95 protein-coding genes and 1 tRNA gene (2 of these 96 running past the window's edge) are annotated in these 115,343 nt (G+C 65.7%); 38 read left to right on the top strand and 58 right to left on the bottom strand.

Features of this window, described 5'->3' with window-relative positions:
- A protein-coding gene (locus MFF62_RS16890; RefSeq protein WP_238264267.1) for a response regulator transcription factor crosses the window boundary here: on the bottom strand, positions 1–72 show its 5' end (the start). Its footprint begins 714 nt before the window's first position; the window shows 72 of its 786 coding nt (coding positions 1–72); the start codon lies at positions 70–72; its stop codon lies off the left edge, out of view.
- Positions 73–257: 185 nt separating this feature from the next.
- On the opposite strand from MFF62_RS16890, the gene MFF62_RS16895 reads away from it, so the two are divergent.
- Positions 258–980 carry a response regulator transcription factor gene (locus MFF62_RS16895; RefSeq protein WP_238264268.1) on the top strand — a complete coding sequence of 241 codons (723 nt, stop codon included), beginning with the start codon at positions 258–260 and terminating at the stop codon, positions 978–980.
- A 34-nt stretch (positions 981–1,014) separates the two neighbouring features.
- Here the strand turns inward: MFF62_RS16895 and MFF62_RS16900 are convergent, their stop codons facing one another.
- The 3 genes from MFF62_RS16900 to MFF62_RS16910 all read right to left on the bottom strand — a co-directional run bounded on the left by MFF62_RS16900 (position 1,015) and on the right by MFF62_RS16910 (position 3,754).
- Positions 1,015–2,004, bottom strand: coding sequence for a Bug family tripartite tricarboxylate transporter substrate binding protein (locus MFF62_RS16900; protein WP_238264269.1), 990 nt, complete (start codon positions 2,002–2,004; stop codon positions 1,015–1,017).
- Positions 2,005–2,126: 122 nt separating this feature from the next.
- The gene (locus MFF62_RS16905; RefSeq protein WP_238264270.1) at positions 2,127–2,405 is read right to left on the bottom strand and encodes a hypothetical protein; all 279 of its coding nucleotides are present in this window, start codon (positions 2,403–2,405) and stop codon (positions 2,127–2,129) included.
- A 131-nt stretch (positions 2,406–2,536) separates the two neighbouring features.
- Complete coding sequence (locus MFF62_RS16910; RefSeq protein WP_238264271.1) at positions 2,537–3,754, bottom strand: MFS transporter; 1,218 nt, start codon at positions 3,752–3,754, stop codon at positions 2,537–2,539.
- Positions 3,755–4,000: 246 nt separating this feature from the next.
- Here MFF62_RS16910 and MFF62_RS16915 point away from each other — a divergent pair, with 246 nt between their 5' ends.
- A complete protein-coding gene (locus tag MFF62_RS16915; RefSeq protein ID WP_404990778.1) occupies positions 4,001–4,819 on the top strand; it encodes an AraC family transcriptional regulator in 819 nt (272 codons plus the stop codon).
- Positions 4,820–4,843: 24 nt separating this feature from the next.
- Here the strand turns inward: MFF62_RS16915 and MFF62_RS16920 are convergent, their stop codons facing one another.
- From MFF62_RS16920 to dnaA, 12 genes are all read right to left on the bottom strand, one after another.
- On the bottom strand, positions 4,844–6,103 hold the full coding sequence (locus tag MFF62_RS16920) for a M20 aminoacylase family protein (protein WP_238264272.1): 1,260 nt from the start codon (positions 6,101–6,103) through the stop codon (positions 4,844–4,846).
- Positions 6,104–6,327: 224 nt separating this feature from the next.
- The gene (locus MFF62_RS16925; RefSeq protein WP_238264273.1) at positions 6,328–7,176 is read right to left on the bottom strand and encodes a fumarylacetoacetate hydrolase family protein; all 849 of its coding nucleotides are present in this window, start codon (positions 7,174–7,176) and stop codon (positions 6,328–6,330) included.
- Positions 7,177–7,272: 96 nt separating this feature from the next.
- The gene (locus MFF62_RS16930) at positions 7,273–8,058 is read right to left on the bottom strand and encodes an oxygen-binding di-iron domain-containing protein (RefSeq protein WP_238264274.1); all 786 of its coding nucleotides are present in this window, start codon (positions 8,056–8,058) and stop codon (positions 7,273–7,275) included.
- A 144-nt stretch (positions 8,059–8,202) separates the two neighbouring features.
- Positions 8,203–8,856, bottom strand: coding sequence for a glutathione peroxidase (locus tag MFF62_RS16935; protein ID WP_404990771.1), 654 nt, complete (start codon positions 8,854–8,856; stop codon positions 8,203–8,205).
- Positions 8,857–8,976: 120 nt separating this feature from the next.
- Complete coding sequence (locus MFF62_RS16940; protein WP_238264275.1) at positions 8,977–10,467, bottom strand: MDR family MFS transporter; 1,491 nt, start codon at positions 10,465–10,467, stop codon at positions 8,977–8,979.
- Between the two features lie 306 nt (positions 10,468–10,773).
- Positions 10,774–11,214 carry a CBS domain-containing protein gene (locus MFF62_RS16945; protein ID WP_238264276.1) on the bottom strand — a complete coding sequence of 147 codons (441 nt, stop codon included), beginning with the start codon at positions 11,212–11,214 and terminating at the stop codon, positions 10,774–10,776.
- A 199-nt stretch (positions 11,215–11,413) separates the two neighbouring features.
- Entirely contained in the window at positions 11,414–12,118 is a 705-nt protein-coding gene (locus MFF62_RS16950) for a DEAD/DEAH box helicase (RefSeq protein WP_238264277.1), read from the bottom strand.
- A 4-nt stretch (positions 12,119–12,122) separates the two neighbouring features.
- Positions 12,123–13,097 carry a DUF72 domain-containing protein gene (locus MFF62_RS16955; RefSeq protein WP_238264278.1) on the bottom strand — a complete coding sequence of 325 codons (975 nt, stop codon included), beginning with the start codon at positions 13,095–13,097 and terminating at the stop codon, positions 12,123–12,125.
- A 153-nt stretch (positions 13,098–13,250) separates the two neighbouring features.
- A complete protein-coding gene (locus MFF62_RS16960) occupies positions 13,251–13,589 on the bottom strand; it encodes a nucleotide pyrophosphohydrolase (protein ID WP_238264279.1) in 339 nt (112 codons plus the stop codon).
- Between the two features lie 131 nt (positions 13,590–13,720).
- Positions 13,721–16,246: a DNA topoisomerase (ATP-hydrolyzing) subunit B gene (gene gyrB / locus MFF62_RS16965; protein WP_238264280.1), complete on the bottom strand. Its 2,526-nt coding sequence runs from the start codon at positions 16,244–16,246 to the stop codon at positions 13,721–13,723.
- Between the two features lie 184 nt (positions 16,247–16,430).
- On the bottom strand, positions 16,431–17,546 hold the full coding sequence (dnaN, locus tag MFF62_RS16970) for a DNA polymerase III subunit beta (RefSeq protein WP_238264281.1): 1,116 nt from the start codon (positions 17,544–17,546) through the stop codon (positions 16,431–16,433).
- A gap of 331 nt (positions 17,547–17,877) precedes the next feature.
- Positions 17,878–19,620 carry a chromosomal replication initiator protein DnaA gene (dnaA, locus tag MFF62_RS16975; protein WP_238264282.1) on the bottom strand — a complete coding sequence of 581 codons (1,743 nt, stop codon included), beginning with the start codon at positions 19,618–19,620 and terminating at the stop codon, positions 17,878–17,880.
- An 895-nt stretch (positions 19,621–20,515) separates the two neighbouring features.
- On the opposite strand from dnaA, the gene rpmH reads away from it, so the two are divergent.
- The 11 genes from rpmH to MFF62_RS17030 all read left to right on the top strand — a co-directional run bounded on the left by rpmH (position 20,516) and on the right by MFF62_RS17030 (position 29,157).
- Entirely contained in the window at positions 20,516–20,650 is a 135-nt protein-coding gene (rpmH, locus tag MFF62_RS16980; protein WP_008650850.1) for a 50S ribosomal protein L34, read from the top strand.
- A gap of 139 nt (positions 20,651–20,789) precedes the next feature.
- Positions 20,790–21,215, top strand: a complete 426-nt coding sequence (gene rnpA, locus MFF62_RS16985) for a ribonuclease P protein component (RefSeq protein ID WP_238264395.1) — start codon at positions 20,790–20,792, stop codon at positions 21,213–21,215.
- A gap of 9 nt (positions 21,216–21,224) precedes the next feature.
- Positions 21,225–21,524 (top strand): membrane protein insertion efficiency factor YidD, encoded by a 300-nt coding sequence (gene yidD / locus MFF62_RS16990; RefSeq protein WP_238264283.1) that lies wholly within the window; start codon positions 21,225–21,227, stop codon positions 21,522–21,524.
- 22 nt (positions 21,525–21,546) lie between these two features.
- Entirely contained in the window at positions 21,547–23,223 is a 1,677-nt protein-coding gene (gene yidC, locus MFF62_RS16995; protein WP_238264284.1) for a membrane protein insertase YidC, read from the top strand.
- Between the two features lie 140 nt (positions 23,224–23,363).
- On the top strand, positions 23,364–24,143 hold the full coding sequence (tam, locus tag MFF62_RS17000) for a trans-aconitate 2-methyltransferase (RefSeq protein WP_238264285.1): 780 nt from the start codon (positions 23,364–23,366) through the stop codon (positions 24,141–24,143).
- 91 nt (positions 24,144–24,234) lie between these two features.
- Positions 24,235–25,011: a CHAD domain-containing protein gene (locus MFF62_RS17005; protein WP_238264286.1), complete on the top strand. Its 777-nt coding sequence runs from the start codon at positions 24,235–24,237 to the stop codon at positions 25,009–25,011.
- A 47-nt stretch (positions 25,012–25,058) separates the two neighbouring features.
- Entirely contained in the window at positions 25,059–26,486 is a 1,428-nt protein-coding gene (mnmE, locus tag MFF62_RS17010) for a tRNA uridine-5-carboxymethylaminomethyl(34) synthesis GTPase MnmE (RefSeq protein ID WP_238264287.1), read from the top strand.
- A gap of 1 nt (position 26,487) precedes the next feature.
- Entirely contained in the window at positions 26,488–26,997 is a 510-nt protein-coding gene (locus MFF62_RS17015) for a hypothetical protein (RefSeq protein WP_238264288.1), read from the top strand.
- A 101-nt stretch (positions 26,998–27,098) separates the two neighbouring features.
- On the top strand, positions 27,099–27,686 hold the full coding sequence (locus MFF62_RS17020) for a TetR/AcrR family transcriptional regulator (RefSeq protein WP_238264289.1): 588 nt from the start codon (positions 27,099–27,101) through the stop codon (positions 27,684–27,686).
- 68 nt (positions 27,687–27,754) lie between these two features.
- Complete coding sequence (locus MFF62_RS17025) at positions 27,755–28,315, top strand: OB-fold putative lipoprotein (protein ID WP_238264290.1); 561 nt, start codon at positions 27,755–27,757, stop codon at positions 28,313–28,315.
- A gap of 242 nt (positions 28,316–28,557) precedes the next feature.
- A complete protein-coding gene (locus MFF62_RS17030; protein WP_238264291.1) occupies positions 28,558–29,157 on the top strand; it encodes an Sbal_3080 family lipoprotein in 600 nt (199 codons plus the stop codon).
- Between the two features lie 25 nt (positions 29,158–29,182).
- Here the strand turns inward: MFF62_RS17030 and MFF62_RS17035 are convergent, their stop codons facing one another.
- The 4 genes from MFF62_RS17035 to MFF62_RS17050 all read right to left on the bottom strand — a co-directional run bounded on the left by MFF62_RS17035 (position 29,183) and on the right by MFF62_RS17050 (position 34,512).
- Complete coding sequence (locus tag MFF62_RS17035; protein ID WP_238264292.1) at positions 29,183–31,195, bottom strand: methyl-accepting chemotaxis protein; 2,013 nt, start codon at positions 31,193–31,195, stop codon at positions 29,183–29,185.
- Positions 31,196–31,448: 253 nt separating this feature from the next.
- Positions 31,449–32,423, bottom strand: a complete 975-nt coding sequence (locus MFF62_RS17040) for a M14 family metallopeptidase (RefSeq protein WP_238264293.1) — start codon at positions 32,421–32,423, stop codon at positions 31,449–31,451.
- 26 nt (positions 32,424–32,449) lie between these two features.
- Positions 32,450–33,430 (bottom strand): Bug family tripartite tricarboxylate transporter substrate binding protein, encoded by a 981-nt coding sequence (locus MFF62_RS17045; protein ID WP_238264294.1) that lies wholly within the window; start codon positions 33,428–33,430, stop codon positions 32,450–32,452.
- A 146-nt stretch (positions 33,431–33,576) separates the two neighbouring features.
- The gene (locus tag MFF62_RS17050; RefSeq protein WP_238264295.1) at positions 33,577–34,512 is read right to left on the bottom strand and encodes a LysR family transcriptional regulator; all 936 of its coding nucleotides are present in this window, start codon (positions 34,510–34,512) and stop codon (positions 33,577–33,579) included.
- Between the two features lie 60 nt (positions 34,513–34,572).
- Here MFF62_RS17050 and MFF62_RS17055 point away from each other — a divergent pair, with 60 nt between their 5' ends.
- Positions 34,573–35,406, top strand: coding sequence for a MerR family transcriptional regulator (locus tag MFF62_RS17055; protein ID WP_238264296.1), 834 nt, complete (start codon positions 34,573–34,575; stop codon positions 35,404–35,406).
- 9 nt (positions 35,407–35,415) lie between these two features.
- Here MFF62_RS17055 and MFF62_RS17060 read toward each other — a convergent pair whose 3' ends face one another.
- From MFF62_RS17060 to MFF62_RS17075, 4 genes are read right to left on the bottom strand one after another with little or no spacing between them, the layout of a single operon-like run.
- Positions 35,416–36,288, bottom strand: coding sequence for a metal-dependent hydrolase (locus tag MFF62_RS17060; RefSeq protein WP_238264297.1), 873 nt, complete (start codon positions 36,286–36,288; stop codon positions 35,416–35,418).
- Entirely contained in the window at positions 36,285–37,286 is a 1,002-nt protein-coding gene (locus tag MFF62_RS17065) for an alpha/beta fold hydrolase (RefSeq protein ID WP_238264298.1), read from the bottom strand. Before MFF62_RS17065 ends, MFF62_RS17060 begins: the two co-directional genes overlap by 4 nt.
- Positions 37,283–38,176, bottom strand: coding sequence for an SDR family NAD(P)-dependent oxidoreductase (locus MFF62_RS17070; protein ID WP_238264299.1), 894 nt, complete (start codon positions 38,174–38,176; stop codon positions 37,283–37,285). The genes MFF62_RS17065 and MFF62_RS17070 overlap by 4 nt, the downstream gene beginning before the upstream one ends.
- 37 nt (positions 38,177–38,213) lie before the next feature.
- A complete protein-coding gene (locus MFF62_RS17075) occupies positions 38,214–39,779 on the bottom strand; it encodes a flavin-containing monooxygenase (RefSeq protein ID WP_238264300.1) in 1,566 nt (521 codons plus the stop codon).
- A 341-nt stretch (positions 39,780–40,120) separates the two neighbouring features.
- On the opposite strand from MFF62_RS17075, the gene MFF62_RS17080 reads away from it, so the two are divergent.
- The 7 genes from MFF62_RS17080 to MFF62_RS17110 all read left to right on the top strand — a co-directional run bounded on the left by MFF62_RS17080 (position 40,121) and on the right by MFF62_RS17110 (position 48,440).
- Positions 40,121–40,705 (top strand): hypothetical protein, encoded by a 585-nt coding sequence (locus MFF62_RS17080; RefSeq protein WP_238264301.1) that lies wholly within the window; start codon positions 40,121–40,123, stop codon positions 40,703–40,705.
- A gap of 12 nt (positions 40,706–40,717) precedes the next feature.
- Positions 40,718–42,313 carry a GMC family oxidoreductase gene (locus MFF62_RS17085; RefSeq protein WP_238264302.1) on the top strand — a complete coding sequence of 532 codons (1,596 nt, stop codon included), beginning with the start codon at positions 40,718–40,720 and terminating at the stop codon, positions 42,311–42,313.
- Positions 42,314–42,527: 214 nt separating this feature from the next.
- A complete protein-coding gene (locus MFF62_RS17090) occupies positions 42,528–43,469 on the top strand; it encodes a TetR/AcrR family transcriptional regulator (RefSeq protein ID WP_238264303.1) in 942 nt (313 codons plus the stop codon).
- A gap of 216 nt (positions 43,470–43,685) precedes the next feature.
- The gene (locus MFF62_RS17095) at positions 43,686–44,588 is read left to right on the top strand and encodes a DUF1571 domain-containing protein (RefSeq protein ID WP_238264304.1); all 903 of its coding nucleotides are present in this window, start codon (positions 43,686–43,688) and stop codon (positions 44,586–44,588) included.
- A 226-nt stretch (positions 44,589–44,814) separates the two neighbouring features.
- A complete protein-coding gene (locus tag MFF62_RS17100; protein ID WP_238264305.1) occupies positions 44,815–46,188 on the top strand; it encodes a DUF2957 domain-containing protein in 1,374 nt (457 codons plus the stop codon).
- A gap of 86 nt (positions 46,189–46,274) precedes the next feature.
- Positions 46,275–47,564 carry a DUF2957 domain-containing protein gene (locus MFF62_RS17105; RefSeq protein WP_238264306.1) on the top strand — a complete coding sequence of 430 codons (1,290 nt, stop codon included), beginning with the start codon at positions 46,275–46,277 and terminating at the stop codon, positions 47,562–47,564.
- 18 nt (positions 47,565–47,582) lie between these two features.
- Positions 47,583–48,440, top strand: coding sequence for an OmpW/AlkL family protein (locus MFF62_RS17110; protein ID WP_238264307.1), 858 nt, complete (start codon positions 47,583–47,585; stop codon positions 48,438–48,440).
- Between the two features lie 212 nt (positions 48,441–48,652).
- Here MFF62_RS17110 and MFF62_RS17115 read toward each other — a convergent pair whose 3' ends face one another.
- The 3 genes from MFF62_RS17115 to MFF62_RS17125 are packed head-to-tail and all read right to left on the bottom strand — an operon-like array spanning position 48,653 to position 54,581.
- On the bottom strand, positions 48,653–50,131 hold the full coding sequence (locus MFF62_RS17115; protein WP_238264308.1) for an efflux transporter outer membrane subunit: 1,479 nt from the start codon (positions 50,129–50,131) through the stop codon (positions 48,653–48,655).
- A 2-nt stretch (positions 50,132–50,133) separates the two neighbouring features.
- Complete coding sequence (locus MFF62_RS17120; protein WP_238264309.1) at positions 50,134–53,286, bottom strand: efflux RND transporter permease subunit; 3,153 nt, start codon at positions 53,284–53,286, stop codon at positions 50,134–50,136.
- A 38-nt stretch (positions 53,287–53,324) separates the two neighbouring features.
- Complete coding sequence (locus MFF62_RS17125) at positions 53,325–54,581, bottom strand: efflux RND transporter periplasmic adaptor subunit (RefSeq protein WP_238264310.1); 1,257 nt, start codon at positions 54,579–54,581, stop codon at positions 53,325–53,327.
- Between the two features lie 434 nt (positions 54,582–55,015).
- Between MFF62_RS17125 and MFF62_RS17130 the strand changes: the two genes are divergently transcribed.
- A complete protein-coding gene (locus tag MFF62_RS17130; RefSeq protein WP_238264311.1) occupies positions 55,016–55,756 on the top strand; it encodes a TetR family transcriptional regulator in 741 nt (246 codons plus the stop codon).
- Between the two features lie 25 nt (positions 55,757–55,781).
- Here MFF62_RS17130 and MFF62_RS17135 read toward each other — a convergent pair whose 3' ends face one another.
- Entirely contained in the window at positions 55,782–56,897 is a 1,116-nt protein-coding gene (locus MFF62_RS17135) for an ABC transporter substrate-binding protein (RefSeq protein ID WP_238264396.1), read from the bottom strand.
- A gap of 196 nt (positions 56,898–57,093) precedes the next feature.
- Between MFF62_RS17135 and MFF62_RS17140 the strand changes: the two genes are divergently transcribed.
- Positions 57,094–57,786, top strand: coding sequence for a response regulator (locus MFF62_RS17140; protein ID WP_238264312.1), 693 nt, complete (start codon positions 57,094–57,096; stop codon positions 57,784–57,786).
- Between the two features lies 1 nt (position 57,787).
- On the top strand, positions 57,788–59,266 hold the full coding sequence (locus MFF62_RS17145; RefSeq protein WP_238264313.1) for a sensor histidine kinase: 1,479 nt from the start codon (positions 57,788–57,790) through the stop codon (positions 59,264–59,266).
- Between the two features lie 170 nt (positions 59,267–59,436).
- Here MFF62_RS17145 and MFF62_RS17150 read toward each other — a convergent pair whose 3' ends face one another.
- The 9 genes from MFF62_RS17150 to MFF62_RS17190 all read right to left on the bottom strand — a co-directional run bounded on the left by MFF62_RS17150 (position 59,437) and on the right by MFF62_RS17190 (position 74,395).
- Positions 59,437–60,270: a ChaN family lipoprotein gene (locus MFF62_RS17150; RefSeq protein WP_238264314.1), complete on the bottom strand. Its 834-nt coding sequence runs from the start codon at positions 60,268–60,270 to the stop codon at positions 59,437–59,439.
- A complete protein-coding gene (locus MFF62_RS17155; RefSeq protein WP_238264315.1) occupies positions 60,267–60,623 on the bottom strand; it encodes a DUF2149 domain-containing protein in 357 nt (118 codons plus the stop codon). The genes MFF62_RS17150 and MFF62_RS17155 overlap by 4 nt, the downstream gene beginning before the upstream one ends.
- Entirely contained in the window at positions 60,620–61,129 is a 510-nt protein-coding gene (locus MFF62_RS17160; RefSeq protein ID WP_238264316.1) for a MotA/TolQ/ExbB proton channel family protein, read from the bottom strand. Before MFF62_RS17160 ends, MFF62_RS17155 begins: the two co-directional genes overlap by 4 nt.
- Positions 61,130–61,215: 86 nt before the next feature.
- Positions 61,216–65,208, bottom strand: a complete 3,993-nt coding sequence (cobN, locus tag MFF62_RS17165) for a cobaltochelatase subunit CobN (RefSeq protein WP_238264317.1) — start codon at positions 65,206–65,208, stop codon at positions 61,216–61,218.
- A gap of 16 nt (positions 65,209–65,224) precedes the next feature.
- The gene (locus MFF62_RS17170) at positions 65,225–67,450 is read right to left on the bottom strand and encodes a TonB-dependent hemoglobin/transferrin/lactoferrin family receptor (RefSeq protein WP_238264318.1); all 2,226 of its coding nucleotides are present in this window, start codon (positions 67,448–67,450) and stop codon (positions 65,225–65,227) included.
- Between the two features lie 382 nt (positions 67,451–67,832).
- On the bottom strand, positions 67,833–71,021 hold the full coding sequence (locus tag MFF62_RS17175) for an efflux RND transporter permease subunit (RefSeq protein WP_238264319.1): 3,189 nt from the start codon (positions 71,019–71,021) through the stop codon (positions 67,833–67,835).
- Between the two features lie 4 nt (positions 71,022–71,025).
- Positions 71,026–72,273 (bottom strand): efflux RND transporter periplasmic adaptor subunit, encoded by a 1,248-nt coding sequence (locus tag MFF62_RS17180; protein WP_238264320.1) that lies wholly within the window; start codon positions 72,271–72,273, stop codon positions 71,026–71,028.
- 260 nt (positions 72,274–72,533) lie between these two features.
- Entirely contained in the window at positions 72,534–73,178 is a 645-nt protein-coding gene (locus MFF62_RS17185; RefSeq protein ID WP_238264321.1) for an MOSC domain-containing protein, read from the bottom strand.
- 203 nt (positions 73,179–73,381) lie between these two features.
- A complete protein-coding gene (locus tag MFF62_RS17190) occupies positions 73,382–74,395 on the bottom strand; it encodes a D-2-hydroxyacid dehydrogenase family protein (RefSeq protein WP_238264322.1) in 1,014 nt (337 codons plus the stop codon).
- A gap of 525 nt (positions 74,396–74,920) precedes the next feature.
- On the opposite strand from MFF62_RS17190, the gene MFF62_RS17195 reads away from it, so the two are divergent.
- Positions 74,921–76,774: a phosphoenolpyruvate carboxykinase (GTP) gene (locus MFF62_RS17195; protein ID WP_238264323.1), complete on the top strand. Its 1,854-nt coding sequence runs from the start codon at positions 74,921–74,923 to the stop codon at positions 76,772–76,774.
- Positions 76,775–76,997: 223 nt separating this feature from the next.
- On the opposite strand, the gene MFF62_RS17200 is transcribed toward MFF62_RS17195, so the two are convergent.
- The 5 genes from MFF62_RS17200 to MFF62_RS17220 all read right to left on the bottom strand — a co-directional run bounded on the left by MFF62_RS17200 (position 76,998) and on the right by MFF62_RS17220 (position 83,132).
- Positions 76,998–78,920, bottom strand: coding sequence for a TRAP transporter large permease (locus MFF62_RS17200; protein WP_238264324.1), 1,923 nt, complete (start codon positions 78,918–78,920; stop codon positions 76,998–77,000).
- Positions 78,917–79,546, bottom strand: a complete 630-nt coding sequence (locus MFF62_RS17205) for a TRAP transporter small permease subunit (RefSeq protein WP_238264325.1) — start codon at positions 79,544–79,546, stop codon at positions 78,917–78,919. Before MFF62_RS17205 ends, MFF62_RS17200 begins: the two co-directional genes overlap by 4 nt.
- A 74-nt stretch (positions 79,547–79,620) precedes the next feature.
- Positions 79,621–80,769, bottom strand: coding sequence for a TRAP transporter substrate-binding protein (locus tag MFF62_RS17210; protein WP_238264326.1), 1,149 nt, complete (start codon positions 80,767–80,769; stop codon positions 79,621–79,623).
- A gap of 294 nt (positions 80,770–81,063) precedes the next feature.
- Positions 81,064–81,753 carry a response regulator gene (locus MFF62_RS17215; protein WP_238264327.1) on the bottom strand — a complete coding sequence of 230 codons (690 nt, stop codon included), beginning with the start codon at positions 81,751–81,753 and terminating at the stop codon, positions 81,064–81,066.
- A complete protein-coding gene (locus MFF62_RS17220) occupies positions 81,750–83,132 on the bottom strand; it encodes a cache domain-containing protein (protein WP_238264328.1) in 1,383 nt (460 codons plus the stop codon). The genes MFF62_RS17215 and MFF62_RS17220 overlap by 4 nt, the downstream gene beginning before the upstream one ends.
- Before the next feature lie 381 nt (positions 83,133–83,513).
- On the opposite strand from MFF62_RS17220, the gene MFF62_RS17225 reads away from it, so the two are divergent.
- The 3 genes from MFF62_RS17225 (at position 83,514) to MFF62_RS17235 (ending at position 86,476) form a co-directional block, all read left to right on the top strand.
- Positions 83,514–85,589, top strand: coding sequence for a carbon starvation CstA family protein (locus tag MFF62_RS17225; RefSeq protein WP_238264329.1), 2,076 nt, complete (start codon positions 83,514–83,516; stop codon positions 85,587–85,589).
- 16 nt (positions 85,590–85,605) lie between these two features.
- Positions 85,606–85,800, top strand: coding sequence for a YbdD/YjiX family protein (locus MFF62_RS17230; protein ID WP_238264330.1), 195 nt, complete (start codon positions 85,606–85,608; stop codon positions 85,798–85,800).
- 241 nt (positions 85,801–86,041) lie between these two features.
- Positions 86,042–86,476, top strand: a complete 435-nt coding sequence (locus MFF62_RS17235; RefSeq protein ID WP_238264331.1) for a hypothetical protein — start codon at positions 86,042–86,044, stop codon at positions 86,474–86,476.
- A gap of 128 nt (positions 86,477–86,604) precedes the next feature.
- Here the strand turns inward: MFF62_RS17235 and MFF62_RS17240 are convergent, their stop codons facing one another.
- On the bottom strand, positions 86,605–86,853 hold the full coding sequence (locus tag MFF62_RS17240) for a hypothetical protein (protein WP_238264332.1): 249 nt from the start codon (positions 86,851–86,853) through the stop codon (positions 86,605–86,607).
- A 190-nt stretch (positions 86,854–87,043) separates the two neighbouring features.
- Here MFF62_RS17240 and MFF62_RS17245 point away from each other — a divergent pair, with 190 nt between their 5' ends.
- Positions 87,044–87,967: a LysR family transcriptional regulator gene (locus MFF62_RS17245; RefSeq protein ID WP_238264333.1), complete on the top strand. Its 924-nt coding sequence runs from the start codon at positions 87,044–87,046 to the stop codon at positions 87,965–87,967.
- Between the two features lie 57 nt (positions 87,968–88,024).
- Here the strand turns inward: MFF62_RS17245 and MFF62_RS17250 are convergent, their stop codons facing one another.
- The 4 genes from MFF62_RS17250 to MFF62_RS17265 all read right to left on the bottom strand — a co-directional run bounded on the left by MFF62_RS17250 (position 88,025) and on the right by MFF62_RS17265 (position 93,641).
- Entirely contained in the window at positions 88,025–90,706 is a 2,682-nt protein-coding gene (locus MFF62_RS17250; RefSeq protein WP_238264334.1) for a DNA topoisomerase III, read from the bottom strand.
- Between the two features lie 158 nt (positions 90,707–90,864).
- Positions 90,865–91,272 (bottom strand): thioredoxin family protein, encoded by a 408-nt coding sequence (locus MFF62_RS17255; protein ID WP_238264335.1) that lies wholly within the window; start codon positions 91,270–91,272, stop codon positions 90,865–90,867.
- Positions 91,273–91,308: 36 nt separating this feature from the next.
- Positions 91,309–92,424 (bottom strand): DNA-processing protein DprA, encoded by a 1,116-nt coding sequence (dprA, locus tag MFF62_RS17260; protein WP_238264336.1) that lies wholly within the window; start codon positions 92,422–92,424, stop codon positions 91,309–91,311.
- A gap of 41 nt (positions 92,425–92,465) precedes the next feature.
- Positions 92,466–93,641, bottom strand: coding sequence for a LysM peptidoglycan-binding domain-containing protein (locus MFF62_RS17265; RefSeq protein WP_238264337.1), 1,176 nt, complete (start codon positions 93,639–93,641; stop codon positions 92,466–92,468).
- Positions 93,642–93,804: 163 nt separating this feature from the next.
- Here MFF62_RS17265 and def point away from each other — a divergent pair, with 163 nt between their 5' ends.
- The 8 genes from def to MFF62_RS17305 all read left to right on the top strand — a co-directional run bounded on the left by def (position 93,805) and on the right by MFF62_RS17305 (position 102,196).
- On the top strand, positions 93,805–94,311 hold the full coding sequence (gene def, locus MFF62_RS17270) for a peptide deformylase (protein WP_238264397.1): 507 nt from the start codon (positions 93,805–93,807) through the stop codon (positions 94,309–94,311).
- A gap of 114 nt (positions 94,312–94,425) precedes the next feature.
- Positions 94,426–95,430 carry a methionyl-tRNA formyltransferase gene (gene fmt / locus MFF62_RS17275; protein ID WP_238264338.1) on the top strand — a complete coding sequence of 335 codons (1,005 nt, stop codon included), beginning with the start codon at positions 94,426–94,428 and terminating at the stop codon, positions 95,428–95,430.
- Between the two features lie 134 nt (positions 95,431–95,564).
- A complete protein-coding gene (gene htpX, locus MFF62_RS17280) occupies positions 95,565–96,425 on the top strand; it encodes a zinc metalloprotease HtpX (protein ID WP_238264339.1) in 861 nt (286 codons plus the stop codon).
- A 173-nt stretch (positions 96,426–96,598) separates the two neighbouring features.
- Positions 96,599–97,972, top strand: a complete 1,374-nt coding sequence (gene rsmB / locus MFF62_RS17285; RefSeq protein WP_238264340.1) for a 16S rRNA (cytosine(967)-C(5))-methyltransferase RsmB — start codon at positions 96,599–96,601, stop codon at positions 97,970–97,972.
- Between the two features lie 11 nt (positions 97,973–97,983).
- On the top strand, positions 97,984–98,817 hold the full coding sequence (locus MFF62_RS17290) for a DUF4390 domain-containing protein (RefSeq protein ID WP_238264341.1): 834 nt from the start codon (positions 97,984–97,986) through the stop codon (positions 98,815–98,817).
- Entirely contained in the window at positions 98,814–101,279 is a 2,466-nt protein-coding gene (locus MFF62_RS17295) for a sensor histidine kinase (protein WP_238264342.1), read from the top strand. Before MFF62_RS17290 ends, MFF62_RS17295 begins: the two co-directional genes overlap by 4 nt.
- A 57-nt stretch (positions 101,280–101,336) precedes the next feature.
- On the top strand, positions 101,337–102,053 hold the full coding sequence (locus MFF62_RS17300; protein ID WP_238264343.1) for a response regulator: 717 nt from the start codon (positions 101,337–101,339) through the stop codon (positions 102,051–102,053).
- A gap of 67 nt (positions 102,054–102,120) precedes the next feature.
- Positions 102,121–102,196 (top strand) — tRNA-Phe (locus MFF62_RS17305).
- A gap of 89 nt (positions 102,197–102,285) precedes the next feature.
- On the opposite strand, the gene MFF62_RS17310 is transcribed toward MFF62_RS17305, so the two are convergent.
- From MFF62_RS17310 to MFF62_RS17335, 6 genes are all read right to left on the bottom strand, one after another.
- Positions 102,286–103,767 carry a dihydrolipoyl dehydrogenase family protein gene (locus MFF62_RS17310; protein WP_238264344.1) on the bottom strand — a complete coding sequence of 494 codons (1,482 nt, stop codon included), beginning with the start codon at positions 103,765–103,767 and terminating at the stop codon, positions 102,286–102,288.
- A gap of 77 nt (positions 103,768–103,844) precedes the next feature.
- Positions 103,845–104,738: a patatin-like phospholipase family protein gene (locus MFF62_RS17315; protein ID WP_238264345.1), complete on the bottom strand. Its 894-nt coding sequence runs from the start codon at positions 104,736–104,738 to the stop codon at positions 103,845–103,847.
- 14 nt (positions 104,739–104,752) lie between these two features.
- Positions 104,753–105,169 carry a PaaI family thioesterase gene (locus MFF62_RS17320; protein ID WP_238264346.1) on the bottom strand — a complete coding sequence of 139 codons (417 nt, stop codon included), beginning with the start codon at positions 105,167–105,169 and terminating at the stop codon, positions 104,753–104,755.
- A gap of 175 nt (positions 105,170–105,344) precedes the next feature.
- Positions 105,345–106,859, bottom strand: coding sequence for a tripartite tricarboxylate transporter permease (locus MFF62_RS17325; RefSeq protein WP_238264347.1), 1,515 nt, complete (start codon positions 106,857–106,859; stop codon positions 105,345–105,347).
- A 27-nt stretch (positions 106,860–106,886) separates the two neighbouring features.
- Positions 106,887–107,360: a tripartite tricarboxylate transporter TctB family protein gene (locus MFF62_RS17330; protein WP_238264348.1), complete on the bottom strand. Its 474-nt coding sequence runs from the start codon at positions 107,358–107,360 to the stop codon at positions 106,887–106,889.
- Between the two features lie 212 nt (positions 107,361–107,572).
- Complete coding sequence (locus MFF62_RS17335; protein WP_238264349.1) at positions 107,573–108,541, bottom strand: Bug family tripartite tricarboxylate transporter substrate binding protein; 969 nt, start codon at positions 108,539–108,541, stop codon at positions 107,573–107,575.
- A 450-nt stretch (positions 108,542–108,991) separates the two neighbouring features.
- Here MFF62_RS17335 and MFF62_RS17340 point away from each other — a divergent pair, with 450 nt between their 5' ends.
- Positions 108,992–109,486, top strand: a complete 495-nt coding sequence (locus MFF62_RS17340; RefSeq protein ID WP_238264350.1) for a hypothetical protein — start codon at positions 108,992–108,994, stop codon at positions 109,484–109,486.
- A 16-nt stretch (positions 109,487–109,502) separates the two neighbouring features.
- Here the strand turns inward: MFF62_RS17340 and MFF62_RS17345 are convergent, their stop codons facing one another.
- From MFF62_RS17345 to MFF62_RS17365, 5 genes are all read right to left on the bottom strand, one after another.
- Complete coding sequence (locus MFF62_RS17345; protein ID WP_238264351.1) at positions 109,503–111,269, bottom strand: diguanylate cyclase; 1,767 nt, start codon at positions 111,267–111,269, stop codon at positions 109,503–109,505.
- 176 nt (positions 111,270–111,445) lie between these two features.
- Positions 111,446–112,639 carry an MFS transporter gene (locus MFF62_RS17350; protein ID WP_238264352.1) on the bottom strand — a complete coding sequence of 398 codons (1,194 nt, stop codon included), beginning with the start codon at positions 112,637–112,639 and terminating at the stop codon, positions 111,446–111,448.
- A gap of 117 nt (positions 112,640–112,756) precedes the next feature.
- Entirely contained in the window at positions 112,757–113,929 is a 1,173-nt protein-coding gene (dinB, locus tag MFF62_RS17355) for a DNA polymerase IV (protein ID WP_238264353.1), read from the bottom strand.
- Positions 113,930–114,042: 113 nt separating this feature from the next.
- Complete coding sequence (gene rarD, locus MFF62_RS17360; RefSeq protein WP_238264354.1) at positions 114,043–114,954, bottom strand: EamA family transporter RarD; 912 nt, start codon at positions 114,952–114,954, stop codon at positions 114,043–114,045.
- 54 nt (positions 114,955–115,008) lie between these two features.
- A protein-coding gene (locus MFF62_RS17365; protein WP_238264355.1) for a hypothetical protein crosses the window boundary here: on the bottom strand, positions 115,009–115,343 show its 3' portion. The gene runs 127 nt beyond the window's last position; only the last 335 of its 462 coding nucleotides appear in the window; its start codon lies off the right edge, out of view; its stop codon occupies positions 115,009–115,011.

Consider the following 115,343-nt stretch of genomic DNA (forward strand, 5'->3'; position numbering starts at 1 on the left):
AATCGCGCGGATCATCGCCGCCTGTGCGCTGTCGCCTTCCAGCGAAGCCACCTTCAGTCCTGTTCTCGTCATGCATCGTCGCGCCCGGTACGGGTGCGGGTAGTCAGTCCGACCACCATTAGATGCGGAGATGCGCACAAACCCTATAAGACGATGCTCATTTTTGTGTCCGCCACAAATGTTTACTTCGTCCGCAACAGGTGGCGCCCTACCATGGGCCACACCGTACCTTTGGGTATGACAGGAAGGAACCGAACGTGAAGATCGCCGCGCTTGAAGATAATCCGGCCCGCATCATGGTGCTGGAGCGCGCCCTGAAACAGGGCGGGCACCGCCTTGCACGCTTTTGCGGCGGGCAGCCGCTGGTCGACGCCATCCATCGCGAGCCGTTTGACATGCTGCTGCTGGACCGTGACGTGGCCGACACGAATGCCGAGGAATTGCTGGAGTGGGTCCGACGCACGCTCGGACACGGCCTGCCCGTGATGATGTTTGGCGCCAGCGACGCGGAGTCAGATGTAGCGCGCTGCCTGATGGCCGGCGCCGATGCCTACGTGCCGCAGCCGGTGCGCGACGGCGAACTGCTCGCACGCATCGAGGCGCTGGCCCGGCGGGCTGCCGCGCAGGCCATGCGGCCGGCGAGTGCCCAGACCGCGGTGCTGAACAACGGCCCGGATCAGCTCGTTTGCGGCGAATACCGTTTCTCGGTGACCGAGCGTCAGGTGTGGGTGAAGGGCAAGAATGTCACGCTGTCGCCCAAGGAATACGCGCTGGCGCTGCTGCTGTTCCGCAATCTCGGCACGCTGGTCACGCGGCGCGCGATGATCGACAAGGTCTGGGAGAGCATCGACATGGCCGAGCAGTCGCGCACCATCGACAGCCACCTGTCCCGCATCCGGAACAAGCTCGCGCTGTGGCCGTTCAACGGCGTGATGCTGCGCACGGTCTACCGGCTGGGCAGCCGGCTGGACGTGGCCTGACGCCGGCCCCTGCCCCGGCGTCGACCCGTGGTTGTCAGTCGGCCTTGATGCCGGCTTCCTTGACGATGCGGGCGTTTTCCTGCGATTCGGCGTGGATGGCCTTGGCGAACTGGGCCGCCGAGCCGCCCGTGGGCACTTCACCGCCGCGCAACAGGCGGTCGCGCACGTCAGGCTCGGCCAGCGCCTTGTTCAGTTCGGCGTTTAGCTTTTCGACGATGGCCGCCGGCGTCTTGCCCGGCGCGAAGATGCCGAACGTCGAGGTCAGGTTGGCCTTGGCATAGCCGAGTTCGTCGAACGTCGGCACGTTGGGCAGGCTGTCGAGCCGCTTCGGCGCACCCACCGCGATGGCGCGCAGCCGGCCGGCCTGCATGTGCTGGGTCAGCATGGGGCTGGCGTTGGTGCTCATCACCTCGAACTGGCCGCCCAGCGCGTCGTTCATTTGCTGGCCCGCACCCTTGTAGGGAATCAGCGTGATATCGGCCTTCGACTTCGAGCGGATCTGCTCCAGCATCACGTGGCCGACCGTACCCAATCCCGACGTAGCCCAGCGCACCGAGCCAGGCTTGGCCTTGGACTGCGCGATCAGGTCCTGGAACGTCTTCCCGGCAAAGCTCGGCGTGGCCACCACCAGCACCGGGGAATACATGACGCTCATGACCGGCGCCACGTCGCGCTGGGGGTCGTAGTTGACGTGGCCCACGTGCGGATTCAGCGTGAGCGGGCTGGTCGACGCGAAGCCGAGCGTGTAGCCATCGGGCGCGGCCTTGGCCACGGCATCGATACCGATGCTGCCGCCGGCGCCGGCCTTGTTTTCCACCACGACCGACGTGCCCATCTGCACCGACAGCTTTTCACCGAGCGCACGCGCCACGGCATCGCTGATGCCGCCGGTCGGATAGGCCACGATCATGCGGATCGGCCGGCTCGGATAGCTGTCGGCGGCAAGGGCCGGCGCGGCGGCGGTGACGGTCAGGCTGACGGCAAGGCAGGCGGCATGCAGCGGCTGGAGGCGGAAAACGGCCATGGTCGGGGCTTTGGATGGGGGAAATACGTGGGATATCTGGAAACCGGGCGGCACGCGTCGGTGGCGTCCGGCCGAGGCGCTATCTTAGCCGATCGATCCGTGCACCCAGTCCGTGCGGGCGGCTATCGCACCAGCGGATGCTCGGGCACCCACGACACGAACAGCTCGTTGGCGCGGTCATAGAGGCGCCACGTCGTGCCGCACTCGCGGCAGGTGAACGACATCATGCTGAACGGCACGCCGGCCGCGCTCTGGCTGACCAGCGGCGCGGTATTGCGCAGCGCCAGGCACGGATGCGGCTCGCGGCGGCGCGAATCGTCGGCCAGGGCAAGGCAATGGGGACAGGCGGGGCGGGCTGGCATGGCTGGCGTTGCGGGGGTCGGGGGTACGGCGGACTTCATGACCGAGATGATGCCGCAAAACCAATGCCAGGGTATCGAATCGCTGTGCGGGGGGCTGGGCAGGCCCCGCCGCTGTCGCGCCCTCTCCACGCTGCCGCGCGAGAGGGCGTGAGCCGGAGGCTCGGGAGGCGTCAGGCCGCCTTGGCGCGTGCCCGCAGATCGGGCAGGAACACCGCCAGCAGGCCCAGCAGCGGCAGATAGGCGCAGAACTGGTAGACCGACTCGATGCCATGGGAATCGGCCAGGCTGCCCAGCACGGCCGCACCAATACCGCCCATGCCGAACGCAAACCCGAAGAACAGGCCGGACACCATGCCCACCTTGCCCGGAATCAGTTCCTGGGCGAACACCAGGATGGCCGAGAACGCCGATGCCAGGATAAAGCCGATGATCACCGTCAGCACGGCCGTCCAGAACAGGTTGGCGTGCGGCAGCATCAGCGTGAACGGCGCCACGCCCAGGATCGACGCCCAGATCACGCGCTTGCGCCCGATGCGGTCACCAATCGGGCCGCCCAGGATGGTGCCCGCGGCCACCGCGAACAGGAACAGGAACAGGTAGATCTGCGACGTCTGGCGCGGCAGGCCGAACTTCTCCATCAGGTAGAACGTGTAATACGTGTTCAGGCTGGCCATGTAGAAGTACTTCGAGAAGATCAGCAGCAGCAGCACCGTCATGGCGCGCACCACGGTCGACGTCGGCAGCTTGGCCACCGCACCGGCGGCAGCCTTCTTCTTGGCCGCGCGCTCCGCGAGGTGACGGCCGTACCAGCCGCCGATCTGCCACAGCACCGCGATGGCCAGCACCGCAGCCAGCGAGAACCACGCCACGCTGCCTTGCGAATGGACGATCCACGCGGCCAGCAGCGGCCCCATGGCGCTGCCGCCATTGCCGCCCACCTGGAAGATCGACTGCGCCAGGCCGTGCTGGCCACCCGACGCCAGCCGCGCCACGCGCGACGACTCCGGATGGAAGATCGACGATCCGGTACCCACCAGCGCGGCAGCCACCAGCAGCACGCCATAGGTGGGCGCCACCGACAGCAGCAGCAGGCCGCACAGCGTGAAGCCCATGCCGATGGCCAGCGAATGGGGCTTCGGATGCTTGTCCGTGTACAGGCCGACGATGGGCTGCAGTAGCGACGCCGTGATCTGGTAGGTCAGCGTCAGCAGGCCGATCTGCGTGAAGCTCAGGTTGAAGCCGCCCTTGAGCATCGGGTAGATGGCAAGGATCAGCGACTGGATCATGTCGTTGAGGAAGTGCGCGAAACTGATCGCGTACAACACGCGGAAGCGCGTGCCTTCCTGGCGATGCACCGCGGCGGCGGTGGTGTTGGCGGTTGTGCTCATGGTCGGGGGCGCATTGGCCGGTTCTCGTCTACGGAATTTCCCGCCGCCGCCTTCGATGGCAGTTTTTTTGGGCATGGCGGTCAGGAGTGGGTCATCCTAATTGGCAAATCCCCGCCTGTCCTGCGAGAATGAGGCCGCAACTTTGGAGAAAAGGACATGCCGGGTGCAAAGCGAACGCTCGGGCGCGGCAAACCGCCCCAGCCGCAGATCGCATGGGTCGACCGCGACACACCGGGCAGCCGTCCCCTGCCCCCCGACGCGCCGCGCGACCCCGCCATGGACAGTCGCGCCGATACATACTCCGAGAACCCCGCCTACCTGCGCTTCGACCGCAGCCCGATGCCGGTCACGGCCATGGCCGCCGACTACGTGCCGGGCCATGTCACCAAGCCGCACCAGCACCCGCATGCGCAGCTGGTCCATGCGATGCATGGCGTGATGGTGGTGTCGACGGCCGAGGGCCAATGGACCGTGCCGCCCACGCGCGGCATGTGGATGCCGGGCGGCACCACGCACTGGATCCGCATGGTTGGCCGCGTGCAGATGCGCACCGCCTACATTCGCCCCGACGCCGCGCCCGACCTGCCCACGCAATGTACCGTGCTGGGCATCTCGCCATTGCTGCGCGAGCTGATCCTGGCGGCCATCGATGTGCCGCCGCTCTACGAACCCGATTCGCGCGACGGCCGGCTGATGCGGCTGCTGCTGGACGAGGTGAAGCTGGTGCCCACCCTGCCGCTGCACCTGCCGCGCCCTTCGGACACGGACCTGCGCAAGATCTGCGACGAGATCGTCGGCATGCCGGATACGGACCTGACACTGGCGGATTGGGGGTCGCGGCTGGGCGTGGATCCGAAGACGATCCAGCGCCGCTTTGCACGGGAAACCGGCATGACCTTTGGCCAGTGGCGCCAGCAGGCGCGGCTGCTGGCCGCGCTGGAGCGCCTGGCGGCCGGCGACAAGGTGGTGGATGTGGCGCTGGACATGGGCTACGAAAGCCCGAGCGCGTTCGCGACGATGTTCCGGCGGCAGTTTGGCGTGCCGCCGAGCGCCTTCTTCAAGTGACCCGCCCTGCCCCGACGACGGTTTTTATTCCCCTGCCGGGTCGGCCAGGTAGCGTTCCACCAGGCGCGTCCAGTACGCGGCGCCCACGGTCAGGTTGTCGTCGTTGAAGTCGTAGCCGGCGTTGTGCAGCAGCGGCTGGTTGGCGCCGTTGCCCATCCGCACAAAGCAGCCCGGGCGCTGCTGCAGGAAGTACGCAAAGTCCTCGCTGCCCGCGATGCGGTGGAAATTGCCGATCGCGCGTTCCGGGCCCACCAGTTCCTCGGCCACCTGTTGGGCGAATTCCGTTTCGGCCTCGCTGTTCACCAGCACCGGATAGCCGCGCACGTAGTCGATATCGGCCTTGGCGCCATACCCTTCGGCATGCAACGTCACCAGTTGGCGGATGCGCGCCTCCATCGACGCCCTCACCTCGGCGCTGAACGACCGCACGCTGATTTCCATGCGCGCGCTGTCCGGAATCACGTTGGGCGCGTGGCCCGCGTGCAGCGTTCCGATGGTGACCACCGCGGTCTCGTTCGGATCGACGTTGCGCGCCACCACCGACTGCAGCGCCATGACCAGGCTGCCGGCCACCAGGATCGGATCGATCGACTGGTGCGGCCGTGCCGCGTGGCCACCCTTGCCGCGAATGGTGATGGTCACCGTGTCGCACGCGGCCATGAACGGGCCGGCGCGGAACATGAACGTCCCTGCCTCTACACCCGGATGGTTGTGCAGGCCGAAGATGGCATCACACGGAAAGCGTTCGAACAGGCCATCGGCCAGCATCCGCTCTGCGCCGCCGCCGGAGCCGATTTCCTCGGCCGGCTGGAAGATCAGGTGGACCGTGCCATTGAAGTGGCGCGTGCGCGCCAGCTGGCGTGCGGCGCCCAGCAGGATCGTGGTGTGGCCGTCGTGCCCGCAAGCGTGCATCTTGCCTTCGTGCACGCTGGCATAGGGCAAGCCGGAGCGCTCGTGGATGGGCAGCGCGTCCATGTCGGCACGAATGCCGACACTGCGCTTGCCGCTACCCGAGTGCAACGTGGCCACCACGCCGGTGCCGCCCACGCCGCGCGTCACGGCATAGCCCCACCCTTCGAGCTTGCTGGCGACAAGTTCGGCGGTGCGGACTTCGTTGAAGGCGAGTTCGGGGTGCTGGTGGATATTGCGCCGGATGTTCTGCAGTTCGTCACGCGAGTCGAGCGTGTCGTGAACCGTGCAGTAGGAGCGCGTGGGGGCGTCTTTGGCGAGACTGACCGAGACGGTCTTTAATATCGACTCAATTTCGGGGGCGTGTTCAGACATGGCATTGCTCTTATTTGGCAGACATCATGTAGAAACAGTATTTCATGCACCGCCAAGAGGTAAAACCCTGAATGCCGATTTCGTGCGAAAGCGCCCCATATCGCAGTAAAACCGTTGCCCTAATCGTACGCTTTGTTTGAAAACGCGACGCTTTGCAAGACGATGTTTCAGCGGGGAACCTCGGCACGCCACCTGAGCGCCCCGCATTTTTCACATCGCAGAATCTAGCGTTCGCCGTAGGCCACGACTTTCTGGCTTTGCTCGCCGAGCCCTTCGATGCCCAGGCGCATGACATCGCCGGCCTTCAGATAGCGCGGCGGCTTGAACCCCATGCCCACGCCGGGCGGCGTGCCCGTGGCGATCAGGTCGCCGGGTTCCAGCGTCATGAAGCGGCTCACGTAGCTGACGACGGTGGCCACGTCGAACACCATGGTGGCCGTGCTGCCCTTCTGCATGCGGTCGCCATTGACGTCCAGCCACATGCCCAGCTTCTGGGCGTCGGGCACCTCGTCGCGCGTGACCAGCCACGGGCCCACCGGGCAGAACGTGTCGCAGCCCTTGCCCTTGTCCCACGTACCGCCACGCTCAAGCTGGAATTCGCGCTCGGACACGTCATTCACCACGCAGTAACCGGCCACGTGTTCCAGCGCCTGGGCCTTCGACACATTGCGCGCGGTGGTGCCGATGACCACGCCCAGTTCCACTTCCCAGTCAGACTTCTGCGACTCGAACGGCAGCATCACGGCGTCATCGGGGCCGTTCAGCGACGTATTGGCCTTCAGGAATACGATGGGCTCGGCCGGCAGCGGCATGCCCGCTTCGGCCGCGTGGTCGGCGTAGTTCAGGCCAATGGCGATGATCTTGCCGATGCCGGTCCAGGGCACGCCATGGCGCTGCCCGTCCACCACGGGCAACGTGGCAGGGTCGATCGATGCCAGCTTTGCCAGCGCCGCCGGCGCCAGTTGCTCGGGGCCGAGGTTGCCGATCACGCCGGACAGGTCGCGTACGCGGCCATCGCGGTCTACCAAGCCCGGGCGCTCGGCTCCGGGATTTCCTACGCGCACTAGCTTCATCTCGTCTCCTCTTGGGGGGTTATGTCAGCTTCGCGAGCATATCGCAAGCACGCCGCCCGCGTGCACCGGGAGCGGGCGTCGGCGCGATTGGCGTTGTCAGCGCAACACCTGCGTGGGCACGCGGTAGTGGCTGGCGTCCAGCAGGTCCAGCCCGCAGTGCAACTGCTCGACCCAGTCGATGAACCGCGCCACCATCTGGCGTCCCCGGAACGACGGCCCGTGCTGCGGCACGATCCAGTCGATGTCCAGCGTCCGCGCCATGGCCGCCCACAGGCGGCACGCCCGGTTGCCGCTCATGTAGCGGTGATGGAAGGCCAGCATGCGCGTGGTATGGGCGTCGAAGTCGGTCACCTCGGTGCCGGCTTCTTCGGATGACGTCATCGACGCGCCCAGGTCGCCCGAGAACAGGATCTTGCTGACGGGGTCGTAGAACTGGAAATTGCCCTCAGAGTGCAGGAAGTGAGCCGGCACCGCCAGTACCGATGACTGGCCCAGCGGCACCACCATCCCGGCATCGGGAATCGGCACGATGCGCCCGGCCGTCTTGCCCACCTGGCAGAAATGCGGCAGGAAGCGGGCCCAGACCTCGGAAATCAACACGCGGCTTTCCGACGAGGTCAGCCAGCGCCCGACCGACGCCACGATGTCTGGGTCGGCGTGCGACGCCAGCACGTAGTCGAGCTGCTTGGGCGGGAAATAGCGGCTGATGGTCATATACAGCTCGCTGTAGGTCATCTGGCCGCCCGGATCGATCAGCGTCGCGTGGCCGTGGTCGACCACCAGGAACTGGTTGCTCTGTACGGCCTCCCCCTGCGAATCGTCCACCAGATCCGTGAACGCCAGGCAGACGTGTCCATCGGATTCGTAAAGCACCTTGCTCATGACACTCCTCTCGCGCTTATGGTTATTTTTAAGCGGCGAAAGTACGCAGGTGCGCGCGGCTTTCAGTTGATATGCATCAACAGATCTTTAAAGCGCCCGGAGAAGGCGCTTGCCGGATACGCGTGGAACGAAAGGCCGCGCGGGTCAGCGCGTGGACAGCAGTTCCTCGATCCTGGACACCAGTTGCTTGTCGTCGGGCTTGACCATGCTGTTGTAGCTGCCCACGACCTGGCCCTTGCGATCGATCAGATACTTGTAGAAGTTCCACTTCGGCGCGGTGCCGGTTTCCTTGGTCAGCATCACGTACATCGGATTGGCTTCGCCGCCGCGCACATGGGACTTGCCGAGCATCGGGAACTTGACGCCGTAGGTGTTGTAGCAGAAGTCGGAAATTTCCTTCGACGAACCGGGTTCCTGCGAGAAGTCGTTCGACGGGAAGCCCAGCACCACCAGGCCACGCTCACGGTACTTGGCGTATAGCGCTTCCAGGCCCTCGTACTGCGGCGTGAATCCGCAATAGCTGGCCGTATTGACCACCAGCACCACCTTGCCCGCGTACTGGCAGAGGTTCTGCGGCGATTCGTCCTGCAGGCGCGGGAAGCGGAAGTTCAGCGCGGCGGGGCAATTGCCGGCCGGTTGCGCCGACACGGTGGCGGCCTTTTCGGCGGCACGCGCCGGCTGGGGCAGCAGGGAGGCCGCCGCGGCGGCGGCCAGGGCGCTAGTCAGGGCGACTCGCAGGAAATTCCGGCGCATCCGATCCGCGTTCACTGCAGTTGCCAGGGTGCGTTGGCGAGACATGGGTTCAGGCTCCTGATTCCGACGGTTAGCTGCAAGGTTGGCTGAAAAGCTAGTGACAAAGTCTACGCTTTCCGCCGCAAGGCGTCATGACGCGGGGCCGCACGCGGCGGCCCCGGGCACTTACTCCATATGGATCTTGGCCGCGTGTTCGGTCACGCTGCTACGCAGCTCCAGGTCCGGCATCCGGCGCACGATGACCAGTGCCAGCACGGCCGCCACGGCGCCTGCCGCGAAGATCAGGTGGAAACCGGACTCCACGCCGCTGGCCAGGATCTGGCGCACGGCCGGCGACAGGTGCGCCATCGCCTCGCTGCCATGGCGCAGCGACCCGAGGTCCAGCGCCTGCGTCACGCCCGAGCGGACCAGGGCATCGCGGAACTCCATGGCCAGCAGCGTGCCGGCCAGCGCGCCGCCCAGTGCGCTACCCAGCGAACGGATCACCAGCAGGGCGCCGGTGCCGGCGCCCATGTCGCGGCGCTCCAGCGCGTTCTGCACCGTGATCAGCGTGCCGACCATCGCCATGCCCAGGCCGATACCGGCAATCGTCATCGCCACCAGCACCAGCGCGATGGGCACGGCGGCCGTCAGCGTGGCCAGCGACACCAGGCCCACGGCGGCGGCCACATAGCCGCCGGTCAGGATCTCGCGCATGCGACCAAGCCGGGGCGCCAGCCAGGCCACGATGAAGTTGCCCGCCACCGTGGACAGCAGGAACGGCACCACCAGCAGGCCAGACAACGACGCATCAGCATCGCGCACGAGCTGGAAATGCAGGGGCAGGGCGAAGATGCACAGGAAGATATTGAGCGCGGCCAGCGCCGACGCGCCCACGCCCATCACATAGGTGCGATTACCAAACAGGCGCGGCGGCAGCATCGGATCGGCCGCGCGCCGTTCCTGCCAGGCCAGCAGCGCCACGGACACCAGCGTCAGCAGCAGCAGGCCGCCCATTTCCAGCGAAATCCAGTCGAATGCCTCGCCGGCCCAGCTCATCGCCAGCAGAAAGGCGACGATGGCCACCGCCAGCAGGCAGGCGCCCAGCCAGTCCACGCGCGGCTTGCCGCCGCGCGGACGCAGGTGGGCCAGACCGCGATAACACATGGCCATGGCCAGCAGCCCGAGCGGCACGTTGATCCAGAACAGCCAGCGCCACGACATGTGGTCGGACACCCAGCCACCCACCAGCGGCCCGGCAATCGACGACACCGCCCATACCGTGGCCAGATAACCCTGGTAGCGCCCGCGCTGGCGCGGTGCCACCACGTCGGCGATGGCCGCCTGCGCCAGCGACATCAGCCCGCCGCCGCCCACCCCCTGCAACGCGCGGAACAGGATCAGCTGCGTCAGCGACTGCGCCAGCGCGCACGCCACCGAGGCGGCAATGAACAGCGAGATGGCCAGCATCAGCAGGCGCCGCCGCCCGAAACTGTCCGACAGCTTGCCGTACAGCGGCGTGGTCACCGTCGACACGATCAGGTAGGCGGTGACGATCCACGACAGGTGGCCAAAACCGTTCAGGTCATTGGCAATGGCTGGCACGGCCGGGATGACCACGGTCTGGTCGAGCGCGGCCAGCAGGATGCACAGCACGATGCCCCCGATCACCCGCATGATCGCGGCATGGTCGTGAGCAACAGGTATGGCAGAGTCGAGCGAAGCGGATTGGGAAGGCGAGGGCGATGACATGCGGGCGGAACTGGGCGTGTAGCGGCGGGGATACAAGAAATCGGCCGCGTGACGTGGACGCGGCCTAATTCAGCAATCGCATAATTATATGCATGCTTAGCATTTGGCGCTGCGTTGCATCACGACGCTGTGCAGGGGGAAATTGCCCGCCGGGAGACGTCCCGGGCACGTCCGCTCGACGTGCCCGGGGCAGATGGAGGAAGGGAAATGCCTGAGGCGGCGCGGGGTTGGCTAGCGAGAGCCGCCCGTGATGTAGTGTTCGAGCTGCTCGATCGTGAAGCGCTGCTCGCTGATGATGTCGTTGACCAGGTCACCGATCGACAGCATGCCGAGCAGGGTGTCGCCGTCCAGCACCGGCAGGTGGCGCAGGCGGTGCCGCGTCATCAGCGCCATGCAGTCGTCGGTGGTCTGCTCCGACCGCACGTAGATCACGGCGGTGGTCATGATCTCCTTGACGAGCGTCTCGCGCGACGTACGTTGCATCAGGATCACCTTGCGCGCGTAATCCCGCTCGCTGAGGATGCCGACAATATTGTCGTGTTCCATCACCAGCAGCGCGCCAATGCCCTTGTCCGCCATCAGTTGCAGCGCGGTGTACACCGTCGCCGTGGGCGGGATGCTGAAGATGGCATTGCGTGCCTTGCTTTCCAGAACTTGCCGTGCGGTTTTCATTGTCACCGACTCCTTGTTGCTGTTTTGGAAACAGTCGCAGTCCAGACGCTTTCGATGTGCGATGCCGCGCGAGCCGCACGCCCCCCGGGGTCTGGCCACGTTCATTCAGATTAGCAAAGGATGGCGCCGGCTTACAGGGTGACTTCCACGAATCTTGTGTGAAATCTTTGCATGGCCGCATGGCAGCCTGCGGTGCCGCTCAGCCCGGCGATGCATCCGGCGCCAGCCTGACCGCGCGCGGCCTGCGCATCCACCGGCGGCCGAGCCGCGCGATGTCGGGAGGCGGATCCACATCGGGCGACGCATGAAACAGAATGGTCTGGCGCAATTTCGGACACCGGCTGGCGACAAAGGCGATGTCATCGGCAAATCCCATGTCGAGCATCCTGTCGGCGCCCTCGAAGATGACCGTGTTGATTGCGCGCAGGTCCAGGCTCGACGCCTCGATATGGTCGAGCAGCCGGCCCGGTGTGCCCACAACGATATGCGCGCCGTGAATCAGGCTATCGATCTGTGGCCGGATCGGCATGCCGGAGCAGAGCAGCGCCACCTTGACCTGTCCAGCAAACCGCACCAGCCGCCGTACGCGCCGCGCCACCACCTCGGCACGGTCACGCGTGGGGCACATCACCAGCGCCTGGACGTCGAAGCGTTGAGGATCGAGCCGGTGGAGCAGGGCGATCGACAGCATCGTGGCACTGCCGCCGTGCCGCACCTGCACCATCATGTCGTGGCCAGCCAGGGCCAGGGGCAGGGCGGCCGCCTGCAAGGGCGTCATCATCACATGACCCGACTGCGCCAGCGCATCGAGCCACATCGGCTCCAGCGGCAACGCCGAAAAGGGTTCGCGCCGTGGCGTCGTCGATAGGGACGGGGACGGGCTGGGCTCGGGGCTGATGCTCATGGCATCACGCGGCAGCACGGGTAGTGGTTTTCCTGGCGGACTTCTTTGCGGGCGCCTTGGGGGTGGTTGGCTTTGGGGTGGCTGTCTTGGTCGCGACTGACTTCGCGGCGGCGGTCTTGGCAGCCGCCTTCTTCACCGGCACCTCTTCGGTCGGCGCCCATCCCAGTCGATGCAGTAACGCCCCGGCGGCGGCCGGCGCGCGTTCCTTGGCGCCGTTGATGAAGAACAGATAGACCTCTTTAGGCGCGAGCTTGGCACCGGGCTTGTCTTCCACCTTCGGCAAATCGCCAGGCGCCTTGCCGCCCGCCCAGGTCGACACGCGGCCGGCCCATTCGTCCAGATCCTTGGCCGCATAGCCGGTGGCGACCTTTTCCTGCGCATTCAGCAGCCGCGCGTAGACAAAGTCGGCGGTCAGGTCGGCGAACGATGGAAACTTGGGCGAATCGGTGAATACCGTCGCCGCCTTGTACTTGCGCGCGAGCTTCAGGTATTCGTCGCACATGAAACTGTCGTGACGCACTTCGAGCACATGGCGCAACTTCACGCCCTCGACCGAATCCGGCAGCAAGTCCAGAAACGCCTCGAAATCGTCAGGCACGAACTGCTTGGTCGGCGCGAATTGCCAGACCAGCGGCCCGAGCTTGTCGCCAAGCTCCGCGATGCCGCTATCGATAAACCGGTGAATGGAATCGGCACCCTCGGCGAGAATGCGCCGGTTCGTGGCAAAGCGCGACGCCTTGACCGAAAACACGAACCCGTCGGGCGTGGCATCGCGCCAGTTGGCAAATGACGTGCGCTTCTGCGTGCCGTGATACGTGCTGTTGATCTCGATCGCGGTCAGGTGGCGGCTCGCATATTCCAGCTCGCGCGCCTGCGGCAGCCCGGCCGGGTAGAAATTGTCGCGCCACGGCGCAAAATTCCAGCCGCCAATGCCAATGTGGACGTTGCCCGCCGACTTGCTCTGCTTGCGCACTGCCATGGCTCCGATCTCCGCGAGAGACGATGGCAGAAGTCTAGCCGGATTTGATGCACGGGTCTGTCAGCAGGCTTGCAGCATTTCAGATATCTGATTCCGCTGCGTGATGCTTGCAAGACGCGAAGCACCGGCCGCGCCGTCCCTCCAGGAGCCCGCTTACTTCCCTTCACCCGGCGCCGGATACTTGCGCGCGTTCATCTCCATCTTCGCCCGCACCGCCGCATCAAGGTCCACCCCGAGCGCCGTCACCAACTGCGTCAGGTAGATCGTGATATCGGCCAGTTCCTGCTCCACATGCGCCCGCTCATCGGTCGCCATCACACCGCGCGACTGCTCCTCGGTCTGCCACTGAAAAATCTCCACGAGCTCGGCCACCTCCACACTGAGCGCCATCGCAAGATTCTTCGGGCTGTGATACTTGCCCCAACCACGCTCCTCGCCAAAGGCCAGGGCGGCTTGCTGGAGGTTTTTCAGGTCGATGAGGGGGGTGGGCATGGGGTTGGTGGCTAGGTCGGATGAGGGAGGGATTGTCGCATTGGTTGGGGAGTGTTCTCCTCGACTGAGAAGCCGGGAAAACAAAAAGCCACCCGAAGGTGGCTTTTTGTTTTCAGCGTGGTCGGCAACCCTCAAACATCAATATTCCGGGCCACCAGCGCATTGCTCTCGATGAAGTGCCTACGCGGTTCCACTTCGTCGCCCATCAGCGTGGTGAAGATCTGGTCGGCGGCGATGGCGTCTTCGATCTGTACCCTCAGCAGGCGGCGTTGCGTCACGTCGAGCGTGGTTTCGAACAGCTGGCCGGGGTTCATTTCGCCCAGGCCCTTGTAGCGCTGGCGTGAAACGCCGCGTTCGGCTTCGGTCAGCAGCCATTGCATGGCCTGGTGGAAGTCCGCCACGGTTTGCTCGCGCATCTTTTCGCCTTCGCCGCGCTTGACCTTGGTGCCGTCCGGGATCAGGCCCTGGAACGTCGTGGCCGCGCGGGCCAGTGCTGCGTAGTCGGCGCCGTGGACAAAGTCTGCGTCCAGGTGCGACAGGCGCACGTTGCCGTGGTGGCGGCGCGCGATCATCAGGCGGTGCTTGTCGGTCTTCTCGTCGAACTGTGCGTAGACGTCGGCCGTACCGTCGTCGTTCACCGCGGCGCCGATCAGCGTCTTGGTGTGCATTTCGGCGAGCTTGGCCTTCAGGGCCACAGCCGATGCTTCGGCGGCGGCTGCGCTGTCCAGGTCCAGCACCACGCCGTCGGCGATGGCGCGCAGAGCCTCGGCATCGACGATGCGCGACAGGCGGCCGATCACGCCTTCGGTCAGCTGGTACTGGCGGGCCAGTTCGCCCAGCGCGTCGCCGGCGATCTCGCTGCCATCCGGACGCACCAGGCCGGCCTTTTCCATCGCCAGCTTCAGCATGTAGGCGTTCAGCTCGGTGTCGTCCTTGATGTAGCGCTCCTCCTTGCCGTGCTTGATCTTGTACAGCGGCGGCTGCGCGATGTAGACGTAGCCGCGCTCGATGATGTCCGGCATCTGGCGGTAGAAGAACGTCAGCAGCAGCGTGCGGATGTGCGAGCCGTCCACGTCAGCATCGGTCATGATGATGATGCGGTGGTAGCGCAGCTTTTCCAGGTTGTAGTCGTCCTTGCCGATGCCCGTGCCCAGCGCGGTGATCAGCGTCAGCACTTCCTGGCTCGACAGCATCTTGTCGAAGCGCGCGCGCTCCACGTTCAGGATCTTGCCCTTGAGCGGCAGGATTGCCTGGAACTTGCGGTCGCGGCCCTGCTTGGCCGAGCCGCCTGCGGAGTCACCCTCCACCAGGAACAGTTCGGACTGCGCGGGATCCTTCTCCTGGCAGTCTGCCAGCTTGCCGGGCAGGCCCATGCCATCCATCACACCCTTTCGGCGCGTCATTTCGCGAGCACGGCGCGCGGCTTCGCGTGCGCGGGCAGCGTCGACGATCTTGCCGCAGATGATCTTGGCGTCGTTCGGCGTTTCCAGCAGGAAGTCGGTCAGCGCCTTGCCGACCAGTTCTTCCACGGGCAGGCGCACTTCGGACGAGACGAGCTTGTCCTTGGTCTGCGAGCTGAACTTCGGCTCGGGCACCTTCACCGACAGCACGCAGGCCAGGCCTTCGCGCATGTCGTCGCCGCTGGTTTCGATTTTCGCCTTCTTGGCGATCTCGTTTTCTTCGATGTACTTGTTGATGACGCGCGTCATCGCCGCACGCAGGCCGGTCAGGTGGGTACCGCCGTCGCGCTGCGGAATGTTGTTCGTGAAGCAGAGCACCTGCTCGTTGTAGCCATCGTTCCACTGCATGGCCACTTCCACGGTGATGCCTTCCTTCTCGGCGTTCGCGTAGAAGATGGTCGGATGCAGCGTGGTCTTCGAGCGGTTGATGTACTCGACAAAACCCTTCACGCCGCCTGCGAACGCGAAATCTTCTTCCTTGCCCGTGCGCTGGTCCACCAGCTTGATGTGCACGCCATTGTTCAGGAACGACAGTTCGCGGATGCGCTTGGACAGCACCTCGTAGTGGAACTCGACGTTCGTGAAAATTTCCTCGTCGGCCAGGAAGTGCACTTCGGTGCCGCGCTTGTCGGTGGCGCCAATGATCTTCATCGGCGAGACTTCCACGGGTTGGCCGTCCGGGCCGGTCACCGTTTCGACGATGCGGTTCTGCACTTCGCCCTTGGCGAATTCGATCAGGTTGACCTGGCCATCGCGGCGCACGGTCAGGCGCAGCCACTTCGACAGTGCGTTCACGCACGACACGCCCACGCCGTGCAGGCCGCCCGACACCTTGTAGCTGTTCTGGTTGAACTTGCCGCCGGCGTGCAGTTCGGTCATGGCGATTTCCGCCGCGCTGCGCTTCGGTTCGTGCTTGTCGTCGAACTTCACCGCCGGCGGAATGCCGCGGCCGTTGTCGACGATCGAGATCGAGTTGTCGCTATGGATCGTGACCAGGATCTCGGTGCAATATCCCGCCAGCGCTTCGTCGATCGAGTTGTCGAGCACCTCGAACACCAAGTGGTGCAGGCCGGTACCGTCGGACGTATCGCCGATATACATGCCGGGACGCTTTCGCACCGCTTCCAGGCCTTCCAGGATCTGGATCGAAGAGGCGCCGTAAGTGTTTTCCTGCTGCGGATTCTGCTGATCGGTCATGTTTTCCTACTCACGATACTCACGGCAAAAGCGAAGAACGCCGGGCCCGCGCCAATGGTCGGCGGGTGCGGCAAATCCGCAATTGCGGGTTACTTAAAAACGGCAAAAGGGGCGGATCGCCTGGATCCGGCCCCTGCTGCGGTGTGCGTCCGATTGTGTATGGATGGCGACTTGGTGCTTGCCATCAAATGCGCATCGGCATCACGACGTACTTGAAGTTGTCGTCTTCCGGCACGGTAATCAGCGCACTCGAATTGGAGTCGCCGAGACTGACCTGCACCTGCTCGCTCTTCAGGTTGGCGAGTACGTCGAGCAGATAGGTCACGTTAAATCCGATATCGAGCGCGTCGCCCGAATAATCGAGTTCCAGCTCTTCCTGCGCCTCTTCCTGATCGGCGTTGGTCGAGCTGATCTTCAGCACGTGCGTGTCCAGGATGCAACGCACACCCTTGAACTTGTCGGTGGTCAGGATCGCGGTACGCTGCAGCGCCTGCTGCAGCTGCACGCGGTCGATCGCGAACGCATTCTTGTAGCCCTTGGGAATCACGCGCTGGAAGTCCGGGAACTTGCCTTCCACCAGCTTGCTGATCAGTTCCACGTTGGCAAACGTGAACTTGATCTGGTTGGCGGCCAGCTGCACCTGCACGGGATCGTCGGTGTCTTCCAGCAGGCGCTGCAGTTCCAGGATGGTCTTGCGCGGGATGATCACTTCCTGACGCGAACCCACGCCAGCCGCTTCGGTCTCCAGCTCCACGCCGCAATACGCCAGGCGGTGACCGTCGGTGGCCACGGCCATGACCTTCTTTCCGTCCACCACCAGCAGCATGCCGTTCAGGTAGTAGCGGATGTCCTGCTGCGCCATCGCGAAGTGCACCATCGCCAGCAGATGCTTGAACGTCTTCTGCGGCAGGCTCACGCTGGCGTTGAACTCGGCGGCCTCTGCAACCGTCGGGAATTCCTCGGCGGCCAGCGTCTGCAGCGCAAAGCGGCTCTTGCCCGATTGCACGGTCATGCGCTTGTCGTTCAGCGACAGCGCCACGTCGCCATCGGGCATCGCACGCAGGATGTCCAGCAGCTTGCGCGCGGCCACGGTGGTGGCCACGTCGTCGCTGCCGACGCCGCATTCGGCATGCGTGGTGATCTGGATCTCGATGTCGGTCGAGAGGAAGGATACGTTCGAGCCGGACTTGCGAATCAGCAGGTTGGCCAGGATCGGGAGGGTGTGGCGGCGCTCCACGATGCCGCTCACGATTTGCAGCGGACGCAGCAGATTGTCTCGCGAGGTTTTGACCAATTGCATTGAATTTATCCTTCGTCGTTTGTCGTCGGCGACCGCGGAATCGGGTAAAACCCAGATATCCAAATTTACTTTGGAAATCAACGAGTTAATGCCGGATTGTACCAAGGATAAGCCGCTGCGGTGAAGCGGGGCGAATCCGGCGGGGCGCCCGGCTGTGCACAAAATGCCACGCCCGTCGCGTCAACTCCCGCCAATTCGTCCCGACTCACCGCAAAGCCTTATCTGAGGCCGGTTTCCCGCGATGCAACCGTTGCTTGTAGCGCCCGTTTGCCGCCGGACGCGCACCCAGTAGTATGCCAGCCCGGCAAGGCCGCCCTTCAAAACCGGCCGATCAGCCCTTGAGCGTCTGTTCCAGCACGTGCAGCTCGTGGTTGAGCTGCGCATCCTTGCCACGCTCGTCGGCGATCTTGCGCACGGCGTGCAGCACCGTGGTGTGGTCGCGTCCGCCGAACAGCTCGCCGATTTCCGGCAGGCTCTTCTGCGTCAGTTCCTTGGCCAGGTACATCGCGATCTGGCGCGGCCGGGCAATGTTGGCGGGCCGCTTCTTCGAATACATGTCCGCGACCTTGATGTTGTAGAAGTCGGCACACGTCTTCTGGATGTTCTCGACCGAGATCTGGCGGTTCTGCACGGTCAGCAGGTCCTTGAGCGCTTCGCGCGTGACCTCGATCGTGATGTCCTTGCCGTGGAAGTTCGAGAACGCCAAGATCTTGCGCAGCGCGCCTTCCAGCTCGCGCACGTTCGAACGCAGGTGCTTGGCCACGAAGAACGCCACTTCCTCCGGCACGCTCACGTTTTCGGCGGCGGCCTTCTTCATCAGGATGGCCACGCGCATTTCCAGCTCGGGCGGCTCGATCGCCACCGTCAGGCCGGAGTCGAAGCGCGAGATCAGCCGGTCGTCGATACCGGTGATTTCCTTCGGATACGTATCGCTGGTGATGATCACCTGCGCTCGGTTGGCGATCAGCGCCTCGAACGCATAGAAGAACTCTTCCTGCGTACGGTTCTTGCCCGAGAAGAACTGGATGTCATCGATCAGCAGCAGGTCCAGCGAATGGTAGTAGCGCTTGAATTCGTCGAACGCCTTTCGCTGGTAAGCCTTCACCACATCGGACACGTACTGCTCGGCGTGGATATAGCGGATGCGCGCGCGCGGGTTCTCCATCAGCATGAAGTTGCCGATGGCGTGAATCAGGTGGGTCTTGCCCAGGCCCACGCCGCCGTAGAGGTACAGCGGGTTGTACGACTTGCCCGGGTTGTTGGCCACCTGGATGGCAGCGGCGCGCGCCAGCTGGTTGGCCTTGCCGGTCACGAAGTTGTCGAACGTCAGGATCGGGTTCAGCCGCGAGCGCTCGTGCACCGTGTCGTTCGGCTGCGCGCCGGCCGCGGCCGGTTGCTGCGACGGCACACGGTACGAGCGGGCGCTGGCTTCAGACGCGTCCATCTGGGCCACGTCGATATCGCCCATGTCCTGCGCGTGCGAGCCACCCTGGAGCGGATGCCCGGTGGGCGCGGCGCCGCGATGCGGCATGGCGCCGGGCGCCGACGGGTAGGGCATCTGGCCGGCGGGCGCGCCGTAGCCGGGCTGACCGCCACCCTGGCCGGCATTCCCCTGGCCACCGTATTCGTGATATCCGCCCGCCTGGGGCGCTTGCGAAGGGCGCACGGGCGCGTGATCGAACGACTGGCCCGGCATGCCGCCGGGTACGCCAGCCGGTGCGCCAGGATAGGCCGCGCCACCCGGACCCATTGCTGCGGGCGCCATGCCATTGTCATGGCCCTGCTGCTGCATGGCCTGCTGTGTATAAGTGGCCGCGCGGCCCGATGCCGCAGGGTCCAGGACGAAGTGAACGCTGACCTGCGTTTCCCAGTATTCGCACGCAAGCGCGGTAATCCGCCCCGAAAACTGGCTCTTGACCCAGTCGAGCTTGAAGCGGTTCGGCGCGGCAATCCGCAGCGCATGCGCTTCCTCGTCGAAGGCGACGGGCGCCAACGGCTTGATCCAGGTTTTGAATTGTTGGGGCGTCAGTTCGCGCTCGAGTTGCGCGGCTGCTGCCTGCCAGAAATCTTGCATGTGTTCTTCTAAGTGATCGCGCCATCGCATCAATGGCACGTCACGGGTGACGTAACGCCTTGCAGTCACCGGGCCCCTGCATGCCTTGTGCGCCATCTTCGCAGCGACAAGGCAATACACCGTCCTCGAATGCAATGCTTCGTGACGGTGTTTCCAATGGGGTATACCTCGCGCCCCTCGCCAGCTTTTGCTGACGTGCATCGCGGTATACCGAAGGCAGGCAGTCCCGGGTTGTGCGTGCGCCACGCGGCCCGTGTAGTGTTTGGACCCGGATTGTACCCCCCGGCCCAAGTTATCCACAAAGGATAACCCTGTGGACAAGTTGTGAAAATTCAGTGGATTTGTGTGCACAACTCGCGCGGAAGGCGCGCGCCACAAGGGCTCGTAGGACCTGATAATCCATCGGAAACAAGGACTTGATCCACCGCGGTACTGCAGATAGGTGATGGGGAATACCCACAGAGTTACCCACCGAATATTGTGGACAATGGTGCACCAGTGTTGACGGCGCCTTGTCACGCACATCTGCGGGAAATTGCGGTACCGGCCGTCTGGATTCTTGACACTGCCGACGAAAATCGGTTAAATGGCGGGTTCTGCGATGCGGCAGGGGATCACGTATGCGCATCGCCGGGTCTGGCCCGTACCGCTACATGTAAAGAATGTGCGGCATCGGTCAAGCGGCCTTGATCCCCGCCAGCGCCTTTGTCCATTACGGCCAAGGCCAGCGGCGGCCGGCAGCAAGACAGAACCAGAATCGTCGGCATGGCCGTGGCAACCTCGTCGTAAACCGAGCGTCTGCGTTGCGGCAGCCCCATGCGAACCATACGCGGCGGCCAAGGCGCCCCGGCATCGGCCGGCGCCCGGAAAGCCCGGATCAACCAGAGAGTGCAACATGAAACGTACCTACCAACCTTCCGTTACCCGCCGCAAGCGTACCCATGGTTTCCGCGTGCGCATGAAGACCCGCGGCGGCCGTGCCGTGATCAACGCTCGTCGCGCCAAGGGCCGCAAGCGCCTGGCAATCTGAGGGCCGGGCGACCGGCCCGTGCGGCAGGCAGCGTGACGGTTCGCCGTGACGCTACACCGCCGTGCGGACCAGCGCCTCGCACTCAGGATGGCCAAGATCGCCGCCGCCGAAGCCCGGCTTGCCGCAAGCTTTGACCAGCGTGTCCGACCATGCCTTTCCCAAAGCCGCAAGGCTCACAAAGACGGATGAGTTTTCATCCGTTTTTGCTTTGCGGCCCCGGCGTCGCAGTACGCACTTCGTGCTGTACGTGCGTGCCAACGGCCAGCCGCAGGCGCGGCTGGGCATTGTCGTGGGCAAGAAGTTCGCACCACGCGCGGCCGAGCGCAATCTCGTGAAGCGCATGGTGCGGGAACTGTTTCGAAGCCGGCAGGCCCAATTCGCGGGCCGCGATATCCTGTTGCGGTTGCAGGCAAAGTTTCCGCGTGCGGACTTTGCCAGCCGGGCCGCGATAAGGCGCGCCTGCCATGCCGAAATCGGCAGCCTGCTGGATGTGGCCACCAAGCCACTGCCACCCGCCCCGCCCGCTCCATCCGGCGAGCCGCTGGTGCCAGCCGCGCCAGCCTGACCCAAGATCATGAAGCGAATCCTGCTTGCCCTGCTGCGTATCTACAAGATCGCCCTGAGTCCGTACCTGGGCTCGCAGTGCCGCTTCTCGCCAACGTGTTCCGACTATGCCCGCGACGCCATCATCAGTCATGGCCCGGCGCGAGGCACGTGGATGACCGCGTGCAGGCTCTGCCGCTGTCATCCTTTCGCAAAGGGCGGGTATGATCCCGTGCCCGAGCCTGTAGTCAACGGGACTGCCAGCGCAGTGCCTCCCGAAGCCACCGCGTCCGGCCGCCCGTCCATCACGGTCCGGCTCCCCAGACCCTGATTCCCCCAGACCATAGCGAGACATGGATATCAAACGCACCATCCTGTGGGTCATCTTCTCGATGTCCCTCGTGCTGCTCTACGACAACTGGCAGCGCGCCAACGGCCACGCGTCGATGTTCTTCCCGAGCGCCAACACGCAGCAGCAGGCCACTCCGGCCGGTGGCGCAAGCGGCGCCGCGGCCCAGGGTGACGTGCCCAAGGCCAACGGGACGACCGCCTCGGCGCCTGGCGCCGTGCCGTCGGCACCGCAGGCGGCCGCACAGCCCGCCGGCGAGAAGGTCATCGTCACGACCGACGAAGTCCGCGCCGAGATCGATACCGCTGGCGGCATCGTGTCGCGCCTGGAACTGCTCAACGAGCACGAAAAGGACGGCAAGCCGGTGGTGCTGTTCGAACGTGATGCGCAGCGCACCTATCTGGCGCGTTCGGGCCTGATCGGCGGCGACCTGCCGAACCACACCACGGTGTTCACGGCCGCGCCGGGCGCGCGTACGCTGACGCCTGGCCAGGACAAGCTGGACGTCGTGCTGACCGCCGAGAAGAACGGCGTGAAGTTCGTGAAGACCTTTACGTTCCGCAAGGGCAGCTACGTGGTCGACGCGCGCTTCGACGTGACGAATGCCGGCACCGCGCCGGTGTCGCCGACGCTGTACCTGGAGCTCGCCCGTGACGGCAGCAAGGTGGAGCAGTCGCAGTTCTACAGCACGTTCACCGGCCCGGCCATCTACACCAACGCCGACAAGTACCACAAGCTCAGCTTCGAGGACATCGCCAAGGGCAAGGCCTCGGTACCGGCTGCCACCGACAACGGCTGGGTGGCGATGGTGCAGCACTACTTCGCCTCGGCCTGGATTCCGCAGAACGGCAAGCAGCACAGCTTCTACGCCGAGCAGATCGATCCGAACCTGTACCGCGTGGGTATCCAGCAACCGCTGGGCCAACTGGCCCCGGGCGCCACGGTGAGCACCGATGCACGCCTGTTCGCCGGTCCGCAGGAAGAGCGCATGCTCGAGCAGATCACGCCGGGCCTGGAACTGGTGAAGGACTATGGCTGGCTGACCATCCTGGCCAAGCCGCTGTTCTGGCTGCTGGAAAAGCTGCACGGCTTCCTGAACAACTGGGGCTGGTCGATCATCGCGCTGACCGTGCTGATCAAGCTGGTGTTCTTCCCGCTGTCGGCTGCCAGCTACAAGTCGATGGGCAAGATGAAGGACCTGCAGCCTCGCATGACGGCCATGCGCGAGCGCTACAAGGGCGACCCGCAGAAGATGAACCAGGAGATGATGGCGCTGTACCGCACCGAGAAGGTCAATCCGCTGGGTGGCTGCCTGCCCATCGTGATCCAGATCCCGGTGTTCATCGCGCTGTACTGGGTGCTGCTGTCGTCGGTGGAAATGCGCGGTGCACCGTGGCTGGGCTGGATCCATGACCTGTCGGTACCGGATCCGTTCTACATCCTGCCGATCGTGATGGCCGTGTCGATGTTCGTGCAGACCAAGCTGAACCCGACCCCGCCGGACCCCGTGCAGGCCAAGGTCATGATGATCATGCCGCTGGTGTTCTCGTTCATGTTCTTCTTCTTCCCGGCCGGCCTCGTGCTGTACTGGGTTGTGAACAACATCCTGTCGATCGCCCAGCAGTGGCAGATCAACCGCATGCTCGGCAAGGGCAAGGCGGCTGCGGTGGCCAAGAGCTGACCAGCCTGCTGCAAACCCGATCCGCGAAAGACCCGGCCACGTGCCGGGTTTTTTGTTTTTGGCGCCATGCGGCGTATGCTTCGAGGCTTGAGTCTTATATAAGACTTGAATTCGCCAACAAGAGGAAAGGGAGCAGCGTCATGACCTGGTCGGCCAGCCAATACGTGCAGTTCGAGGATGAACGGACCCGCCCGGTGCGGGATCTGGTCGGGGCCATCCCCACCGCAACGGCCACGCGCGTGGTCGATATCGGCTGCGGCCCGGGTAATTCCACCGAGGTGCTGGCGGCCCGCTATGCCGGCGCCGAAGTCACGGGCCTGGACAGCGACGCCGACATGATTGCGGCCGCCCGCAAGCGGCTGCCGGACCTGCGCTTCGACACCGCCGACGTATCAAAGTGGTCGCAGGCGACCGACGCCGGCACCTGGGACGTGATGCTGGCCAACGCCGTGTTCCAGTGGGTGCCCGATCATGCGCGGCTGTTTCCGTCGCTGATCCAGAAATTGACGCCCGGCGGCAGCCTGGCCGTGCAGATGCCGGACAACCTCAACGAGCCGCCGCATCTGCTGATGCGGGAAACCGCGCTGAATGGCCCGTGGTCGGCCAAGCTGACCGCCGCCGCCGATGCCCGCACGGCGCTGGCGTCGGAGCGCTGGTACTACGAACTGCTGAAGCCCCACTGCTCGCGCATCGATATCTGGCGCACGATCTACCAGCATCCGCTGAAGGGCGGCCCGGCCGCCGTGGTCGAATGGTTCAAGGGCAGTGGGCTGCGGCCATTCCTGGCGCCACTTGATGAGGCCGAGAAGGCCGCCTATCTGCAGCAGTACGAAGCGGCGCTGGCCAAGGTCTTTCCGGCGATGGCCGATGGCACCGTACTGCTGCCGTTCCCGCGCGTGTTCATCGTGGCCACCCGGTAACCGACCGGCCGGCGACGGCGCCCACGTGCGCCATCGCCTACACTAGACGGACGCTGCGCAGTTACTCTCTTTCCACTCAGAGATACCGCCAATGAGCCGTCAGCCCGTGCTGCACCGGAAGATGCGCCCCGCCGCCGCGTTCGTCGCGCTGGGCCGGACGGGGCTGCGCGCGGTGCACGATCGGCTGGACGCACTGCAGCAGCGCGACGAGGTGGAAGACGTGCACGAACTGCGCGTGGCGGTGCGGCACCTGCGCGCGGTGGCCTGGGCATTCGGGCCAGTGCTGCCAAATCCCGTGAAATCGCGCTGGAAACAGGCCCTGCACGATGTGGCCGATGCCGCTGGCGCCGTGCGCGACTGGGACGTCTTCATCGCCGAAACACTTGCACCTGCACTGGCGGAACAGCCCGAGGAGGAAGTCCTGATGGCGCTGATCGAAACCGCCCAGGCCAGGCGCACCCGTGCCCACGCCGAGATGATGACAAGATTGTCACGCTACCGGCAGGCGCCACTGCCTACGCTGAACCGTGACCTGCAGCACCTTGCCGCCCATTCGTCCAAGGGCAGGCTGGAGACCTTTGCCCCGCGCCGCATCCGCAAGGCTCGCGGCAAGGTCCGCGCGCTGGCGGACATCGCGCGCGATGGGCAGACCGACCACGTGCACAAGCTGCGCATCGGCAACAAGCGGCTGCGCTACGCGATCGAGGCGCTGTCCGACGTGCTGCCGGGCCGCTACCGCAAGCGCCTGCGCAAGAAGCTGGTGGCGCGGCAGACCGAGCTTGGCGCCATCATCGACGGCGCCGTGGCCCGCCGGCTCATGTGCGAGTGCCTGTCGGTCGAACCCACGAATTCAGAACCCACAGATTGAGATTCGGTTCATCCCGCCTCACGGAGCGATCTGCGACAATGCCGCACATGACAGCAACCCAGCTTCCCATTGCCGCCATCGCCACCGCGCCCGGACGTGGCGGCATCGGCGTCGTGCGTGTGTCGGGCCCCGACGTCGGCAGCGTCATGCGCGCCGTCTGCGGCCGCGCGCTGCAGCCCCGGCACGCCACCTACCTGCCGTTCCTCGATGCCAACGGCAAGGTCATCGACCACGGCCTGGCCCTGTACTTCCCGGCGCCCAATTCGTACACCGGCGAGGAAGTGCTCGAACTGCAGGGCCATGGCGGCCCGGTGGTCATGCAGATGCTGCTGTCGCGCTGCCTGCAGGCCGGCAAGGACATCGGCCTGCGCCTGGCCGAGCCCGGCGAATTCACGCGCCGCGCCTTCCTGAACGACAAGCTGGACCTGGCCCAGGCCGAGGCCGTCGCCGACCTGATCGAAGCCAGCACCGAAGCGGCCGCACGCTCCGCCGCGCGATCGATGGAAGGCGAGTTCTCGCGCGCCATCCACGCGCTGGTGGAGCAGGTCATCCACCTGCGCATGCTGGTGGAAGCCACGCTCGATTTTCCCGAGGAAGAAATCGACTTCCTGGAAGCCTCCGACGCGCGCGGCCAGCTGACCCGCATCCGCGAGAACCTGGCCGGCGTGCTGAAGCAGGCGCGGCAGGGCTCGCTGCTGCGCGAGGGGCTGTCGGTGGTGCTGGCTGGCCAGCCGAACGTCGGCAAGTCGTCGCTGCTCAATGCGCTGGCCGGCGCGGAACTGGCCATCGTCACGCCGATTGCCGGCACCACGCGCGACCGGGTACGTGAAACCATCCAGATCGATGGCATCCCGCTGCATATCATCGACACTGCCGGCCTGCGCGACGACGCTGCCGACGAAGTGGAGCGCATCGGCATCGAGCGCACGTGGGACGCGATTCGCCGCGCCGACATCGTGCTGCACCTGATCGACGCGGCCGACTACCTGGAGCACGGCATCTCTGAAGCCGACGATCACATCGACGATCGCCTGAGCGGCCAGTTGCCGCCGGGGTCGCCGATCGTGCGCGTGGTCAACAAGATCGACGTCGCGCCCTCGGCCGGCGAGATGGGCTTCGGCGGCAACCGCCCGCACGTGGTGGCGGCCAACGGCCCCAATCCGACCGAGATCTGGATCTCCGCGCGCACCGGCGCCGGCATCGACCTGATGCGCCGCGAGCTGCTGCGCCTGATCGGCTGGCAATCGGGCAACGAAGGTACGTTCCTGGCCCGCGAACGGCATCTCACCGCACTGCGCAGCGCGCAGTCGCACCTCGATTGCGCGGTGGAACGCGCCGAGCAGAACGCCCAGGCGCTTGACCTGTTCGCCGAGGAACTGCGGCTCGCCCAAGATCACCTGAACAGCATCACCGGCGAGTTCACCAGCGACGATCTGCTGGGAACGATCTTCACGCGGTTCTGCATCGGCAAGTGAGGTGAGCGCGGAACGGTCGTCCCATGCGCACGGCGGCCGGCCGCTTTCGCCGGGCGAATTGCACCTGGCCCGCTCGGTCTTTGCCGACACCATCGACTACGCGCGGGTCCGCATCCACCACCGCAACTTCGTGTTCTGGCAGGGCGCGAACTACATCATCACGCCGAACGGACACATCTACCTGGGCCGCAACCTGCGCCAGCTCACCGATTTCTCCGCGACGAACCTGGCCCTGCAGGGCCTGTTCATCCACGAGATGGCGCACGTCTGGCAGTACCAGCGCGGTGTGAACGTGCTGCTGCGCGGCGCGGCCGAGCAGGCCAGGCACTTCCTGGGGTTCAACCAGTACCGCTACCGGCTGCAGGCCGGCAAGCCGCTGACGGCCTACAAGCTCGAACAGCAGGGCGACATTCTGCGCGACTTCTTCCTGGCGGCGCATGGCCAGCGTACGCCGTACGGCACGGCCGACTACATTGCCGCGCTGGGCGGGCAGGGCAACACGATCGTGTGATGCGCGCAAGGCGCGCCGGGCGAGGAAATCCTCAATGCCGGCGCGTTGACTTGAACGTCGTTGTGGCGGACCATCGGCCACAACGCAAACCGGAGCACATCATGCCGCGCGTATCGAAAGCGGAAGCGGAAAAGAACCGCGCAGTCATCGAGCAGGTATCGTCGCGACTGTTTCGCGAGCAGGGCTTGCACGGCATCAGCGTGGCCGACCTGATGGGTGCCGCCGGCCTCACGCATGGCGGCTTCTACGGCCACTTCGAATCGAAGGACGCGCTGGCGGCCATCGCCTGCACACGTGCGTTCGAGGAGTCCGAGGCACGCTGGCGCAAGCGCGTTGCCGATGCGCCCGACCACGCCGCTGCGCTGGAGTCGCTGATCGATGGCTACCTGTCGGCACGCAACCGCAACAATCCCGGTACCGGGTGCCCGGTGGCAGCGCTGGCCACCGACGTGGCGCGCGAGACCGATGACAAGCCAGTGCGCGGCGCGTTCCAGGACGGGCTGGAAGCACTGCTCGACATCCTGGTCGATGTGCAGCCCGATGCCGACGCGGAGACTCGCCGCAGCCACGCCCTGGCGCAGATGGCCACGCTGGCCGGCGCATTGATGCTGTCGCGGGCCACGCAGGGCACGCCGATGTCCAACGAGATCCTGGCCGCCACGCGCTCCTTCCTGCTGCCGGAAAGCTGACGCGCCGGGTGACCTGGCCGCAGGCGCGCTACACTGGCGGACTTCGTAGTCCTGTAGCCCGCCCCACGATGTTGAGCCGTACCAGACAAACCCTTATCGCCGTCGTTGCCATCATTGTCCTTGGCCTGCTTTGGTTCGTTGGCAATGACAAGCACGAGACCGTGCCGGCAAATCCCGTGACCGTGGCCGACGAGCCCGCCAGCGTGCCGCGCGGCATCCCGCGCAACGGCACGCTCGATCCGATCAGCATCGACCCGAACCGCCCTGCAGACCCGTTGCCGCAGTACCAGGCCGACGGGCTGGCCGACGACTACCGTGGCGACGCCGCGGCGGCCGACGACCGGTATCGCGGCCGCTACTTCATCGTGGAAGGCGTGGCCAGCGGCGTGCGCCGCGACGCCGACACCCTTGTGCTGGAAATCCGCACCGACAATCCCGGCGAGGTGGTCCGTGCCGGGCTGCTGCGCCAGCAAATCTGCGGCCCGGCCGGGCGCACCTGCGAAGCCGAGGCACGCGCCACCATGGTCCGACGCGGCCAGAAGGTGGCCGTCGAGTGCACGGGCGCGGGCCAGGGCGACGGCGGCATGCCGATGCTGGCCGACTGCCTGATCCGTGGCGGCGCCAACTAAGGCTTCCCAACCAAGCCTTCGATGCACAGGTAATTCGTACATCACTTCGGTGGTTTGCGCCGATTTGCGACCATTCGCGACGATTTACGGCATCCATCCCCCGCTGTTCCACGCATTGACTTGCCGCCCGCACGCCTACATTACGCAGGCATGCTGCCGGCAATGCGTCCCCGAACCGCCTCTCGACTCCGAGACGGGTCCGGACGGCCGGCGCCCTCGCCGACGCGCATCCAGGATCCAAGATGAAGAGAGCAACAATTGCCGCCACGCTGGCCTTGCTGGCCACGGGCTGTTCCACCTACCAGAGCGTGACGCCGGTCGACCGTGCGGACCAGGTTGACCCGATTGCCGGCTACCAGAACGGTGCCTACGGCGGCCCGGCCCAGTTCCGCGTCGATGGCAATCGCGTGGTGGGTGCCGATGGCGCGCTGTTCTGCGTAATCACGAACCAGGTCAACGGCAATGCCTTCGTCGACGACTTCACCAATGCGCTGCGTGCCCGCAACTTCGAAGTGAAGCTGCTGCCGCCGTATGCATCGGTGGCATCGTGCCCGATGACGGCCACCTACGTGGGCCAGCGCCAGACCTACATCACGCCGTTCCTGGTATCGGCCGACATCACGGTGTTCCGCAATGGCGAGCGCGTGGGCAAGGCCGTATTCAACGCCAACCGCAGCGCGGGCGGCATCAACCTGAGCCACCTGATTCCGCCTGGCAACAAGATCGAGGAGCTGGTGGACCGTCTGTTCCCGGGCCTGAAGCCGCAGCCCGCCCCGGCACAGGCATCGCCCGCTCCGGCAGCGGCGCCTGGACAGGCACCGGCGGCGGCACCCGCGGCCTGAGCGGCCACGGTGCCACACCGGCTGGTCAGGCCAGCCGGAACACTTCCACCGCCTGGCGCAGCTCCTGCGCCTGGTGATGCAGGCTCTCGGCGGCCGCGGCCGCCTCTTCCACCAGCGCGGCGTTCTGCTGCGTGACCGAATCCATCTCGGCCACCGCGCCACTGACCTGCGCCAGCCCCTGCGACTGCTCGCGCGACGCCACGCTGATATCGCCCATCAGCGCAGCAATACCTTCCACGCGCCGCACCACGTCGTCGATGGCGGTACCGGCCTGCTGCACGGCCTCGTTGCCGCTCTTCAGGTCGGCCACGGTGCGTTCGATCAGCTGCTTGATCTCGCCCGCCGCATTGGCGCTGCGTTGCGCCAGGCTGCGCACTTCGCCCGCCACCACGGCAAAGCCGCGTCCGTGCTCGCCCGCGCGCGCCGCTTCCACGGCGGCATTGAGCGCCAGGATGTTGGTCTGGAACGCGATACCGTCGATCATGCCGATGATGTCCACCACCTGCTGCGCATTGCGATGGATGTCGGACATGGTGCCCACCACGCGTGCCACCGTGCTGCCGCCCGCGCGTGCCGCTTCGGCTGCGCTGCCCACGGCCGCATTGGCGTCGTGCGCGTTGTCGGCGTTCTGCTTCACCGTGACGCTCAGTTCCTCGATGCTGGCCACCGTGCGCTCCAGGCTGCCCGCCTGCGACGCCGTGCGTGACGACAGGTCGGCATTGCCGCTGGCAATCTGGCTGGTGCTACCGGCAATGGCACCCACGCTGCCGCGTACCTTGTCGACGATGCCCGACAAACCCTCTCCCACGCCGTCGATGGCCCGCATCAGTTCGCCGATCTCGTCATTGCGGACGGAATCCAGCCGCGCGGTCAGGTCGCCCGATGCCAGGCGCTCGGCCGCGTCGGCAGCCTGCGCCACCGGCTGGCTGACCATACGGCGCAGCAACCACCAGAACGCCGCGGACACTGCCAGCGCGGCCAGCAGGCCGCCGGCCAGGAAGCGGTTGCGGCTGGCCACGAGTTCATCGCGCAGCGACGCCATCGGCACCGTGCCGGCGATCAGCCACTGCCATTCGGAATAGGTCACGTACGCGGTCAGACGCTCCGTCGGCGCGGCATTGCCGACGGCCACGGTATGCACCATGTCACCATCCTTGGCGGCGATCATGTCGCGCACCCACGGCTTGCCGTCGGCGTCCTTGGCATCGATCTGGACCGTGCCTTCCGCACCCGAGCGGTCCACCATGACCTTGCCCTGGTCGGCGCCCGGCTTGGCGTCGATCACCATGAAATGGCCATCGTCGCCAATCGTCTTGCGGCGGATGCGGTTCTTCAGCGCAGCCAGTTCGGCCTCGACGTTCACGCCCACGTACAGCGCACCGACGATCTTGCCACCCGCGTCGCGCACCGGCTCGTACTTGCTCATGTAGGGCTTGCCGAACAGCCACGCCAGCGACCGGTATGACTTGCCCGAGGCCACAGCCGCATAGGCCGGGCTGGCGCGGTCCAGCAGCGTGCCCACCGCACGCTGTCCGTCCTGCTTCTTGAGCGACGTGGTCACGCGGATGTAATCGTCACCGGTGCGTGCGAACACCGTGGCCACCACGCCGCCGGTATTGGCAAAGAACTTGTCCGGCACCTCGAAGCCGTTGTTCAGCACGAGATCGCCGCTACGGAAGGTGGGCGTGGCCTTGCCGGCCACTTCGACGATCTGGCTGGGGTCTACCGCGTACGGGCCGGGCAGCACGGCGGCAAAGCTCAGCAGAAAGCGGTCGGCTTCCTGCAGCATGGTGTCGTCGAGCTGGGCCACCATCTCGCGCAGGGTCTGGCTTTCGGCGCCGATGGCGTCGCGTGCCTGCGACTCGAGCTGGTGCATGCTGCTGGCGGACAACGCCAGCGAAAAGGCGCCAAAGGCTACGAGCTGGACGGCCAGCACGATCAGCGCGATGCGCGTGCCGATGCTCCAGCCGCCGGCCAGCGCGCGCACGCGGCCCGCCGCAGCCTGCTGGGGCAGGGTAAGGGAGTAAGAAGAAGACAAGGGGCGCTCCGTGGATAACGCCATGCGCCGTCATGACGCATGGGCGACGTCTGCTCTGACGGCAGATCGTCACAACGGGGTTATCGGATGACGAGACAATGCCCTTGAATTCAGGAAATGCTTAATCTAGCCGCCGACGACATATATCACGGCGTGACAGGAAAAACGGGCACCGGCGCGGCCTCTTCGGGGAGCCGCTTTGCCAGTTCATACCGCTGAAAACCCCTCTGCAACCAGTTTCAATACTTGTGCGTTACGCGTCGACCTGGCCCAGCCGCACCACGGTCACGCCGGGCCGCAACTGGCGCAGCGACGGCATCACCAGCACGCAGTTCGGATACGGCGTGCGCACGGCCTCGCCATCGCGCCAGCCGATGACGGTGCCGGCGTCGGCAAACGTCTCCAGCCCCGTGTACGGGCCGGCAAAGCGGAAGTCCATGCTGCTGGCCACCACGGGCTCGGTCACGCGTACCACGCGCTGCGGTGCGGGGTTGGGCAGCAGCCAGCCGGATGGCAGGTCGGCCTCAACGATCACACCGGCATTCAGCAAAAAGCGCGCGGTGCTGTCGCGCGCCACGTCCACGGCCGAACGCTCCCAGTGCTGGCCGCATTCGATCAGCAACGCGTTGCGCGGGCTGGCGGCGTCGCCAAAGCCAGCGTAGTCGCGCATGCGGCGGCCTTCGGGATGGCCTTCGTCGACGATGATGTCGGCGGGTGCTCCCACGGCGCGGGATAGCGCGATGCCCTTGTCGAGCGGCCCCGACACGATCAGCGGCCGGCTTTTCTCATGCATCGAGTGCAGGTCGAGCAGCAGGTCCACCGTGTCGATGACCGGACGCATGGCGCGCGCCCGGCGCAGTTCGGAGGAATCGCGGGACGCGTCGTCCAGCACCGCGGCGGTCCAGACGCGGTTGAAGTCCTGGTCGACAAAGCGTGAGGCATCCGGCTTTGCGGCGTCGAACCTCGCGTAGGCGTCGACGTTAGCAAAGGCCAGCGTCAGCCGGCCACGGCGGGGCCGCAGTCCATGGTCCAGCAATCCGGCCACCGTGATCGCGCCGCAAACTTCGTTGCCGTGCGTCAGTGCATTGATCATCACATGCGGCCCGGACAGGCCGCTGTCGAACGTGTGGACGTAGGCGATGCCCGTGTTGCCGTCGGCATAGGGGCGGATATCGGGAAACTCGACTTCGACCGGGTAGGTGTCGAAGGACGGGGGGCTTTGCGTCATCTGTACTTCCTCTGTGCGTTCCTGGCTTATTCGCGGATATCGGCGGCCTGCACGATCGTGCGGTACTTGGCCGTCTCGCGCTTCACGAAGCTGCCGAACTGCGCCGGATTGGCGGGCTGCACCTCGACACCGGCCTCGGCCAGCTTCTTGCGTACGTCCGGCATGGCCAGTACGGCCTGCATTTCAGTATTCAGCCGATCGATAATTGGCTTAGCCGTAGCACTAGGCGCCATCAATCCGAACCATACTCCCATGTCCACGCCCTTCAGCGCCGGGGTCTCGGCCAGGGCCGGCACGTTCGGCGCCACGGCGGCGCGCTTGGACTCGGTCACGCCATAAGCGCGCACGCGGCCAGCCTGGATATGCGGCAGGGCCGACGACAGCACCATCACCGCCAGGTCGATCTGGCCGCCCAGCAGGTCGGTGGCCATGGCCGAGGCGCCCTTGTACGGCACGTGCGTGATGTTGACCTTCCCCTGCTGCTTGATCAGTTCACCGGCCAGGTTCAGCGGCGTACCCACGCCCGACGACGCATACGACAGCGTGCCCGGCTTGGCGCGCGCCAGCGCGATCAGCTCGCCGGCGTCCTTGGCCGGCAGTTGCAGCTTGCCCACCAGCACCATCGGCTGGGTGCCGACGAAGGTAATTGGCGCCAGGTCCTTCTCGCCGTCGTAACGCACGGCCTGATTGGTCAGGCGCGCAATCGACACCTCGCTGCCCGAACCCATCAGCAGTGTGTAGCCATCGGCCTCGGCCTTGACCACCTTCTGCGCACCGATGGTGCCGCCGGCGCCGCCCAGGTTCTCGATCACCACGCTCTGGCCCAGGCGCTTGCCGAGTTCGGGCGCCACGGTGCGTGCCACCAGGTCGACGCTGCCGCCGGCCGTGTAGCCCACCACCAGCGTGATCGGCTTGGTCGGATAGCCGCCGGCCGCGAAGGCACTGGCGGTGGCGAATGCACAACTGGCAACGGTGGTGGCGGCAAGCACGCGCAGCAGGGTCTTCATGATTTCTCCGGGCAGATTCTGTGAATGTGTTTTCCGGCGATGGTAGAGAGCGCGCACGGATACGGCATGCGGCTTTGGCAACGGCGGTTGCCGTTTCGGCAATGGGCCGAGATGGTGCACGGCAGTGCACCCTGGCGTGCGCCGCGCTAGGTGGAGGCCGCGCCCCAGAACGCCTCGGCCAGCGGACGCATCGACGCGCGCGGCCGATACAGCCGGATATCGAGCCCGAGGTCGGCCGTATCGCCGCCCTGCAGGTCGGCGCGCACCAGCCGCCCCGTGTGCAGGTCGTCGGCAATCAGCCGCGCGGGCAGCCACGCCAGGCCCATCTTCTGGCGCACCATCTCGTGCACCGATTCCGCGAAGTCGCTGATGGCGATGACGTCGAGCTGGCTGGCCAGCTTGCGACGCGCAATCTCCTGGTTGACCATGCGGCCCATGGTCAGCGTCTCGGCGTAGGCAATCATCGGCACCGGTGCCGGGCGCGCGCCGCTCTTGGGCGGCTGCAGCCGGAACTCGGGCCCGCCGCGCGCGGTGGCCGCCGACACGCAGACCAGCCGCTCCACGCCCACCGCGTGGAACTGGTAGTTCGTGTCGTCGAGCATCACGGGCAGGTCGTGCGGGCTGTAGCAGAGCAGGAAGTCGGCGTCGCCCTCGGTGAACATTTCCAGCGCGTCGTGCGTGGAGTGCGTGGACAGCCGCGTGCGGAATCCCGCGCCCACCGGATCGTCGCGCAACGCGTGGCGCAGGCCGGCCAGCCACGCCGGCACCATGGATCGCGCCAGCGTCTTGCCGGTGGCGATGGTGATGGTGCTGGCGTCCGCTCGATGCGCGGCGCGCAGCGCGACACGCGTTTCCTCCAGCGTGCGCAGCGCGGTCTGCGCAGCCTCCAGGAACTGCCGTCCCTCGTGGGTGAGCCGCACGGGAAACACGCTGCGGTCGATCAGCGGCGCGCCGGCCCAGACTTCCAGCGCCTGCATGCGACGCCCGAACGCTGGCGGCGTGACATTGCGCAGCTCGGCGGCACGCGCGAGACTGCCGGCCTGCGCCAGGCAGACGAAATCTTCGAGCCAACGGATATGCATGGGGACGCCGGAAAGTGTTGGCGCATTGTAACGTCGGCCGCCTCGGTTAGAATTTTCGCCATGCCATCCTCCAAGCGCGGCGCCAGCCCGTCACCCTCCGCCACCGCCGCGCCCGATGCCACCTCGCCGGGCCGCGCTGCCTATCCCGAATTCACGATCGACGAACTGGCGCGCGCGGCCGACACCACGGTGCGAAACATCCGCTCGTACCAGGATCGCGGCCTGATCGATCCGCCCGAGCGGCGCGGTCGCGTGGGCATTTACACGCAGACGCACCTGGGCCGGCTGCGGCTGATCCACCATCTGCTGGCGCGCGGCTATACGCTCGCCAACATCATGGAGCTGCTCAAGGCCATCGTCGAAGGCCACGACCTGCGCTCGATCCTGGGGTTGGAAACCGCGATCAGCAGCCCGTGGAACAGCGAGGCGCCACGCCACTATTCGTACCTGGCACTGGCGAGGCTGTTCGGTCGCGCGATCTCGCGGCCGGCGCTGGCCAGGGCCATCGCGCTGGGCCTGCTGGAACCGGATGGCTTTGGCTATGTGGCGCGCAGCCCGCGCGCGCTGGCAGCCGGTGCCGAAATGGCGCGCGCCGGATTTCCGCTCGAAGACGTGCTCGACATCATCGACCACGCACGCGGCCACTTCCAGGCCGTATCGGATCGTATCGTCGCGATGGTGGTGCGTGAACTGGACCGCTTTGGCGAAGGGCAACTGCCGCCGCCGTCCGAAGTGCCGCGCATCGTCGATGTGCTGTGGCGCATTCGTCCGCTGGCGCTGGTGGCGCTGGAAACCGAGATGATGCGCGCGCTGGAAATCTCCGCGAACAAGTACCTGGGGGACCGCGTGGCCGCCATTCTCGAACACCTGAACGACGCGCCACACGACCAGTAAGTCAGAGCGCTACGCCGCGCCCCGGATCGACGGCGCGCGCGTGCTGGCGCCGGCCCGCACCGCCGTCTCCTCGATCTCGGCAATCAGCGGCATGATGCGCTGCAACTCCGCCCGGTTGTCCTCGTCCCACGGATGGAAGCCGGGCCGGAAATAGTCGAGCCATTCCGGAATCATCTTGCGCAGCACGCCGGGCGATCCCCACAGGAAGTTCACCACGCGTCCGAATCCGAACAGCTTGTTGCGGCACGTCTTATCGGCCATCACCAGCCGCACGTGGAACACGAACACCAGCGCCCAGAACGTCAGCGTCGTCGTGAGCATCGTGAACGTGCGCAGCAGGTAGCGGTACGGCCCCGGCTTCATCACCGTGTTCCATACGTCGTAGGCTACGGCCTTGTGCTCGGTTTCCTCCAGCGCGTGCCACGTCCACACCTGGCGATAGCCGGGCTCCGACTCGCCCATGTGGCGCGGATCGGAGAGCATGCCGCCCGCCAGCATTGCCGTGTAGTGTTCGAGCGCGATGGTGTGCGCGAGCTGCCATGACTGCGGCAGGACCTTGCGCAGCAGGTTCAGCAGCAGGGCCACCGCGTTGTCGAGCCGCGACGCGGGCAGGCCGACGTCGTCGAGCAGGCGGTTGTAGAGGATGTGCTCGCGCGTGTGCATCGCTTCCTGCCCGATAAAGCCGGCCACGGCCTGTTTCAGTTCGGGATCGGTCACGCGGTCGCGATAGTTGCGCACGCTGTCCATGAAGAAGCGCTCGCCGGCCGGAAAGAAGATCGACAGCGCGTTGATGAAGTGGGTTACGTGCTGCCCGCGCTCATGCCAGTCGCAGATGCGTTCCGGCGGAAGATGGGGGTGCACGTCGCGGCGGACAGGCATCATGATGCGAACTCCTGTTTCTGGATGTCGGGCGCCGCGCGGGCGCCGTCGAGAAAGCGCAGCAGGTCGACCGCCACGCGTTGCGGGTCTTCCTCCATCGGCACATGACCCAGGCCCGCATAGCGGTGCAGCGTCACGTCGGGCAACCGTGCCGCGAACTCGGCGGCATGCGCGGGCGGAATCCAGCGGTCGCGGTCGCCCCACAGCACCAGCGTGGGTAGGCGCACGCCGCGCAGCCGCTCGGTATCGAGCTGATCGAAATCGAGCTTGGGCACCATGCGGCCCACCGCTTCGCGGCTGCCTGCCGCGTAGAAGAAATCGACGTAGCGGCGGAACGTGGCCTCGGGCACGCGCGTCGCATCGCCATACACGTCGCGCGTGGCCGCGCGGATGATCCATTCCGGCAGCAGCCACGGCGCCGACCAGCGCACCATGGCGTGACGGAACAGGTCGATGTAGATGGGCAGCTTCATCGGAAAGCCGGCCGCGTCGATCAGCACCAGCCGGTTCACCAGCGACTGCCGGCGCGCGGCAAGGTCCCACGCAATCAGTCCACCCAGCGAATTGCCGATGAACGTGGCGCGCGACAGGTTCAGCGCGGCCAGGAAGCCGTCGATGAAGTGGCGATACACGTCGACGTCCATCGTCACGATGCGGCCACGCGCATCGCGCAGCGGGCCGGTCAGACCGAACGGCGCGAGGTCGAGCCGTATCACGCGATAGCGCTGGCGCAGCGCCGGCATCAGCCCTTCCCACGTATGCAGCGACGCGCCGAAGCCGTGAATCAGCACCAGCGGCTCGCCTTCGGGCACGCCTTCCTCGGTGTAGTGGACAAGCGCGCCCATCACCTGGATCCAGCGCGATGCCGGCAGCGCGTAGCGCATTGCCAGCCTGTCGCGCGACAGGCTGAACAGGCCCACGCGTCCCTGGCCAAACCAGCGCGTGAACGTACCGGGCGGCGCTTGCAGTGCCGCTTCGCGTGGCAGCGCGGCGCGGCTCATGCACGTTCTCCGCCGCGCGCCGGTGCAGTGGCGGTATCGGTCACCAGTTGCTTGCGCTTGCGTCGCGCCTCGCGCACCACCAGCGACTGGTACGCGGCCGGCAGCAGCCGCGCCATGGCATCGGCGGCAACGGCATCGGGGCCAACCAGCACGCGGCGCTTGTTGGCGCGCACGCCGTCCAGAATCACGCGCGCGGCCTTGTCGGCGGACGTGATGAAGAACTTCTCGAATTCCTCTCGTCCTTGCTGCGCGTCACGCACCAACAGCCCGTTCACGCTCGGTGATACGCGGCTGGCACGCGCGATGTTGGTCTTGATGCCGCCCGGGTGCACCGTGGTGGCCGACACGCCGCAGTCCATCAGGTCCAGCTCCTGCCGCAGTGCTTCGGTGAAGCCACGCACCGCGTACTTGCTGGCGTTGTACGCGCCCATGCCCGGTTGCGCGAACAGGCCGAACACGCTCGACGTGTTCACCACGTGTCCTTCGCCGCTGGCCTTCAGGTGTGGCAAGAACGCCTTGGTACCGTGCACCACGCCCCAGAAGTTGATGCCGATGATCCATTCCAGATCGTCGTAGCTCATGCCGTCGACCGTGCTCGACAACGCCACGCCGGCGTTGTTGAAGATCAGGTTCACGCGGTGGTGATCGCGCGCCACCGCATCGGCCCACGCATGCACTGCCGCGCGGTCGGACACGTCGACGTGCGCAGCGGTCGAGCGCACGCCAGGCGCGGCGCGCTGCACGTCAGACAGCGTCTGCACGAGACCCACATCGTTGCAATCGGACAGCGCCACGTGACAGCCCGCCTGCGCGAGCTGAATCGCCAGGCAGCGGCCCATGCCCGAACCCGCGCCCGTGATGGCGGCAACCTTGTCGCGAAAATCCTTCATGCTCGTCTCCTCTGGTTTTTCTGGGTGCCGGTGTGACTCACGCACTGACCGTATCGGCCGACGCGGCTTCCGCCGGTGGCGCGACGCTTGCCTGGCGCACGGGCCAGCGTTCGTAGTCGCACATGCGGAAGGTCTGCGTGGCGCGGCGGAACTGGAACGTGAAGCCGGGCCACAGCGTGGTGTTCTTGTTGTTGCGCGGATCGATGTACCAGCTCGCGCAGCCGCCTGCCGCCCAGATCGCACCGCCGAGCTTTTGCTGGATGCCGCGATTGAACGCAGCCTGCACGGGCGGACGCACGTCCACGGCCTGCACGCGTTCGCGACGCATCTGCCGCAGTGCATCGAGCACGTAGTTCACCTGCGACTCGATCATGAAGACCATCGAGCTATGGCCCAGCCCGGTGTTGGGGCCGACGATCAGGAACAAGTTTGGAAAGCCCGCCACCGTGGTGCCCAGGTACGCCTCGGCGCCATCGCGCCATGCGTCGAGCAGATCGCGTCCGTCGCGGCCGACGATTACGCCGCGCGGCAGCGGATCGGTGGCATGAAAACCGGTGCCGAGGATGATGGCGTCGGCAGGGCGGCGCTGGCCGTCGCGCAGTACCACTGCATCGGGCTCTACGTGATCGATGCCCGCGGTCACCACGTCGACATTGCTGCGTGACAGGGCAGGGTAGTAGTCGTTGGAGATCAGCACGCGCTTGCAGCCGATGGTGTAGTCAGGCGTCAGCGTCTGGCGCAACGCGGCGTCGCGCACCTGCTTCTTCAGATGGCGGCGCGCCACGCTCTCGACGGCCTTCATCAACTTGGGGTGAACCACAAAGCCGAGCACGCGCGATTCGAGCATCCAGTACAGGCCCGCGCGCATCAGCGTCTGCGTGAATGGCAGGTGGCGGAACAGCCAGCGCTCGGCGCGCGTCACGCGGCGATCGGGCTTGGGCATGATCCACGGCGGCGTGCGCTGGTAGAGATCGAGCTGTGCCACCTGCGGCGCAATCTGCGGCACGAACTGGATGGCACTGGCGCCGGTGCCGATAACCGCCACCCGCTTGCCGGCCAGCGGATAGTCATGGCGCCATTGCTGCGAATGGAACACGGTGCCGGCAAACGTATCGAGCCCTGCAATATCGGGAATCGATGGCCGGCTCAGCCCACCCATGCCCGACACCAGCACGCGAGCACGCACGCGGCGGCCATCGCGCATGCGCAGGCGCCACAACGCGGCCGGCGCATCCCATTCGGCGCGTTCGAGTTCGTGGCCCAGGCGCAGGTGCCCGCGCAGGTCGAAGCGGTCGGTGCAGTGTTCGAGGTAGCGGCGGATCTCGGGCTGCGTGGAGAACATGCGCGACCAGTCCGGATTCGGTGCGAACGAAAACGAGTACAGGTGCGATTGCACGTCGCAGGCGCAGCCGGGGTAATGGTTGTCGCGCCATGTGCCGCCGATGGCGTCGGCGCGCTCGAAGACCAGGAAGTCATCCATGCCCGCCTGCTTGAGCCGGATAGCCATGCCAAGCCCGGCAAAGCCGCTGCCGATGATGGCGATATCGCAGGCCTGCTCAGGTTCGACTGCGCGCTGCGCAAGCAGTGTCTCGGGTGCGTTCATGAGGGCGCTTTCGGTGCGGCGCCTGGACGCATCGCGGCACCCTTCGGAGGCGCTGGCGAGTCGTCGTTGACACCGTTTATTGTGACATCGAGTGATGTCATCCTAGGCACCGGTGTTGGGCCGGTCAATGTGACGGATTGAAGAATTGCTCTATTTTTGGCCCATTTCCAGCGCAGTAGGCGTCACATGAAACAGCGCGTCCGCCGACGGAAGTGCGCCGGCCATGGCAGTCGGTCGTGCGTTTGAAACCGCTGTGCCGGACCAAAATATTTTCGAAGGCTTCGGCAGAATCGCAACGCCGCCACAGAGCGGATCGCGACAGCACAAGACTCGGAGACACGATGCCCACATCTGACCTTGCCGCACCCACGCCCAACCCGTCCCGCAGGCAGTTTCTCAAGGTCGGCGCGGGGTTCTCTGCGGCCATCGCCTGCTCGGCACTGCTGCCTGGCCTGACCGGCTGCACGCCCGCCGACACGCCGCCGCAGACCGGCCTGTCATTCCTGCGGCCCGCCGACGTGGCGCTGTTTCGCGCGCTGCTGCCGGCCGTGGCCATCGACCTGCAGCAACTGGACGGCGCCGCGCGCGGCAAGCGCATCGACGCGGCCGTGAAGAACATCGACGGGACGATTGCCGCCATGGACCAGAACGGCCGCGACGAACTGCGCAAGCTGCTGGACCTGCTTTCCAGCACGCCGCTGCGCTGGGCGCTGGCCGGCGTGCGCTCATCGTGGGACCAAGCCACGCCGGAACAGGTAGGCGCCTTCCTGGCGCGTTGGCGCGCCAGCCGCTTCGCCACGCTCAATGCCGGTGGCGTGGTGCTGGTGAAGCTGGTCAGCGTGGCCTATTTCGTATTGCCTGACGCCTGGGCCGCCAGCGGCTATCCCGGTCCCAATCCCGCGATCTATCGCGCCCTGCACAGCTAGCCCGCCGCCATCATGCCAATCGACGATATCTACAGCGCCGGCATCGCGTCCGGATGGAAAGTGCTGGACGCCGCCACCTTTGCCGCATCGCGCACTCTCGACGCCGACGTCGCCATCGTGGGCAGCGGTGCGGGCGGCGGCATCGCAGCCGAGATCCTGAGCCATGCCGGTCTCAACGTGCTGCTGCTGGAAGAGGGCGGCCTGCATACGTCCGACAGCTTCCGCGACATGGACGAGGCGCGCGCCTATCGCGAGCTGTACCAGGAGGCCGCCGCGCGTGCCACATCGGATGGCGCGATCTCGATCCTGCAAGGCCGCTCGGTGGGCGGCAGCACCACGGTCAACTGGTCGTCGAGCTTTCGCACGCCGCCGCAGACGCTCGCGCACTGGGCCGCCGAACACGCGGTAACCGGGCACAGCCAGGCCGACATGGCGCCGTGGTTCGCGCAGATCGAGGCACGCCTGGGCATGGCGCCGTGGGCCATGGACGCCAATCCGAACAACGCCGTGCTGCGGCGCGGATGCCAGGCGCTGGGCTGGGAATGGCACGTGATACCGCGCAACGTGAAGGGCTGCTGGAATTCGGGCTATTGCGGGCTGGGCTGCCCGGTCAACGCCAAGCAGTCGATGCTGGTGTCGACGATTCCCAACGCGCTGGCCCATGGCGCCACGCTGGTGCATCGGCTGCGCGTGCGGTCCATCGACCACGACGGCAATCGCGTGCACGGCCTGACCGCCGAGGCGCTGGGCCACGACGGCTACACGGCCACCGGCATCGGCGTGACGGTCCGTGCCAGGTACGTCATTGCCGCGGGGGGCGCGATCAATACGCCGGCGCTGCTGCTGCGGTCCCGCGTGCCCGACCCGCACGAGCGCATCGGCCAACGCACCTTTATTCATCCGGTGAATTTAATCATCGCCGAAATGCAGGAACAAATTGATCCGTATTATGGCGCACCGCAATCAGTGGCTTCCGATCATTTCCAGTGGCGCGACGGCGCCACCGGCCCGATGGGCTACAAGCTCGAAGTGCCGCCGATGTTCCCCGGCATCAGCGCCGGCGTGTTCAACAGCTTGGGCGAAGACCTGCGGCGCCAGATGGCAGCGTTGCCCAATACCAACGCCATGCTGGCCTTGCTGCGCGACGGCTTTGTCGCCGACAGTCCCGGCGGCCGTGTAAGGATTGCAAAGGATGGCAGCCCGATCCTGGACTACGAAGTGAGCGACTACGTATGGGATGGGGTCCGCCGCGCCTACCTGAGCATGGCTGAGGCACAGTTCGCGGCGGGTGCGCGGCGCGTGCGGCCCGCCCACCTGGATGGCACGAACTACACGAGCTGGGCGCAGGCCCGCGATGGCATCGGCAGCCTGCCCTTGAAGAAATTCCGCGCGTTGCTGTTCACGGCCCATTTGATGGGCGGCTGCGCAATGAGCGATGATCCAAAGCGGGGCGTGGTGGACAGTACCGGCCGCCATCACCATCTGGCCGGCCTGTCCGTGCTCGACGGCTCGGTGTTTCCTACCAGCATCGGGGCCAATCCCCAGTTGTCAGTCTTCGCGTTGACGGCGCAAAATGCCTCGGCGTTGCAAAAGACCATCATGGCGTGATGCGAAGTTTGCCAGGCGGAATCAGGCGGAATGAGGGCTTGCAATTTAGAGTAAGTCTTCGAAAAATGGTCTTGTGAAACACTCGGAGCGCTGGATAGGCTCCCTACAACCGTTTCAAGCATCCGTATGCCGTTAGAACGCGGAGCGGGCGGTCGTGGATTTGTAGTACTTATTTTGCAGGGGTCCACAGCGGTTTTTCAGCGAGAGACGCCCCATGAAGACCGGGAAAACTACGGCAGGAGATACCAAGGCCCGTATCCTCGATGCAACCGAGAAGCTGTTCATCGAGGTGGGCTATGAAGCGACGTCGCTCAGGCAGGTTACGTCCCGCGCGATCGTCAATCTGGCTGCCGTCAACTATCACTTCCGCAGCAAGGAAATCATGATGCAGTCGGTGCTGGGCCGCCGGCTGGATCCCTTGAACACGCGGCGGCTTGCATTGCTGGATGCCTGCGAGTCTCGCTGGCCCGGCAACGCCATCCGTTGCGAACACGTGATGGGGGCGCTGTTCGTGCCCGCATTGCAGATGGCCCGCGAACCCGAAATTGGCGGCCCATCATTCCTGCGCCTGCTCGGGCGGGTGTATTCCGATACCTCTCCATTCATCCAGACCTGGCTGATGGGCCATTACGCGCCCGTGTTCGGCCGCTTCTTCGATGCCTTTGCACGCGCGCTGCCCGATGTGCCACGCCAGGAACTGGGTTGGCGCCTGCATTTCGCACTCAAGGCGCTGGCTGGCGTGCTGGCCGGCGACGAACTCGGCAACCTGATGCCGGCGTTCACGCAGGGCAAGCGCATGAGCGACGCACAGGTGCTGGCGCAACTGACGTCGATGGTGGTGGCGGCGCTCAAGGCCCCATCGCCCGCGACGCAGGAGCTTGGCGCGCTGCAGGAAGTATTCGAGATTGGCGAGGCCCAGCACGCCGACGAACAGGCCCAGATCGCGGCGATGGCCGTCACCGCCGACAACGAAGCCCAGGAACTTGCCGCGGCCACCGCCGCGGCGATGAACCGCGCGCGGCGCAGCACCCGGCCCGCGCGCAGTGAAGTCGCTACGCGTCCGCCCACCGCCAGCATGGCCGTCCGGCGCGAGCATTGCGCCACCTTCCCCAGCAACCCTCTCGACGACTGGATGCGCACCCGCCCCAGGACATAGCGGCACGCCGTCGCGGTCTCCACCGAGGCCGCGACGCACGCTGCTGCGAGCCGCGACGGCAATCGTCGCCTTCACCATCAGCCTGTTGATCACCACGCCTGCACGCGCGGTGTGACCCGCTGTGCGCCGCGTTTGACGTGCGCCCCGACCTGTCGTGCTCCACACGGCCGGAAGGACCCCGTTTTGCCTGAACAAGAACAACACCGGAGACACGCAATGAAGCAGATGTTGGTCATCGCCGCGTTCGGCGGCAGCCTCGGATTGCTGGCCGCGCCGCCGGGCAGCCTGCTCGAAGCGCATGCGCAGGGCGCACCATCACCGGCCGCCGCAGCCACCCGCGCCCCCACACCCTACGACGGCTTGCCCACCACGCAGCAGATCGCGTTGCTGGGCAAGCAGACCGCCAGCGGCGAACTCGCGTCGCTGCCCGACGCGCAGGTGCTGGCCGTATTCGACGCACTGCAACCCGAGGCATTGCTCACGTGGGCGCGCCAGGAAATCAACCGCTATCCCGAATACGAATACTGGATGACGCGGCAAGAGCGCCTGAACGGCCAATGGCAGGACAAGCCCGCGCGCATGATGATCCGCTACCGCCATCTGCCGCGACAGCTCTATGCCAAGTGGTTGCCCAACGGCGCGCAGGCCGGTCAGGAAATCATCTACGACGAGACCAAACGCAAGGAGGAGATGTACGGCCACCTGGGCGGTCTCATGGGCTTCACGTCGATCTGGACGTCGATCGACGGCACGCTGGCCAAATCGCAATCGAATCACACCGTGCGCGACCTCGGCTTCCAGTTCGTGCTGTCGATGCTGGAGCGCGACGCGAAGACACTGCGCGCCGCCGGCCTGCCCGAGAAATACACGCGCGCGGAAGTCGTGCAGGAGCATGGCGTGCGCATGGTGGCCCTGACATGGGAGCTGCCCGAGGGCGCGCCCAAGTACTACGCGAAGAAGGTGCAGCTGATGTTCGACCTCAAGCAGCCATGGCCGCGCGCGGAAACAGCGTGGGACGCCGACGGCTTCATGGTCGAGAAGATCGTCTTCGAGAAGGCCGTGAAGAAGTCGTTCGATGCATCGGCATTCGATCCCACCAACAGCGAATACAAATTCTGAAGTGGCCGACCCAGGCGCCGAGCCCCGTTTGAATTCGTGCGCACATGCTTGTGCACGCAGTTTGAACACGGGCGCGAGGCGCTTGGCTGACAACGGCAGGCGGCGCAGCAGCGATGTTTGGAACGAGCGCTCTATTGCGCGCAGACGCTTGAAACGCGAGATTCCGACCACCGTGCGACACCTTGGGCTCTAGCCGGTGCGCCGTCATAAGAACGAGGAGACAACCATGCAACAGTCGAACCTTCGACGCACCTTTTTTGCCTTGGCTGGGGTAAGCCTGACACTCGCGCTGTCCGCCTGCGGCGGCGACGACGGAGACCCCGGCGGTTCCACGCCGCAAGCGGCTGCACAGCAGTGCGGCACCAATGGCACGTGCACACCGTCAGGCCCCACAGTGAACCAGCCCGTGGCCGCCATTTGCCCGGCCGTGCTCGACTACAACACCACGTACACGGGCGGCTCGGGCGCGGGCGAGTTCCTGAAGATCCAGCTCGACAGCAAGCAGGGCACCTATCGCATCCAGATCCTGGAATCGGCCGTGCCCAAGGAAGTGAACACGGTGTCGCCGACGCGCGCCGGTGTCACGCTGACCGGCACGATGAGCCATCCGACCAAGCCGCTGCCCACCGAGGCGCAGAACAACTGCGCATACGAGCTGAAGACCGTGTCCGCATCCGATGGCAAGTCGCAGGCCATCATCGATCCCGCCAATCCGCCGATCCTGTTCGTCGGCAACGGCGTGGCCGGTGGCGGCATTCCGGGCGCAACCATCGCGTACAACAATCCCGACCTGTTCGGCCTGGGCGTGATTCCGCCGCGCACGTTCCCGATGTATCCGGTGCTGGCCTTTGCCGAGACCGAGACCAGCTTCGCCAAGGTGGCGGGCAGCTACAACATGCTCGGTTATCACTTGGTGCCATCGAGCGGCGAGCTGATCAACGGCACCAACTACGCGCCGGCCGTGGCCAGCACCGTCGAGACGCTGAACGCCGATGGCACCTGCACGGCCGCGTCGGGCACCTGCAAGACCACGGGTCAGCCGTGGAAGCTGCGCACGGGCACCGATGGTGCGTTCGAAAGCGCCAACGACAACGAGATGCAGCCGTATCCGTACTTCTACAAGACGGCGCTGCTGCAGGACAACTACAGCCGGGCCCGTGGCGTGCTGATCGTTGGCAAGCTCGAAGGCAAGCTGGTGCCGCTGCTGGTGCGCGTGGGCTTTGCCGAGATCGACCTGAACCCGCTGGACTTCAAGCTGCGCGTGGATGACGAGTCGGGCATCGCGCTGCTGTCGCCCACCACCGCCACCAGCGCGGCGTCGCTCAAGGGCGGCTACATCGGCTCGGGCAGCGACTTCCGCTACGTGGCGTCGTCGCTGCACGACAACGTAGGCGCGTGGCTCGATCCGCAAGACCCGTCGCTCACGCCGATCGGTGGCTTCCAGATGGATCTCACGCAGGCCACGCAGCCGGGCCTGGTGACCACCGTCGACAACAGCGGCATCACCGGATCGCTGATCACCACGGGCCCCGTGTATGCGCATCTTTTCGGCCCCGACGCCAACCCGACCTTCCGCGTTAGCGCGGTGGCCGGCCGCTAGCACGAGTCACGCGTCACGCCTGGTGCGTGACGCCACCGCGCACAGAACCCTGCCTCACACATAAGAAAGTACCAAGGAGACTCCACATGCAACAGCTGCCGCAATCGCTTGCCTCGCACGCCGCCGGCGCCCCCGTCGAACGACGGTCATGGGCGCCACGCCTGGCGCTGGCCCTGGTCACCACCACTCTGCTGGCCGCTTGCGGCGGCGGGGGTGGCGATGGCGGCGGCACGTCCACGCCGGCAGCGGTCACGCCCCGGCTGTGCCCGTCGTCAGTCGATTACACGACGCCGTACATCGGCGGCACCGGCTCGGGCGAACTGGTCAAGGTACAGATCGATACCAGCAAGATGACCTGGGCCGTGACCTTCCTTGATTCATCGGTGCCGCGCACCACGGGCACGGTATCGCCCACGCGCTCGGATCCCACCGACGGCAAGAACGTGATGACCGGTGCGTTGGTCCAGGAAACCGGCCTGCCGACCCAGAAGCTGAACCAGTGCGCGTTCGTGCTGCAGGGCGCGAGCCTGGACCCGGCACGCCCCGCAAAGCTGTTCCTGGGCGAAGGCGTGATGGGCGGCACCATCCCCGGCGCGCGCATCCAGTTCAACGGGCTGCTGGGCGCGGGCGCGGTGCCTGACACCACGTTCCCGTACTTCCAGTTCATCGGCTTTGCGCAGACCGAGACCGACCTGGGCAAGATCGCGGGCATCTACAACGGTTCGGGCTTCCACGAAATCCCGTCGAAGAACTTCGCGCAAGTGGCGCAGGACTACCGGATGTCGCTGGCGGCCGACGGTTCGTTCAGCGTGTGCGACAACAAGGCCGGCGGCGCATGCAAGCAGAAGGGCAACAAGTTCGCGCCGCAGTCAAACGGCACCTTGCTGTCGACGAACTATGAAGGCGAACAGGCGCCGACGCTGGGCAATGTGATAGGACGCGCCTACCTGATCGTGGGCAAGCTGCGCGGGCAACTGGTGCCGGTGATGATCCGCGTGGGCTATGCCAGCGCGGACAAGCTGCCGCTGGGGGCCGACGATGAGATCGGCATCGGCATGATGGCACCGGCAGTCTCCGCCGTGCAGGGCAGCGTGAACGGCGAGTACATCGGCGTAGACAGCAACTTCGACTACAAGACCACCGCACTGGTGGCCGCTGACGCCGCCATGCTCGACCCGTTCCACGCCTCGGATGCCACGCGCGCGATTGCGCTGAAGCTCGACTTCTCGCAGACCACGGCAGGCGTGGTCACCACCACACGCAAGGAGGGCACCGCCGGCATCACCGGCAAGCTGATGTTCACCGGCGGCGTGTTCGGATTCCTGGAAAGCCGCAACGGCAGCCCGTACTTCACGATCGGCGCCTTCGTCGAATAACGGCAGGAGACATTGACGATGCATCATTCCTACATCCGCCGTACCTGGAAGCCGCTGCTGGCGCTGGCCGCCGTTGTTGCCACCTGCCTGGCCATGCCCGCGCATGCGCAGAAGGCGGGCGACAACGTGGTGTCAGCCGGCTGGTTCCATATCCAGACGTTTGGCACCAGCGGGCCGCTGACCACCAACGTGGTCGACGTGCCGATCAACTATCCGCTGGGCCTGCCGTCATCGTTCTCGGCGCCGGGCAGCGGCCTGTCGACGTCGAATGCCGATACGCTGGGCCTGACGTTCAGCCACTTCGTGACCGATCACATCGCGATCACCGGCGTGGGCGGCATTCCGCCAACGTTCAAGATCTACGGCCACGGCGAGCTGATTCCGCCCGGCCCGGCCGGCGCGCTCGGGCACCAGAGCCTGGGTGATCCGTCGCTGAATCCGATCATCACGCGCGCACGCCAGTGGAGCCCGGCCGCCATGGTGCAGTACCACTTCCGCTCGCCGGGCGTATCGTTTCGGCCGTTCGTGGGCGTGGGGGTGTCCTACAACTTCTTCACCGACATCAAGGTCAATCCGGCGTTTGCGGAATCGGTGAACAACAACCTCGGCGCCATCCTCGCGGCCGGGGCGGGCATCCCGGGGCCGACCTCGGTCAGCGCCGACGCGTCATCGTCGTGGGCACCGATCTTCAATATCGGCGGCACGTACAACTTCAACGAGCATTGGGGCGTGACCGGTGCGGTGACCTACATTCCGCTGAAGTCGGAGTCGACGATGACCATCAAGGCGTCGGATGGCACGGTGCTGTCGACGTCAAAGACCACGCTGCGTCCGAATCCGATCGTGTTCTTTTTGGCAGCGACGTACAAGTTTTAACCTTGCCCGATGTTTTCTCCCCTCTCCCTCCGGGAGAGGGGCGGGGGGAGGGCAGGCCTATCCATCACCACACGCACCCAGCAGTACCAAAAAAGACAAAAACGGCGAAGCTCAAAAGGCTTCGCCGTTTTCGTGAGTGGCCGCAGTTTGAGCCGCTGGCCCTCTCCCCCAACCCGTCTCCCGCGAAGCGGGAGACGGGAGCACACCAGGGGTTATTGCGTCGTCTGAGGAGTCGTCTGCGGCGCTGCCTGCGCCACGGCTCCCGTTTCCTTCAACCCGCCACCGAGCGCGCGATACAGATCGATCGCATTGGTCAGGCGCAACTGACGTGCCTGCACCAGTGCCTGCTCCGCCGAGAACAGCTGGCGTTGAGCGTCCAGTTCATCGAGATAGCTCGACACGCCGCTGCGGAAGCGCAGGCGCGACAGCTCGTAACGCGCGGCTTCGGCGTTGCGCTGCTGCTCCTGGCCGGCCACCTGCTCTTCGAGCGTGCCGCGCGCCACCAGGGCGTCGGCCACTTCGGCAAACGCGGTCTGGATGGTCTTCTCGTAGTTGGCCACCTGGATGTTCTTGCGCACGTTGGCCAGGTCCAGGTTCGACAGGTTGCGGCCATAGTCGAAGATCGGCAGCACCAGTTGCGGCGAGAACGACCACACGCCTGCACCGTTGTCGAACAGGTTCGTGAACGACGTGCTGATGTTGCCTGCGCTGGCCGTCATCGTGATGCGCGGGAAGAACGCCGCGCGAGCCGCGCCGATGTTCGCGTTAGCGGACAGCAGCGCCTGTTCGGCCTGGCGAATGTCCGGACGTTGCGTCAGCAGCTCCGAGGGCAGGCCCTCGGGAATGTCGCTGATGATGCGTTCGTCGGACAGGCGCATCGGCGCCGGCAGGTCCTTGATCTCGGCAATCGGCTTGCCCACCAGCACTTCGAGCGCGTTCTGCGCCTGCGCGCGCTGACGCGCGAGCTGGGCGGCGGACACACGGGCCTGGGCTACCAGCGATTCGTTGTCGCGCAGGTCCAGCGCCGACGTAGCACCCGCATCGAAGCGCTTCTTCGACAGCTCGTACGTGCTCTGGCGCGTTTCCAGCGTTTCGCGTGCCAGGTCGTACTGCTCGGCGGCGGCGCGTTCGGCCAGATACGACTTGGCCACTTCGGACACCAGCGAGATGTACGCGGCGCGATGTGCCTCCTCGGTGGAAAAGTACTGCGCCAGCGCGGCGTTCGACAGGCTGCGCACGCGGCCGAAGAAATCCAGCTCCCACTGCGTCACCGACAGGCCCACCTGGTAGATGTTGCCCGTGAATGACTGGCTCACGCCCGACGTGGTGCCCGAGAAGCGGCCGCGCTGAAAGCTCGCGTTGCCGTTCAGTGTCGGCAGCAGGTCGGCGCGCTGGATCTGGTACTGCGCGCGCGCTTCCTCGATGCGCAGCGCGGCCGTGCGCAGGTCGCGGTTGTTCTCCAGCGACGTGGCGATCAGCATCTGCAGGCGCGGATCGGTGAAGAACTCGCGCCAGCCGATATCGGTGGCACGGCGCGTTTCACCGGTCTTCACCTCTGCCGTGGCGTAGCCGTCCGGCGCGGCCGGGTAGCTGCCCGCCACAGGGGCGGCAGGGCGGTCATAGTGCGGCGCCAGCGTGCAGCCGCTCATCACCCCGGCCACCAGCAGCAATGTGGTCAAAGTCTTGGTCATTGTCAGATTTCCTTGTGGCTTTCCAGACGCGCCTGTTCACGCTCGCGTTGGGCGTCGCTGCCCTTGAAGCGGCTGCGCACCACCACGAAGAACACCGGCACCAGGAAGATCGCCAGCACCGTTGCCGTGATCATGCCGCCCATCACGCCAGTACCAATCGCGCGCTGGCTACCCGAGCCCGCACCCGTGGAGATGGCCAGCGGCAGCACGCCCAGGATGAACGCCATCGACGTCATCAGGATCGGTCGGAACCGCAGGTGCACCGCTTCCAGCGTGGCGTCCACCAGGCTGCGGCCCTGCGCCTGCAGGTCCTTGGCGAATTCCACGATCAGGATGGCGTTCTTGGCCGACAGACCAATGGTCGCGATCAGGCCCACCTTGAAGTACACGTCGTTAGGCATGCCGCGCAGCGTCACGCCCAGCAGCGCGCCAATCACGCCCAGCGGCACCACCAGCAGCACCGACACCGGGATCGACCAGCTCTCGTAGAGTGCGGCCAGACACAGGAACACGATGATCAGCGACAGCGTGTACAGGATCGGCTCCTGCGATCCGGCCAGACGTTCTTCGTACGACTGACCCGACCACTCGAAGCCGAAGCCCGGCGGCAGCTTGGCGAAGTTCTCTTCCATCACGCGCATGGCTTCACCGGTCGACTTGCCCGGCGCGGCCTGGCCCGCCAGCTTGACCGCCGGCATGCCGTTGTAGCGCTCCAGACGCGGCGAACCCATGATCCACTGCGACGTGGAGAACGCCGAGAACGCCACCATGTCGCCGTTGGCATTGCGCACGCGCAGCTTGCCGAGGTCGTCAGGCAACTGGCGATCCGCACCGTCCGCCTGCACGATCACGCGACGCACGCGGCCTTCGTAGATGAAGTCATTCACGTACGACGAGCCAAAGGCGATCGACAGCGTGGCATTGATGTCCGCCACCGTCACGCCCAGCGCACGCGCCTTCTCGCGATCGATGTCGATACGAAGCTGCGGTGCATCTTCCTGGCCTTCCGGACGCACACCCACCAGCGCCGGCGACTTCGCAGCCATGCCAAGCATCATGTTGCGCGCTTCCATCAGCTTGGCGTGACCCTGGCCCGTACGATCCTGCAGCCGGAAGTCGAAGCCCGACGAATTACCCAGTTCCGAAATGGCCGGCGGGTTCAGCGGGAAGATGATGGCGTCCTTGATGAACGACAGCGTGCCGAACGCACGGCCCACCAGTGCCTGCGCGGTCTGGTCGGCGCCGGGGCGCTCCTTCCAGTCCTTCAGGCGCACGAACGCGATACCGCCGTTCTGGCCGCGGCCGAAGAACGAGAAGCCCGCCACCGTGATCATCTGGTCCACCACCTTCGATTCCTTCTGCAGGTAGTAGTCCTCGATCTGCTTGAGCACGCCAATCGTGCGCTCTTGCGTTGCACCCGTGGGCAGCTGCACCACGGTGATCATGTAGCCCTGGTCTTCATCGGGCAGGAACGACGACGGCAGGCGCTGGAACAGCACCACCACGCCGGCGATGATCAGCGCGTAGATGATCAGGTAACGGCCCGAGCGCTTGAGAATGCGCGCCACGATGCCCTGGTAGCCCGTCGACGCCGTGGCGAAGGTACGGTTGAACCAGCCGAAGAAGCCCTTGCGCTCGTGATGATGGCCAGCTTCCACTGGCTTGAGCAGCGTCGCGCACAGGGCCGGCGTCAGCGTCAGCGCCAGGATGGCCGAGAACACCATCGACGAAATCAGCGACAGCGAGAACTGGCGATAGATGTTGCCCACCGAGCCCGAGAAGAACGCCATCGGGATGAACACGGCGGTCAGCACCAGCGTGATGCCGACGATGGCGCCCGTGATCTGGCCCATGGCCTTGCGCGTCGCTTCGCGTGGCGAGAGTCCTTCCTCGCTCATGATCCGCTCGACGTTCTCGACCACCACGATCGCATCGTCCACCAGGATACCGATCGCCAGCACCATGCCGAACATTGTCAGCACGTTGATCGAGAAGCCGAACGCCAGCATGGCACCGAACGTACCAAGCAGCGCCACCGGCACCACCAGCGTCGGAATCAGCGTGGCGCGGAAGTTCTGCAGGAACAGGTACATCACCAGGAACACCAGCACCACGGCTTCCAGCAGCGTCTTGACCACTTCCTCGATCGAGATTTTCACGAACGCGGAGGTGTCGTACGGAATGCTGAATTCGTAGTCGGGCGGGAAGAAGCGTTGCAGCTCTTCCATCTTGGCGCGCACGGCGGTGGCCGTGGCCAGTGCGTTGCCCGTGGGCGCCAGCTTGATGGCGATGGCCGAAGCCGGCTTGCCGTTGATGCGGGCCAACGTCGAGTAGTCGGCGCCGCCCAGTTCCACGCGGCCCACGTCCTTGATGCGCACCGACGAACCGTCCGGATTCACGCGCAACAGGATGTTCGAGAACTGCTCGGGCGTGGTCAGCCGGCTTTCGGTGTTGACCGTGGCGTTGAGTTCGGTGCCGCGCGGCGACGGCGTGCCGCCGAGTTCGCCCACGGCCACCTGGATGTTTTGCTCGGAAACGGCAGCAGTCACGTCCAGCGGCGTCAGGTTGAAGCCCGTCAGCTTGGCCGGATCCAGCCAGATGCGCATCGCGTATTCGGTACCGAACAGGTCGGCGGCACCCACGCCGGGCACGCGGCGGATCGAGTCCACCACCTGCGCCGACACGAAGTTGCCCAGCTCGATCGCGTCGGACTTACCCGACTTCGACGAGACCGTGATGAACATCATGTAGTTGTTGCCGGCCTTGTCGACCCGCACACCCTGCTGGCGCACTTCCGACGGCAGGCGCGCTTCCACGCGCTTGAGCCGGTTCTGCACTTCCACGGAGTTCAGGTCGGAGTTCGAGCCCGGCGCGAATGCGATGTTGATCGTGGCCAGCCCCGACGACTCACTCTGCGATTCGTAGTAGAGCAGGTTGGGCGCGCCGTTGAGCTCCTGCTCGATCGGCGTGATCACCGAATCCTCGATGGTCTTGGCGGACGCACCGGGGTAGGTGGTGGATACCGTGATGATCGGCGGCGCGATATTGGGGTACTGCGCGATCGGCAACTGCATGATCGACAACAGGCCACCCAGCGCAATGATCAACGCGAGCACCCACGCGAAGACCGGCCGGTCGATAAAAAACTTCGCCATGAATCTGGCTCCCTTTTATTGCTTTGGTCGAAGGCTGATCAGCCTTGCTTGGCGGCCGACTTCGCGTCGGCCTTGGCGTCCTGGCCGGCGGCGGCGGGCTTGTCGCCCTGTGCCGTGGCGGGTGCCGATGCCGGCGCATCGGCCGTCTTCGGTGCCTGGAACGGCACGGCCTTGGCGGGCGCGCCGGGGCGAACCTTCTGCAGGCCCTCGACGATCACCTTCTCGCCGCCCTTGAGCCCTTCGGTCACCACCCAACGGTCGCCAATGGCCTGCGGCGCCTTGACCGGCACCGCTGCCACGTTGCCGTCGGCACCCACCACCAGCACGCTGGCACCCTGGGCGCTACGGATCAGCGCGCGTTGCGGCACGGTCAGCGCGTTCTCGTCGATACCCTGCTCGATCTTCACGCGCACGAACGTGCCGGACAGCAGCTCACGCTTCGGGTTCGGGAATTCGGCCCGCAGCGTGATGGCGCCCGTGGTCGGGTCGACAGTCATGTCCGAGAACAGCAGCTTGCCGGTGGCGGCGTACTCCTTATCGTCGGCTTGCGGATACAGGTGCACCTTGGCGCCGCCGTTCACGCCCTTGACCTTGCCAGACTCGATCGCCGCGCGCAGGCGCGCCACGTCCGAAGCCGGCTGCGTGAAGGTCACCCAGATCGGATCGACCTGCTCGACGGTGGCCAGCTTGGTGGCTTCGCCCTTGCCCACCAGCGCGCCCTCGGTCACCAGCGCACGGCCCACGCGGCCGGAGATCGGCGACGTAACCGTGGTGTAGCCCAGGTTGATCTGGGCCGTGGTCACGGCAGCCTTGGCCGCGGCGATATCGGCATTGGCCTGACCGGCGGCTGCAAACGCCTCGTCGTATTCCTGCTTGCTGACCGCGTTCACGGCTACCAGCGGCTTGTAGCGCTCGGCCTTCTGGCGTGCGGACACGGCATTGGCCTCGGCGCGCTCCAGTTGTGCCTTGGCCGATGCGAGCTGGGCCTGATACGGCGCGGGATCGATGCGGAACAGCACCTGGCCGGCCTTGACCTCGCCGCCCTCGGTGTAATTGCGCGACAGGACGATGCCTTCCACGCGGGCCCGCACTTCAGCGGTACGCACGCCTTCCAGACGGCCGGGCAATTCATTGACGACGGTGACAGCAGACGGCGTGACGGTAACCACACCCACTTCCGGCGGCGGCATCGCGCCGCCCTCGGCAGCCTTCGGGCCACAAGCGGACAACGCCAGGGCCATGGCAGTGACGGCGGCAGCAGCGGCTGCGCAACGGATACGTTGGGACTTCCTCATCGATAACCCCATGATGGCAATTTGAGATCTGCCGCGTCGCCCCCAACGTTGCGCTGGAAGCAGACGCGCCCCGGGGCGGGGCGCGGCGGCCAAAAAAGTGATGCGTGAGTCAGGCGGACAGGGCCAGAAGGGCTGGGTGGTTACCAGAACCGTCGAAAAAAACGGCTTGGCCGAAGTCCGGACAGGCGCGTAGTATAGATACATTCGCGCATGTATGTAAGTCCCGGTTGCAAATTTGGGGCGATAGCAACACTTGCTAACCTGTTGTGCGCATTGGAATGCTCCGCCCGTGTGAGCACGATTGTTCCATTCAAGGTACGATGCCGCCGCCGGTGCGTTAGAGCAATTTGGACAGAGAAGGAACCCTTCGGCGCGCCCGCGCGTGGGGATCATGAGACCGGGACGCCACCCACATGGCGCCGGGGTAAGAGGAAATGGTCAGACGTACCAAAGAAGAAGCGCTCGAGACGCGCAACCGCATTCTGGATGCGGCGGAAGCCGTGTTCCACGCCCGAGGCGTGGCACGCCCGTCGCTGGCGGACATTGCCGAGTCGGCAGGCGTCACGCGCGGCGCGATCTACTGGCACTTCAAGAACAAGAGCGACGTGTTCGCCGCCATGTGCGACCGCGTCAACCTGCCCGTCGAGGCGCTGTGCGCGCCCGAGCGGCTGGCACTGCAGGAAGATCCGCTGGGCGGCATCCGCGACATCTGCGCATTCGTGTTCCGCCAGACCGTGACCAACCCGCAGTGGCGCCGCGTCTTCGAGATCATCTTCCACAAGTGCGAGATGGTGGAAGACAACGGCGCCATCTTCGAGCGCCAGCGCCAGTCGCACAAGGAAGGCACGGTCAAGATGCGCGAACACCTGCGCATGGCCATGGAACGCAGCCAGTTGCCGGCGGACCTGGACCTGGACCTGGCTGTCAACGCCTTCCACGCAGCCATCGGCGGCGTGCTGGCGCACTGGCTGTTTTCTCCCGAGGACTTCGAACTGAGCCGCGAGGCCGAGCGCCTGGCGGACGCCTTCATCGACACGCTGCGCCTGTCTCCGGCCCTGCGCATGGGATATGTGCCGCGCCCAATGGCGCCGCTGGACGAAGAGATGGCCGCGCTGTGCGAGCGCCAGCCCCAGGCTGCACAGGCCGCGCAGGCGGTGCAGGCCGTCGCCGAATAAACGGCCAGCCCTTCAGCCTTGAATTTCAGCCCTTGAGTGCCTGGCGCCATCGCGCCAGGAATGCCTTCTTGCGCAGCGCGTCCTGCGCGGCCAGCAAGCCCGGCCCGACACTGATCGGCTTGAGCGCATAGCCCAGCCGTTCCGCCAGCGCATTGGCGGTGTGCGCGCTGTCGGTATCGGTACGGATGGTATAGAGCTGCGAGGTCGACTGGCCCAGCAACGACTGGCCGTCGCGCGACAGCAGGTAGTCCAGCCATAGCCGCGCCGCATTGGGCCGCGGCGCGTGGCGCGCGATGAAGGCCACGCGCGACATCACCAGCGTGTAGTCGCGCGGCGCGATCACGCCAATGTCGGCGCCGCGCTCCATCAGCGACAACGCATACGATCCCAGCAGGTTGTAGCCAAGCACAAGTTCGCCGCTGGCGATGCGCTCGACCATGTCGGCCGTCGACGCCGACAGCCGCACGCCGGCGCGCCCGAGCGCCTGCGCCAGATACCAGAATTCGCTGCCCATGCGCGCGTCCTGCTGCGCCAGCAGATAGCCCACGCCCGAGCGCTCCACGTCGTACGTCACCACCTTGCCGCGCCACTGTGGCGCCCGTTCCTGCAGCAGCCGCGCCAGCCCGCTGCGACTGCCCGGCATATGCGTGCTGGCAAAGTGCTTGCGGTTGTAGACGATGACCGCCGGCTCGAACGTGGTGCCCCAGGCTTCGTCGCGCCAGACCGCCCAGCTAGGCAGCCCGCTGCGCTCGGGAGATTGGTAGCGCAGCGCGTAGCCATCGTTGACGAGCTTGATCTGCAGATCCATCGCCGTGCTCCAGAGCACGTCGGCCAGCGCGGCATCGCGCGCCGGCGGCGCGGTGATCTGCGCGGTTTCCGCCAGGAAGCGTTCGTGCAGCTCCAGCGTATTGAGGTCCTGGTAGCGCACCTGCACGCCCGGATAGCGCGCCTCGAAGCCGTCGATCAGCGGCTGCACCACTTCGAGATCGGTCGACGCATAGACCGTCACCGACCCTTCGCGCCGCGCACCGGCGATGACGTCGGCGTAGTCGCCCGGATAGCCGGCCGGCACGCGCGGCGTGGGCTGGGCCAGCGCGGGTAGCCCCAGCGAGCCCACGGCCAGGGCACCGCCCGCGAGCATGAGCTGGCGGCGCGTGGCGCGGCAGGAATCCGTCGGCAAGTCGGGAGCGGCGGGCACGGGAAACAGGATGAGGGCGCGATAGAGTGGACGCACCGCCCGCGGAAACACCTGGGGGCAGGGCGGAGGTATTATAGGCGCCCGCGGCACGCAGGTGCGGCCCGCGAGACATCGAGAAAGCGGGCAGAGGAGGTCCGGCATGCGCATCCTGCTGGTGGAAGACGAAGTGGAACTGGCCCGCTGGGTGGCCCGCGCACTGGAACAAGGCGGCTTTGTCATCGAGCACGTCGCCGATGGCCTGCAGGCGGAAGCTCGCCTGCAAGCCGAGGAATACGACGCCGTGGTGCTGGACTTGCGCCTGCCCGGCAAGGACGGTCTGGCCGTGCTCAAGAGCATGCGCGGCCGCGACGATCGCACCCCCGTGCTGATCCTGACCGCGCAGGACACGCTCGACGAACGCGTACGCGGCCTGAACCTGGGCGCCGACGACTATCTGCCCAAGCCATTCGCCATCGCCGAACTCGAAGCCCGCATCCTGGCGCTGATCCGCCGCAGCCGGGGCCGCGCGCATCCGCGCCTGCAATGCGGCACGCTGGTGTTCGATGGCGAGACCCGCAGCTTCACGCTTGGCGGTGCGCCGCTGTCGTTGACGCCGCGCGAATCGACGCTGCTAGGCGCCCTGCTGGCCCGCAGTGGCCAGCCGCTGACCAAGGCACAACTGCTGGACAAGGTCTTCTCGCTCGACGCCGACGTGAGCCCCGACGCCATCGAGGTGCTGGTCTACCGCCTGCGCAAGAAACTGACCGGACACGGCGTGACCATCGTCACGCTGCGCGGCTTCGGCTACCTGCTGGAGCCCGAGGCCACGGATACCCCCAAGGCCGGAGACTGACATGTGGCGCCGCCACCTGCGCCAGCGCGCGCGCCTGCCGGTGCGGCTGTGGCTGCGCGGCAGCCTGCGCCGCCAGTTGCTGATCCTGCTGGTGCCGGCGCTGGCACTGATGATGGCGGTCGACACGTGGTTCACGTACGGCACGTTGCGCGACGCCGCCAACACCGCTTATGACCGCTCGCTCTACGGGTCGGTCCGCACCATCGACAACGCCATCGGCATGGCCGGCGAAAGCGTGCAGCTCACGCTGCCCGACGCCGCGATGGAGATGTTCGAGACAGCCGCGCAGACCCACGTGTTCTATCGCGTGTCGATGGAGCGCGGCGGCGGCGTGGAGACCGTCACCGGCTACGACGATCTGCCGCTGCCCAAGGGCACGCTCGTCAACAACGTGCCTCGCTTCTACGACGCCGTCTATCACGGCGACCCGGTACGCATCGCCGCGATGGCCCGGCCGATCTATCGGCCCGACGCCAACATGCGCGTGATCATCCAGGTGGCGGAAACCGCCGAGCCGCGTGCCGCGCTGATCGGCAACGTATGGCGCAGCGCGCTGCTGCGCGACATCGCACTGATCGTGCTGTCGGCCGTGATCCTGGTGGGCGGCATCACCTACGTGCTCAAGCCGCTGCAACGGGTACGCGACGACGTGCGTGCCCGTTCGCCAGACGACCTGGCGCCACTGGCCTTTGACGTGGTGCCGGTGGAAGTGCGGCCGCTTGTCGATGCGGTCAACCTGCACGTGTCGCGATCCGAGGCCATGGCGCAATCGCAGACCCAGTTCATCGCCGACGCCGCGCACCAGTTGCGCACGCCGTTGGCCATTCTCAAGACGCAGGCGGAATTCGCGCAGCGCCAGTTGCAGGCGCGCCATGATGAGCCATCGCGTGAAGCCGCCGCCGAAGCAGTGGGCGGCATCGTCACGCAACTCGAACAGGCCGCGCGCCTGACCAACCAGCTACTGGCGCTGGCCCGAGTGAGACAACCCGCGCGCGATGGCACCACGCAGCACGACGAAGCGGCCGTCATCGACGCCGTCACGGTGGCCGAGCAGGTCGCGCTGGACTACCTGCCGCTCGCGCGCGGCAAGCAGCAGGACTTCGGCTGGGAGCGTCCCGCCGGACTGACGCTGCCGGTACGCGCCGACGCCGCGCTACTGCGCGAGGCACTGGCCAACCTGGTGCACAACGCTATCCAGTACTCGGGACGCGGCAGCCGCATCACGCTGTCCGCCGCGCGCCGCGATGGTCATGCATTGCTCGTGGTGGAAGACGATGGCCCGGGCATCCCCGAGAACGAACGCGAGAAGGTGTTCGCGCGCTTCTATCGCAGCGTGGAAAACACAGAGCCTGGTTCCGGACTTGGGCTAGCCATCACACGCGAGATGGCCGCGCGCTTCGGCGGCAAGGTGACGCTGCGCGACGCGACGCAGGGCAGGGGGTTAAGGGCGGAACTGGATTTTGAGATGACGGAGGGATAGCTTCCCGCATGATTGCTTACCTCTCGTCTTGCTCCCCTCTCCCACAAAGTGGGAGAGGGGTTGGGGGAGAGGGCCAGCGGATCTGCTTGCCGACGCATCGCAATTTGCACTGCAATGCCCTCTCCCCCGGCCCCTCTCCCGCGATGCGGGAGAGGGGAGCAAATACACCATCACTTCATCGGCTTGCCCATCACCGCGTCCTTGCACGGGTCCTCGCGTTCCTTGCCTGGCACGCGCACAACCTCGTCAAAACCTGCAGCCGACGAATCCTCCTCGATATACCCGATGCTCAGCACGCCCCCATCAGGCAGCCAGCGCGGCACGCCGATGTCGCGCCGCACATGCCCATTGCCGGCGATCAGCACGGCGCCACGGTTGGCATAGGGCCGCAACGTCTGCGCCATCACCGCATCGCGCGCAGCCTGGGCGTTAAGCATGCCGGGCAGCATCGCCTTGGGAAAGTGGCCGCAGTGGCCCGCATCCAGCACGGCAGTCTGCGCCACAACGATATCCGCCGGCAGCGCGTTATCGAGCCCCAGTGCCGCCTGCTGGTCCTTGGCGAAGACGTCGCCATACCCGCCACGCACGATCTTCGATGCGTCGGCGCGCGACAGATTGGCGGCGCGCAACGGCAGGTCGTACTCCAGCGCCAGCGCCACCAGAGGCTTGTACAGCGTCCAGTCCCAGCCGCTCTTGCCGCCGGCCTGCGCGATCAGGTAGTCGGCGTCATTGGGCCGCTCGCGGCGGGCGCGATCGATATCGGCCTGGCGTTCGCGGTCGAACTGTTCCATGGCGATGGCGGGACGCCAGCCCGTCTTCACCGCGCGCGTCAGCGCCTGCAGCCGCTGCTGCTGTGCCGGCGCGCTGTCATGGACCTCGCCCAGCAGCACGTACGACTTGCCCGCGAACTGCTGGCTCATGGCCTGCGGCGAGGGCGCGGTGGCGCAGCCGGTGGCGATCGATGCCGCCGCAATCAGGGTCAGCGAAACTAGGGGGCGCATCATGGCTTGGCAGTCTCCGGTTGCGATTGCGTTTGTGTTTGGGCCTGCGTGGTTTCCGGTACGTAGACCATCGACCCGTCCTTCATGCGATACGCCACACCCGCCTTGATGCCATCGCCAGACCCCACCTGACCGCTGGCCTGGTAGCGCACGATCTTCTCGCCCTGGCGCGACACGATTTCCATGTTGGGCTTGCCCGGATTCGAGATGATCGTCACGTCATTGTGCGTGAACGGGTTGAGCGGATTCTGTGCGATGGTCACGAGCAAGGTGGCAATCACCACCAGGAACACGTCGATCAGGTTGACCACCGACAGGATCGGGTCGTCGGCCTCGCTTTCCTCAAGGAACTTCATGCCTCGGACTCCCACTGCGGGTTCGATTGACCCAGCCACACCAGTTCCTCAGCCAGCCAGCGCCGGCGCACGTTGACCACCCAGAACGTAATGCTGGCCGCGATCAGCGCCAGGATCACCGCCGAGAATGCAATCGTCAGGTTCTCGCCCACGTTGGCCAGGTTGCCGCCGGACAGGCTCTTCAACGCCGGCCCCATCGGGATCATCGTGGCCACCAGCCCCAGCATCGGCGCCACGCGCGTGGCAATGCGCGGGCGCTCCAGCAGCCGGTGCGCGGTTACATCGAGTGCGTCGGGGTTGCTGACCTTGTGGCGGCGCGCCCAGGTCACCAGCGGATAGCCGCGTCCGGTGTTGATCGCGTTGCGGCTGCGCAGCCAGGCCTGCATCGCAAAGTCGCCCAGGGCCCAGAACGCGTAGAGGAACAGCAGGCCGATCAGCGCCAGCGTCGGGTACAGGAACAACTGGCCGACGTCATACATCAGGGTTTCAAGCAGGGTGGGTGTCATGGTCGAGCGTCTTAAATAAATCGATGCGATAAATATCGTGAAGCAAAAAATTGCGTATTAAATTCATCCATAAAATAGATTGCAGGTCATCCGCTCAGGCGTCGGCGCGCGCTAATGGCACCCCCGACGATGGCCGCAGCCAGCGCAATGCCGCCGGCCAGCCACGATAGCACCGGCACGATCGCTGCCGCCGGAGGCTGGCGTGCTTCGAGCTTCATGCCCTGCACCGGCTTGGGCTTGGGTTGGGCTGGCGCCGCCGGCTGGAGCGGCGTTACCGGCCCGGGCGCCTGCGCGGCGGGCGTCGTCGGCGCGGCCGGTTTCGGCGCTGGCCTGGCTGGCGCTGCCGGGGGCGCCGTACCAAAACCAGCGGCCGCCACGCTGGCGCGATAGGCGTTGAACTGCCGGTTGCTGCTGCGCACGTCGTGGCGTTGGGCCAGATCGTCGTACCGCTTCGCCAGCGTCTTCAGCAGCGCCGCATCGGCACTCCAGTAGCCCTTGCGCGCCGCTTCGAGCATGCGCTCGATAACCTGGGCTTGCGCCTGGGGCGCGTGGCGTTCGAACCATTCGTTCAGGCCGAGCTTGTGCTTGTCGTTGACATAGACCTCGGCAAACTCCGTCCACTGGTCGTCGCGCACAATCTCGGGCGAAACGGCGGTCCAGCCCCAGAAGTTGTTCACGGTATCCAGCACGTTCAGCGCGCCGCTGTAGCCTTCGGCCTTCATGCCTTCGATCCAGCCCGGATGAAAGTAGCGTGTGCGCAGCTCGGTGGCCAGGAAACCCGCAGCGGTTTCCGTCTTCGCGTGGTTGGCATCGCGCAGATTCGAGATCAGCAATTCCGGCGCCTTGCCGGTCAGGTGCCGCACGGCCAGCCCGATGCCGCCCAGGTACTGGAACGGATCGTCGGTGGTCAGCATGCCGTACAGGTTCGAACTGCGCGCCAGCAGCGCACCATCCACGCCCTTGAGGTTTTCCGCGTAGAGATTGGCCTGCGGCAGCTTCTCGCCCCAGTGCTGCTCATCCGGCCCGTAGGCGTACTGCATGCGCGACAGGTACAGGTTGGCCAGCTTGGCATCGGCCGCCTTGCCACTGCCAAACGTGTCCGTCTCCAGCGCCGCGTCGCTCAAGCCCGTCCCGTAGTTGCCCGATTCGCTGGCAAAGATACGCGTGATGGCCAGGCCGTCGAGCCGGTCAGGTGCCACACCCAGCTTCACCAGCCGCGCGCGCACGTCGCGCGTATTGGCGGCCACCACGTTGCCGGGCTCGGACTGCGCGGCGGCAAGCTTGACTGCTTCGGCCAGCCATTTCATCAGGTTCGGGAAATGGTCGCGATAGAGTCCCGTGGCCGATAGCACTACGTCCACGCGCGGCCTGCCCAGTTCGCTGGCCGGTATCGCTTCCACGCCGACCACGCGCCCGCCGCTATCCCATTTCGGTCGGATGCCCAGCACCGCCATCGCCTGGGCTTCGAGCATGCCCTGGTGTCGCATCGTCTCGACGCTCCATAGCGAAAACGCCAGCTTCTTCGGGTACTGCCCATGACGTTTGCGCCAGTCGGCAATCATAGCTTCGGCAGCGGCCTGGCCGGCCTTCCACGCTTCGCGGCTGGGCACTTTCGATGGATCGAAACCATAAAGGTTGCGGCCGGTTGGCAGCGCATCGGGATTGCGCACCGGATCGCCGCCAGTGCCCGTCATCACGTGCCGCCCGGCCAGCGCGTTCAGCAGGCCTTCCGTTTCCGGGCTCGCATCGAGGCTCGCGTAGAGCGTTCTTGCGCGCTGCATGTCCTCGCGCTGGCGTGGATCGGCCAACGATTCGAGCGGTGCGTTGTCGACGACGTAGCGGTGGATCATTGCGTAGGGCGCGGTCTTCGACAGTTGCGCGTAGTCCACCGCGAACAATTCCTCGGGCTCATCCGGGAACACGCGCTTGAGCCAGTCGCGGCCCAGCATCGCCATCGTCGTGTAGAGCCGCAACCCCTGGTCCTGCGACTGCCCAAACGTATGCAGCCCGTACGGCTGCAGCGTGCCGCCGAGTTCGTGCAGGTGAATATGCAACGCATCGAGGTAGGCCGCGAAGCCGGCACGCGCGCGCGCTTCGGTCCAGCCCATGTCTTCGAACATGTGCATCGACCGGCTGCGCGACAGGATGTCGGCCGCCAGCGTGTCCTTCACCGCGCCGTCGTCCTGCGCCAGGTAAGCATGCAACTGGTCGTGCAAATGTGTGAGCTTGGTATGCAGCCCCGCCGGCCGGAACGGCGGCGTCTGGTGGCTGACGATCACCGCGCGGCCGCGCCGCTTGGCCTGGATGGCCTCGCCAACGTCATCGACGATGTACGGGTAGATCACCGGCACGTCGCCAAGCACCAGGTACGGCGGGTCAGTCACGGCGAGCGCGCGCTCCTTGCCGGGCGTCCATTCCTGCGTGCCGTGCGTGCCGTAGTGCACCAACGCATCGCGATCCTGGCGCGCCCACAGATAGGCGGCCATGTAGAAGTGGTTCAGCGGCGTGGCGGTCGAGTGATAGAGCGCCTTTTCGTCCGATGCGCTACGTTCGCCGCGCGGCGGCACCGGCATCAGCGTCACGTTGCCGAGCCGCAGACGCGGGATCACGAAGCCAGCCTCGCCATTGCGCGTGGTGGCCATCGACGATTGCTCGGGCCGGCCCCAGCGCTCCGTCACGGCGGCACGCAGCGCCGCAGGCTGCGCGTCGTACCACGCACGGTAGCGCGACATCGGCATCCATTCGGCCAACCCGGCATCGAGCAGCGGTTGCAGGCGGTCCGGTCGATAGAACGGCGCCAGCAGCGCACCGAGGTCGCGTTGCAACGCCGTCTCGTCCAAAGTCTCGGTGCGATACCCCGCTGCATGCAAAGCACCCAGAGTACCGGCCAGGCTGCGGGGCAGGTTCAGGAACGACGCCGACAGGTTCTTCTCGCCCGCCGGGTAGTTGTAGAACAGGATCGCGACGCGCTTGTCCGCATTGGGCGTGCGCTGCAGCCGTGTCAGCGCCACCGCCTTGCTGGCCACAGCATCGACCTGTGCCGGCAGGCCGACGATGGCGCCGTCCTGCTTCGATGTTGCAGCGGCCATGATCGGGTCGATCACGCCGGCCAGTTCCGGCTGCACGAGATAGAACGGTGTATCGGTCAGGCTGATACCGTGCGGATCGGCAGCCCATTCAGCGGCGTCGCCCTTGCGGTACGGCATGACCTGCAGCACCGGGATACCCAGCGCCTTGAACTCGGCCTTGCGGCCCTGCGGGTTGAGCATGATCTGCCCGTTGACCAGCACATCGACCACGCGCTTGCCGTCCGGCGCGGCCATGCGCGTGATACCGTCAGCGTCCATGACCGGGCCATAGAACACCAGCGCCCGTGCGTGGCGGGCTTCGATACCGGCAATCAGATCGTCGATGAACGCGCTGTCCAGCCCCGACACGTAGGCCTGATGGATCGCCACGCCGATCACCGGCCTGCCATCGGTGCCCGACGCCTGCAACGCCTCGGCGGCCGACGTCGTGATTACGTTCGGCAGACGCGGGTGGTAGTAAGCCGCCTTGGGAAAGACTACGGGCGCCGGAATCGATCGATCGTCACGCAAGCGGAAGTGATCGGCCGCCAGCGTACGCATCATCGCATCGAAGTTTGCGCGGCCGCCGTTGGCGTAGTACGCCTGCAGACGCGTGGCCAGCTTGGCGTCGATGCCATGTGCCTCCGCGCGGTCGGTCGACAGCAACACGCGCGCCGTGTTCGAGTTCGTCCACAGGGGCCCGAGCTGGCCGAGCATCGCCGTGACGATGTGGTCGCGCGGCGCGTCGACGATCAGCAGGTCGGTCTTCGTCACGAACGCATCGAGTTCCTGCGCGGACAGCTTCTCGATGTAGCGCGCCTCCAGCGTCATGCCGTGCTGGCGTGCCATCTCGCGCAGCGGCTCGAACTTGCCCGCCGGCACCGGCGAAGTGGTCAGCACATGCACGCCTGGGACTTCAGTCGCGGCATGGGCCACCTGCATCAGCAGTGAGAACAGCATCAGCAAGCCGTACCACGCCAGCCATCTTGTCATTGTCGATTGTGGGGACATCGTGTCTCCTGGCGCGTCAGAAGGCGAGTTTCACCGCGGCGGCAAACGTGCGGCCCGGCTGCGTGTAGAAGTCGAGGCCCGGCTCCGTGGCCGATACGCCGGTCTGGCGCACATCGCCCCACAGCCAGTACTTCTTGTCGAACAGGTTGTTCACCGCCAGCGTCAGCGTGGCGCGCTTGCCAAAGCGCCACCATGCCTGCAGGTCAACCACGCCATAACCACTCGGCTTGAAGTAAGTGAACGACGAATCGTCGGTGCGCGTCACGGCCTTGGCACCGCGCCACCGCAACGCCGCTCCGGGACCATCGCCCACCGATGCCTCCCAGGTCAGCCCCGCCGCCGCGCGCAGCGGCGACACGGTGTTCAGCGGCTGGTCTGTCTGCTCATTGGTGCCATGCGCGTAGGCCAGCGCGCCATCGATCCGCCATTGCGGCAGCAAGCGCCACACGCCACGCCATTCAGCGCCGTAGATACGTACCTTGACCTGGTTGCGGTACTGGTAAGTGGCACGCATCCCCGGCAGGCACGCCGGATCGGCCGGGCACGTTAGCTGCACCTGTTCGATGAAATCGCGGTACCGGTTGTCGAACACGGCAAGGCTGGTCTGCACGTTCTCGTCGGTGTAGCGCACGCCCACCTCGAACGAGCGGCTTTTCTCCGGATTCAGGTCGCCATTGGGCGCCGCGCCATAGCCCTGCACCGGATTGCGGAAGCTGCCGTTGATCTGCTGGTAATTCGGCGCGCGATAACCAAACACATACTGCGCCCAGACGTTGACGCGATCGGTGGCCTGCCACAGCGCCGACAGTTTCGGCGACAGGTTCGAATCGCTCTTGCTGATGGCCGGCCGGGCAGCCACGCTGTTGTAGAGCGGGTCGTCGTCGGGGCTCAGCGAATAGTGGTCGAAGCGCAGCCCCGGTGTCAGCGTGATGCGGCCATCCATGACGCGCAGTTCGTCCTGCACGAACACGCCCACCTGACGCGTTTCGCCAGCGGGGAAGTCATGCAGCGGGAAGTTCTCGCCCGCCAGCGACTTCGTGGTGACGCCGGTCGTGGCATTGGTCGCGGTGACGTCGCGGTACTCCTGCGATTCGGTACGGATGAAGTCCACCCCACCGATCAGGCGATGGGCCACGGATCCCGTATCGAACGCCTTGTCCGCCTGCAGGTTGAAACCGGTCTGCTGCTGCTCGAAGCCGAAGCCCAGCGCGACGTTGCACAGGTTCACGCCGGCGCTCGTGCCCGAACACCCCGCGCTGGTGCGGCTGCGCACCTGGCTGGTATCGGTGGCGGTCTGGCTCTTCTGGTAGTAGACCGACGCGGTCAGGCGATCGAGCACGCCATTGCCGGGCCGCCAGTCGTAATCCAGCGATACGCGATCGCGCTTCAGATCTTCGGTGCCGCTGGCCGACGTCACGCGCGGCAACGACGGCGACAGGCGCAGCATGTCGGTGCTGCTGCTGGCGTCGCGGTGCTCGTAGGTCAGCTTGAAGCGCTGGCGCGGCGTGGCATCGAGCACGATCTTGCCGAGGTAGGCATTGCTTTCCACGTCCTGCGGGTTGGGGGCTGTACGCGACACCGACACGCTATCGTCGCCACCCATGTTCTGCATCGCGTGCGCCTTGCGGTGCGCGTACATGAACAGGCCCTGGATCATGTCGTTGCCGCCAGCCACGCCGGCGGTCTGGCCAAAGCCGTTGTCGATGCCGTTCCAGGCGAGTCCTGCTTCGCCGCCGGCGGCCTTGCCGCGCATCAGGTCCTTAGGGTCCTTGGTTGCATACGACACCACGCCGCCAATCGCGTCAGACCCGTACAGGCTCGATGCGGGGCCGCGCAGCACTTCCACGCGTTTCAGGAACGAGAACTCGGGCGCGTCGCGGGTGGACGTGGAGATGTTCGACGGCCCGCCTCCGCTGTAGAAATCGGGCAGGCGCACGCCATCCACCATCTGCAGCACACGGTTGTCCTCGATGCCGCGAATGTTGATGCTGCCAGCGCCATAGCGGCGACGGTCGCGCGGCACGTCGATGTCGGGCTCGTCGGCGAACAGGCCGGCTTCGTCCACCGGCATGGACTGCTCGATCTTGCGCGCATCCTCCACGGTGATCGTCGATGCCACGGCATCGGCGCGCTCCTCGGTACGCGTGGCAGTGACCACGACTTCCCCCAATTGCCGGACTTCGGCCGCATACAGCGGCGCGCAAAGCGCCGCGCAAATGGCGACCGGAAAACAGCGTTTCATGATTTCCCCTCTCAGATGAGCGAAACGCTGGCTGGCTGAGTGCCGCACCGGGGTTGGTCCGGTCGACAGGGGGCGGATGGCTGGCTTGCGTGATCGAGGCGCGCTTTATGGGATCGTGATTGCTGCGCCTTCGAAAACGAGAATTATTCTCGTTTGAGGCGAGAGAGGCAAGTGGGGAAGGGGAAAGGCGGTGGGGGAGTGTGGTTTTTACTGCTCCCATCTCAGTCTTACTCCCCTCTCCCGCGAAGTGGGAGAGGGGTTGGGGGTGAAGGCTAGCGGCTCTGCTTGCCGACTGCTCAGTATTTGAACCGCTGCGCCCTCACCCCCGGCCCCTCTCCCGCAAGGCGGGAGAGGGGAGCAAAACAAAGGGGCTACGAAAGCCTCAATGCACCGCTTCCACCTGCTTTTCCTGCAGCGGATTGCCTTCGGCATCGATCTGCAGCGGGCCGGTACCCGAGTAGCGGTCCAGCGCCAGGTAGATCACCGGCGTGATGAACAGCGTGATGACCTGCGAGAACAGCAGGCCGCCCACCACGGCCAGGCCCAGCGGCTGGCGCAGTTCGGCGCCGGCGCCCAGGCCCAGGGCCAGCGGCAGGGCGCCCATCACGGCGGCGAAGGTGGTCATCATGATCGGTCGGAACCGCAGCAGGCACGCCTGGCGAATCGCCTTTGCTGGCGCCATGCCCTGTTCACGCTGCGCCGCCAGCGCGAAGTCGATCATCATGATCGCGTTCTTCTTGACGATGCCGATCAGCATCAGCACACCGATCGTTGCAATCAGCGACAGTTCGACATTGAAGATGAACAGCGTCAGCAGCGCGCCGATGGCCGCCGACGGCAGGCCGGCCAGGATCGTCAGCGGGTGGATGTAGCTCTCGTAGAGCACTCCCAGCAGCGTGTAGATGACCGCGATGGCCGCCACCAGCAGCACCACCTGCGTGGCCTGCGACGACTGGAACACGGCCGCGTCACCGCCCCAGCTCGTGAAGATCGATGCGGGCATATCGATCTCCTTGCGGTACTGGTCCATCAGCTTCGACGCATCGCCCAGCGCCGCGCCCGGTGCCAGGTTGAACGACACCGTCACCGATGGCAGTTGGCCCTGGTGGTTCACGGCAATCGGGCCCACGCGGCGCTCGGTGGTGGCGAAGGCCGACACCGGCACCATCTGCCCGGTCTTGCTGCGCACGTAGAGCTTGGAGAACGCGGTTTCGTCCACACGATCGATGTCGGCGGCGGTCAGGATCACGTAGTAGTTGTCGATCGGCGTATAGATCGTCGACACCTGGCGCTCGCCGAATGCCGTGTACAGCGCCGCGCGCACGTCCTGCATCTGCACGCCCATCGCATTGGCCTTGTCGCGGTCGATGGTCAGTTGCGCTTCCAGGCCCGACTGCTGCGAATCGCTGGTCACGTCGCGGAACACCGGCTCGGCGCGCATCCTGGCCATGAGCTTGTCGCTGAACTCCTGCAACTGGCCCGCCTTCACGCTCTGCAGCGTGTACTGGTAGCGGCTCTTGCTCTGGCGGCCGCCCAGGCGCAGGTTCTGCACCGGCGAGAAATACACCTGCAGGCCCGGCACGCCTGATACGTCTTTGCGCAGCGATTCCACCACTTGCGGCATCTTGGGGCGCTGGCCCAGCGGCTTCAGCTCCACGAACATGCGGCCCGTGTTGATGGCTGGCGACGGGCCACCACCGATCGACGCCACCACGCTCTTCACGGCCGGATTGGCGCGAATGCGCTCGGCGGCGTCGCGCAGGCGCTCGGACATCGCATCGAACGAAATATCCTGCGGACCTTCGGCATTGACCTGGATCTGGCCGATGTCTTCCTCGGGGAAGAAACCCTTGGGAATCTTCACGAACAGCACGGCGGTCAGCACGAACGTCAAACCCGCCACGGCCAGTACCACGCGCCGGTGCGCCAGGCACCAGTCAAGGCCACGCGCGTAGTTGTGCAGCGTCCACTCGAACAGGTCTTCGAACCATTGCGTGGCACGCAGGCCGATGGTCTGCTTCTGCGCCACGCGCGGCGCGGCGGCGGCGTGGTCGCCGTAGGCGTGCTGCGATTCGTCCACCGGCACGTTCTCGGCCGACAGGAAGCGCGCGCACAGCATCGGGATCAGCGTCAGCGACACCAGCGCCGATACCAAAATAGACAGCGACACCACCGCCGCGAACTCGTGGAACAGCAGGCCGATCACGCCCGGCATGAAGAAGATCGGGATGAACACGGCAACCAGCGAGATCGAGATCGACAGAATCGTAAAGCCCATCTCGCGCGAGCCCACCAGCGCGGCCTTCAACGGCGGCACGCCTTCCTCGATGTGCCGCACGATGTTTTCCAGCATCACGATGGCGTCGTCCACCACCAGGCCCACGGCCAGCGTGATGGCCAGCAGCGAAACGTTGTCGAGGCTGTAGCCGAATGCCTTCATCAGCGCCACCGTGCCGATCAGCGAGATCGGCAGCGACACGGTGGGAATCAGCGTGGCGGCGGCGCGGCGCAGGAACAGGAAGATCACCATCACCACCAGCGCCACCGTCAGCGCCAGCGTGAACTGCACGTCATGGATCGATTCGCGGATCGAGTTCGAGCGGTCGTTCACCACGCTCACGTTGACCGACGACGGCATCTGCTGCACCAGGCGCGGCAGCGCGCCCTTGATGGCGTCCACCACGGCCACGGTGTTGGCATCGGGCTGGCGCAGCACGGCCAGCACGATCGAGCGTTCGTTGTTGAGCCAGCTACCGGTCTTGATGGTCTCGACGCTGTCTTCCACATCGGCCACGTCCGACAGGCGCACCACGGCGCCACTGGGCTGGCTGGCCACGATGATGTTGCGGAACGCGTCGGCGCTGGTCATCTGGCGGTTGGCCTGGATGGTCAGCGTCTGCCGCGCGCCGTCAAGCGTACCCACGGGGGTGTTGGCGTTGGCGCGATTCAGCGCGGTGGCCAGCTCGTCGAGCGTCATGCCGCGTGCGGCCAGGGCATCAGGGTGGGCGCGCACGCGCACCGAAAAGCGCTTCTGGCCAAAGATCTGCACCTGCGCCACACCCGGCAACGTGGCCAGCGTGGGCGAGATCAGGTTATCGCCAAACGCGTTGAGGTCGCCCAGGCTCATCGACGGCGAGTTGATGGCCAGCAGGATCACCGGCGCATCGGCCGGATTCACCTTGCGGTACGACGGCGGCACCGTCATCTCGATCGGCAGCGAGCGTTGCGCGCGGAACAGCGCGGCCTGCACGTCCACGGCCGCGTCGTCGATATTGCGATCGCTGTTGAATTCGATCGTGATGCTCGAATTGCCAAGCGTGTTCGACGAACTGATCACGGTCACGCCCGGAATCGTCGCGAACTGCTTTTCCAGCTGGGTGGCCACCGACGCGGCCATGGTCTCGGGGCTGGCCCCGGGCAGCGTGGCCGTGACCTGGATCACGGGCGAATTGAAGCTGGGCAGCGCCGCGATAGGAATCGTCGGGTACAGCACGATGCCGGTGACGATGACGGCCAGGCACAGCAGCACCGTCATCACGGGCCGGCGGATACAGAGCTCGGACAGCGACATGGTCTTAGTGTCCGCCGTTGGCCGGCGCGGCCGGCGCCGAAGCACCCGCGGCGCCCTTGGCGGTGGCTTCGCGCACCAGGCTGCCCGGGCGCAGGTTCTGCGCGCCTTCCGTCACGACACGGGCGCCCGGCTGCACGCCTTCCACCACGGCGGCGGCGGCGGTGGTCACCACCACCTTGACCGGCACACGCGCCACCTTGGCGTCGGGCTGCACGGTGTAGACAAAGCGCCCTTCAGGGCCGGTCACCACGGCTTGCGGCGGCACGCTCAGCGCGTTCTTCAGCACCTGCACCGTGGCGTTCACGTTGGCGTAGGTGCCGGGCCAGAGCCGGTGTTCGTCGTTGGGGAACATCGCCTTGACGCGGATGCTGCCGTATTGCGGATCGACAGTGTTGTCGATGAACGTGATCTTGCCGGTCACCGGTGCCGGATTGCCGTCGTTGGGCTGGGCGGTCACCGTGACCGGCGCGGCCTGCAGCGCCTCGCGCAGCGCGGCGAGCTGGCGCTCGGGCAGCGTGAACATGACCGTGATCGGCGCGATCTGGGCAATCGTCACCATCGCGGGCGTGGTGGTGGTGTTGGCCGGCGTGACCAGCGAGCCGGGGAACACGTTGATCACACCGGTACGGCCGCCGATGGTGGCGCGGATCTCGCCATAGCTGATGGCCACCTTGCCGGCGTCGATGGCGGCCTGGTCGGCGCGGATCGTGGCTTCGAAGCCGTCGACCTTGGCCTGGGCGGTATCCACGGCGCTGCGCGAGATGAAGTTCCGCTGCAGCAGTTCCTGGCTACGCGCCAGCGTGCGGCGCGCATCGGACAGGTCGGCCTGGTCCCGCATGAGCTGAGCCCGCGCCTTGGCCAGGTTGGCCTCGTCCATGCGGGTGTCCAGCGTGAACAGCAGGTCGCCCGGCTTCACGGACTGGCCTTCCTTGATATGCACGGTGCGCACAGTGCTGGAAACCTGCGGACGCACGTCCACGGTCTGCATGGCCGTCACCGTGCCATTGGCCGTGACTTCCACGGGCACATCGCCCTGGGCAACCTGCGCCGTGGTCACCGTGGTGACGGCCGGCCCCTTGGCGGCCGGCTTGGGCGCGAACCACGTCTTCCAGCCAAACCAGCCAGCCAGCGCCAGTACCAGCACGCCAACGACCGCCATCCAGGGCGATGCACGCCCACGGCCGGTGGCGGCGGCCGCGCTCCAGTTGCCATCGACGAAGCCCTTGGGCTGGTCGATCCCGTCAGTTTTCATGTGAGGACCCTCAAATACCCCATGGCGCGCTCCCCAAATGGCACCGGTTTCTTGGAACCGGTTTCGCCCGCGCAAACCGCTACTAGTACCGCATTGCCCTATTCAGGCAAAGCGCGATGTATTACAAGCCATTACAGCATCGTAGGGGGAGGATGTCTGGACCAGTGATGAGGGTCGGTCGAAATGCTTGTATCTGATACAAAACATTAGCAGAAAAGCATGACGACTCAACTCGGGAGAAACGCGGGAAAAGGCCCGGTTCAGGCGTGCGGGCGCTCGTTCAGGCATTCCAGCGACAGCTGCCGGGGGCCAGGGGTCAGCACCATGGTGTCGCCGGCGCGGATTACCCCAGGCCGTGCAACGCTCAGATACACACCCGTAAAGCCGGTGCGGGCCATGTCGCGCACGGCGTGCGCGTAACCCATCACGGCATTGAGCTTGCAGTTCGGGCGGCGTGGCGATTCCACCACAAATTCGACTTCGCCGATGCGCAGGCGGTCGCCCACCCACAGCCTGGCTTCGAGCAGGCCCTGCGTGGTCAGGTTCTCGCCCAGGGCGCCAAAGGCCAGCGGACGCTCGGCCTCTTCCACGCACGCCTCGCGGCGGCGGCCGTTCCACCACGTGTAATGCTCGATCGGATAGGCATAGACGGCCCGGCGCGGGCCGCCATGGATGGCGCGGTCGACCTGTTCGTCGCCGGCCATGCCCAGGCGGTGCACACCCACGGCAATCGGGTGGTGCAGGGTGCTGAGCGGATGCTTGCGGATGGCGGACATCACCACGGCCTCGCTGCCGGCGCCGGCCACCACCAGGGGCAGCGCCGTGCCGACATTGACCGCCAGTACGCGGCCGACGGCCGTGCCGCCGGCGCCTGCGGAATTGGGACGCGGATCGGATTCGGCCACGGGACGCCCTCCTTGCGTGTGCGGGGCCTGCGCGAGTACACAGCCACACAGTGTCACGCGCTGACGTTGTGCAACGAGTGTACCGGCTCGTCCGCTTGTTTGAAGGTGGGTAATGTGGGGAAACAGACGCACGCCGGCGTGGCGTGCGTCGGGCCCGGATCGGGCGGAAACCGGCCCGATATCAGCGCAAATTCAGCGCAAGATCAGCGCGAGAGCGCCGGGGTCAGGGCCTTGGGATTGGCGATGCTGTCGTGCTTGCCGCTCAGGACGTCGAGGATGTTCTGGAACGCCGTGCGGAAGTACAGCTCGTAGCTGTCGCGCTCCACGTACCCCAGGTGCGGCGTGCAGATGCAGTTTTCCATGCGCAGCAGCGCGTGGCCCTGCAGGATCGGCTCCGACTCGAACACATCCACGGCCGCCATGCCCGGGCGGCCCCGGTTCAGCGCCGCCACCAGCGCGTTTTCCTCGATCAGCTCGGCACGGCTGGTATTGACGAACAGGGCCGTGGGCTTCATGCGCTGCAGGTCGGCCAGCTTGACGATGCCGCGCGTCTCGTCGTTCAGGCGCAAGTGCAGCGACAGCACATCGCTGTCGGTGAACAGCTGCTCGACCGATTCCGCCACGTTCAGCCCGTCCTCGCGTGCGCCCTGCAGCGACGCCTCGCGGCCCCACACCAGCACGTTCATGCCGAACGCCCGCCCGAAGCCGGCCAGCAGCCGGCCAATCTTGCCGTAACCCCAGATGCCCAGCGTCTGGCCGCGCAGCACCTGGCCCAGCCCGAAGTTGGGCGGCATGGTGGTCGATTTCAGGCCCGACTGCTGCCAGGCGCCGTGCTTGAGGCTGGCCACATACTGGGGAATACGACGCTGGGCGGCCATGATCAGCGCCCAGGTCAGTTCGGCCGGCGCCACGGGCGAACCCACGCCTTCAAGTACCACCACGCCGCGGTCGGTACAGGCTTCCAGGTCCACATGGCTCCCGGCACGGCCGGTCTGGCTGATGATCTTGAGCTTGGGCAGCTTTTCCAGCAGTTGGCGCGTCACCCGCGTGCGTTCGCGGATCAGGACCAGCGCTTCTACGTCGGAAAGCCGGGCGGCCAGCTGGCCCACGCCCTTGACGGTGTTGTTGAAGACCTTGACGTCATGCCCTTCGAGCAGCGAAAAGCACGGCAACTTGCGAACGGCGTCCTGGTAATCGTCGAGAACGGCAATCTTCATGGGTGACTCTTTGACCTCGGGGGCTTGGTGCGCGCGGCCACAGAATCAGCGCGCGACCGACAGTATTGTTGACTTCCCTGACGCAACATTGACAGATGCCAAGTCCCGTCGGGCCACCCCCGCGCGGCAACCTCGCGGGTGGAGTTTCAGGCATTCCGACGGGGGCGACAATGCTGCGCAGCAAAAAACAGGGTGTCCGTACAGTGGTATTCTTGCCCGCCTCCACGGCGCAACAGTGCGGTCGAGCCATGCTCCCGCCCTCTGTTCGCCGCCGGACAATGCCCGACCTGACCCTGCCGCCCGCCAAAAGCGGGCGAAGCGCAACTGTAGCGCAGCCGCAGGGACCCCCGCGACCATTTGCGCGGATTCGGTCGTCGCCGAGTTGTAACGGGATGTGACGGTCATCCGGCGAGTGCGCCATGCCCAACGCGGGCAAGCTCACCCGCCTGATCCGCCTTTCCCCGCAAGACCCGGCAGGCGCCGAGATCGGACAAGATAGGTTTCCCTTTTGCTTTGGAGCAGTCAATGAACCACCCCACAATGCAAGGTACTCCGGCACTGAACGTGCCGGCCTGGGTAAAGAACCAGAAACTGGTCGCCTGGGTTGCGGAAGTTGCCGCCCTGACCAAGCCCGACCAGATCTACTGGTGCGATGGCTCGCAGGAAGAATATGACCGGCTGTGCGAGCTGATGGTGTCCGCCGGCACCATGCAGCGCCTGAACCCGGCCAAGCGCAAGAACTCGTTCCTGGCCCTGTCGGACCCGTCCGACGTGGCGCGCGTGGAAGACCGTACCTTCATCTGCTCCGAGAAGAAGGAAGACGCGGGCCCCAACAACAACTGGATCGTCCCGGCCGAAATGCGCACCACGCTGAGCGGCCTGTTCGATGGCTGCATGCGCGGCCGCACGCTGTACGTGGTGCCGTTCTCGATGGGCCCGCTGGGTTCGCCGATCGCCCACATTGGCGTGGAACTGTCCGATTCGCCTTACGTGGCCGTGAACATGCGCATCATGACCCGCATGGGTCGCGCCGTGTACGACGTGCTGGGCACCGAGGGCGAGTTCGTGCCGTGCGTGCACACCGTGGGCAAGCCGTTGGCTGCCGGCGAGAAGGACGTGCCGTGGCCGTGCAATCCCACCAAGTACATCGTGCACTTCCCGGAATCGCGCGAGATCTGGTCGTTCGGTTCGGGTTACGGCGGCAACGCGCTGCTGGGCAAGAAGTGCTTCGCACTGCGTATCGCGTCGACGATGGGCCGTGACGAAGGCTGGCTGGCCGAGCACATGCTGATCCTAGGCGTGACCTCGCCGGAAGGCAAGAAGTACCACGTGGCCGCCGCGTTCCCGTCGGCCTGCGGCAAGACCAATTTCGCCATGCTGATCCCGCCCAAGGGCTTCGACGGCTGGAAGGTCACCACCATCGGCGACGACATCGCCTGGATCAAGCCGGGCAGCGACGGCCGCCTGTACGCGATCAACCCTGAAGCCGGTTACTTCGGCGTGGCCCCGGGCACGAGCGAGAAGACCAACTTCAACGCCATGGCGACGCTCAAGGAAAACGTCATCTTCACCAACGTGGCCCTGACCGACGACGGCGACGTGTGGTGGGAAGGCATGACCAAGGAAGCTCCGGCCCACCTGGTGGACTGGCAGGGCAAGGACTGGACGCCCGCCATCGCCAAGGAAACCGGCGCCAAGGCCGCCCACCCAAACGCACGCTTCACGGCACCGGCATCGCAGTGCCCGTCGATCGACGACAACTGGGACAACCCGGCTGGCGTGGCCATCGACGCGTTCATCTTCGGCGGCCGCCGCAGCACCACCGTGCCGCTGGTGACCGAAGCCCGCAACTGGACCGAAGGCGTGTACATGGCCGCCACGATGGGTTCGGAAACCACCGCCGCCGCCGCTGGCCAGCAAGGCGTGGTGCGCCGCGACCCGTTCGCGATGCTGCCGTTCTGCGGCTACAACATGAGCGACTACTTCGGCCACTGGCTGGCACTGGGCCAGAAGCTGGAAGCATCGGGCGCCAAGCTGCCGAAGATCTACTGCGTCAACTGGTTCCGCAAGGATGCCGACGGCAACTTCGTGTGGCCGGGCTTTGGCGAGAACATGCGCGTGCTGTCGTGGATGATCGACCGCGTGGAAGGCCGTGGCCAAGGCGCCGAGCACGTGTTCGGCACGTCGCCGCGCTACACCGACCTGAACTGGGACGGCCTGTCGTTCACGGCCGAGCAGTTCGACCAAGTCACGTCCATCGACCAGGACGCCTGGCAGAAGGAACTGGCGCTGCACGACGAGCTGTTCACGCAGCTCAAGCACAACCTGCCGCAAGCTCTGGTGGAAACCAAGGCCGCACTGGCCAAGCGACTGGGCTAAGGCTCTTCGCAGGCAAGCAGGATCGAAACCGCCCGGCAAACGCCGGGCGGTTTTTTTTCGTCTGGTGATCGAGAGTTTCGCTCCCCTCTCCCACGCAAGTGGGAGAGGGGTTGGGGGAGAGGGCAACGAGGTTCTGCTTGCCGACGGGTGTCGCGATTGGAATCGCTGGCCCTCTCCCCCGGCCCCTCTCCCGCACGGCGGGAGAGGGGGAGAAACCAGCGTCTTACCGGTACAGCACCTCCGGCAGCCACAGCCCGATACCCGGGAAGATGTAGAGCAGCGCCAGCGCCACCAACTGGATGGCCATGAATGGCAGCATGCCGGCGAAGATCTGGTTCAGCGTGACGTGGGGCGGAGACACGCCCTTCAGGTAGAAGGCCGCCATGGCGACCGGGGGCGAGAGGAAGGCCGTCTGCAGGTTCAGCGCCACCAGCAGGCCGAAGAACAACGGGTCGATCCCGAAGTTGTCCAGCAACGGGATGAAGATCGGCATGAAGATGATGATGATCTCGGTCCATTCGAGCGGCCAGCCCAGCAGGAAGATGATGACCTGTGCCAGGATCATGAACTGCACCGGGGTGAGGTCCAGCGACAGCACCCAAGACTCCACCAGCGCCTGCCCGCCCAGCAGCGCGAAGGCCGCCGAGAAGATCGACGAGCCGACGAACAGCCAGCACACCATCGCGCTGGTCTTCACGGTCAGGAACACCGAATCGCGCACCACGCCGTAGTTGAGCTGGCCGTACGCCGCCGCCAGCAACGCGCCGCCCAGCGAACCCACTGCTGCGGCCTCGGTGGGCGTGGCCAGGCCGAACACGATCGATCCGAGTACGGCAAGGATCATCACCGCCAGCGGAAAGAACGACGACAGCAGCAGCTTGAACACCTCCAGCCGCGCGAAGTTGAAATACCAGTAGAACACCACGAGCCCCGCGGCCACCACGGCGAGCGTGATCCAGAACCAGATTGGTGCGGGCTGCGCGGGGGCATCGGCGGTGGAAGAGGGCGCGCTGGCGGCCGGCTTCACGTCCTGCGGCGTCGCCGGCTTGGGCGTAACAGTCGACGTATCCGAACCCAGCGGTGCCGGCGCATCGGTATCAGCCGGGGGTGCCTGCAGGTCGTCGAACGACTGCGGCGTGCCGCTGTCGAGCGTGGTACCCATCTCCACCAGTCCGCCGCCCGCGTCGACGGGCTTCGGCGCCGTTACTGCCGCGTACATCAGGCTCATCGCCACGGCCACCGCCAGCGCCGGCATCAACACCACGCTGAGCTGGCGCACCAGATAGCTTGCCGGCACGTCGACATTGCGTCGACCCTTGAATCCCATCAGCAGCGCGGGCAAGGCACGCGTGCTGACATGATCGTGCAGCATGGCGGCGAACTTCGACAGCGGGATGACCCGCTCTTCCGCCGGCAATGGCGGTGCCAGCGACGGCTTGAGTTTGGCAATGATGATGGCGTAGAGGATGTAGAGACCGGCCAGCATCAGCCCCGGAAAGAACGCGCCCGCATAGAGCTGCACCACCGACACGCCCGCCGTGGCGCCGTACACGATCAGAAGCACCGACGGCGGAATCAGAATGCCCAGGCAGCCGCCGGCCGTCACCGCGCCGGCCGACAACTGCGTGCTGTACCCCGCCCGCAGCATGGCCGGAAACGCCAACAGTCCCATCAGCGTCACCACTGCGCCGACGATGCCGGTGGCCGTGGCAAACACCGCGCACGTGATCAGCGTGGCCACGGCCAGCGAGCCCGGCAACCACGCCAGCGCAAGGTGCAGGCTGCGGAACAGCTTCTCGATCAGGTTCGCGCGTTCGACCAGGTATCCCATGAAGACGAACAGCGGGATGGAGATCAGCACGTCGTTGGTCATCACCGCATAGGCGCGCTGCACCATCAGGTCCAGCGTCTGCTCCACGGCGATGCTGGGGTCCGCGTGCCGGTATGCCAGCCACGCGAACAGCACGCCCATACCCATCAGCGTGAATGCCGTGGGAAAGCCGAGCATGATCGCCACCACGATCAGCGCCAGCATCAGCAGCCCGAGATGGCCGTTGGTCCAGTCGGCCGGCGCGGGCATGAACCCGATCACGGCGCCGACGATCAGCACCATCAGCGAAATGCCGAACCAGAGTTCCTTTCTCACGGCGTTGGCTCCTTGATCTTCGGCATTGGCGCCGTGGCCGCCTCGGGCTGAAGCGGATCGTCCTTGCCCACCATCTGCTTGAGCTTGTCGACGTCGACTTCCTCGACGTCACCTTCGCGCAGCGGCCAGTGACCGGTGCCCAGGCACACCACGCAGCGCGCCAGTTCGGCCACGCCCTGCAGCAGCAGCAGCGCGCCGGCCACCGGAATCACGGCCTTGAACGGATAGATAGGCGGGCCATCGGCGGCAATCGACGAATGCTCGTTTTGCGCCAGCGAGACCTCGAAGAAATCGATGCCCGCCCACGCCAGCGCGATCACGCCGGGGAAGAAGAACAGCAGGTACAGCACCAGGTCGATGGCAGCCTGCGCGCGCGGCGACAGGAAGCCGTAGAGGATGTCGCCGCGCACGTGTCCGCGCTTGGCCAGCGTGTAGGCGCCGCCCAGCATGAACAACGCGCCGTAGAGCATGTTGCTGGCGTCGAACACCCAGGCGTGCGGCGTGCCCAGCGCGTAGCGCGAGAACACCTCGTAGCTGATCATCAGCGTCAGGCCGATGATCAGCCACGCGGCCGCCTGTCCCACGAACGTGCTGATGCGGTCGATGCCCAGCAGCAGTCTTTGCACGAGCGTGCTCCGGTTTGGGTCAGTAGGTCAGTGCTTCAATGCGTCAGCGCGTCAGCCGGGCAATGCAGCGGTGCCTAGGCCTTCTTGGTCGAGAAGTAGTACGAAGACGCCATCCGGTAGTCGACGTTGGTGTCGTTCTGCCAGCGTGTGCTGCGCTGGGCAAACGCCTTCATCGAGTCGTTGACCTTCTTGAACATCGGGTTCTCTTTTTCCTTGCGCGCCACGATCTCGTCCCAGATCTTGAGCTGCGCCTGCAGCACCGAATTGGGCGTGGCGTAGAACTTCACGCCCTGCTCCTGCAACGACTGGTAGTCCTTCGAATAGCGGTCGATGGCCTTGGTCGACATCTCGGCGGAACTGGCGTCCACCGCGTTGCCGATCAGCGCGCGCAGCTTCGGGGGCAGGGCGTTGTAGCGCTTGCGATTGAACAGGATCTCGAACTGCTCCGAGCACTGGTGGAAGCTGCGCAGCATGCAGACCTTCGACACATCCTGGAACCCCAGCGCGCGATCGGAGCTGGCGTTGTTGAACTCGGCGGCATCCAGCAGGCCACGGTCCAGTGCCGGCACGATCTCGGCGCCCGGCAGTGCGTTCACGGCGGCCCCGAGCCCGGTGAAGATGTCGATCGACAAACCCACCGTGCGGAATTTCAGGCCCTTGAAGTCCTCTGGCTTGGTGATGGGCTTCTTGAACCAGCCGAGCGGCTGCGTGGGCATCGGGCCGTAGAGGAACGACACCACGTCCAGGTTCAGGCTCTTGTAGATCTCTTCCTGCAGTTCCTTGCCGCCGCCGAACCTGTGCCACGCCAGCAGCATGTTTGGGTCCATGCCCCAGGCCGGGCCCGATCCCCACAGCGCCAGCGCCGAGTTCTTGCCGTACCAGTACGCAATCACGCCATGGCCGCCGTCGAGCGTGCCCTTGCTGACCGCGTCGATCAGGTCGAACGCCTTGACCACGGCACCCGCCGGCAGCAGCTCGATTTTGAGCTCGCCGCCCGACATGTCGTTGACCTTCTTGACGAAGTCACCGGCAAATTCGTGAAAGATGTCCTTGGTTGGCCACGTGCTCTGCCACCGCATGGTGATGGGCCCCTGGGCCTTGACGATGGCCGGGAAGCCCATCGTTGCGGCACCGGCCGCCGCCACGGCGCCACCGCCAATGAATCCCCGTCGCGAAACCTTGCTCTCGGCACCGTTAGTGCCGTCCTTGCGCCTTGCTGCCATGACCGTCTCCCCTTGTGTTGGACGAACCCACGAACAACCACTGCACGGCTGCCACAGGCACGCGCGGGCTTCACAAAGCCGGTGCGGCCGACGGGCAAAAGCAAAAACGGAAAAAGGAAGGATGCAATGCGGGGCCTTGGTGCGCCCAGGCTCCGCGGTGTCCGGCGCGAAAGAAGCGCGTACCGGACATTTACAGACAGGCGTGTGGCCACTCAGTTGTCTTGATCTTAGGAAGAGCGGATCACGTCAACAATGTAGGGGAAACCCGATTTGAACGCCGGTTCGCCTGGCGGACTAGGCTGGATCGCGCTCGATGCCCAGTTGCTGCACTGCGTACTTCACCAGCTCGGCACGGCCTTCGATGCCCAGCTTGCGCTTGAGATTCAGGCGATGCGTCTCCACGGTGCGCACCGACACGCCCAGCCGCGCCGCGATGTCCTTGTTGGAATGGCCGCGTCCGATGCCGTGCAGGATGTCGCGCTCGCGCGGCGTCAGCGCGTCGACCGGGCTGATGGCCTGTTCGGCCATGCCGCGTGCAATGCGCGCGCTGTAGAACACGCGGCCGGCCAGCACCGCCTGGATGGCCGCCATCAGCTCGTCGGCCGGCGCGTCCTTGAGTACGTAGCCGCGCGCGCCGGCACGGATTGCCTGGCGCACATATTCGAGGTTGTCGTGCATCGACACGATCAGCACCGCCACCTCCGGATACTTGTCGTGCAGCGCGCCCGCCAGCGCGATGCCGCCCATGCCGCGCATGCCGATATCGGTAATCACCAGTTCCGGCAGGTTGGATGCACCTGCCCTGGCCAGCCACGTCAGCGCGGCCTCGCCGCCGTCGGCGTCGCCCACCACTTCCAGCCCGGGCTGCAGCGACAGGTGCATGCGCATGCCGTCGCGCACCAGCGCGTGGTCGTCCACCAGCAGGACACGGGCCGTGGCGCCCGGAGAAGGAATGACGGGGTCGTCGTCGTGCGAAACGGTCATGAAAGCGGAAGTTCGGAAGGGGTTTTGATCATCGGCAGCTCCGCCACGAGCCGCGTGCCCGACGGCATCGACACGATGTCGAACTGCCCGCCCAGCGCGGCCATGCGCTCGCGCAGATTGCGCAGGCCAATGCCGCGCTGCGGGTCGAGCTGCATGCGGGCCACGTCGAAGCCGGTGCCGTTGTCACGCACGGTCAGGCGCGTGGCCGATGGAGAAAATTCGAGTTCGACGTTCACGCGCGTGGCATGCGCGTGGCGCTCGACGTTGGTCAGCGCCTCCTGCGCGATGCGAAACAGCGCCGTCGCCTGTTCATCGGCCAGCGCGCGGGGCTGGCCGGTCTGCGAGACCTCCACCTGCAGCGCGCTGTCAGCCTGCATCTCGCGCCCCAGGTGCTGCAGTGCCGCAAGCAGGCCCAGGTCGTCGAGCAGGGCGGGGCGCAGGTTGCGCGCCACGCGTCGTACTTCGTTGAAAGCGGAATCGAGCCGGTTCAGCGCCATGCCCAGCACAGGCGCCACCGCCGCAGCATCTGCAGGCGCCAGGCGCAGCCGGTTGGCGGCGGTTTCCATCACCAGCTTCACTGACACCAGCAACTGCCCGATACCGTCGTGCAGCTCGCGCGACAGCCGCGCGCGTTCTTCTTCCTGCGACTGCACCACGCGCTGCGCCAGTTGCCGCAGCTTGGCATCGGCCTCGCGGTGTTCGCTGATGTTCAGCGCCAGCCCGCTGGCCGCCACCAGCAGGATACTCACCGCCGCGATCACGCCGATCCAGGCCATGGTTTCGCGGATATCGGTCTCGGCACGTGCGTCGAGCTGGCGTAGCGTCTGCTCTACGTCGTCCAGGTAGATGCCGGTGCCGATCATCCAGTTCCAACCCGGCACGGCCACCACGTAGCCCAGCTTGGGCACCGTCTGCTTCGACGACGGCTTCTGCCACATGTAGCGCACCGATCCACCGCCCGACTTGGCCGCAGCCACGAGTTTCTGGATCGTCAGTGCGCCTTGCGGATCACGCATGAGCCACAGGTCCTGTCCCACCAGTTCGGGCTGGCGCGGATGCATCAGATTCCGACCTTGCAGGTCATAGAGGAAGAAGTAGCCGTCCGGCCCGTAGTCGAGCCGCGCCAGCGCCTCCATGGCGGCCTGGCGCGTTGCCTCATCGGTCTTGCCCGAGCGCACCATCGGCGCGATGGCGCTTTCGGCCAGATCTACGTAGTGGCGCAGCTCGGTTTCCTTGCTCTGCAGGTACGCGGCCTCCACCAGAACGCGTTCGTGGCGGACCAGCGCAGTGGCCTGATAGCGCACGGCCAGGGCGATGCCAAGCATCGCGACAGCCAGGGGCGCCACGGCAAGCAAAAGTATCTTTTGGCGGAGTTTCATCTGAACCGGGGGTAAACACCGATGCCGGGAAGGCCGCGTGAAATCGTCGGCCTACGTATTACTACGCACGGGTGTTGCGTAGTTTCGCGCTTGTGCCGACATGGGCGGGTGTCAATACTACACGCCGGATTACGCTAGGGCCTTGCCTGCCGCGCAATTCCGAAGCAGCAGGTGCATCTTCGATCGGCATTTTTCTTGCTCGGCGATGCACTGCCCGCCTGCACGACAAGACCGGTTCCAGACGAGAACAGACCGGACGCCGAGACATCCCGGAGACCACCTTTCCGCGCGAAACGTCGCTGGCGCCATCCGGCACCGCCCCGCTGCCCGGGCTCCCTGTCGCCGCAGGTTTTATCAGCCGGTCTGAGGAGACCCTTCAAAATGAATCGCATCGGACAACACCTGTTGTGGCTGGCCGTCGCCGTACTCGGCGCGTTTGCCTTCGCCACTGTCGCGCTGTCGCGCGGTGAAGCCGTCAGCGCACTGTGGATCGTGGTTGCCGCGCTCTGCATCTACCTGATCGCCTACCGCTACTACAGCCGCTTCATCGCCGACAAGGTGATGCAGCTCGACCCCAAACGCATGACGCCCGCGTGGCGCCACAACGACGGCCTGGACTACGTGCCGACCAACAAGGCGGTGCTGTTTGGCCACCACTTTGCCGCCATCGCTGGCGCCGGGCCGCTGGTTGGCCCCGTGCTGGCCGCGCAGATGGGCTACATGCCCGGCATGCTGTGGATCCTGGCCGGCGTGGTGTTTGCCGGCGCGGTGCAGGACTTCATGATCCTGTTCATCTCCACGCGCCGCGACGGCCGTTCGCTGGGCGACCTGGTGAAGTCCGAGATGGGCACCGTGCCCGGCCTGATCGCGCTGTTCGGCTGCTTCATGATCATGATCATCATCCTGGCGGTGCTGGCGCTGATCGTGGTGAAGGCACTGGCCGGATCGCCGTGGGGCACGTTCACCGTGGCGGTGACCATCCCCATCGCGCTGTTCATGGGTATCTACACGCGCTACATCCGCCCGGGCCGTATCGGCGAGGTGTCGGTGATCGGCTTCGTGCTGCTGATGCTGGCCATCATTGGCGGCCAGTACGTGCATGAAAGCGCCGTGCTGGCGCCGCTGTTCACGTACGACGGCAAGGCGCTGACGTGGATGCTGATCATCTACGGCTTCATCGCCGCCGTGCTGCCCGTGTGGCTGCTGCTGGCACCGCGCGACTACCTGTCGACCTTCCTGAAGATCGGCACCATCATCGCGCTGGCCATCGGCATCCTGATCGTGGCACCGGAACTGAAGATGCCGGCGTTCACGCAGTTCGCCCAGGGCAATGGCCCGGTGTGGTCGGGCAACCTGTTCCCGTTCCTCTTCATCACCATCGCCTGCGGCGCGGTATCGGGCTTCCACGCGCTGATCTCGTCGGGCACCACGCCCAAGCTGCTGGAAAACGAAAGCCACGCGCGCTTCATCGGCTACGGCGCGATGCTGGCCGAGTCGTTCGTCGCCATCATGGCCCTGGTGGCCGCATCGGTGATCGAACCTGGCGTGTACTTCGCGATGAACAGCCCGGCAGCCGTGATCGGCACCACGCCGGAAGCCGTGGCGGCCACCGTGTCGACCTGGGGCTTCGTGATCACGCCTGACGTGCTGATCCAGACCGCCAAGGACGTTGGCGAAAACACGATCATCTCGCGTGCCGGTGGCGCGCCGACGCTGGCCGTGGGTATCGCGCACATCCTGCATCAGGTGGTGGGCGGCCAGGCCATGATGGCGTTCTGGTACCACTTCGCCATCCTGTTCGAGGCACTGTTCATCCTGACCGCCGTCGACGCGGGCACCCGTGCCGGCCGCTTCATGCTGCAGGATCTGCTGGGCAGCTTCGTGCCGGCCCTGAAGAAGACCGACTCGCTGCCGGCCAACCTGATCGCCACCGCGCTGACCGTGGCGGCCTGGGGCTACTTCCTGTACCAGGGCGTAGTGGATCCGCTGGGCGGCATCAACACGCTGTGGCCGCTGTTCGGCATCTCCAACCAGATGCTGGCTGCCGTGGCGCTGGTGCTGGGCACGTGCGTGCTGGTCAAGATGAAGCGCGGCCAGTACGCCTGGGTAACGCTGCTGCCCACCTGCTGGCTGCTGATCTGCACGCTGACCGCCGGCTGGCAGAAGCTGTTCGACGCCGACCCCAAGGTCAGCTTCTTGACGCACGCCGCCAAGTTCAGCGCCGCGATTGCCGAAGGCAAGGTGCTGGCACCGGCCAAGTCGATGGAACAGATGCACCGCATCGTGTTCAACGACTACCTGGACGCCGGCCTGTGCGCGTTGTTCATGTTCGTGGTGCTGTCGATCGTGTTCTATGGTTTCAAGACGGCCATGGCGGCGCGCAACGAAGCCCGGCGCACCGATAGCGAAACGCCGTTCGAACCGATGCCGGCGCAAGCCTCGGCCGCTTCGCACTAACCACAAGGAGCCACACATGCTGGACCAGATCGGAACCATGGGACGTTACCTGGGTCAGTCGCTGCGGCTGATGGTCGGCCTGCCCGACTACCAGACCTACGTGGCCCACATGGAAACCACCCACCCGGACCGCGCGCCCATGACGTACGAGGAATTCTTCCGCGAACGCCAGGAGGCGCGCTACGGCGGCGGGCAGGGCAAGTGCTGCTAAGCACCGGCTCAGCCCTATGAAAGCGGCCCTGCGGGGCCGCTTTTTTCATGCCCGCTTTTCATGCGCGTTTGGGCGGGGCATTTGTGACGGATAATTGCGCGCTGTTGCGCCGAAACGTCGTTTTTTAATGCTTCGATACCGTTTCTGCAGCGGGTTACAGCACCTCACAACTGGTTACAGCAAGGGTAGGGCTCGTTCTCTACACTCCGGTTCCAGATACACACCACATAAGGAAAATACGATGTCGCGTCATCTCCGCAACCTGACTCTGGCTCTTGCCCTCTCGGCGGCTGCACTGCCGGCGTTTGCAGGAGGCGATTTGAACAATGCACTCGGCGGTGGCCTGGGCGGCGTGGCTGGTGCCGCCGTGGGTGGCGCACTGGGCGGCAGCACGGGCGCCGTGATCGGCGGTGCCGTGGGCGGTGGCGCCGGCGGCGCCCTGACGTCGAACCGTCGCGAACGCACGGGTGCCATCATCGGTGGCGCACTGGGCGGCGGTGCCGGTACGGCAGCCGGCAACGCCATGGGCGGCCGGACGGGCGGCCTGGTCGGCGCCGGCCTGGGTGGCGCCGCAGGTGCGGCCCTGGGCGGCAACGTGTCGCGCAGCAATTCGTACGACGATGACCGCCGCTACTACAAGCGCAGCAAGCATCGCCGTCACCACCATCACGACTAAGTCTTACCCTGCAATGCAAAACGGGCCTTCTGGCCCGTTTTCTTTTGGTGGTCCGGCTGGGATTACCCAATAAAAAACCCGTACCGTTTGGTACGGGTTTTAGCTTGCCGGACTGCCTGGCTTCTCGATCAGAGCTTGGCGCCGTCGCTGTAGACGTCGAACGAGCGGGCACCGTCGGTGAACGAGTCGTACTTGCCAGCCTTAGCGCCATCGGTGAACGTGTCGAACTTGCCGCCCTTGGCGCCGTCGGTGTACGGGTCGAAGCGGGTGGCCTTGGCGCCGTCCGAATACGGGTCGAAGTTGCCGATCTTGGCAAACGCGGGAGCGGCCGACAGGGCGGCGGTCAGGGCAACGATCAGGGCGATTTGGCGCTTCATGGCGAATCCTTCACTTTTTTGCTTGGGATGCCGGGAAATCGAACTTTGCTGCGTCGCGGCATCGGATAAGCGGATATTAGGCATTCCCCTGATATGAATAAATATTCGCCTCCACAATGATTGATTGTGGTTTCAACAATAAACTACCCGTATCGTGTAAAAGTTCACGACGGAAGCGGGAGACTATGTCATGGATCGGCTGCAATCGATGCGCGTCTTCGCCAAGGTGGTCGAGCTTGGCAGCTTCGCCCGTGCGGCGCAGCAACTTGAAATGTCCAACGCCGTCGTCACGCGGTATGTGGCCGATCTGGAAAGCCATCTCGGCACCCGCCTGCTGAACCGCACCACGCGCAGCCTGTCGCTGACCGATGCCGGCGAGACCTATCTGCAGCGCTGCGCCCAGATCCTGGAAGACGTCGAAGAGGCAGAATCGATCGTCACCGCGCGCAGCCAGTCGCTGGCCGGCACCTTGCGACTGGTGGCCCCTGTCATGTTCGGCCTGCACCTGCTACCCCAGACGCTAGAGCGCTTCCACAAGCTCTATCCCGAAGTGGTGTTCGACGTGCAGTTGTCAGACCGCATGATCGATATCGTCGAGGAAGGGCGCGATGTCGGCGTCATGCTTTCCGACCTGGGACTCGGCTCGCACCTGGTGGCCCGCCCGTTGATTTCGGCGGAGATCGTCCTGTGCGCGTCGCCGGGCTATCTGCGCGAGCATCCGCCCCTGCGCACCGCGCACGACCTGACCCAACATCGTGCCATCGCCATGCGCCTGCCGACGGCCGAGCACGAATGGACGCTGTCTGGCCCGGAAGGGGAGGTGACCGTCCCGATCCGCCCCGGCCTGCTGTGCAGCAACGCCGAGCTTGCCCACCAGGCTGCCCTGGCCAACATGGGCATCGCTATGCTGTCGTCGTACCTGGCCCGGCCCAATATCGAGGCGGGCCGGCTGATGCACATCCTGCCGCAGTACCAGCTACCGCGCCGCGACGTGAGCGTGGTCTATCCCAGCCGCAAGTTCTTGCCGACCAAGGTACGCGCCTTTATCGATTTCCTTCTGGAAGAAGGCAAGCAGCGCGCGGGCGATTCGGTCGCCAAGGCCGTCAGCAAATAAAAATGGCGAGGCAGATGCCTCGCCATTTTGCTTCCAGAGCCCGAGGGCTGTAAGCAATTACTCTTCCGCTTCAGCCGTCTGCTTGGGAGTCGCGCGCGGCTTCTTGGCTGCCGTCTTTGCCGCTGTCTTCGTCGCGGCCTTCTTCGCTGGCGCTTTCTTGGCGGCGACCTTCTTGGCTGCAGTCTTGGCCGGCGCGGCTTCCGCTTCCTTCTCTGTCGACTTGGCGGCCGACTTTGCCGCTGCCGTCTTCGACGCCGGCTTCGCTCCCGCCTTCGGCTCGCGTGCCTCGAACTCGAAGCCGATCTTGCCGTCGGGCTGCTTCACTAGGAACGCCTTGAAGTTACGGCCCGTGCGCGACGACTTGAAGCCCGTCAGCAGGTCGGTCTTGCCGGCGGTCAGCAGCTTGCCGATCTGCTCGCGCGAGATCTCCTGCTGCAGGATGATCTTGCCGGTCGTGAAGTCGCAGGTCTTCTCGCTGCCCACGGCGTTCTCGCAGACGTACTTCATGCCGTGCTCGTAGACCGAGCCATTGCATTTCGGGCAGTGGCCCACCGGCGTCTGCTCGCTGAAGTCCACCGGCTCGTCGTCGTCTTCGTCGTTCTGGCCGAAGTCGAACTCCATCTTCCAGTGGCCTTCATCGTCCTTGGCCAGCTTCAGGATGGCCGCGAACGGGCGGCCCATCTTGCTGCGGAAGCCCTGCAACGGACCGATTTCCTTCTTCAGCAGCAGTTCCTCGACTTCCGCGATCTCGAACTGGCGTCCGCCCGGAATCTTGCTGATCGAGAACTCGCACGCCGTACAGGCAAAGCGCCGGTAGTTTTCCTTGACCTGGCCGCCGCACTGCGGACACGGCGTGTCCAGCGTAGCGTAGTCACCGGGGATCGTGTCGCTGTCGTATTCCTTGGCGCGCTTGACGATCTGCTGCGTCATCTGCGCAATCTCGCGCATGAATTCGTCACGCTTCAGGCGACCGCGCTCGATCTGCGACAGCTTGTGTTCCCACTCGCCGGTCAGCTCGGCCTGCGTCAGTTCCAGCACCCCCAGCCCGCGCAGCAGCGTCATCAGCTGGAACGCCTTGGCGGTAGGAATCAGCTCGCGGCCTTCGCGCACCAGGTACTTTTCAGTCAGCAAACCTTCGATGATGGCCGCGCGCGTAGCAGGCGTACCCAGGCCCTTGCCGGCCATCGCCTCGCGCAGCGCGTCGTCGTCCACGAGCTTGCCGGCGCCTTCCATGGCTGACAGCAGCGTGGCTTCGTTGTAGCGTGCGGGCGGGCGTGTGGTCAGCCCGACGGACTCCACCTTGTCGGTCTTGACGCGCTCGTCCTTCTGCACCGGTACCAGGTTGGCGTCCTTGTCGTCCTTGCCCTGCGCCTCGCGGCCGTAGATCACGAGCCAGCCCGGGTTGACCAGCACCTTGCCTTCGGTCTTGAAGTGATGGCCCGCTACCTCGGTGATGCGCGTGGTGACCTGGAATTCGGCGGCCGGGAAGAACACGGCCAGGAAGCGGCGCACGACCAGGTCGTACAGCTTCTGTTCCGGTTCGGACAGGTTCTTCGGCGCCTGCAGCGTCGGGATGATGGCGAAGTGGTCGCTGATCTTGCTGTTGTCGAAGATCTTCTTGTTCGGCTTCACCCAGCCCTGCGCCAGGATCTTCTTCGCATGCGTCAGGTAGTTCGGCGAGCTGTCGGCCAGCATGTCCATGGTCTGCTTGACCGTGTCCACGTAGTCCTCCGGCAGCGCGCGGGCGTCGGTACGCGGGTACGTCAGCACCTTGTGCTTTTCGTACAGTGCCTGCGCCAGGCCCAGCGTGTTCTTGGCCGAGAAGCCGAAGCGCGAGTTGGCCTCGCGCTGCAGCGTGGTCAGGTCGAACAGGGCCGGCGACTGTTGCGTGGACGGCCTGGATTCCTCGGAGACCGTACCCGGCTTGTCGCGGCAGGCGGCCACGATGCTCTTGGCTTCGGCCTCGCTCCACAGGCGCGATTCGCGCGCCTCGGGATCGAACTCGTTCTTCTTGAACTTCGGGTCGTACCAGCGGCCTTCGTACAGGCCCGCGGCGGCGATGAACTCGGCGCGCACTTCCCAGTAGTCGCGCGGCACGAAGTGTTTGATCTTCTCCTCGCGCTCCACCACGATCGACAGCGTCGGGGTCTGCACCCGGCCCACGGTCGTCAGGAAGAAGCCACCGCCCTTGCTGTTGAACGCCGTCATGGCGCGCGTGCCGTTGATACCGACCAGCCAGTCGGCCTCGGAACGGCAGCGGGCGGCATCGGCCAGCGGCATCATTTCCTCGTCCTCGCGCAGCGCGGCAAACCCGTCGCGGATCGCTTGCGGGGTCATCGACTGCAGCCACAGGCGGCGCACAGGCTGCTTCGCCTTGGCCTGCTGGGCGATCAGCCGGAAAATCAGTTCGCCTTCGCGCCCCGCGTCACAGGCGTTGACCAGCGCGGTCACATCCTTGCGCTTGATCAGGCGATTGAGCACCTTCAGGCGCGATTCGGTCTTGGCGATCGGGCGCAGGTCGAAGTGCGGCGGGATCACGGGCAGGTTGGTGAAGCTCCACTTGCCGCGCTTGACCTCGTATTCGTCGGGCGCCGCGATTTCCACCAGGTGGCCAACCGCCGAGGACAGCACGTAGTCGTCGCTCTCGTAGTACTCGTCGTGCTTGGCAAAGCCCCCGAGGGCGCGCGCAATGTCGGCGGCGACCGAAGGCTTTTCAGCGATGATGAGGGCTTTAGACATTCAACGGGTCCTTGTGGCGCCACTCCCGGAAGGGCAGTGCGCGCCTCTTGAAATTCACAGCAAACTATGTAAACAGCAGGCCTGGGCTTTGAGGCGCCAATAATAAGCGCGGTTCCGAGGGGCGTGCAAGCAAACGCCACCGCACGGGCTGACCGCGCTCAATCGTTGCCGGTCACCTCACCAAGCAGCCAGGACAGCACTTCTGGCGTCTCCGATGCCGGCGGCGACACCGCCCCGCCACGCATCAGCATCCGCTCCAGCACATCCAGGTGGGGCAGCACGGTTCCGTAAAACTGCGGCGCGCCTCCGGCAATGGGCTGAATCAATACAGTAGGAAAGTTTTCGATGTCGATGTCCTCTCCCAGATAGTCAGAGTGGGTTTCGACGTCGATCCAAACGAAACAGTCGTCCGGATAGCGTGCCGCCAACGCCGCAAAGCCAGGAAGGTACTCCTTGCACGTCCCGCACCATTCGGCGCAAAGACATGCCACCAGCCGGCCCTTGGGACGGACACGGAGCGCCTGACGCAGCACGTCGGCGTTCTGCTCGGGGAAGTAAACGGCCATTCGATTCGAAAAATGAGGCTAAGGCGATACCGCGGATCATGCCAGACGCCGGAAGCGGTTGCCTGGCAGCCGCTCGGCCGTGCCTGCCAGTTCCATCTGCAACAGCTCGGCCGACACCGCTTCGGCCGCCATGCCGGTGCGCTCGCACAACGCATCGAGCGTGACAGGATCATAGGCGAGCGCGGCCGCCAGGGCATCGTCGGCCACAGGCACGGGGCTGGCAGGCGCCTTGCCGGCCGTCCCAGCGGCGGGCGCCAGATCGGAAAATTCCTCGAACACGTCGGCCGGCGACTCCACCAGCTTGGCCCCCTGGCGAATGAGCTTGTGGCAACCACGGGACAGCTCCGCATGGATCGAACCCGGAATGGCAAACACCTCGCGCCCGATTTCCGACGCCAGCCGGGCCGTGATCAGCGACCCGGATCGCTCGGCGGCCTCGACCACCAGCACGCCGCGCGCCAGCGCCGCGATGATGCGGTTGCGGCGCGGAAAATGGTTCGGCAGGCCCGGCGTGCCAAGCGGAAACTCGCTGACGATGGCGCCGCCGGCATCGACGATCTGGTGCGCCAGCTTGTGATGCTGCGCCGGATAGACGATGTCCACGCCGGTGCCGACCACCGCGACGGTGCCACCCGGGCCCGTCAGCGCGGCCGCATGCGCGGCGGCGTCGATGCCAAGGGCCAGGCCCGACACCACGGTCATTCCCGCATCGGAAAAGGCTGACGAGAATGCCTGCGCGTTGCGAAGTCCCTGCTCGGTGGCATGGCGCGCGCCGACGATGCCCAGCGACCACGTCGCCAGACGTCCCGCATTGCCGTTGACGTAGAGCAAGAGCGGCGGGTCGGCCAGATCGAGCAGGCGAGCCGGATAGGCGGCGTCCGCCATCGTCACCAGATGGTGGTTCGGCGCTTCAAGCCACTGGAGGGTACGAGCGATGCGGGCAGCCACCTCGGCGTCGGGCGGCGCTGCCAGCGCGCGTGCGGCGGCAGGCTCCGGGGCGTCGCGCAGCCGCGCCACGTCGAGCGCCAGCACCGCCTGCGGCAGCCCGAAGGCGGCAAGCAGGCGGCGGCCGGCCTGAGCGGAAACACCCGGCGTTGCCGTCAGGCGTACCCAGGCAGCCACATCGGCTGGGTCGCGAGTCGATTCGGTCATCGGAACACTGCAGCGCGTGCCCGTGGGCACGCACTCACCGGTTACTGCGGCGTGGTGGCGAGGTCGCCCACCTTCATCACGCTGTTCGCATCGGTGACCAGCGCATAGGCGATGCCCGGGAAGACGCGATAGACGTAGGCCAGGCCATAACGGTCATCGGGCAACGTGATGTTGCGATTGCCGTCGGTCGGGTCCTTCACCACGCCACCCACGCGCGACAGCGCCAGCACGTGTCCCGGCTCCAGGCCGGCGTTGGCGCCCAGGTTCAGCACCACTACCTGCTTGGCGCCGCCAAACTGGACACCGCCGTAGACGGCCGCGATGTGTGCCTGGATATCGCCATCCGGTGCATGCGGTACGTAACGCACCAGTTCGCGCGCCGGCTGCGGCAGCAGCAGCGAACCCGCGCCCATTTCCTGCGGCGACTGGGTTGCCTGCACCGTCGTGACGGCGTCCGGGCCTTCGGGGCCACGGGTCACGCGCACGCTGCCCTGGTACTGGGCTTCATAACCGATCACTTCGTTGCTGACCGGATCGCGAACCGGCAGGGCAGGCTTGAATGCCTGCCAGTCGCTGCCGACCGAGGCCTCGGTCTGGCCGATGCCGCGCACGAACCCGGTATCGCCGCGGCCCATGTAGACGCGCGCATCGGACAACGCCACGATGCGGGCCGACGTGTCGACCGCGTCCTTTTCAACGACCAGCGGACGCTTCAGGAACGGCTCGATATCGGATGCCGGAATGCTCAGGATGGCGTCACCATCGGCGCCGTCGCCCCGCACGCGCGGCGACAGGCGGGTATCGCCACGTGCGCCCCCCGGCGCCGTGGTCGACAGGTAGGCGCGGCCATCGCGCTGAACCAGGTACAGGATCTGGCCCGGATAGATCAGGTGCGGATTGCGAACCTGCTGGCGGTTCATGCCCCACAGCGCTGGCCAGCGCCACGGCTGGCGCAGATACTGGCCCGAAATGCCCCACAGCGTGTCGCCCGAGCGTACCGTGTACTGGCTGGGCGCATTCGGCGCGAGTTCGGAAACGGGGATACCCTGCTGGGCCGTTGCATCGGCCTGGGCAACCTGCGCCGCCGAGACATTCAGATCGGCGGCCTGGACGGCCATGGCAGCTCCGGCTGTGACGCCGGAGACACATAGCATGGCGAGGGTGAACGCGTGCAGCCTGCGGCCCGACGCCGCCTGTTCTTTGGTAAGATCGCGCATTTTCCTGAACCGGTCGGGAGAACGACCGGATTGACCCTAGGTAGAGCGTGCCTGCTGCGGCGCGCCTTGAATTTTTGTACTAGCGCCCCGATTCTGCATGGAAACCCCGGACGCCGCAACGCGGTCGGGCAGTGGACAGCAACCGGCGTTGCGCCTGAGCATCATGGCCAAACTCGACATCCTCACCTACCCCGATCCTCGCCTGCACAATGTGGCCGCGCCCGTGGCGGTGGTGGACGACCGCATTCGCCAACTGGTCCGTGATATGGCCGAAACCATGTACGACGCGCCCGGTATCGGCCTGGCCGCCACGCAAGTGGATGTGCACGAGCGCGTGATCACCATCGACGTGTCCGAGACGCGCGACGAGCTGATGGTGTTCATCAACCCGGAAATCGTCTGGGCCAGCGACAACCGCAAGGTCTGGGAAGAGGGCTGCCTGTCGGTGCCGGAAGTCTACGACCGCGTGGAGCGCCCGGACCGCGTCAAGGTACGTGCCCTCAACGAGAAGGGCGAAACGTTCGAACTCGATGCCGACGATCTGCTGGCTGTATGTATACAGCACGAGATCGACCACCTGAACGGCAAGGTCTTCGTGGAATACCTGTCGCCGCTCAAGCTCAACCGCATCAAGAGCAAGCTGCAGAAGCGCGTGCGCGCTCGCATGTAAGGATGTAACAGTGGCGTGCCACGCGGGTGGCCTCTGCTATCGTTACAGCTTCCGAAGATTGTCACGTACCGGCCGCTATGCGGCCGGTGTCGTTTTTACCCGTGGATTTTCGCCATGACTCAAGCCCAGCCACTGCGCGTCGCGTTTGCCGGCACCCCCGAATTTGCGCGCGTTGCCCTTGAGGCCATCCACGCCGCCGGATTTCCGGTGGTGGCCGTCCTGACCCAGCCCGACCGGCCCGCCGGCCGTGGCATGCAACTGCAAGCCAGCCCGGTCAAGCAGTTCGCCCTGGAAGCGGGCCTGGGCCCCGTGCTGCAGCCGCGCTCGCTGCGCCGCAACGGCAAGTATCCCGAGGAAGCCGGCGCCGCCGTGGACACGCTGGCCCAGATCGCGCCCGATGTGATGGTGGTGGCCGCCTACGGCCTGATCCTGCCGGTCGAAGTACTCGATCTGCCGCGCTTTGGGTGCCTGAACATCCATGCCTCGCTGTTACCGCGCTGGCGCGGCGCCGCGCCGATCCATCGCGCCATCGAGGCGGGCGACGCCGAAACGGGTATCACGCTGATGCAGATGGACGAGGGGCTCGACACGGGCGCCATGCTGTCGCGCGAAGCGGTGCCCATCGGCCCGCAGGACAGCACCGGCAGCCTGCACGACACGCTGGCCGCGCTGGGCGGCCGGATGATCGTCGACGCGCTGCGGCAACTTGCCGCCGGCCAGCCGCTGGAAGCCACGCCCCAGCCCGAGGCTGGCGTGACCTATGCCGAGAAGATCGCCAAGGACGAAGCCCCACTCGACCTGACGCGTCCGGCCGCGCAGCTGGCCAACCAGGTGCGCGCCTTCAACCCGTTTCCGGGCGCCACGATCCAGATTGGCGACATGGTCGTCAAATGCTGGCAGGCCCTGCCGCTGGCCGCCACGACCAGCCTGCCGCATCCGCCCGGCACCGTGCTCGCGGCCGATGCGACCGGCGTGATCATTGCCTGTGGCGATGGCAGCGCGCTCCAGGTGACCGAGCTGCAGAAGCCCGGCGGCCGCCGCCAACCGGCCCAGCAATTCCTGCAGGCGGTGCCGCTGCCGGCCGGCACACGGTGTCTGGTACCCGGCGCCCCTGCCTGAGCGCTTTATTCAGCACCCATCACGCTAAAACCCTGTCATCGGCATTGAATTTCCGCGGACCTGGACCTATCTAACGAACATCGCGTCCCGCAGGGGCGGGTACGCGCCCCAACGATCTCTCTGGAGACCAAACCATGTTCAACTGGGTCAAGACCTTCATGCTGATGGCAGCCATCACGGCGCTGTTCATCGTCATTGGCGGCATGATCGGCGGCCGCAGCGGCATGATGTTCGCGCTGCTGATCGCGCTTGGCATGAACTTCTTCTCCTACTGGTTCTCGGACAAGATGGTCCTGCGCATGTACAACGCGCAGGAAGTGGATGCCGGCAGCGCGCCGCAGTTCTACAACATGGTGCAGGAGCTGTCGCAGCGCGCCGGCCTGCCCATGCCGCGCGTGTACCTGATCAACGAGGACGCGCCGAACGCCTTTGCCACGGGCCGCAATCCCGAGCATGCGGCAGTGGCGGCCACCACGGGCATCCTGCGCGTGCTGTCCGACCGCGAACTGCGCGGCGTGATGGCCCACGAACTGGCACACGTGAAACACCGCGACATCCTGACGTCGACCATCGCCGCCACCATGGCCGGTGCCATCTCGGCGCTGGCCAACATGGCGATGTTCTTCGGCGGGCGCGACGCCAACGGCAACCGCAGCAATCCGATCGCCGGTATCGCCGTGGCCATCCTGGCGCCGCTGGCCGCTTCGCTGATCCAGATGGCGATCTCGCGTGCGCGCGAGTTCGAAGCCGACCGGGGTGGTGCCGAGATCAGCGGCGACCCGCAGGCACTGGCCAGCGCGCTGGACAAGATTCATCGCTATGCGCAGGGCATCCCGTTCCAGACCGCAGAAGAGCATCCGGCCACGGCGCAGATGATGATCATGAATCCGCTGTCGGGCGGGGGCATCGCCAACCTGTTCTCGACGCACCCAGCCACCGAGGAACGCATCGCCCGCCTGATGCACATGGCGCAGACGGGCAGCTATCCGGCCTGATGACTGGATTGTCCGGATCCGCCGCTTCGGACGGTTTGGCGGCGCGGCCGCCGACAACGGGTAAACTGCCCGCTGTGTCCCACAAACGGGACCGGCGGGCATTTTTGTACCCGCCGCTTGCCGACGCCACGGCGTCACCCCCTTCATTTTCATTGCCTGTCTGATTTTTCCGTATGCGCCTGCCTCACGAATCCCTTGCCTTCCAGATGCTCGGTGCCGCCGCGGCTGTTCGCGGCGTGCACGAAGGCGCGGCCCTGCCGCAGGCCATCGAGGACGTTGCCACGCACCTGCGGCTGGACCGCGTCCGCGACGCCGCCACACGCGGCGCCATCCAGGACCTGGCCTATCGCTCGGTGCGCCTGTTCGGCACCACGCGCGCGCTGGTCACGCAACTGGTGACGCGCCCGCCTGGCGCACTCGTCGATTCCCTGCTGGCCGTGGCACTGGCCCTGCTGATCGAAGGAGAGGAGGGCGACGGCAGCAAGGTGGGACGTGGCGGGTACTCGGATTTCACGGTGGTCGACCAGGCGGTCAGCGCGGCGGCATCGGAACCCAAGACTGCGCACGCGCGCGGGCTGGTGAATGCCGTGCTGCGCCGCTTCCTGCGTGAACGCAAGGCACTGATGCCGAAGGTCATGCAGGACGAGGAAGCGCGCTGGAACCTGCCGTCGTGGTGGCTCGCAGAACTGCGTCGTGCCTATCCGGACCAGTGGAAAGCGCTGGCCGAGAGCGTCAATGCACGGCCGCCGATGACCTTGCGTGTCAACACGCGCCGCATCTCGGTGCAGCAATACCTGACGGCCCTGGCCAATGCGGGCCTGGCGGGCGTGGCCGTGGGCGACCAGGCCGTGCGGCTGCATCGGGCATTTCCGGTCACGCAGATTCCCGGCTTTGCCGAGGGCGATGTCTCGGTGCAGGACGCCGGCGCGCAACTGGCCGCGCCGCTGTGCGAAGTTTCCGATGGCATGCGCGTGCTGGACGCCTGCGCGGCACCTGGTGGCAAGACCGGCCATCTGCTGGAACTGGCCGACATCCATGTGACGGCCGTGGAAAGCGACGCACAGCGCGCCGCGCGCATCCACGACAACCTGGCGCGGCTGGGACAGCGTGCCGAAGTGATCGTGGGCGATGCCAGCCGGCCGAAGGACTGGTGGGACGGCCAGCAGTTCGACCGCATCCTGGCCGACGTGCCGTGTTCCGCCTCGGGCATCGTGCGGCGCCATCCCGATATCCGCTGGCTACGCCGCGAGTCTGACGTGGCGAAGCTGATGACCGAGCAGCGCCGCATCGTTTCGCAGCTTTGGACGCTGCTGAAACCGGGCGGCATCCTGGTCTACGTGACCTGTTCTATTTTCCCAACGGAAGGCGAGGAGCAGGCGCTCTGGTTTGGTGCGCAGCTTCCAGATGCGATACGATTGCAGGCGCCGGGGCAACTGCTGCCCGGCAGCAAGGCGCCTGAAACAGCCGGCGGCGACATCGCCGGCAAGGCAAGCCTGCCGTCGGACCACGACGGCTTCTACTACGCCCGCTTTCAGAAACGCGCCTGACACTTCCACCAATGCCCAGCTCGCTGCGCCTGTTCGTCCTACGTGCCCCCGGCCGCGCGGTGCGCGGATGGCCGGCAGCACCATTGGCCGGCACGTGGGGCATCCTGCGCGCGTGGTACGCCGCTGCGTTGCTGCTGCTAGCGCTGCTGATACATGTGCCCCATGCTGGCGCACAGCTCATTGAAACCAACGACGCGCGCATCGAATTCCAGGATGGCGGATTCGAGCTGAACACGTCGTTCGACTTCGATCTGCCCCCCGCACTGGAAGACGCGCTGCACAAGGGTATCTCGCTGTATTTCGTCGTCGATTTCCAGTTGTCGCGCGCGCGCTGGTACTGGTTCGACGAAAAGCCCGTCAACACCACGCGTTCCGTGCGGCTGTCGTACCAACCTTTGACGCGCCAATATCGCGTGTCCACTGGTGGCCTGCAACTGCCGTTCAATCGCCTGAAGGGCGCGCTGCAGTTCATCCAGCAGGTACGGGGCTGGCGTGTTTTCGAACGCAAGGACGTGAAGCTCGGCGAGACCTATCATGCCGAGACGCGCATGCGCCTGGATCTGTCGCAATTGCCCAAGCCATTCCAGGTCAACGCCGTGAACACGCGCGAGTGGAACCTGTCATCCGAGTGGAAGCGCTTCAACTACACGGTGCCCACCAACCTGGACGCACCACCGCCGCCGCCCGCACCGCCGCCAGTGGCACCGCCGGCGCCGCCGGCCATGCCGGGGTCGGCGCCTTCCGCGGCATCGGCCGCCGCAGCAGAATCGCGGGCACCGTTCGCGCAGACCGTGTCGAACGTGCTCTCGCCTAGCCAACTGGTCCAGCCGGCCAGCCAGCCATGAACGGCAATCCATGGGACAGCAGGTTCCGCCGCGTGCTCTACCGCGTGGTGGTGGGCATCATCGTGTTCCTGGCGCTGGTGCTGGTGGGGCTGCTGGCCGGTGCGTCGGCCAACACCGAGTTCTTCGACCGCTATTTCACGCTGCTCTTCAAGGTCAACCTCGTCGTCGGAGTGTTGCTGGTCCTCACGGTTGGCGCGCTCGCGCTCACGCTGTGGGTCCGCTATCGGCGCGGCAAGTTCGGCACGCGGCTGATGAGCAAGCTGGCGGTGTTCTTTGGCGTGGTGGGCGTGTTGCCCGGCGTGCTGATCTACCTGGTGTCGCTGCAGTTCGTGTCGCGCAGTATCGAATCGTGGTTCGACGTGCGCGTGGAGAACGCGCTTGAAGCGGGGCTGAACCTGGGGCGGTCCACCATCGACAGCCAGCTTGCCGATCTGCAGGGCAAGGCACGGCTCATGGCCGACCAGCTCATGGGTGCGTCGGGCATGGCCACATCGCTGCAATTGAACCGCTTGCGCGAGCAATACGGCATTCAGGAAGCGGCGATCTTCACGGGCAGCGGCCGCGTGCTGGCCACGGCGTCCAGCAGCTACGCCGCGCTGGTGCCCGACATTCCGTCCGGCGTGCTGGCGGAACAGGCGCGCATGGCCGGTGGCTACGCCGCCGTGGAAGGCGGCACCGACCCGACGGGCGCCGATAAGGCACCGGTCACCATCGACAGCAGCCACCTGTACCGCATCCGCGTCATCATTCCGCTGGGCCCGGCGCCGGCGCCCTCAACGCCCGACGAAGCGGCGGCGGCTTCGGCCACCGCAGCGGCCGCGGCAGCACGGTCACGCTCGCGGCTGACACTGCCTGGCGGGCGCTGGGCCGGGTCGGGGCTGTCCGTCGAACGGCGCCCGGAAGACGCCCCGGCCACCGGTTTCGGTCTGGTGGGCGACACGGTGCGCGAAGAACGCTATCTGCAGGTGCTGCATCCCGTGCCGGCGGTGCTGGCGCGCAATGCCGACGAGGTTCAGCGCGCGTACCAGGAGTACCAGGAAAAAGCGCTGGGCCGTACCGGCCTGCGCAAGATGTACATCGGCACGCTCACGCTGACGCTGTTCCTGGCCGTGTTCATCGCCGTGATGCTGGCGCTGCTGCTGGGCGGCCAGCTGGCCCGGCCGCTGCTGATGCTGCTGCAGGGCACGAAGGAAGTGGCCGAAGGCGACCTCTCGCCCAAGCGCGAACTGAAGAGCCGCGACGAGCTGGGGCAACTGACCCAGCAGTTCAACCAGATGACACGGCAGCTTGCCGAGGCGCGCATCGCCGTGGAAGACAATCGGGTGGCGCTGGAGCAATCGAAGGCCTACCTGGAAAGCGTGCTGCAGAACCTGACCGCCGGCGTGCTGGTGTTCGATCTCCGCTTCACGCTGATCACGGCCAACCCCGGCGCCGAGCGCATCTTCCGCCAGCCGTTCGCGAGCGTGCTGGGGCAGCCCGTGGCGCAGATTCCGGGCATGGGCGACTTTGCAGATATCGTGCGCCAAGCGTTTGCCGAGCAGACCACGCGTGAGGTGCTGGGCGGCGCCCAGCACTGGCAGAAACAGATCGAACTGCCGCAAGGCGACGAGGAACAGCCGCTCACCTTGCTGGTGCGTGGTGCCCACCTGCCGGGCGGCAGCCGCGACGAGCCGGGCTATGTGGTGGTGTTCGATGATATTTCCGACGTGATTTCGGCCCAGCGCTCGGTGGCGTGGGGCGAGGTGGCGCGCCGGCTCGCGCACGAAATCAAGAATCCGCTGACGCCGATCCAGCTTTCCGCCGAGCGCCTGCAGATGAAGCTGTCGCCCAAACTGGAGCACGGCGATGCGGAAGTGCTAAAGCGTGGGGCCACCACGATCGTTAACCAGGTGGCGGCAATGAAACGCATGGTGGACGACTTCCGCGACTATGCGCGAACCCCGCCCGCTGTGATGCAGTCTCTGCCGTTGAATGGCCTGGTGGCAGAAGTCTTGCATCTGTACGGTATCGATGATCACGCCGTGCACGAACACCCGGTGATTCATGCGGCGCTGGGCTCGGATCTGCCTGAAATAAAGGGCGATCCGACGCAACTGCGCCAGGTGATCCACAACCTGCTGCAGAATGCGCAGGATGCGGCGGCAGATAACGTGGCGGCCGGTAGGGCGGCGCCCCATATCACTCTGCACACCGAGACTGTAGAATACAAAGATTCTGCCGGCGAAGACCGGCAAGCCGTCAAGTTGTCCATTGCGGACAATGGTCCCGGATTCGCACCACGTATCCTGAGTCGAGCGTTCGAACCGTATGTGACCACGAAAGCCAAGGGTACGGGTCTTGGGCTTGCGATGGTGAAAAAGATCATTGACGAACATGGCGCACGCATCGAACTGCGTAATCGCATGAACGGTACTGAGATCACGGGAGCCCAGATCTCGATCCTGTTTGTGAAACTGGCTTAGTCAATCTTGCGCGCCGGCGCCTCCGGTTAGCGCTGCGGTGGGGTTAAGAGGGGAAGTATGGCAACCATCCTCGTAGTCGATGACGAAATGGGAATCCGGGAACTGCTCTCGGAAATTCTCAGTGACGAAGGACATGTGGTCGAGCTTGCGGAAAACGCCCAGAAGGCGCGAGATTTCCGTGCGCAAGCCACGCCTGACCTGGTACTGCTCGATATCTGGATGCCGGATACCGATGGCGTAACGCTGCTCAAGGAGTGGTCGGCGCAGGGCTATCTGACGATGCCAGTCATCATGATGTCGGGGCACGCCACGATCGATACCGCGGTGGAAGCCACCAAGATCGGCGCGCTCAATTTCCTTGAGAAGCCCATCGCGCTGCAGAAGCTGCTGTCGGCCGTCGAAGCAGGGCTTGCCCGCGGCATCGAGCGTCCACGCAACGCACCCGCCACCGCCGCACCGCTGGCAACCACGGGCGCTCCGGAAGCCACGACAACTACCGCCACGCCGGCCGAGACACCCATTGAGGCCGTCACCAACGGCAGCCCGTCGCGCGGTGTCCCCGAAGGCGAGATGCAGTTCTCGTTCGACATGCCGCTGCGCGAAGCCCGCGACCTGTTCGAACGCGCGTATTTCGAGTACCACCTGCTGCGCGAGCACGGCAGCATGACGCGCGTGGCCGAAAAGACCGGCCTGGAACGCACCCACCTGTACCGCAAACTCAAGCAGCTCGGCGTGGAGCTGGGCCGCAACAAGCCAGAGCCCACCGAGCAGTAAGTGGCGGGGCGGTGACGCAGAAATTGCTTGACGACGTCCACTCCGCCGGATATAGTTTCGCTTCTTTGGCCCGGTAGCTCAGTCGGTAGAGCAGAGGATTGAAAATCCTTGTGTCGGCGGTTCGATTCCGTCCCAGGCCACCAGAATCAAGAAAACGGACGCTTTGGCGTCCGTTTTTGTTTTTGGGCTCTCCTTTAGCCCTCTCGGTGGCGTCGGCCACCGGTCACTCCCCCTACCCAAACAACTCCTCCGCCACCGTCGGATGCAGCGGCATCGTCGTCTTCAGGTGCGATGCCTTCACGCCTAGCCGCAGGGCCAGCGCTAGCGTCTGGACGATCTCGGGGGCGGCGCCGTCCATTAAGTGCACGCCCAGCACGCGGTCGTTGCGGGCGTTGAATACGATCTTGAATACTGACTGCGTCGGCATGCCGCCGAAGCGGTTTTCCAGCGATACGAAGCGCTTGATCTCGGTGCGTACGCGGTCAGTCTTGCCGTCGGCGGCTTCGATGGCCTGTTGCTCCGTCAGGCCGACGACGCCGATAGCCGGTTCGCAGAATACGGCTGTAGGGATGAAATCGAAATCGGCAAGGTCGCCGCGTCGGCCGAACAGGCGGTCCGCGAGCCAGCGGCCCTGGGCAACGGCCACCGGTGTCAGGTGTATGTTGCCGGCCATGCAATCGCCAATCGCATGCACCGACCTGACGTTGCTGCGGAACTGGCGATCCACCTTGATGGCGCCCTTCTTGTCGCGTTCCACGCCCAGCGCATCGAGGTTCAGGCCGTCGACGTTGGCCTTGCGGCCGATGGCCGCCAGTGCCGCCTGGGCGCGTACGGTCTGCGTGCGGCCGCGATTGTCTTCCTGCGTGTAGCACACGTCGAACGCGCCGTTCGACTGCGACACCATCGTGACTTCCGCGCGGAAATGAATGCGTATGCCCTTGGCCACGAGTGCCTCGGCGAGCGCGGCGGAGATGTCGTGGTCGAACTTCGGCAGCAGTCGGTCCTCGCGCACCAGCAGGTCCACCTTCACGCCGTAGCGTGACAGGATCGAGGCCATCTCCACGGCGATGTATCCGCCGCCGATCACGACGATGGAACCCGGCACGGTTTGCCACGTGAACACGTCATCGGAAGAACTGACCAGCTCGCCGCCGGGCACCGGCAGGTCGATGGGGCTCGCGCCCGTGGCGATCAGCGTCTTGCCGGCGCGGATCACCTCGTTGCCGACAACAATGTCTCCGACTTCATTGAACTGTGCCGTGCCATGCCAGATCTCGACACCGGCTTCGTTGAGCCGCTGCTTGTACGACGCATTGAGCCGCGCCACCTCGGCGTTCACGCGCACGATCGCGTCGCGCCAGTCTTCCTTGCCGCCGGTGTGCGACAGGCATGTGGACAAGATCGATGCCCATCCCGCGCCATAGGACAGCATCTTCTTCGGCACGCAGCCGCGATTGACGCAGGTGCCGCCAATGGCGTCACGCTCCACCAGGATCACCTTCGCACCGTGCGCGGCCGCCCGCCGCGCCGCGGCCACGCCGCCCGACCCCGCGCCGATGACGACGAAGTCGGCCTGTCGCCCCTTGGGTCGCACATCGCGCTTGCGTGGCACGCGTTCGACCACGGGTTCCGCGCTGGCCTCGCTGGCGCGGCGGCGCGGTTTCCTGGCCGGTGCCTGGTTGGCGATTTCGGTTGATGCCTGACGCTTTGTCATTCATGCCTCCTTGCCTGAGCGCGGCGCAATGGCCGCATGCCGAACGATCGACCGGCGCCGTGGTGGCGCGTTTTCCGCTATGACGCCGGCAAGAGATCCTGCTGGATCGCGGGCCATTCGCGCAAGAACGTTTCCGCGTCGCGCTGGCCCAGGTCATACGCATGCGTCATCGCTTCGGGACGGGTGTAGTCCCAGCTCGAAATCGGCACGCGTTGCGATGGTTGCAGATACAGGCGGCGCTGGCCGCCCGCCTCGATGATGAAGCGACGTGGCCGTGGATACATCCGCGTCACCAGTACCAGTACATTGCCCGGCGTGTCGTCCAGCGCGTCCACGGGCACGTTGTCGACCAGCCCGCCATCGAGCACCGCGCGCCCACCGCGTCGCAGCACCGGCGTGAACGGCGGCGTCGATGCCGACTGCAGCAGCAGGTCCGCCAGATCCTCGGGCGAGCGGCAATCTTGCGCGAGCACGAATTCCGGATGGAAGCCGAGCTTGCGGCCCAGCCGTGGATGCAGCGTCTTGAGCAGATGCTTGTCGATGTTGTACGCCAGCAGTCCCGCCGCCACGGCCAGCCGTGGACCCGTCCAGCGCGGAATATGGGCCACGCCGATGCGGATCTCCGGCGCCTGCTGCAGCCGGTGCAGGCGGTTGTTGCCGAACAGCGAGAGCAGGGCGGTGCGATAGATGCCGTAGTGCGGAAACACGCGCTCGCGGCGCAGCAGGTTGCCCCAATGAACATTGCGCGAATTATTCGCCAGCACCTCGCGGTAGTAGGCCATGGTCTCGCGCGAGTCATGCGCGTAGACCATGCACGCGGTGGCGGCGCCGGCCGAAATGCCGGCAATCACGCGCGGACGCAGTTGCAGTTCGGGCGCCACGGTATCCCACCAGCCGGCTTGCCACCAGCAGCGGTTTCCGCCGCCGGCGAAGACGATCTGGTCGAAGGGCTGGGGTACGGGAGCGGACATCGGCATCACGGCATTCAAAGCAGGGCGTAGGTCGTGGTGGCTTGTACGGCGAGCTTGCCATCCTGGCCGGTCAATTCGATCTCGCCGAACACCACGGTCTTGCCCAGGCGCAGCACGTTGGCGCGCACCAGCACGTCGCTGTCGATCACGGGGCGCATGAAGTTGGTGGTCAGCGTGACCGTGGTCATCGGACGGAATTCACCGAGTGCGGCCGAGATCGCAACGATCATTGCCGTGTCCGCCGCCGACATCAGCACCTGGCCGCACACCACGCCACCGGCGTGGCGGAAAGCTTCCTGGAACGGCAGGCAAAGCGTGACGCCATCGGCATCGACGGCGTGGGCCCGCAAGCCAAGCTGACGCACCCAGGGGGCCAGCACGCGTTCTAGCGTGGCGTCGATGTCGGCTACGGTGAAGGAATTGGCAGGCACGTCCCGGTCTCCTCGGCGCGCATTTGTTTGCGCCAATGATACAGGGGTGGGACGGTTATGATTTTCTGGGGGTGGGGCGGGGGAGTGATTGCGGAGCCGATGTCGCGTTTTGAGGCGCTGGCCCTCTCCCCCGGCCGCTCTCCCGCGTGGCGGGAGAGGGGAGGAACCGGCGGAGTTATGCGGCGTTGTCGGCTTCGGCGCGTGCGCTGGAGCGGTTGGCATGCCAGCGCAGCAGGCGCGGGATCACCACCACGCCCACCGTCATGGCCAGGATCGTGGCCGAGATCGGCTGCTTGACAAACAGGCTCCAGTCGCCCTGGCCAATCGACAGCGCATTGCGCAGTTGCTTCTCGGCGATCGGACCCAGGATCAGGCCGACGATCACCGGCGCGGTGGGAAAGTCGAAGCGGCGCATCGCCATGCCCAGCAGGCCGATCACGAACAGCAGCAGCAGGTCGAACCACGACTGGCGGATGCCATACGCACCGAGGCCGGCGAAGATCAGGATGCCGCCATAGAGCAGCGGGGTCGGCACGCGCAGCATGCGCACCCACAGCCCGATCGCGGGCAGGTTCAGCACCAGCAGCATCACGTTGCCGATGTACAGCGACGCCAGCAGACCCCAGACCAGGTCGCCCGATGTCTGGAACAGCATCGGACCCGGCTGCAGGTTGTAGTTCTGGAATGCCGCCAGCAGGATGGCCGTGGTGTTCGAGGTGGGGATACCCAGCGTCAGCAGCGGGGCCAGCGTCGCGGTCACCGCGGCGTTGTTGGCGGCCTCGGGGCCGGCCACACCTTCGATGGCGCCCACCTTGCCGAATTCTTCCTTGTGGTTGGACAGCTTCTTCTCGGTGGCGTACGACAGGAACGTCGGAATCTCGGCACCGCCGGCCGGGATCAGGCCGAACGGAAAGCCGATGAACGTGCCGCGAATCCACGCCGGGATCGATCGCTTCCAGTCCGAGCGGTTCATGTGCACCGAACTGAGCTTGTTGAACGTGCCGTCTGGCTGCGGGAAGAACGCGTTGAACAGCGCCTCGCCCACCGCGAACAGGCCCACGGCCACCACGACGATATCCACGCCGTCGTAGAGCTCCTGCACGTTCATCGAGTAGCGCGTCTGGCCCGACAGCGAGTCCATGCCGATCAGGCCGATGCCCAGGCCCAGGAACAGGGCGGTCATGCCACGCAGCAGCGACGAACCGAGCACGGCCGACACGGTCGTGAAGGCCAGCAGCATGATCATGAAATACTCGCCCGGGCCGAACTGCAGCGCCACGTCGGCCGCCACCGGTGCGAACATCGACAGCAGCACCGTGGCGATCGTGCCGGCCACGAACGAGCCGATTGCGGCGGTGGCCAGCGCGGGGCCTGCACGGCCGTTCTTGGCCATCAGGTTGCCTTCCATCGCGGTGACCATCGTCGACGACTCGCCGGGCGTGTTCATCAGGATCGATGTGGTCGAGCCACCGTACATCGCACCGTAGTAGATGCCGGCGAACATGATCAGCGCAGCGGTGGGTTCCACCTTGGCCGTCAGCGGCAGCAGCATCGCCACGGTCAGGGCCGGCCCGATGCCTGGCAGCACGCCGATGGCGGTGCCAAGGAAGCAGCCCACCAGGGCCCACATCAGGTTGATTGGCGTGATGGCCACGGCAAAGCCGTGCATCAGTTGGTTCAGGGTATCCATGTCAGTACCTCCCGTGGGGCATTGGGATCAGAAGCCCGCGACGGGCAGCAGAGGCAAATTGATGCCAAGCAGGAAATCGAACAGTGCCCACATCGGCACCGTCAGCAGCAGGCCGATCAGCGCATCGCGCACGATACGGCGGCTGCCATAGCCGCGCGCCACGCACACCATCATCAGCGTGGACGAGAACACGAAGCCCAGCGTGCCGATCAGCGCCATGTTGGCAATCAGCCCGAGCGCCACCCACAGGAAACCCTTGAAGTTGTGCGGAGCCGCTGGCAGCTCGGCATCTTCCTCGGGCATGTTCCTGAAGCCGCCGCGCAGCCCTTGCCACAGCAGCAGCGCGCCGCACACGGCCAGGCCGATGGCGACCAGCGTGGGCACGAAGCGTGGCGACAGGCCGGCATAGCCCTCGTCGCCCGAAATGCCCGGTATGCCGGCGAAGAAGAATACGGACACCGCCAGGACGGCGACGCCGATGGAGACGTGGGATGGCTTCATGGTGGGGCTCTCGGATGATCCTGCCCACCCGCGCGGTCACGGGGCCCGGTGACGATATAGGTATGTTTTTCGGTGTCACGCAGGTGGCGGCACCGGTGCCCCGTGCCGTCCTCCACACCACCGGATCAGGCCGGCGGCGGGGCGGGAGACGACAGGTTGAAACTGATTTGCCCGGGGCTTGCCTGACGACTGCCCGGGCCGATACTTGCTACTTACTTCGCCACGCCCAGTTCGCGCAGCGTCGCGCCCAGGCGCGCGGATTCCGCATCGACGAACTTGCCGAACTCGTCGCCGGTCAGCAGGAACGGCGTCCAGTCGTTCTTCTGCAGCGCGTCCTTCCAGACCTTGTTCTCGGTGCCCTTCACCACGGCGTCGATCAGCGCCTTGCGCTGGTCGGCGGTGATGCCGGGCGCGCCGTACACGCCGCGCCAGTTGTAGATCTCCACGTTGATACCCTGTTCCTTCAGCGTCGGGATATCGGCGGTGCGGTCCTTCGACGTCACGGCCAGCGCGCGCATCTTGCCGGTCTTGATGAACGGCAGGAATTCGGAGACGCCGGCGATGCCCACGGTCACATGACCGCCGAGAATCGACGCCGAGGCCTCGCCGCCGCCCTGGAACGGCACGTAGTTGATCTTCTTCGGATCCACGCCGATGTCCTTGGCGATCAGGCCGGCCAGGATGTGGTCGATCGAACCCTTCGAGCCACCGCCCCAGCTGACGCTGCCCGGATTGGCCTTGAGCTGCGTGGTCAGGTCCTTCATGGACTTGATCGGCGAGCTGGCCGGTACCGTGATGACCATCGTGTCGGCGAACAGGCGTGCGATCGGCGTGGCGTTCTTGAGCGTCACCGGCGGATGGTTGGTCTCGATGGCGCCCACCATCACCGCACCGGTCACGATCATCGCGTTGGGGTTGCCCTTGTCGGTGTTCACGAACTGCGTGAGGCCGATGGTGCCACCCGCGCCGCCCTTGTTGTCGTAGGACGCCGTCTTGGCCGTGCCGGCAGCCACCATGGCCGCGCCGATCGAGCGGCCGGTCTGGTCGTAGCCGCCGCCGGGGTTGGCGCCGATCATCACCTTGAGGCTGTCGACGGCATAGGCGGGGGCAGCCACCACTGCTGCGGCCAGTGCGGCCGAAGCGGCGAAGACATGGGTAAAGCGGGCAAGCGTGCGAGGCATCGCGTGTCTCCTGTCTTATTGGAATGTTTTGGGTGTGCGTTCGAATCTGGCTGCGGTCTCCGGACCATGCAGGTACAGCAACCAGCCATGGCACGGATTCTAGAAGCGCGAAACTGTCAAAACCCTGTCAAAACGACAGCTTCTGCGTCGGGGTTTACGTGGTGTTGTCTGCTTTGTCTGCCGTGGCGCACGTCGGGCACGCTGTCGTTTTTTGGCATCGACAGGGGCGCCAGATCTGATCTGCACATCTTTGACTTGGCGCACGTCTGACATCTCACTACGATTGACCTCGGTTGCCTGCCGCACAGACTTCGGCGCGGACAGGCCAGCCGGCAGTGCAATGACATGGACCGTCGCACAACGATGCGACGGCCAGTTCGGGAATTTTTTGGGAAGTTTTTTCGGGTAGTTTGGGTGCAGCAGACAAATAAGATGTCTCAGGGGTCAATCATGGATACAACGATCAAGGCGTCGGACGGCTGGCCGCCGGAATTCGAGGCAGGGGCCGATCGCGGCCTGTGGAAGAGCACGGTCGCCGCCGCCAACCAGGCGCTGGAAGCGGCCAAGGGCATGCAGGCGGCAGTGGGGCAGACGCTCAAGCTGCAGCACAAGATCATGGCGTTGCGCGACGAACTGCATCGCGCCGAAGCCGAGCGCGACATGTACCGCGACCTGCATGCGCGCACCGTCGACGAACTCAATCACACGCTCGACCTGAGTCCCGCCGAATGGCAGCGCCTGCGTGCCGACAACGAGACGCTGCAGATTCGCCATCGGGCCTACAAGCTGCTGGTACAGCATTACGCGCGCGCCGGCATGGCGATCGATCCCGCCACGTTTGCCGAGCAGCGCAGCCGCGTGCAGCAACACATCCTGTTCCAGCGCCGCAAGGGCATTCCGGTGTCGGTCATCACGGCCGACGACATCGCTTTCCTGTTGCGTTAAGCGTCCGAGGAGTCGGTCATGAACTGCCTTGTCCCGGGATTGGCGGCGCCGCAGTATTGCCGTCCGGCGCATCAGCCGCGTGCACCTGGTTTCGACCCGCTTGCTTGGCGGCATATAGACGGCGGTCGGCCGTCGCCAACATGGCGTCGAGTGTCGGGCAATCGTCGGTCACGGCTTCTGCGACGCCAATCGATACAGTGAAGCGAATGCGTCCGTCGCCCGCCCCGGGCGGCGGCGCATCGGCCGCGGGTTCCACCAACGCGGCCTGCACAGCCACGCGCAGCCGCTCGGCCGTCGTCGTGGCATCGGCCAGCGAGGTGCCGGGCAGCAGCACCGCGAATTCCTCGCCGCCAAGCCGCGCGGGCAGATCGATCTCGCGCAGGTTGCCACGCAGCACGGCGGCCAGTGCCACCAGTACGTTGTCGCCGCTGGCATGGCCCCAGGTGTCGTTCACACGCTTGAAGAAATCGATGTCGACCATCAGCATCGACATCGGCCCGCCATCGCGCCGGCGCCGGCCCGATTCCTTGCGGAACTGCTCGCCAAAATGCCGGCGATTGGCCAGCTTCGTGAGCGGGTCGGTATCGGCCAGCATCTGCAGCTTGGCGCCTGCGGCCAGGTAGTGGCCGAACAGCAGCGTCACCACGCGCAGCGTGACGAACATCAGCAGCGGCAGCCCCAGCCAGATGGCCAGCAGCGGCGCGCTGGTGCGCTGGAGAATGGCAAGCAGCAGGTCGCCATCGCTGAGCGTATCGACCAGCAGCCAGTTGCCCTGCTGTCCCACGCGCTGGAAGAACAGATACTCCCCGCCCACGTGGCGCATGCCCTCGCCGGCCTTGAACAGGTCCGGCAGCGAGACGCTGCGCCATTTGGGCCCGACATGGTCGGGCCAGCGCAGATCCACGCGGACGTTGTGCTGGTTTGACGCGATGATGACGCCATGCCGGTCCAGCAGGTATCGCGAGTACGTGTCGTCGGGCGATCCGATCAGCTCGCGCAGGCGCGGCAGTTCGACATCGAGCGCCACCACGCCCCGGAACCGCTGCGCCACGTAAAGCGGAATCGCCAGCGTGGTGCGTTTCTGGGTGCTTTCGAACTGTGTATAGACTGGCGTCCAGCGAATCTCGCGCGAGACGTCGCGGTCGGGCAGCATGTCACGGTAGTAGGCGATGTCGTTGAAGCGGCGAATCAGCGCGGGCGCCTTCTCGGGTGCCATCGTGGGGTAGGTCACGTACAGGCCGTTGCTCGAGATGAAGCTGACATTGCCCTCGGCGCTCGATCCGTCGCTGCGGTGACTGAGGCCCAGCAGGTGGCTGAGCTGCTTGGCCGCGTACAGGTCGGCGCGCAGGTCGGCATCGCGGCGCTCGAAGCCGCTCAGGTTCTTGAGCGTATCGGGAGACACGCCCACCACCGGGGCGTCGCCCAGCGGTACCGGCATCTGCCAGATGGGCTCGTTGCGCGCCAGGAACGCCTGTTCGATCGCCGGATCGGTCTGGGCCTCGCCGCGCTCCTGGATCGTGATCAGTTGCTGCGCGTAGTCGCGCAAGAAGACCAGCTTGAAGCGTTCGGCGGAAAACACCGCTTCCACGCCCAGCGCGCGCAATGCCAGTTCGTGCTGGCGCGAATACAGCACGCGTTCGCGCAGCAGGTACAGGTCCCGCACGCCGACGATGAACATCAGCACCATGGCGATGGCAAATCCCACCACCACTACCCGCTGCGGGTGCATGAGCGCTGCACGCGGCAGCCAGCGCGGCCCCGGCAGCATCTTGCGCCATGACATCGAAGGTCTCCCCGGCAAGGCCCGCCCGTGGGGCGGACAGTGCGACGACTATCCTGCGACTTCGCTCGCCGTCTCGTCGGTATCGGCCGGCACAGTGTAGAACAGCCACGAGACGCTAGCTATCCCGGCCGCCTGACGCATGTCAGGCGCACCGGCGCCGGGCCGTATATCGCTAATCAGTGACGCTCGGTACGGAAGTAGAGCAGGGCCACGGCCGGCAGCGCAAAGCCGATCCAGCTCGCCAGCGGCCAGCCGCCGCGCGCATAGGCCCAGGCGCCGGCCGTCGACCCGATCGCACCGCCTACGAAGAAGATGGCCATGTACAGGCCGTTGAGCCGGCTGCGATGGTGGTCTGACAGCGACAGGATCGCGCGCTGGCCGATCACGAGGTTGGTCGATACCGCGAAGTCCAGCAGGATGGCCGCAACGGTCAGAGACAGCAACGACAGCAGCGACCCCTCGTCACCCAGGCGGCTCAGCAGGAACGAACCCGCGCCCAGCGCCAGGGCCAGCGCGGTCATCTGCCGGGTGTGCCCACGGTCGGCATAGCGGCCTGCCATGGGCGCGGCAATCGCGCCCACCACGCCAACCAGCGCGAAGATGGCAATGCCGGTCTGCGACATCCGGAATGCGGGGCCGGCCAGGTACAGCGGCGTGGTGGTCCAGAACAGGCTGAAGACACCGAACATCGCGGCCTGGTACGCCGCGCGGCGGCGCAGTATTGGCTGGGTACGCAGCAGATGGCCCATCGAGCGGAGCATCTCGGCGTAGTGCAGACCAGGCGCCGGATGCCGCTGCGGCAGCTTGCTGGCCAGCACGATGCCAAGCAGCACCATGGCCACGGCCGATGCGGCAAAAATCGCATGCCAGCCGAACAGGCTGGACACCAGGCTCGATACCGGGCGCGCCAGCATGATGCCCATCAGCAGTCCGCTGGTGACGTTGCCCACCGCGCGTCCGCGCGCGTGCTCGGGCGCCAGGTGCGCCGCGAACGGCACCAGCACCTGCACGGCCACCGAGCACAGCCCGATCGCGCAGCCTGCAATCAGGAATACGCTGGCGTGCGTAGCCAGTGCCGCGGCCAGCAGGGCCACCGCGCAGCCGCCTACCAGCACCAGCACGAGCCGGCGGTTTTCGACGATGTCACCCAGCGGCACCAGCAGCAGCAGCCCCAGGCAATAGCCGATCTGCACCAGCGTCACGATCAGGCCGGCGATTTCCGGCGACAGCTGCAACGCGTGCGCGATCGGTCCGATCAGCGGCTGCGCGTAGTACAGGTTGGCGACGATCATGCCGGCGGCCACGGCCAGCAAGGGCGTGATCCAGGCGGCGGGCGCGGCGGCGCGTTGGGCGGAGGAGGTGGTGGTCATGGGGCGGAAGCGGGGGCAGGGCGCTTATCGGTCGACGCCCATGGAAGCGGCCGATTCTACCGGGAGCTAGATAGGGACGTTTGGCGCAGGGGCATTGCCGCGCCAGGTGCCCGGCGCTCAGCCTTCCGGATCGTCGTCGAAATGAAACTCTTCCTGCACCGGCGCCGGATCGTCACCCTGTTCGGCGGCCGGCAGCAGGGCGCTGACCCGGACCCCGAGCAGCCGGATACGCCGCTCCAGTGGAATGCGCTTCAGGCATTCGGTGGCGCCGCGCCGAATCGCCGCGCCATCTGCGGTATGGGCGGTCATCGTCAGATCGCGCGTGACCGTGCGAAAGTCGTCAAAGCGCAGCTTGATGCCCACCGTGCGACCCACATAGCCTTTGCGCCGCAGGTCGTCGGCCACGCGCATGCAAAGCTTCGTGAATTGCTCGGACAGCACCGGCCGGTCGGCGCGCGGGTGCAGGTCGCGCTCGAACGTGGTTTCGCGGCTCATCGACTTGGGCTCGGAGCTGACCACCACCTGGCGCTCGTCGCGGCCTTGCGCCACTTCCACCAGCCAGCCGGCATAGTTGCGGCCAAAATGGGCCTGCAGCAGCGCCAGGTCGGCTTCGGCCAGGTCACCCACGGTATCGATGCCGATGGCCTGCAGCTTCTCGGCCGCCTTCGGCCCGATGCCGTTGACCTTGCGGGCCGGCAGCGGCCAGATGCGCGTGGGGATGTCGGCCGGCGTCAGGATGGTCAGGCCATTCGGCTTGTCGAGCTCGGAGCCGATCTTGGCCAGCAGCTTGTTCGGCGCCACGCAAATCGAGCAGGTAAGCCCCGTGGCCTCATGGACCGCAGCCTTGATACGGCCCGCCACATCGTGCGGCTCGCCCTCGATATCAGTCATATCGATATATATCTCATCGATACCACGGTCTTCTATTTGTCCCGTGAATTCTCTGACGGCTGCCTTGAACAGTCCCGAGTAGCGGCGGTACGCGTCGAAGTCGGTCGGCAGCAGGAAGGCATCGGGTGCCAGCTTGGCAGCCTTCATCATGCCCATGGCCGAGAACACGCCCAGGGCCCGAGCCTCGTAGGTCGACGTGGTCACCACGCCCCGGCCCACGTAGTCGCGCAGCCTGGCGTAGCGCCGCGAGCCATCGGGCAGGACTTCCGGCACGGCGTTCCGGCCGCCACCAATCACCACGGCATGGCCGCGCAGATCGGGGTAGCGCAGCAATTCCACCGACGCGTAGAACGCGTCCATGTCGAGATGGGCAATGCGCCGGGCGCCGGTGGGAGACATAAAAGAGGAAAGGGCGTCTTGATACTGTACAAACGTACAGTATAGTGCGGCGCCCTGAATTACGAAACAGGCACCGGATCGTCTAGATTATTCCCTGTAAAAATAATCATCCGTCAAATTTCCGCAGTTTCATTTTTCGTATCGATGACTCGCTTCTGCGCCAGGTGGCTGACCAGCAAACCCTCCACCGCATAGATCGCCAGCGAGATCCAGATCAGCGCATAGCCGATCTGCTTCTGTGCCGGGAACGGCTCGTGATAGAGCCAGATGCCGAGAATCAGCTGGATGGTCGGCCCGGCGTACTGGAGCAGGCCCAGCAGCGACAGCGGAATCCGGCGGGCACCGGCCGCGAAGAACAGCAGCGGCACAGCGGTGACCGGACCGGCGAGCAGCAGCAGGATCTGCGTACCCGTCGCTGCGCTGCGCGTGGTGTCCTGGCCAGTCATGACCAGGAACCCCAGGGCCGCTGCAGCCACAGGGAACAGGATCAGCGTTTCCAGCGACAGGCCTTCCAGCGCCCCCAACGCGCCGGTCTTGCGCAGCAGGCCGTAGCCACCGAACGACGCCGCCAGCCCCAGTGCGATCCAAGGCAGTTGCCCCGCCGACCAGGTCAGCCAGAGCACCCCGGCGGCGGCGATGGCAATCGACACCCACTGCACCGGGCGCAGCCGCTCGTGCAGCAGCAATACGCCCAGCAGCACGCTGAACAGCGGGTTGATGAAGTACCCCAGGCTGGCATCGACCACCCGGTCGGCCGAGACCGCCCAGATATAGAGGAACCAGTTGCAGCACAGCAGTCCCGCGCTGGCCGCGAAGTTCAGGATCAGCCGTGGATTGGCCGCCACCTCGCGCAGCCAGCCAAAATGGCGCCGCCACAGCAGGATCGCACCCAGGAATACCAGCGACCACACCATGCGGTGGAGCAGGATTTCCAGCGGCGCCACGCCATGCAGGGATTTGATATAGAGGGGCAGCAGCCCCCAGATGATGTACGCCAGGAGCGCGTAGAGAATGCCGAGTTGCATTGGGAATTTTCCCGGGTAGATGTCCGGTTGTGGGGCGGATTCTACCGGCAACGGCTAATCGGGGTTCGGGGTGTCCCTCGTATCGAATCGGGCTGTCAGTTCGAGCTTCCTGGGTAACTGCCCTGGGCCGTTATCCATATAGACGACATTCCTGAACCGGTAGACGCGGCCGCTCAGTGCCAGCACGACCCGGCCGCCTTCCATCCGCACCGAAGCTTCCTGGTTGTCGGCCATCAGCACAGGGTCCTGCCGCGAGAGGGCCTTGACCAGATCGGCGCCAGCAGTCCCGTCCGTGCCGCTCGTCAGGTAGGAGCGATAGACCGACGATGTGGTGGCGTTGCCGCCTTGCCACTCCGTCACATAGAGATGCAGATCGTCGGCCAGACGCC

Source organism: Cupriavidus pauculus (genome assembly GCF_022179805.1).
GTDB classification, from domain to species: domain Bacteria; phylum Pseudomonadota; class Gammaproteobacteria; order Burkholderiales; family Burkholderiaceae; genus Cupriavidus; species Cupriavidus pauculus_E.

Excerpts from the sequence above, each read along its gene's own strand:
- MFF62_RS17315 (WP_238264345.1), bottom strand. The coding sequence starts at position 104,738 with ATGTCCGCTCCCGTACCCCAGCCCTTCGACCAGATCGTCTTCGCCGGC.
- MFF62_RS17100 (WP_238264305.1), top strand. The coding sequence starts at position 44,815 with ATGCAACAGTCGAACCTTCGACGCACCTTTTTTGCCTTGGCTGGGGTA.
- MFF62_RS17330 (WP_238264348.1), bottom strand. The coding sequence starts at position 107,360 with ATGAAGCCATCCCACGTCTCCATCGGCGTCGCCGTCCTGGCGGTGTCC.
- MFF62_RS17045 (WP_238264294.1), bottom strand. The coding sequence starts at position 33,430 with ATGAAGACCCTGCTGCGCGTGCTTGCCGCCACCACCGTTGCCAGTTGT.
- MFF62_RS17150 (WP_238264314.1), bottom strand. The coding sequence starts at position 60,270 with ATGATGCGCCCCCTAGTTTCGCTGACCCTGATTGCGGCGGCATCGATC.
- MFF62_RS16930 (WP_238264274.1), bottom strand. The coding sequence starts at position 8,058 with ATGAGCAAGGTGCTTTACGAATCCGATGGACACGTCTGCCTGGCGTTC.
- MFF62_RS17050 (WP_238264295.1), bottom strand. The coding sequence starts at position 34,512 with ATGCATATCCGTTGGCTCGAAGATTTCGTCTGCCTGGCGCAGGCCGGC.
- MFF62_RS16920 (WP_238264272.1), bottom strand. The coding sequence starts at position 6,103 with ATGTCTGAACACGCCCCCGAAATTGAGTCGATATTAAAGACCGTCTCG.
- yidD (WP_238264283.1), top strand. The coding sequence starts at position 21,225 with ATGAAGCGAATCCTGCTTGCCCTGCTGCGTATCTACAAGATCGCCCTG.
- MFF62_RS16960 (WP_238264279.1), bottom strand. The coding sequence starts at position 13,589 with ATGCCCACCCCCCTCATCGACCTGAAAAACCTCCAGCAAGCCGCCCTG.
- MFF62_RS17255 (WP_238264335.1), bottom strand. The coding sequence starts at position 91,272 with ATGGCCGTTTACTTCCCCGAGCAGAACGCCGACGTGCTGCGTCAGGCG.
- MFF62_RS17235 (WP_238264331.1), top strand. The coding sequence starts at position 86,042 with ATGTCGCGTCATCTCCGCAACCTGACTCTGGCTCTTGCCCTCTCGGCG.
- MFF62_RS16935 (WP_404990771.1), bottom strand. The coding sequence starts at position 8,856 with ATGTCTCGCCAACGCACCCTGGCAACTGCAGTGAACGCGGATCGGATG.
- MFF62_RS17265 (WP_238264337.1), bottom strand. The coding sequence starts at position 93,641 with ATGCGCGATCTTACCAAAGAACAGGCGGCGTCGGGCCGCAGGCTGCAC.
- yidC (WP_238264284.1), top strand. The coding sequence starts at position 21,547 with ATGGATATCAAACGCACCATCCTGTGGGTCATCTTCTCGATGTCCCTC.
- MFF62_RS17195 (WP_238264323.1), top strand. The coding sequence starts at position 74,921 with ATGAACCACCCCACAATGCAAGGTACTCCGGCACTGAACGTGCCGGCC.
- MFF62_RS17325 (WP_238264347.1), bottom strand. The coding sequence starts at position 106,859 with ATGGATACCCTGAACCAACTGATGCACGGCTTTGCCGTGGCCATCACG.
- mnmE (WP_238264287.1), top strand. The coding sequence starts at position 25,059 with ATGACAGCAACCCAGCTTCCCATTGCCGCCATCGCCACCGCGCCCGGA.
- MFF62_RS17075 (WP_238264300.1), bottom strand. The coding sequence starts at position 39,779 with ATGAACGCACCCGAGACACTGCTTGCGCAGCGCGCAGTCGAACCTGAG.
- MFF62_RS17140 (WP_238264312.1), top strand. The coding sequence starts at position 57,094 with ATGCGCATCCTGCTGGTGGAAGACGAAGTGGAACTGGCCCGCTGGGTG.
- MFF62_RS16910 (WP_238264271.1), bottom strand. The coding sequence starts at position 3,754 with ATGAGCACAACCGCCAACACCACCGCCGCCGCGGTGCATCGCCAGGAA.
- MFF62_RS17290 (WP_238264341.1), top strand. The coding sequence starts at position 97,984 with ATGCCCAGCTCGCTGCGCCTGTTCGTCCTACGTGCCCCCGGCCGCGCG.
- cobN (WP_238264317.1), bottom strand. The coding sequence starts at position 65,208 with ATGTCCCCACAATCGACAATGACAAGATGGCTGGCGTGGTACGGCTTG.
- MFF62_RS17125 (WP_238264310.1), bottom strand. The coding sequence starts at position 54,581 with ATGAGGAAGTCCCAACGTATCCGTTGCGCAGCCGCTGCTGCCGCCGTC.
- MFF62_RS17090 (WP_238264303.1), top strand. The coding sequence starts at position 42,528 with ATGAAGACCGGGAAAACTACGGCAGGAGATACCAAGGCCCGTATCCTC.
- MFF62_RS17060 (WP_238264297.1), bottom strand. The coding sequence starts at position 36,288 with ATGATGCCTGTCCGCCGCGACGTGCACCCCCATCTTCCGCCGGAACGC.
- tam (WP_238264285.1), top strand. The coding sequence starts at position 23,364 with ATGACCTGGTCGGCCAGCCAATACGTGCAGTTCGAGGATGAACGGACC.
- MFF62_RS17040 (WP_238264293.1), bottom strand. The coding sequence starts at position 32,423 with ATGACGCAAAGCCCCCCGTCCTTCGACACCTACCCGGTCGAAGTCGAG.
- MFF62_RS17120 (WP_238264309.1), bottom strand. The coding sequence starts at position 53,286 with ATGGCGAAGTTTTTTATCGACCGGCCGGTCTTCGCGTGGGTGCTCGCG.
- MFF62_RS17170 (WP_238264318.1), bottom strand. The coding sequence starts at position 67,450 with ATGAAACGCTGTTTTCCGGTCGCCATTTGCGCGGCGCTTTGCGCGCCG.
- MFF62_RS16905 (WP_238264270.1), bottom strand. The coding sequence starts at position 2,405 with ATGAAGTCCGCCGTACCCCCGACCCCCGCAACGCCAGCCATGCCAGCC.
- MFF62_RS17215 (WP_238264327.1), bottom strand. The coding sequence starts at position 81,753 with ATGACCGTTTCGCACGACGACGACCCCGTCATTCCTTCTCCGGGCGCC.
- MFF62_RS16950 (WP_238264277.1), bottom strand. The coding sequence starts at position 12,118 with ATGAGCATCAGCCCCGAGCCCAGCCCGTCCCCGTCCCTATCGACGACG.
- MFF62_RS17180 (WP_238264320.1), bottom strand. The coding sequence starts at position 72,273 with ATGAAAACTGACGGGATCGACCAGCCCAAGGGCTTCGTCGATGGCAAC.
- MFF62_RS17310 (WP_238264344.1), bottom strand. The coding sequence starts at position 103,767 with ATGACAAAGCGTCAGGCATCAACCGAAATCGCCAACCAGGCACCGGCC.
- rsmB (WP_238264340.1), top strand. The coding sequence starts at position 96,599 with ATGCGCCTGCCTCACGAATCCCTTGCCTTCCAGATGCTCGGTGCCGCC.
- def (WP_238264397.1), top strand. The coding sequence starts at position 93,805 with ATGGCCAAACTCGACATCCTCACCTACCCCGATCCTCGCCTGCACAAT.
- MFF62_RS17145 (WP_238264313.1), top strand. The coding sequence starts at position 57,788 with ATGTGGCGCCGCCACCTGCGCCAGCGCGCGCGCCTGCCGGTGCGGCTG.
- MFF62_RS17240 (WP_238264332.1), bottom strand. The coding sequence starts at position 86,853 with ATGAAGCGCCAAATCGCCCTGATCGTTGCCCTGACCGCCGCCCTGTCG.
- dnaN (WP_238264281.1), bottom strand. The coding sequence starts at position 17,546 with ATGCAATTGGTCAAAACCTCGCGAGACAATCTGCTGCGTCCGCTGCAA.
- MFF62_RS17160 (WP_238264316.1), bottom strand. The coding sequence starts at position 61,129 with ATGACACCCACCCTGCTTGAAACCCTGATGTATGACGTCGGCCAGTTG.
- gyrB (WP_238264280.1), bottom strand. The coding sequence starts at position 16,246 with ATGACCGATCAGCAGAATCCGCAGCAGGAAAACACTTACGGCGCCTCT.
- rarD (WP_238264354.1), bottom strand. The coding sequence starts at position 114,954 with ATGCAACTCGGCATTCTCTACGCGCTCCTGGCGTACATCATCTGGGGG.
- MFF62_RS17055 (WP_238264296.1), top strand. The coding sequence starts at position 34,573 with ATGCCATCCTCCAAGCGCGGCGCCAGCCCGTCACCCTCCGCCACCGCC.
- MFF62_RS17085 (WP_238264302.1), top strand. The coding sequence starts at position 40,718 with ATGCCAATCGACGATATCTACAGCGCCGGCATCGCGTCCGGATGGAAA.
- MFF62_RS17250 (WP_238264334.1), bottom strand. The coding sequence starts at position 90,706 with ATGTCTAAAGCCCTCATCATCGCTGAAAAGCCTTCGGTCGCCGCCGAC.
- MFF62_RS17005 (WP_238264286.1), top strand. The coding sequence starts at position 24,235 with ATGAGCCGTCAGCCCGTGCTGCACCGGAAGATGCGCCCCGCCGCCGCG.
- dprA (WP_238264336.1), bottom strand. The coding sequence starts at position 92,424 with ATGACCGAATCGACTCGCGACCCAGCCGATGTGGCTGCCTGGGTACGC.
- MFF62_RS17350 (WP_238264352.1), bottom strand. The coding sequence starts at position 112,639 with ATGACCACCACCTCCTCCGCCCAACGCGCCGCCGCGCCCGCCGCCTGG.
- rpmH (WP_008650850.1), top strand. The coding sequence starts at position 20,516 with ATGAAACGTACCTACCAACCTTCCGTTACCCGCCGCAAGCGTACCCAT.
- dinB (WP_238264353.1), bottom strand. The coding sequence starts at position 113,929 with ATGTCTCCCACCGGCGCCCGGCGCATTGCCCATCTCGACATGGACGCG.
- MFF62_RS16925 (WP_238264273.1), bottom strand. The coding sequence starts at position 7,176 with ATGAAGCTAGTGCGCGTAGGAAATCCCGGAGCCGAGCGCCCGGGCTTG.
- MFF62_RS17155 (WP_238264315.1), bottom strand. The coding sequence starts at position 60,623 with ATGAAGTTCCTTGAGGAAAGCGAGGCCGACGACCCGATCCTGTCGGTG.
- MFF62_RS17340 (WP_238264350.1), top strand. The coding sequence starts at position 108,992 with ATGGATACAACGATCAAGGCGTCGGACGGCTGGCCGCCGGAATTCGAG.
- dnaA (WP_238264282.1), bottom strand. The coding sequence starts at position 19,620 with ATGCAAGATTTCTGGCAGGCAGCAGCCGCGCAACTCGAGCGCGAACTG.
- MFF62_RS17080 (WP_238264301.1), top strand. The coding sequence starts at position 40,121 with ATGCCCACATCTGACCTTGCCGCACCCACGCCCAACCCGTCCCGCAGG.
- MFF62_RS17295 (WP_238264342.1), top strand. The coding sequence starts at position 98,814 with ATGAACGGCAATCCATGGGACAGCAGGTTCCGCCGCGTGCTCTACCGC.
- MFF62_RS16940 (WP_238264275.1), bottom strand. The coding sequence starts at position 10,467 with ATGCGGGTGATCGGGGGCATCGTGCTGTGCATCCTGCTGGCCGCGCTC.
- fmt (WP_238264338.1), top strand. The coding sequence starts at position 94,426 with ATGACTCAAGCCCAGCCACTGCGCGTCGCGTTTGCCGGCACCCCCGAA.
- MFF62_RS16955 (WP_238264278.1), bottom strand. The coding sequence starts at position 13,097 with ATGGCAGTGCGCAAGCAGAGCAAGTCGGCGGGCAACGTCCACATTGGC.
- MFF62_RS16945 (WP_238264276.1), bottom strand. The coding sequence starts at position 11,214 with ATGAAAACCGCACGGCAAGTTCTGGAAAGCAAGGCACGCAATGCCATC.
- MFF62_RS17025 (WP_238264290.1), top strand. The coding sequence starts at position 27,755 with ATGTTGAGCCGTACCAGACAAACCCTTATCGCCGTCGTTGCCATCATT.
- MFF62_RS17335 (WP_238264349.1), bottom strand. The coding sequence starts at position 108,541 with ATGCCTCGCACGCTTGCCCGCTTTACCCATGTCTTCGCCGCTTCGGCC.
- MFF62_RS17095 (WP_238264304.1), top strand. The coding sequence starts at position 43,686 with ATGAAGCAGATGTTGGTCATCGCCGCGTTCGGCGGCAGCCTCGGATTG.
- MFF62_RS17070 (WP_238264299.1), bottom strand. The coding sequence starts at position 38,176 with ATGAAGGATTTTCGCGACAAGGTTGCCGCCATCACGGGCGCGGGTTCG.
- MFF62_RS17130 (WP_238264311.1), top strand. The coding sequence starts at position 55,016 with ATGGTCAGACGTACCAAAGAAGAAGCGCTCGAGACGCGCAACCGCATT.
- MFF62_RS17220 (WP_238264328.1), bottom strand. The coding sequence starts at position 83,132 with ATGAAACTCCGCCAAAAGATACTTTTGCTTGCCGTGGCGCCCCTGGCT.
- MFF62_RS17210 (WP_238264326.1), bottom strand. The coding sequence starts at position 80,769 with ATGGCAGCAAGGCGCAAGGACGGCACTAACGGTGCCGAGAGCAAGGTT.
- MFF62_RS17225 (WP_238264329.1), top strand. The coding sequence starts at position 83,514 with ATGAATCGCATCGGACAACACCTGTTGTGGCTGGCCGTCGCCGTACTC.
- htpX (WP_238264339.1), top strand. The coding sequence starts at position 95,565 with ATGTTCAACTGGGTCAAGACCTTCATGCTGATGGCAGCCATCACGGCG.
- MFF62_RS16900 (WP_238264269.1), bottom strand. The coding sequence starts at position 2,004 with ATGGCCGTTTTCCGCCTCCAGCCGCTGCATGCCGCCTGCCTTGCCGTC.
- MFF62_RS17190 (WP_238264322.1), bottom strand. The coding sequence starts at position 74,395 with ATGAAGATTGCCGTTCTCGACGATTACCAGGACGCCGTTCGCAAGTTG.
- MFF62_RS17030 (WP_238264291.1), top strand. The coding sequence starts at position 28,558 with ATGAAGAGAGCAACAATTGCCGCCACGCTGGCCTTGCTGGCCACGGGC.
- MFF62_RS17245 (WP_238264333.1), top strand. The coding sequence starts at position 87,044 with ATGGATCGGCTGCAATCGATGCGCGTCTTCGCCAAGGTGGTCGAGCTT.
- MFF62_RS17135 (WP_238264396.1), bottom strand. The coding sequence starts at position 56,897 with ATGCTCGCGGGCGGTGCCCTGGCCGTGGGCTCGCTGGGGCTACCCGCG.
- MFF62_RS17065 (WP_238264298.1), bottom strand. The coding sequence starts at position 37,286 with ATGAGCCGCGCCGCGCTGCCACGCGAAGCGGCACTGCAAGCGCCGCCC.
- MFF62_RS17020 (WP_238264289.1), top strand. The coding sequence starts at position 27,099 with ATGCCGCGCGTATCGAAAGCGGAAGCGGAAAAGAACCGCGCAGTCATC.
- MFF62_RS17105 (WP_238264306.1), top strand. The coding sequence starts at position 46,275 with ATGCAACAGCTGCCGCAATCGCTTGCCTCGCACGCCGCCGGCGCCCCC.
- MFF62_RS17175 (WP_238264319.1), bottom strand. The coding sequence starts at position 71,021 with ATGTCGCTGTCCGAGCTCTGTATCCGCCGGCCCGTGATGACGGTGCTG.
- MFF62_RS17300 (WP_238264343.1), top strand. The coding sequence starts at position 101,337 with ATGGCAACCATCCTCGTAGTCGATGACGAAATGGGAATCCGGGAACTG.
- MFF62_RS17345 (WP_238264351.1), bottom strand. The coding sequence starts at position 111,269 with ATGTCATGGCGCAAGATGCTGCCGGGGCCGCGCTGGCTGCCGCGTGCA.
- MFF62_RS17230 (WP_238264330.1), top strand. The coding sequence starts at position 85,606 with ATGCTGGACCAGATCGGAACCATGGGACGTTACCTGGGTCAGTCGCTG.
- MFF62_RS17110 (WP_238264307.1), top strand. The coding sequence starts at position 47,583 with ATGCATCATTCCTACATCCGCCGTACCTGGAAGCCGCTGCTGGCGCTG.
- MFF62_RS17115 (WP_238264308.1), bottom strand. The coding sequence starts at position 50,131 with ATGACCAAGACTTTGACCACATTGCTGCTGGTGGCCGGGGTGATGAGC.